Here is a 115,343-nt window from a genome sequence, read left to right as displayed (position 1 = left end):
CTAAGCGGTCACAGCACCAGCACCTCCGCACAGCCCCCGTGCAGCCCCTGGACGGTCTCCGCGCAACCCCTGACGGTCGCCACACAGGTCGTCGGCCGCGTCCGGCCCCCGGCGGACGGAGCCCCGTCGGCGCCGGGTTTCGCACGCCGCCGGGACAGGGACCGTGTGACGGCCCCGCGGCACCGGGTGGGAGCCGTCGCCCGGGTAGCCGCAGCCTTCCGTCCGGCCGAGGGGACGGGCCCCGGCCACGCGTCCGTTCGGGCCGCGCGCACTCTGCGCGGATCGTCGGGTGGCGCTGCACTCCGGGTCAACTCAGCGGCCACCCGCGCCAGTAGCGTCTCCCTCACATCGTTCGATCCGACGAGACGGGGAGTACCCATGCCCATCCGTACGATGGCAGGTGCCGCAACTCTGGCCGGAGCGGTTTTGGCCACACGATGCTGGCCACCGCTCCGGCAAGCGCCCTCGACCGGTCGGCGGCGACCGGAGCGGCCCAGGAGCAGACCGTCCAGGTCGGGTTCTGGCTGTACAACGGCTACAGCGGCCTGTGCGCCGGAGTGGGCAGTCAGCTCGGCAACGGCGCCCCGGCGATCCAGTGGGGCTGCAACAACTCGACCGACTTACATTGGCACTTTACCGGGACCACGGACAACAACGGCGACCCCGCCCTCTACCTGTGGAACGATGACTCGGCGAAGTGCCTGGGCGTGGGGTCCAGTCTCGCCAGCGGCGCCCAGGCCATCCAGTACACCTGCAATGGTGCCGTCGATCAGAAGTGGTGGTACGGCGGCGCCAACCGGCTGCGAAACGTCTACTCCGGCAAGTGCCTCGGTGTGGGGTCGAGCGCCACGCCCGGAGCCAGGTTGATCCAGTGGACCTGCAACAGCTACACCAACCCGAAGTGGACCTAGCCACCTCTCCGTGAACCAGTCCCCCCACGGGCCCCGGGCCGACGGCTGATCCTCGCCGGACGTGCCGCCTGCCGAACCGCGCGCCGGGTCCCCGGTGCGACCGCAACCCCCTCCGAAGGGTGGCCCGGTGAACGTTCCGATCCCGCCGTCCCCATCGCCGCACCTGTCCGAAACCCCCATTCCGATCCCGCCGTCGAGCCGTGGTGTCATGGAGGATCACCGCCCCCATCCCGCCCACCCCACCGGCCCTGCGCACCCCGCCGACCCCGGCGGAGGCCGAGGGTAGCCGCCCTGGTGTCGCCACCACGGCAAGCCCCGCAACAGGCCCTGCCCTGGTCGACGCCGTCATCGCCCTCCACCAACAGGGGTGGCCGACCATACCGACTGGCAGGTGGAAGTCGCCCACCCCACCCCGGCCGGAAACTTGATACCGGACGGCGTGGTCCTTCGGTGGCCGACCACCACCCTGCCCCGGCTGACGAAGGACGGGGCGAGCAAGGCCGTGTGGCGGGTCGTCGGTAACCGCCGCGGCGAGGAACGCCACACGCTGACCGCGCTGCCGAAGGCACGGTGAGCGGTGAGGATGAGCAGCTACTACGGGGCAGGGTGTACGGCCACCGCTGGTGCTCCCCGCCCCGGCCCCCAGCGGCAGACCTGGACGACGCCGCGGTCGAGCTGTGCAAGGCCCGGCCGAACCACCTTCGGGATATTGCGCTCGCCGCCCTGCGGTGGGCCCGCGCGGGCCCACCGCAGGGCGGCCACGAGACCAGTGATCACGGGGCCGACGGAGGCTGACGGTCCGAGGGCCGTACTGCGCGGTTCTGTCCGGGGCGCTGTCCGCCGGAAGCCACGACGCGGAACAGCTCCAACGTCCACGCGCGCTGTGCCTCGGTGTCCGGCACCGCTGTCCCCCGCGCCTGTTCCATGGACGCCCAGGCGGCCTCCGGCGTGATGCCCAGGAGGATCATGAGGGAGACCGCGATCAGGGAGGACCGTCCGATGGCGCAGCGGCAGTGCGCCACGACATGAGCTCCGGCCCGCAGCTCCGCGGCGAGCTCCCGCAGTGCCGGCAGCACGACGGGGATCGACGGGACAGTGAAGTCGGGGATGGGCAGGGCGACGAACCGCAGCCCGGCGGCCTCGGCGAGGCGGGGCTCGTCGGCGAGCCCGAGTCCGGCGCGCTCGGCGTCGGGGAGGGCGCAGACCAGGATGTTAGTACCGGCCTTGCGCAGGGCTGTCATGTCGGCTGCCAGGTCCGCGTGACCGCGGGGCCGGACCATGGTGCTCAGGTGCCCCGGCCCCGGCGGGCCGGCGACAGTGAACAGCACGGGGGCGGACGGCTCGGTCATCGGGCGGAGGAGCCCGGCGGGAGCCAGCGGTAGCAGTCGCCGCACGCGTCGGCGAGCCAGCCGTTGAGGCTGCCCAGGCCCCGCTCGTTGATCTGCCCGTCGTGGATGCCGTAGGCCCGTTCCGGCTGGACGGCGCGGACGAGGTCGATGGCCTCGTCCGTCTTCATCCACGATCCTTGCAGGGGGACCAGCAGGGTCTCCACCGGCCGGTCGGGAGGGCACAGGGAGTCCCCGGGGTGGTAGACGCTGTTCTCGACGAGGTAGCCGAGGTTGGCGCAGTCCGGGAGGCCGCCGTAGATGCGCGCGTGCTGCCCGCCCTGGGCGGTCACCCGGAAGCCGGCCGCGGTGAACTCCTCGCCGGGGACGACGCCGGTGAAGTCCAGGCCCGGGAGCCGCGCCGACTTGGGGGCGTAGACGGGCACGCCCAGCCCCTTCAGTCGCAACAGGTCCACGTGGTCGTTGTGTTCGTGGGTCACCAGGACAGCGTCCGCGCCGGTGAGGGCCTCGGGCTCGCTCCAGACGCCGGGATCGATGATCAGCGTGGCGCCACCGTCGTGCTCCAACCGGACGCAGGAATGGGTGTACTTGGTAATCCGCACCCGCGTGAGCATAGTCCGGAGGCTCTGCGAATTCCTCCGGCGAATGGCTGGAAGACGCCGACCGGGCGCATCCTGGGGTGTTTCCTTGGGTGAGCAGCGACAATCCATACGTCCGTGCCTTCCGGGGAGTCGATATCTCGTCAACTCCCTTGCAAACAAAAGGAGTTCCCCTTGAGGTCAGAAGTGCTCGCTGTTAACTTCGGAACATGGATAAAATAAACTTGAACGCCGAGGAGCTCGCCGACCTGGCCGAGCTGGAATTCTCTCCGATCGCCCCGGAGGATGCCGTTGAACTGGATGACCGTGTGTACCTGCTCGGTGTGCGCCCGGAGTTCGTGAACCGGTAAAGACCGCTCGTCAGCCCGCCCCCACCTGTGCCGGGGGCTTGTTGTCACTAGAGGTTCACCACCGGAATCGGTGCCGGGCCTTGGGGATGGGGATTCAGCGCGTGGGCATGGATCGTCTGCCGGTCGGTTTTTCTGCTGATTCAGTGCTGTGGCTCCCGGTCGACGCCGCTGACGACACCATTCATGAGGCGATCGTCACGCTTGATCCCGACTGTCGCCTCGGGAGTGCTCAGCACCCCCTCTTCCTGACGGCATGGCTTCCCTGCCAGAAGGGGAGCTGTCTGTCGTTTCTCGGTCTGAGTCCTCCCAGTCACCAGTGGCTGGCAGGGCTCGCCGGTGACGGCTTCGCCGCGGCACGCCGGGCCGAACTGACTGCCGCGCTGGCCGTCGCGGCCCCAGGTGCCGCGTTGCCGGACGACCCGCTCGAACAAGTAATCGCCATGGTGAGGGCGTTGACCAGGGCCGAGACCGGTCCGGCCCAGTTCGGGCTCGGGCGACAGCCGCTGTGGTGCGGCCCTGACGGAGGCAGTGGACTCGCCTACTCCTGCGATCCGTCGACCGGCCGTCCCGGCGTGACGGGCTCCTTTCTAGCCGGGGGATCAGGAGCCCAGCTCCTGAGAGCGGGCGGCACGGATCTCGCCGAACTGATCGACACGCAACCCTGGGGCCCGGAAGTACGGGAAGCGGTCCACACCGCCGAGGCCGCACTGGACTGGCCGGCGAGGGTGGAGTTCCTCGTCGAGGGGGGCAGGCCCCACATCGTCGCAAGCACCAGAGCATCCCTGCGTGGCGCTGCTCTCCTGCACGCTGTGGCCACCCGGTACGAACGAGGCCGGCTGACCCCCGCGCAGGCGGTGTCGCTGGTGGAGCCGCTGGACGTGGAACAGGCGCATTCCGGGGCGGCGCAATCCCTCGATCTGCCCGTGGCGGCGCGCGGCCTCGGGGTGTCGCCCGGTATCGCCTCCGGCGCCGTCGCCTTCAGCGCGACCGACGCGGTCGCCGTGCAGGCGAAGGGCGGGCAGCCGGTGCTTGTCCTCACCGAGTCGAGGCCGGAGGATCTTCCGGGCCTGCTGGCCGCGACGGCCGTCGTCACCGAGCGGGGCGGACAGACGTCGCACGCCGCGGTCGTGGCGCGCGGACTGGGACTGCCGGCCGTCACCGCCCTCGTCGACGGTGTCCTGGACTTCGACGCCAAGGTCCTGCGCACCACGCACGGCGACACCGTCCGCGCCGGCGACCTGGTCACGGTGGACGGCCACGCCGGAGTGATCCACCTCGGCGGTCGCACGGGGCCCGCCGCCGAACGGCAGGTCGCTCCGGAACTGCCCGGCTGGCTGGACGAGGCGCTGTCGGGGCTGCCCCGCATTGCCGTGCGGGTAAACGCTGACACCGGCGCGGACGCCGCCGCCGGTCGGGCATTGGGCGCCGACGGGGTGGGACTGTGCCGCCTCGAGCACATGTTCCTCGGCGAGCGCCATCAGATACTCCAACGGGTCCTGATGGCCCGGCCCGGTCCTGACATGACGGAGGACCTCGCCACCGTGCACGCCCTCCTGCGGGCGGAGATCACGGACGTACTTGCCGCGATGGACGGACGGCCTGTCACGATTCGGCTGCTTGACCCCCCGCGCCACGAGTTTCTTCCCGACCTGACCGAACTCTCCCTGACCACGGCGGCGACGGGCGTTCCCGCCGACCGGGACTGTCTCGACATCACCCGCCGCCTGCACGAGCACAACCCCATGCTGGGAGTGCGCGGCGTGCGGATGGGAGTCCTGCTCCCGGCGCTGACGGCCGTACAGATCAAGGCGCTGGTGGAAGCGACCCTCGCGTTGCGCCGCGCCGGCCGGGACCCGCGGCCCGAACTGCTGGTCCCCATGGTCAGCACGTCGGCGGAACTGGACTTCGTCCGGGGCATGCTCGACGACGTCTGCGCCCACCTGGGAACCTCCGGGGCCCAGGCGGGCATCTCGCTGGGTGCCATGATCGAGACCCCGCGGGCCGCGCTGCTGGCGGGATCGATCGCCCGCCGTGCGGACTCGCTGTCCTTGGGCACCAACGACCTCACCGCACTTGTCTGGGGCCTGTCCCGCGACGACGCCGAACAACACCTGCTGCCCGCCTACCAGGACATGGGCCTCCTCGCCGAATCCCCCTTCGCCCGGCTGGACGTCGAGGCGGTCGGGGCCCTGGCACGCCAGGTCGCCGTCGAGGCACGGGGCGTACGCCCCGACATTACGCTCGGTGTCTGCGGCGAGCAGGCGGCCGATGCAGCGGCTGTGCGGTTCTTCGCCGAGGCGGGCTTCGACCACGTCTCGTGCGCGGCGCCACGGATCCCGCTGGCCAGACTCGCCGCCGCACGGGCCGCCGTCGCGCAAGGAGCGGCGGACGTTCATCCGACGGGGGCGGGGCGTTGAGCGAGTCGGCGATCGTCGTGGAACGGCTCGGCCGTACCTTCATCGACCGTGGACGCCAACTCGTGGCCCTGCGGGACGTCAGTTTCCAGGTCGGGGCTGGCGAGATCGTGGGCCTGCTGGGCAGCAATGGCGCGGGCAAGACCACCCTGACCAAGATCCTCGCCACCCTGCTGCTGCCCACGGCCGGTGCCGCCCGGATCTTCGGTCACGACGTCACCCGCGATCTGCGCGAGGTACGCCGTATGACCGGCGTCGTACTGGGCGGCGACCGTGGCCTCTACGCCAAGCTGAACGGCCGCGACAATCTGCGGTTCTTCGCCATGCTCGCCGGCGTGGGCCGGCGCGGCCTGAGCACGAAGCTGGATGCCGCGCTGGAGGAGGTCGGCCTGGTCGGCGCGGCAGACCGCGCGGTGGAGACGTACTCCAAGGGCATGCGCCAGCGCCTCCACATCGCGATCGGCATGATCGCCGAGCCGCGCGTCCTGCTGCTCGACGAACCGACCGTGGGCCTCGACCCGGTCGAGGCAGAACGGCTGCGCGGCACCGTCGCCCGACTGCGCGACACTGGAGTCTCGGTCCTGCTCACGAGTCACTACCTGCTCGACATCGAACGCCTCGCCAGCCGGGTGATCATTCTCGCGGACGGCACACTGGCGGCGGACCTACCAGTCGAGGAGTTCGCCCGGCAGGCCGGCTACACCGCCACGGTGACCGTGCGCGGCACCGGCAGCCCGCCCGACGGCGGCGCCCTGTCGTCCCCTGACATCACCGTCGGCGCAGTCGAGGTGGCCGACGAGTCATGGACCCTCCGGCTGCATGTCCGCGACTGGAGCGTCGGCTCGTTCGGCCTGCTGGAGCAGGCGTTGGCGCACGTCAGCGTGCTGGACGTACGCATCGATCCGGTGCGGCTGGAGGACGTCTACTCGCACGTGGCCGCGCGCCTGGCCGACGGCCGCCAGGTCGGTGGAGTGAAGTGAGGGGCGCGGCATGGATGTTCCTGACCGCGTTCCGCATGGAGCAGCGGGCGATGCAACGCAATCCGCTGCTGCTGGTCAACTCCGGGATGCTGCCCGCCGTGTTCCTGGTCATCGCGGTGGAGACCGGCCGCCCCGGCTCCGACGGCACGGCCGAACTCATCGTGGCCGTGATGCTGACCGCGCTGTGGGGCTCCACGGTGTGGATGAGCGGAGGTGTTCTGCGCCGCGAGCGCACCTTCGGCACCCTGGCCCGCTGTGTCTCCGGAGTCTGGTCGCCCTACCTGGTGCTGCTGGGCAAGAGCCTGGGCGCCACCGTCACCAGCGTCGGCGCGATCCTCGTCAGCACCGGCGTCACCGCGGCGGCGCTGGGCCTGCCGCTGGGCGTGTCGCACCCGGCGTGGGCCGTCGTGTCGCTCGTGGTGCTGGTGTGCTCGGGCACCGCTCTGGGGGCGCTGGTGTCCTGCCTCTTCCTGGTGACCCGCAACGGGCTGGTGTGGTCCCACGCGCTGATGTACCCGGTCTTCGCCCTGGGCGGACTGCTCATCCCCACGGACGCGCTGCCCGAGTGGCTGCGCTGGGCGCCCGAACTCCTCAGCCTGCACTGGATCAAGGACTGTCTGGTCGACGCGAGCACCGGGGGCGTCACGTTCGCCCCGCTGGGCGTCGCGATGTTGTTGACCCTCGCCTACTTCTCCGCCGCGGGCTTCGCCTACCGCCGGTCCGTCGAGAGATCTCGGAAGGAGGGGACGCTTGACCTCGCGTGACATCGTCCCCCCGCACGCCGCAGCCTCGGCCCGCGCCTCCCTAGCCTGGCGGTCGGCCGAGGCGGCCCGCATGGGCTGGCTGGAGTACCGGGTGCTCCAGACGCCCGCCGGTCTGCTCGGCGCGACCCTGCCGCGCGGGGTCCTGCAAATCCTGTTCTTCACGACGCTCGCGGGTGTCCTCGCGGGTCCCGGACATCGCGAGTACGCCTTCGCCGGATCGCTGGTGCTGGCGCTGAGCAGCACCAACGTCAACGGCGTGGTCGCCGTGCCCGTCCTGGACAAGCAGTACGCCACCTTCGCGCGGGTCCGCACCGGCGCGCTGTCGCCCACCGTCACCCAGATCGCCCGGGTGCTGCCCTACCCCGTCATGGGCTGGGTCCTCCTCGTCGTCCAGGGCGCCATTGCGGCGCCCCTGCTCGGCATGACGGACTTCGCCCTGCGCCTGCTGCCCTGGGCGTGGGTGTACGCACTGATCGCGCTCACGCTCAGCGTGCTGGGGCTCGCCGGGGCGACGATGACGGTCGGCAAACGGGCCGACGTGGTGGCCCCGAACGTCCTGTCCTACCTGGTCATGCTGTGCAGCGGCGCGATCGTCCCGCCCGGTCGGGTGGGATGGGTGGACGCGATCGGCCAGGTGCTGCCGGCTCGGCACGGGCTGGACGCCGTCCGCGCTGGGATGGAGGGCCGACCGTGGCTCGGCGACCTGGGCCTGGAGGTCGCCGCCGGTTTCGGGTTCACCGTCCTCGCCGCGCTGTCGATCCTCCTCCAGGCACGGCGCGCGAGCAGACACGGTCACGACGACTTCGAGTGACCGATGTGCCCAGACCCGAGGGGAAACCGATGAGCATCATCCGCCTGCCCCTGGCCGTGCGGACCGAAGCGGACCACGCGGCGTCCGCTTCACCGCCTGACAAGGCTCTGCGTGTCGCCCTGGTCAACATGCCTTGGGCACGGATCCATGCGCCCTCCATCCAGTGCGGACTGTTGCAGTCGATCACTCGCGAGGCCGGGCACGAGTGCGACAGCCACTACCTCAACATCGAGTTCGCCTCCCTCTTCGGCAGCAAGTCCTACGACACCATCGCCAACGTCACCTCGGAACGGCTGCACTTGATGGGCGAGTGGCTCTTCTCCTACGCCGCGTTCGGAGAAGTGACCCCGGAAGACGACTACTTCGCCGAGTATCCGGAAGTGGAGTCCATCTGGGACGAGCTCACCGGAAAGAGCCTCCAGGACCTCGTGGAGATGCGCCGCGAGACGCTGCCGGACTGGATCACCGCATGCGCGGCCAAACCGGTGTGGGAAGAGTACGACGTCGTCGGGTTCACCTCCACGTTCATGCAGAACACGGCATCCCTCGCCCTGGGGAGGAAGATCAAGGAATTCCACCCCGGTGTGACCCTGGTCTACGGAGGCGCCAACTTCGACGGAGAGATGGGCGCCGAGTACGCGAGAAAGCTGCCCTGGCTCGACTACGTGGTGGCCGGCGAGGGCGACATCGTGTTCCCCGCCCTGCTGAAGAACATCGCCGACGGCACGGACACCCCGATCACCGGCGTCCTGCGGCACGCCACCACGCACCACACGCCGCAGGCTGCCGACGCGCAGCGCCCGCAGGCCCTCGACGACCTTCCCACCCCAGACTACCGGGACTACTTCGCCTGGCTGGAGCGCTTCGACCGCGCTCGACTGCTCGGCCGGGCACCCGTACGACTGCCGGTCGAGTTCTCCCGAGGATGCTGGTGGGGCCAGAAACACCACTGCACCTTCTGCGGTCTCAACGCGCTCGGCATGGCGTACCGATCCAAGTCCGGCGAGCGCGCGTTCACCGAGCTCAGCGCGCTGCTGCGCGACTACCCGGCGGTGCACGTCGACACCGTCGACAACATCCTGGACATGGGGTACTTCTCGTCGCTCTGCACGCTGCTGGCCCGAGAGCACTGGGACGTGAACCTCTTCTTCGAGGTGAAGGCCAATCTCACCCGGGAGCAGGTGGCGACCCTGAGAAGCGCCGGGATCCTCCGCATCCAGCCCGGCATCGAGAGCCTAAGCACCCATGTGCTGCAACTGATGCGCAAGGGCGCGAGCAAGCTGATCAACATTCGGCTCCTGAAATGGGCCGGCTACTACGGGATCGACGTGGCCTGGAACATCCTGGCGGGATTCCCGGGGGAGACCGAGGAAGACTACGCCGAGCAGCTGCGCCTACTCCCGCTTCTGCACCATCTACAGCCCCCCGGCGGCTGCGGAAGGATCTGGCTGGAACGCTTCAGCCCCTACTTCACCGACCCGTCCTTCCCCATCGACAAGGTCCGGCCCCGGGCCAGCTACGGCCATGTCTACCCGGCCTCGTTGGACCCCGAGAAGATCGCGTACTTCTTCGACTACGAGGCGTCCGGCACCGTGTCCCACGAGACGGTCACCGCACTAAACGCCGCCGTCTCCACATGGCAGACCCGCTTCGCCGAGTCGAAGCCCAGCCTCGTCTACCAGCGGCTGCCCGGGAAGCTCACGCTGATCGACCGCAGGACCGACCAGCCCAAGCGGGCCGTCCTCTCGGCCTGGAAGGCGGAAGCCTACGAAGCCTGCGGAGACGCGCCCCGCTCAGCGGCGGCGATCGCCCGCCTCCTGGCGGCACAGGGAGTGTCAGTCTCCGAGGGCGAGGTGACGGCCTTCCTCGAACAGTGCTGTCGCGCCGACGTGATGGTGTCGGACGACAGCAAGTACCTCGGGCTCGCACTGCCGGAGAACCCGGGGTGGTAGCCGTCGTGGCCCCGTGCCAAGGAGGGATGAGCGCATGACAGCAGTCTCATCGGCCCAGGACCGCGTGCGCCTAGGCAGGAGCATCGCGTCCCGCCTGGCCGCATCGACACACGCGGACGCCGCGTTCCTCGCCGGCAGTTCGGCAGTCGGGCTGGGCAGCGCCACCAGCGACATCGACGTCTATCTGGTCGGCGCCCCGACGGGAGAGAAACGGCAGCAGATGTTCGCCGACGACATCCGTGTCGACGTACAGCATCTCTCCCTGGACACCCTGGAGTCGCTCGTCGACTGGGTCCTCGGCACGGGAGTGCACTCGGACCCGGCAGGAGAGACGCTGTCAGACCGTGAGATCGCGCTGGCCGTCCGGCTGCGCACCGGTGACATCGTGACCGACTCGGGCACCCTGGCCGCGCTGCGCAATCGACTCGACGAGCATCCTCTGCGCCTCTCCCGACTGGTCATGAACACCTGGATGCTCGCCGCGTTCTTCGCGGCCGAGGACTGCCTCGGACTGCGCCAGTCGGACGACCCGTCCGACCTGGACCCGGCCGCGCTCGCCGGCCGGCGCGCCCTCGTGTGCGCGGGGAAGGCGCTGGCCGCGGCGGGCGGGGACCTCTACTTCGGCGAGAAATGGGTGTGGCGGCAGCTCGCCCGCAGCGGCCCCGACGGGTTTCCCTTCGCGGAGTTCCAACGGCTCTTGCGAGACGACCCCCTGGCCGTCGACCCTCAAGCGGGCCTGACCGCTCTGACGTCGTTCGCCCAGACCTGCCTGATCGCCACGGCCACCCTCGGCTGGCAGGGCGTCGACGTCTCCCGCTGGCCCGCCTGGCCGGCGGGGAGCGGTCCGCTGCGCAGGTCCCCGGCGTTCCTGCCGCGCGCCTACGACGACATGGTGACGCTGGTCCAGCCCGTCGGCCGGCACTTCCGCCTGCCGCCTGACACGGCGTTGGTCTGGGGCCTGAGCGACGGGCGTTCGCCGCAGACCGTCACCGAGTACGCGCTGCGGCTGTCGAAGGAGTCGCCCGCGTTCGCCGGGCTCACCGAGGAGCGGTGTCGGCGCATCACCATCGAGTTGCGGGAAGCGGGTCTGCTCACCGAACAGGGCGGCCAGTGGGGAGCGATGTGAGGTTCCGTCACCAACGCAGCACTGTCCTCGACCTCGCGCTCGCGCTGCAGCGCGAGCTGATCGGGCGTACCGGCTCCTGGGAGCCCAACTTCCTGCCCAGGCCGGTCACCCCGGAGACGGACCTGTTCCTTGACGGACTGCGGTCCTGGGCGAGGACTGTCGGTTCCGGCTTGCCCGCGTTCCTGGCCGCTGCCGGCCGGCCGGAGGAACTCACCGCTCTCGTCGACGACGACCGCCTCCGATCCGGAACGGAACTCGTCACCACCGCGCTCACCGCGGCGGCGCCGACCCTCGCCGAGGCGCTCCCCCAGTTCGAGGGCGTCCGCAAGCAGGCGGCCGTGGCGATCAACGACTTCCTGGCGCCCGAGCGTTACCTGGCTCCCCTCTGCGCGGCGCTGGGCACCGCCGAGACCGAGCGGACGCTGGACCTCCACCTCGTGCCGCTCGCACCCGCCCCGCCCGCCACGGGCTTCCTGATCGACGCGGGCAAGGTCACGGGCGTCTACGTCGACTGCCGCCGCTTCCGTGGATCGACGCTCGCGGACGCCGTCCTGACCATGCTGGGCTGGGCGCAGCTGAAATCCGGGGCCATCCCCGAGAACCACCTGTCCACTGAGCTGGTCCGCCGCCTGCCCGGCAGCTCTCCGTACCAGCGTCGGCTGCGGGTCACCCTCACCAAGATCCTCGTGGAGATGACGGCCGGCCACCTGGTCCGCGCGGTGGACTCCGCGCACCGCCCATGTGTCGATGTGCTCGGTACCAAGTGGCGCTACGCGCGGTTGTACGCCGTGGCCGAACGGCACTGGCCCCGGTACCTCGACGGCGATGTCGACCGCGCCGAAGCCCTTAGCATGATCGCCGCGGAGCTTGCCGCCCACAGCCCGCGCTGGTTCGTCGACTCCGTCGACCCGTCCTCGCTCGCCGCCGACTTCTACCTGCTGGAGTGGCTGACTGCGGCGGGCCACCGCACCGCCAGAGCGCGGCTGTTCCGCTGGCTGCCCCACCTGTGCGCCGAGCTGGCGGGACATCTGGACAACGTGATCGGCAACGAGCTCGGACACTACGAACGAGCCAGGACCCAGAACTACCCGAGGGAACTGGCGGACTTCATCACGGAAATCAACCAGGGGGACAGCCGCGTCACATGGCAGCGGCTGCGCCGCGAGACGGGCCACGGCCGGGTGCTGCGGCTCGCCGCGGACGCGTTCGCCGGTCCGGGCGTGGAGTTCGGCGGAGAGGCGTGGGCTCCGGTGGCCGCCATGGTGAGGCGCTACGTCCTGCACGAGCTGCCCGACCGAGTCTTCGTTGACCAGTGCTTCACCCTTGAGCACAACAACGGCTCGCTCTTCGACAAGTACCACGACACGACGACCATGCGTGAGGTGCTGGACGCACAGGCGGTGACCGATCTCGACACGCTGCTGACCCACGCCTCGGCCGAAGTGCGGGAGCTGTGGCAGACGCAGCGCCTCGAATCGGCGGAAGGCCATCCGCTGTGGCTCGGGTCGCGCACGGCCGCGCTGGCCGAGGTCCGTACCGACCCAACGGGATGGAGCGTAACCGGCCTGCACGGGAGCGCACCGGGCTCGGTCGGAAGCGGCGACCGCAGCGACCGGAACGCGTTCGCCCCGCTGAGCGACCCGCTGCGCGACTCCCCGGTACGGGTCCGCCAGACGCCCGGCCGCCGTCCCTTCTCCTTCTCCTTGAGGACCTACCGATCCCTTGCCGCGGTCCTGCACACCGAGCGCGGCAACATCCACCTCAGGTTGCGCCCCGACGAAGCCCCCTACACCGCGGACAACTTCGTGGGCCTGGCGACCGGACGTCGCACCTGGACCGACCCCCTGACCGGAGCCACCGGAGAAGGCGGTTTCTACGACGGCACGGTCTTCCACCGCCGTGTGCCGGGGTTCGTCATCCAGGGCGGCGACCGGCTGGGCACCGGACAAGGCAGCGCCGGATACCGGATACCGGACGAAATCCATTCGGGCCAGGGATTCGATCGGTCCTTCCAACTGGCCATGGCGAATCTCGGCAGGGACAGCACCGGCTCCCAGTTCTTCATCACTCTTGCACCGGCGCCCCATCTGAGCGGGCAGTACACGACCTTCGGAGAGGTGGCGGACGATCGGTCGAAAGATGTGGTCGGCGCTATTGCCTCGTTACCGACGGCGGTCCGGCTCGACCGCGTGACGATCTTGGCAACCTGAATGGTCGACGGTGGGGGCGGATGGCCGTGCCCGCTCTCGCTGCTGCCCACCCACTTCCGCTCGGCGGCAGGGGGCGTGGCCGGTAGCCGCTCCCGGGGTCGGGCCCCTCTTCCGTGTTCTCGGCCACAACCACCGCTGACACCGGGCCCGCGTCGCCCGCCGCACGGCCGGGCGGAGCGTCGGATGGGGGCGAACGCGGATGGCGGGCCTGTCGGTCACCGGCGGGCCCGCCACTGTTGTGCGGGGAGGGTTGAATGCGGACCTGTTTGTCGGTCCATTGGTTTGAGCCGGAGGCGATGCGGCCGAGGTCGGTCCAGTTGGTGCCTGTGGTGTATTTGTCGGCGTTCACCGATCCGTTGGGGCCCATCACGAGGTTTTCGGCCTTGCTGTCGCCGTCGACGTTGTAGTCGCCGGGGAGGTCGGAGCCGGGCGGGGGCGGTGAGACAACGACGTTCTCAGTGATCCATTGATCCGCCGAGGCGTCGATCATTCCCTGATGGAAGGCATGGGCCATCTTCTGATAGCCGCTGTTTTTGGGGTGGAGCCGGTCGGCGCGCATGAGTGCGTGGGAGCCGAAGGAGCCCGGCGCGGTTCCGGTGATCCTGTCCCCCACCGAGGGGTGGTGACATCATCGGCGACGGCTTGGACGGTTCCCGCGCAGTTCAGTCAGAGGGGGACGGTCGGGTCGCCGGGGAATTGGGCGGGTGCGGGGACCCTGCCAGTGACGGTCATGATGTCGCGGTAGTTCAGGGCGACCGCTTCTGTGGCGATGACCACATGGCCTGGGGGCGGTACCGGGGGTGGTACCGCCTTCCAGCGCAGTTCGTAGTGGGGGACGAAAGCGGGGACGTCGAGAGTGAACCGCTGGGAGGTTCCGTGGCCGCTGGGGCGGGTGGGGGCTGGGAGGTTCTGTACGCGGGCGACGAAGCGCCCCTCGGGGGTGAGGAGGACTTCGTCCTCGTCACTCGGGGTGAGTAGTTCGGTGATCAGTGCGTCGAGGGGGTCGCAGGAGCCCTCCGGCCGGGTGAGGGCGATTCTGCGCACCGGGCTGGTGGAGAACTCGTTGGCCAGGCTCCGTCCGGCACCCCAGAGCGCGGCGGATACCGGTTCGCTGGGAGGGTGGTTCGTGGTGTCGGCGGTGCTGCGGGTGATGAGCCACAGATCGGTCCGGTCGGTGTCGGGGTGGTGTTGGTGGACCTGGGCGAGAGTGCGCAGGGTGCCGAGTTGGCGGGTGGCCTCGTCGGCGAGTGCCTGCGGATCGGTGTCCTGGGCCGTTGCCCCCCTCGTGTTCGTCGCCGCCGATGAGGACGAGGCAGGTGGGTTCGGACGCGGGCGGTATCGCCCGGGTCCAGGAGTCGGGGTCGTCGGCGTCCCCAACCAGCTGTACGCGGCCGGGGAGGCCGGCGGGCAGGGTTTCGGCGAGTTCGCGGGCGAGGGCGGCGTTGGTGCCGTGGGCCGTGCCGGCGGCGGCGATGAGCCAGCGGGTCGTGTCCTGTGGAGGGTCGGTCCGCTCGGGTGCCGGGAGGCCCGATTCCGGGGCGTTGGTGTCGTGGCGCGGTGAGGCCGCTGCGAGGATGAGGGAGTAGTCGCGCAGGTCCGGATCTGCGTGGTCGCCGATGTGGACGGGGGTGTCGAAACCGCTGTCCTCCAGCAGGGCGCGCCATTGTTCCCAGGACAGCATGGGGCCGTCGGGGCGCCTGATGGCGTGCGGGTGCAACAAGAACAAGAGGCAGTTCGAGGTCGTCGCGGACGGAGGGAACGGCAAGGTGGTGTTCACGGCCTCGGTGAGGTCCACGGCCGACACCGTGGCGAAGCGGTATCCCGGAAGCATCGTCCGGGAGCAGGCGCAGACCCCCGCGCGGCGCGGAGTGGCGCAGGCGGGGTGGCTTGCGTCTGTAGGGCTTTCAGGCGGAGTCGCCGGGCTTCAATGTTCACTCCCTCTCGCGCTGGGCGGCGAGTTCGATTCCTCGGACTCGACGCAGCCAGTGCGAGAGGACGTAGAGGGCGGCTCCAGCGATTCCGCACGGCTCCCACACCTCAGATATCAGCGCTGGTAGTCCGCCGTCCCGGACGATGTAGACCGCCTGCGCGCCCACTGTGGCAGTGATAAACCCGTTCCTGCGCTGGTCGGTCGCCAAGGCCCAGTCGACCGGCCGCCACAGGTGGCCCAACAGATCGTGTGCCCGTAGCCGGAGGGCAGCGACGACGAAGCCCGCCGCCATCCTGCGCCGCTGCCACGAGGTCAGAACGAGTCCGCTGTCCGGGTCGCCGACCAGGTCGGCCAGCCACACCTGCCGCATCCCCCTGTGGTGTCCAGCCAACACGGCTGCGAAGGACGACAGACCGGCACCAACTCGCTCATCGCCAGACGGCTTCCTACCAAGAAGCATCTGGCTTTTCGCTACCACGGCGAAGGAAGCAATACTTGTGGTGACGGTGATGGCGTTGATGTACGTCGTGGCCGCGTGGGAGTCGCCGGCGGCGTAACTCACAGCTACGCCCCCCGCAACAAGCAAGATTGACATCGCAGCGAGGCCGGCCCGGAATTTCAGTGTCATCTGGTCAGGGCCCTTGCTACTCATGCCGCACCTTCGGCGAGGCCGAGGCCGAGGCCGAGGCGGCTACGGCGGACCGCGCGGGCATCGAGGGCAGACCGAGCCTGGGCCCGGCCGGCACCGGTGAGTTCGTAGTACCGGCGTCGAGGGCGGCCGGGGTGGGGGCTGGTCTCGACGTGACTGTTGATCCAGCCGCGTTCGGCCAGCCGCGAAACACCCTCGCTAGGAGCGGGACGGTGCCCCCCAACTCGGGACGCGCCTCCGCGACCCTCTCCCCCCTCCGGGACGACCTCGACCCCGGCCTGCGTGCCTTTGTCGAAGACCTGCGGCAGGTCTCTTCCCAACTCGAACTCGGGGTCCGCCGCTACGCCAGCCGCCGATTCATCACCGCCAGCGCCCTCAGCCACTACCTCAGCGGACTGCGAATCCCTCCGTGGGATCTCGTCGCGGACCTCATTACAGACGTCGAGGAAAAGCGCGGCCCGCTCACGCCCGGCGCGGAAGCGGCGTTGCGGGAGCTGCACCGAAGAGCAAGCGAGCGAGACCGTGGCGGTCGCGAGACACAGCTGCTGGAGGCCCGGCTCGCCGAGGCCGACGAGGAAACCCGCCGGATCACCACACGGCAACGAGCCCTGGAGGAAGCTCTGCTCAAACGCGAGCGTCGCCTGAAGGAGGTCCAGGCCCGCTGCCAAAGGTTGGAGCTGCGTCTGGAAGGCGAGGTGCTCGTCCATCGGGGAGAGGTCGAGACCTGGAGGGGCGAGTACGCGCGGCTGGAGGAGGAGCGCAGTCTTCTCCAGGAAGCAGTGGTTCATCTACGCGAGGCGCTTGCGGTCGCGCAGGCCGAACTGGCTGCTGCCGAGGATCGGTGCGACAGGCTGGAGAACCAACTCGACGAGCTCGCCGCGGCCCCGGACGGAGGCGAGCTGCCGTGGGTCACCGCCATGCTGGAGGCCGACCGCCGCCCTGTACCGGAATTAGTGCGGGCGGTCGGCGATCTAGAGCAGCGTACCCGGGCCGCGACAGCGATGGACTTGGTGAGGTCGGCCGGGCAGTCCCGCAGTGTGGAGGAGGTCGCGGGGTTGCTGGCGGCGCTGCGCCGGGAGGGTTGGGACGGCCATGCCCGTACCGCACTGGCGGCCATCGCAGTCGCGCCGGCCCCGCTCCCGGCAGAACCGCATCGGCAACGCCGCCGCGCGCCGTGATGCCCGCGCCCTGTCCCGGGTGCGGCACTCCAACGCCTGGCTGTGGTGACGATGTCGGGCATCGTCCAGTGCCGTCCTGGGCCAAGAGCAGGGTGGTCGCGCCACGAACTGCTTGCCGAGGGACGTGATCCGGAAAAGTGTCCCGACTCCGCAGTCCGCCCGAGACCGGTCCGGCAGTCTGGGCTGCCACCAGCCGAGGGCAAGAGCGGCGACCTGTGCTGGCCCGGCTTCGCCCGCCGCGGAGGCCGAATGCGTCGACCACCGCCGGGCGGAGGAGGCCGCTGCCCGGCGGCGGGGAGCGGCGGGTCGTTCCGCCTGTTCGGCACGGTTTGGGTCTTACAGATCAGTGGGGCCGGCTGTGCGGGTCTGCGCGTCAGGCTGGTTCAGGGCGTCGAGTCCCGGGTGGGGCTCGGGGTGGTAGATCGCTTCCGGGCCGTGGGTGGCGCGCCAATGGGCGAATTCGTGGGCCGTGATGGCGTCCCTGGCTCGGACGAAGGCATAGAAGTTCCGCATTTCGCGGATTCTGGCGCGGGCGAGGTCCGTGAGGCCGGGGTCGGTGAGCTGTTCGTCGAGGACCTGTACCACCTCGGATACTTTTCGCCTGTTCTCACGGAAGATGCTCAGCCACGCTCCGTCCGAGAGGCGGAACATGTCCCGCCGGGTGTCGGGGGACACAGTCCGCTCGGCCATGCCCCAGCGGATCATCAGCCTGCCCATGGTGGAGACCGTCGCCTGGCTGGCTTCCATACGGTCCGCCAGTTCCTTGCTGGAGAGCCAGCCTTCCTCCGCCAGTAGGAGTGTTCCCAGCAGTCTGCCTGCCATGGGCGGCAACACGCCGTCGAACAGGGTGGCCAGCTGCTCGGCGAACCTCAGGTGTCGCTGCTGATCTTCCTCGGTCATGGAAATAGCGTACAAGCTATTGCTGTTCAGTAATTACTAAACGTCTATGAATTCTGGCAACTCTCTATTCATGCTCGAATACTTGCTACGTCGCCCGATTTGGGCAAAGTCAGCGGGAGTAGTCATGGCTCACGAGAAGAGCCAGGCGCATCTGAAGACTCTGGCTGAGGAATGCTCTGCCGCGAAGATGGCGTACGACCATTTTCGCCTGATTCTGGCTAGGGGCTATGGGTGATGCCGACCGGGTCCCGGACATGTACACGATGGGGCGCGGGCGCACCGGTCCTGGTTCATGGCGTTGGGGAAAGCGGCTGGTGGGGTGCACGTCGCGGAGCTGACGGGTTAGGGCCGGCCCCCACGGCGTGCTGAGCAGTCTCATCGCGAGTGGTGTGGGTGGGATCGAGCACGTGCTGAGCGGGTTCGCGGTGTCCGCGAACGTCGCCTCGACGCAGGGCCAGGTGTTCCGGGCCCTGGCCGGATGCGGAGCGGAGGATCGCGGGGTAGCGGCGGCGTGGGCGTCGGAACTCTTGGTCCGCTCTCGCAGGGGCGACGGCGGCCGGTGCCGGGGCATCAGCTAGGCGACGCCAGGCACAGCACGCGATCACCGGCCCACCTTCCTCGATGCTCCGGGAGGCGCCGGTCATGTCGTGAAATCGGTGTGACTGAGTGACGCCGAGTTCACTGTGGCGGTATGGGTCGGGACGCGAAATCCCGCTGGAGCAAGAGGGATTGTCCACTGCGTCCGGAAGAAACTCCCACCTGCACGATGGAGTACTTCGGGATCGCGTCGTCGGGTGCCGCCAGTGAGTGTCTCTGTGCAGAGGGCAAGGCGGTGCTACCGGTCGGGGCGGGGGTGTTCGGAGTGCTGCCCGCTCCCGGATCCGGCCCCCGCGCCGGCCCGCGGGGCCGTGGAGCCGTCTGCGGGGAACACGGCGTACGGGCCCTGGCTGGCCCGCCACTGACGGAACCGGTCGAGCAGTTCGGGGGTGTTGGCCAGGAGGAAGGCGTAGAAGTTCCGCATCTCAAGGATTCGGACTCTGGGCGCGTCGGGAAGGCTGTCGTCGGCGAGCTGCCCGTCGAGCACTGCCACCAGCTGGGACAACTGTTGTGCGTTCTCCCCGTAGACCTCCACCCAGCTGGCCGAGCGCAGACTGAACTCGTCCCGCCGGGTCTCGGGGGAGACCGTCCGCTCGACCATGTTCAGGCGGCGCAGCAGCCTTCCCATACTGGAGACGGTCACCGGGCTGGCTCCCATCCGGGTCGCCAACTGCTTGGTGGACAGCCGGGGTTCCTCCGCGATCAGGAGCATTCCCACCATCCTGCCCGCCATGGGCGGCAGCTCGCCTCCGAACACTGCGCCCAGCTCGTCGGCGAACCGCAGGTGCGCCTGCTGATCTTCTCCAGTCATGTCATGCAGTGTATCGATAGGTCAATCACTCAAAGCTGATAGACGCAACTTCTTGACACTGCGATGAGTGGGATCAAATACTCGCTGCATCGCACTGCCAACAGCGGGAGCACGACATGGCTGAGCAGGACCTTCAGGCGAAACTCGCAGATCTGGCTGGGGAGTACTTCGCCGGGGAGATGGCGTTCGACCCCTTCGCCGCGCCACTCATGGGCGTCGCCGGCCACGCCCACGAGGTACCCGACCCTTCACGGGAGGCCGCTGACAGGCATCGGTCCGACCTGATCGCGCTGGGGAAGCGGCTGGCCGCCCTCCCCCGGGAGAAGCTGACGGGGGAGGACCGCGTCACCCACGGCGTACTGAGCAGTCTCATCGACAGCGGTGCCAGCGAGTTGGAGCACGGACTCACCGACTTCGCGGTCTCCGCCAGCATTTCGGCCAGCCAGAATCTCGTCTTCCAGGCGTTGGCCATGACCCCGGTGGACAGCGCGGGTGCGCCCGACTACCTGGAACGGCTGGCCGCGCTGCCAGGGTTCTTCGACGGCTCGCTCCGCTGCCACCAGGAGGCGGCTGCGGAGGGCCGGCGCCCCCTGCGCAGCGGTGTGGACAGCGCGCTGGCGCAGCTGGACGGCTATCTCGCGGCCGACCTCGACGAGGACGCCATGGTGCGGACGGTGAAGGACCTGCCGGAAGAGGAGAAGGGCCGCACATTGGTACGCGATGTGGTGCGGCCGTCCATCCTGCGCTACCGCGAGGGCCTCGCCGGGCTCGCCGACGACGCCCGGCCGGACTCGGAGGCGGGCGTGTGCCATGTCCCCGGCGGGATCGAGGCGTACGCGGATGCCGTCGGCAGGCACACCCGACCCGGTCTGAGCCCGGAGGAGGTACACCGGATCGGACTGGAGACCGTGGCCGCGCTGCGCGAGGAGTTCGCCGAACTGGGCACGAAGGTGCTGAGGACCGGGACCACCGAGGAGACGCTGGCCGCTCTGCGGGAGGACCCGTCGCTGCGGTTCTCAGGGTCACAGGAGATCGTCGCACTGGTCGAGGACGCCCTGGAGCGCGCCCGCGCGGCCGTACCCGCCTGGTTCCGCACCTATGACATCGCCGACTGCGTGACCCGTGAGGTCGACCCGCTCTCGGCCGAGACCGCGCCGCTGGCGTACTACCAGCCGCCCGGCGGACCAGGGCTCCCGGGCACGCACTGGATCAATACGATCCGTCCCGAGACGCGGTTCCGGTACGAGTACGAGGCGCTCGCCTTCCACGAGAGCATCCCAGGCCACCACCTCCAGCTCGCCGTCGCCCAGACCCTGCGGGAGCTGCCCGAGGTCCGCCGGAAGACGGTGGGTCAGATGACCGCGCATCTGGAGGGCTGGGGCCTGTACACCGAGCGCCTCGCCGACGAGATGGGCCTCTACAGCTCATACCTCACCCGATTCGGGATGCTGTCGCTGGACGCGGTCCGCGCCTGCCGACTGGTCGTGGACACCGGGATGCACCACCTCGGCTGGTCCCGCGAGAAGGCCGTCACCTACATGCGGGACAACACCGCCACCACCGAGGCCAACGTCCGCAACGAGATCGACCGCTACATCGCCTGGCCCGGCCAGGCCACCGCCTACATGATCGGACGCCGCGAAATCCACGCCCAACGCGAACGCGCCCGCCACGCCCTCGGCGCCCGCTTCGACATCAAGGACTTCCACCACGAGGTCATCGGCCACGGCGCGGTCCCGCTCGGCGTACTCGACGAACTCGTCACCGACTGGATCACCACCGCCCGACGCTGATCACCGACCGGATCGCCCCCACCGGAGTACGGGACTCCTCAACCGGCAGTACCCAGGACCGTCGCCGCCGTTCGCCACCACCCACCCTCGGAGACCCGGAGGACTCATGTCCGAGACAGCCACACCACCCAGCGTCGCGTCACCACAGTCCGGAACCCCCGTCCTCGCCCTGATGGCCGTGATCGTCGTCGCCACCGGGCTACTGGAATCCATGCTGTTTCCCGCACTGCCCATCATCCAGGCCGATCTGGGGCTCACCACCGCGGAAGGCGCCCTGCTGCTCAGCTCGATCGCCATCACCGCGTCACTGGCGATCCCGCTCGTGGGTTCCCTGGCCGACCGCTACGGCGGCCGGCGCATGCTGCTCGTCGTGGGCTCTGCGGGGGTGATAGGGGCGTCCCTGTCCTCGGTCACCCAGTCCTTCCCCCTGCTGCTCGTCGCACTGGCGATCCAGGGCATCGGCACCGCCGTCCTGCCACTGGGCTTTGTCGTGATGCGGGAGAACTTCCCCGAGCAGAAACGTTCGTTCGGTGTCGGGCTGCTGGTCGGACTCCTCGCCTTCGGCGGCGGCCTCGGGATGGTGCTCGCCGGACCCATCGCCGAGAACCTCTCCTGGAGGTGGATCTTCGGCCTGCCCGCCATCGTCATCACGGTGACCACCCTGATCGCCTACTTGATCATGCCCCGTACCTCTCCTTCACCGAGTGGCGCGGCCACGGAGGGCATCGCGGGCAAGACCCGGGACACCGGCGCCGGCAGGGTCGACTGGGCCGGCGCCGTTCTCCTCGCGACCACCCTGTTCTGTCTGACGTTCGCTCTGTCGAAAGTGCCCGACTGGGGCTGGTCGTCCCCGCTCGTCCTGGGGCTGTTCGCTGCGGTCCCGACCCTCGGAGCGCTGTGGGTACGGACCGAACTCCGCGTCGAGAACCCCATCGTCGATGTGACCTTCCTCCGGCGCCCCGCAGTGCTCAGCGGCACGCTGGCCGCCCTGGTGCTCGGCCTCGGCTACTCGGTGTCGGCCCTGTCCATCCCCCAGATCGTGGTCGCCCCCGAACAGACCGGCTACGGGCTCGGCGGAACGATCACCGACACCGGCTTCTACATGCTTCCCGGTGCTGTGGTCGCCGTGCTGGTCGGGCCAGTCGCCGGCGCACTCTGCCGCCGTTTCGGCTCCCGTGCCGTCCTCGCCACCGGACTCGCCATCGCGGCAATCGGTCTGGTATTCGCCGCGTACCGGCACAGCGAAGCCTGGCACCTGATCCTGCTCGTCGTCTTCCTCGGCACCGGCGGCGCCATGAGCGGCACCGCGCTCTACAACGGAACGCTGGAATCCGTGGAGCCGAAGGACACCGGCGCGGCCACCGGCATCAACATGATCGCCCGGTCCGTCGGTGCCCCCCTCGGCGTCCAGATCGCCGCGGCGGTCATCTCCCACTCCGCCGAAGGGGCACCGATCCCGATGCCCACGGACGCGGGCTACACCAACACCTTCCTGGTCGGGAGTGTCATCACCGCGCTCGCCATCGCGTTCGCCTGGCGCGTGCCCGGCCGCCGCGCGGGCACTTCGCCCCGGCCCTCCGGCGATCCGGCCGCCGCCGTTGGCGTCTGAACCGGTCCCTGGCCCGCATCCGAACCGGTCCCGCCTCCGTCCGTGTCGTCCACCCGAACCCGAACCAACTCCTGACCACCTCACGAGGAGAAGAACATGACCACCGACGCACCCGCGCTCGCCACCCAACTGCTCGACGCCGTCGCAGCCGGCCACCACGGAGCGGTCGAAGCACTCACCGACGCTCTCCACAAGGCGGGCGGACCGCTGTGCGACCCGCTCCCCGACGGCGGCTACCTCGTCACCTTCGTCTGGATCGGCCCGGCCGAACAGGTGTCGGTCACCTCCCAGCTCACCTTTGACAAGGTGGGCCGGGCGGCGCAGATGGAGAGGATCGCGGGCACCGACATCTGGTACCTCTCGTTTCCGGTCGCCGACGACCGCCTGTCGGTCCTGTACGCCTTCGCCGTCGACGACCCCAACAGCCAGGTGCCGACAGCCGAGGTGATGAAGGTGATCCAGGAAGCGGGCGGGATGCTCGAATTCGCGCTCCAGCGGGACCGCTGTGCGCACCACGACCCGTTCAACCCCGACCTCGTCACCGCCGACAGCATCCACATGGGCCCCGAGTTCAATCAGAACGCCAAGGAGGCCGTCCTCACCCTTCCCGGCGCGGCCTCCGAAACCTGGTTCGGTCCCAGCCGTTCTCCCGGCACCCTCACCGAACACCAGGTGCGTTCCGAGGTGTTCGGCGACGAGCGGACCATCACCGTCTACACCCCCGTCGGCTACGAGAGGGGCCGGGGCGACTACCCCCTGGTGTTCCTCCTCGACGGTGAGTACCAGGTGGAGAATTACCCGGTCATCCTCGACAACCTCATCGAAGCAGGAGCGATTCCCCCGTCCGTCGCCGCCTTCGTCCACAACAAGGACCCCATGTCCCGCATGGTGGAGATGTGCTGCAACCCCGATCTCGCGACCCAGTACGCCGATGAACTCGTGCCCTGGCTGCGCTCCGAGTACGGCGCGGGCGAGGACCCGTCCCGTACGGTCGTCACCGGCGCCAGCTACGGCGGCCTCGGCTCCGCCTGGCTCGCCCACTGTAGGCCGGACGTCATCGGCCGGGTGCTCTCCCTCTCCGGCTCCCACTGGTGGGGCCAGAAGCGCGGCTTCGGCGGCGACGACAGCGAGCACTCCATGGGCCACGACAGCGAACCCGAGTGGCTGACCCGGCAGATCGCTGCCGACCCCGTGACTCCTACCCGCTACTGGGTCAGCGCCGGAACACTGGAAGTCCAGCCACTGCCCTTCGGTATCACTCTGCTGGCCGCCAACCGGCATCTGCGTGACGTCCTGATCGCCAAGGGCTACGAGGTCCAGTTCGACGAGTTCCCGGGCGCCCACGAACACGCGGGCTGGCGGCGCTCCTTCGCGAACGGTCTGCGCTACCTCCTGGGCGACCTGGTCACGGGGGACACCACAACGGCCTGACCTGATCCGAGACCTTCGGGTGTCCAACGACTTCTCGTGCTTGATCACCCAGCTCGGTAGCTGCCGCACGCGCAGACGGCCTTCGGGCGAGCGTGTGCTCCAAGCAAGGAACACGCAAAACTCAGCTTGAAGGTCTGGGGATTGGGTCGACTGCATCATGCTGACCAGCAGGATCTGATTGCGGCACGGTCACAGGACTCCGGTTTCGACGTCTCCGCCGCAGCACCGGCCGGCCGGTGCTGGCCGCCAGCGCCACCTGCCTTCTGGCCCGGCGCCCGCACCGCGCCGGAAGCCTGCGTCACCACTGCGAGCCGGGCAAGGGCCAGCACGTACCCGGTCCCGGCCGGCCGTAGCCGATGATCCGCGCAGTGGTGCACCGGCGGCAGCCCGTGGACCGCGCCGCTGGACGCACCGCGTCCGACACCGGGCGAAGGCGCCGCCACCGATACCGCCCGACCGTAAACCCCTCAACTCGTGGCGTCACACCGCCGACATCTTGTCCACCGGAAGGCTTCGAAGTGACCGCTGAACTCCACCACCGAGCCGTCGTCGCCGACACGCACAACGACCTCCTGGAGGCGGTGGCCGCCCGCCGTCCGGCCCGCTGGGCGGACTTCTTCCGCGAGCGCTGGCTGCCCCAACTGAAGGCCGGCGGAGTCGATATCCAGGTGCTGCCCGTCTTCATCGACGACCCGTACCGGCCCGAGGGCGCACTGCGCCGCACGCTACGCATGATCGAGGCCGCGCACGTGCTGGCCGAAGGCAACGCCGACACCGTCGCCCTGTGCCGCGACGGCGACGAGATCGACGCCGCGCTCGCGGAGTCGAAGATCGCCCTCGTCCTGGCACTGGAGAGCGCCCCGGGCATCGACGCCGACATCGAGCTGTTCCACACCCTCCACCGACTGGACGTGCGCATGGCGTCCATCGCCCACTGGGGCCGAACGCCCCTAGCCGACGGCAGCGGCGAGGACGCCACCGGCTCCGGACTGACCGAGGCGGGTGTGCGGGCTCTGGCGGAGATGGAACGCCTCGGCATGATCTTCGACGTGTCCCACCTCGGCGCCGCCGGGGTAGCACACGTCCTCGACCTCGCCACCCGCCCCCTCATCGCCACCCACTCCTGCGCCCGCGCCCTGCGCGACCACCACCGCAACCTCACCGACGACCAGATCCGAGGCATCGCCGCCACCGGCGGAATCATCTGCGTCAATTTCCTGCCCGCCTTCCTCGACGCCGACCCCAAGGCACAGACGGTGGAGCGGCTGGGGGACCACATCGAGCACGTGGCCTCCGTCGCGGGCATCGACCACGTCGGCATCGGACCCGACTTCGTGTACGAGGTCATCACGGATGTCACCCCTCCCTGCTGCGAGGACTTCGCCTACGGGGAGATCGACCCACTCGCCGTCCTACCAGGCATCGAAGGCCCCTCCGGACTGCCCCTCGTGACGGCGGAACTCATCCGCCGCGGACGCTCCGAGACCGATATCGGCAAGATCATGGGGGGCAACGTCCACCGCCTCCTCCGCGCGGAACTGGGGCGCACCCGATGAAAGCGCGGACGACCCCGCCCGTGGGGGACAGCGGACGACTGGCCCAGATGCTGGCCGATCTCGAAGAGCTCGTGCTCTGCGAGTCGTTCTCGGCCGATGTCGAAGCCGTCGCCCGTAGTGCGCGGGTCGTCGCGGATCTGGGTTCCCGGCTTCTGGGGGCCGCGCCGCAGACGGTCGTCGTGGACGGGGTCGTCCATCTGCGGTGGAGCTTCGGCACACCGCGCGTGCTGCTGGTCGGCCACCACGACACGGTGTGGCCGATCGGCTCCCTCACCACCCACCCCTGGTCGGTCGTGGACGGGATCGCGCGGGGACCCGGTGTCTTCGACATGAAGGCAGGGCTGGTCCAACTGTTCCACGCACTGGCATCGCTGCCGTCCCTCGACGGCGTCTGCGTTCTGGTCACCGGGGACGAGGAACTGGGCTCGCTCACCTCACGCGCACTGATCGAGGAGTCCGCACGCGGCTGCGCCGCCGCGCTCGTGCTGGAGGCATCCGCCGACGGCGGCGCGCTGAAGACGGCACGTAAGGGCGCCTCCTGGTACGAGATCGTGGTGGACGGCAAAGCCGCGCACTCCGGCCTCGAACCGGAGAAGGGCGCCAACGCGGCCGTCGAGGCCGCTCATCAGATCCTCGCCGTCAGCGGGCTCGGCCCGCTGTTGAACCGGGATCTGCCCTCGCCGCACGGCCCGGACGTCACCACGGTCACGCCCACGCTGGTCTCGGCGGGCACCACTGGGAACACCGTGCCCGCGCGGGCCACCATCTCGGTCGACGTACGGGCACCGAGCACCGCCGACCAGCGGCGCGTCGACGAACTCATCCACGGTCTGACCGCCCGCACCGCCGGCACCCGGATCAGAGTGAGCGGCGGCCCCGAGCGGCCGCCGCTGGAGCCGGCCTCGTCGGCGCGGCTGTTCGCGCTCGCACAGCAGGCGGCGACCCGACTCGGCATGGCCCCGCTGCGGGGTGTGGCGGTCGGCGGCGCCTCCGACGGCAACCTCACCGCGGGGGTGGGCTGCCCGACCCTGGACGGCCTCGGCGCCGTCGGCGGCGGCGCCCACGCCGACGACGAACACGTCGTGCTCGCCGAAATGCCGGCACGGGCCGCTCTGCTCGCCGAACTGATCAAGGCGGTGCGGGGATGACGGTAGACGTGAACGGGCTCGTCGTGCGCGAGTTGCACGAGCCGGCCGAATTCCAGGAGGTGGACCGGCTGTTCACCGGCATCTGGCGGCCCGGCCCCGGGGCGGCGAGCCCGATCGGCTTCGAGCTGATCCGGGCGCTGGCCCACGCAGGCAACTACGTGGCGGGCGCCTACGACGGGACGCGTCTGGTCGGTGCCTCGGTCGCGTTCCTGGCCGCTCCACCCGGTCAGGCACTGCACTCCCACGTCACCGGCGCGAGGAAGGGGCGCGGTATCGGCCACGCGCTCAAGCTGCACCAGCGGGCCTGGGCGCTCGACCGGGGGCTGACCCGGATCACCTGGACCTTCGACCCTCTGGTCCGCCGGAACGCCTACTTCAATCTCACCAAGCTGGGCGCCGTGCTCAGCAGCTACCACCAGGCTTTCTACGGCGCAATACCCGACTCCATCAACGGCGGTGACGATTCGGACCGGGTGATCGCGCTCTGGCGCCTCGACCCTTCCCACGCCGCGTCCGCCACCTCCACCGGGCACGGCGACTCGGTCCCGGTACTGCCGGTGCTCATCGCGGCAGACGACGGCCACCCACTGCTACTGCCCTCCCCACCGGCGGCCGACGCCCGGCTCGTACGAATCGATCTACCGCCCGACATCGAGGGCCTGCGCCGCACCGACCCGGCTGCTGCCACAGCCTGGCGGTTCGCGGTACGGGAGGCGCTCGGCGGACTGCTGTCCGAAGGCGCCCGAGTTACCGGGTTCCACGACCGGTCCGGCTATGTCGTCGACCGTGTTCCGCCCGTCTACCCCTCTGCCCCCGCCGCCGAATCCACCGTCCGACCGGACCGCACCCACATGCTGGAGTCACCGAACCGATGAAGATCAAAGGAATCGAACTCCGCCGCATCGCCATGCCCCTGAAGGCCCCATTCCGTACCTCGTTCGGGGTCGAGTACGCCCGCGACATCCTGCTGCTCCGGGTGGAGGCCGCGGACAGCGAGGGCTGGGGCGAATGTGTCGCCATGTCGGAACCCCGCTACAACTCCGAGTACGTGGACGGTGCCGCCGACGTACTACGACGCTTCCTGATCCCCGCGCTGCCGCTCGATGTCACGGCCAACACCGTGGCCGGTGCGCTGCAGCCCTTCAAGGGGCACCACATGGCGAAGGCCGCGCTGGAAAGCGCCGTGCTCGACGCCGAACTCCGGGCGAGCGGCGAGTCGTTCGCCTCCTATCTGGGCGCAACCCGGGACCGGGTGCCGAGCGGAGTATCGGTCGGCATCATGGACAGCGTGCCCGCACTGCTGGACGCGGTGGAGGGCTTTGTCGCCGAGGGATACGTCCGAATCAAGCTGAAGATCGCGCCGGGCTCGGACGTGGGACCCGTGGCGGCCGTACGGGAGCACTTCGGCGACGATCTGCTCCTCCAGGTCGACGCCAACGCCGCCTACACGCTCGCCGACTCCCGCCACCTGGAGCGGCTCGACGCGTTCGACCTGCTGCTGATCGAACAACCCCTGGCCGACGACGATCTCGTCCAGCACGCCCACCTCGCACGCCGGCTCACCACACCCGTATGCCTGGACGAGTCGATCGACTCCGCGGCACACGCCGCCGCGGCGATCTCGCTGGGCGCCTGCTCCGTCGTCAACATCAAACCCGGCCGCGTCGGCGGCTACCTCGAAGCCCGCCGCATCCACGACCTCTGCCAGGCACACGGAATCGCCGTATGGTGCGGCGGAATGCTGGAGACCGGCATCGGCCGCGCCGCCAACGTCGCCCTCGCGGCCCTGCCCGGCTTCACCCTGCCGGGCGACACCTCCGCCTCCAGCCGCTACTACTCCAAAGACATCACCGCGCCGTTCGAGCTGAACGACGGTCATCTCGACGTGCCCCGCGGACCGGGCACGGGCGTAGAACCACTACCGGAAGTACTCGCCGAACTGACGGCATCCACGGAATGGATCACCGGCTAGTGCCGTATCGGGCAAGGTTCGCCCTGGTCACGAGTCCTTAGCTTGCGCTTCAACCCTGAGTGCTTCTCAGAGGTCGCTAGGTCCGATCTTCCTCAGTTCGGGATCGCTCGATCGTGGTACTGATCGTCGCGCAGGTCGCCTGCTAGGCATGTTCATGTTGAGATGCGAGGCGTGGTGGGAGAGCCGTACCCGAGCGGCTTAGCGAACGAGCAGTGGGCGTTGATCGAGCCGATGATCACGGCCTGGAAGTAGGGCCGGCTGGCGCGGTCGGCGACTGGGGATCCCAAGGCCTGCGATCCGAGGGAGGTCGTGAATGCGATCTTCTAGCAGAATCGGACGGGCTGCCAGTGGCGCTATCTGCCCCATGGCTTCCCGGCCTGGTCGGCGGTTTTCTACTACTTCGGCCTGTGGCGCGAGGAGGGGCTCGACCAGCGTATCCAGGAACTCCTGCGTTGCCAGGTGTGGGAGAAGGCGCGGCGATGAGAGGACCCGTCCCTCGTGATCATCGACACCCAGTCTGTCCGCGCGGCCGCGGGTGTCCCGAAGACCACGACGGGACTGGACGCCAACAAGAAGGTGTCGGGCCGCAAGCGGGGCTGGCCGTCGACGTACTGGGGCTGATCATCGGCGTCGTCGTGCTGGCTGCCTCCGCCCACGACAACGCCACCGGCACCGCCCTGCTCGACCAAGCGGCCGAGCGGTGTGGGATGCGCCTGGAGAAGGCCCTGGTGGGCCAGGGCTTCAAGGACGAAGTGCTCATCCACGGCGCCCTGTTGGACATCGACGTCGAGGTCGTCCGCCGCAACCCGGACGACCAGGGCAAGGGCTTCGTCCCGCAGCCCAAGCGGTGGATTGTGGAGCAGGTCAACGGCACGTTGATGCTGCACCGGCGCCTGGCCCGCGAGTACGACCACCGGCCCGACACCTCCGCCTCGCGCGTCTACTGGGCGCCCATCGCGAACATGGCCCGCCGCCTCACCACACCGAGTCCTGCCTGGCGCGACAGTCTCGGGCTGGCCGCGTGAACGTCATCGAACTCCTGGCGGACCTCCAGCCCCAGCACGACGAGTCCACGGCCCGGGCCGGTGAACCACGCGACCAGATCGAGCACTTGACCGCCACTCTGGCCGAGACCGAGGCCCGACTCGCGGACCTGGCCACCACCCGGAAGGTCATCGCCGAACTCGCACCGGGCCGGGGACCGAGGCCGATCCACCTGAGACGAACACCGCCTACCAGGCCATCGTGAACGCCTTCAACCAGCACCCCTGCCAGGCATTCAGAGCCCGTGAGCTGCACGAACTCCTCGGCATGCCCACCGACGCGGCGACCGTCAACGTCACCCGCAGCTGCCTCGGACGCCTCACACGTCAAGGCTTCCTCACCCAACCCGGACGAGGCCCCTACCAGAAACGGACTTAACGTCGCACTTCACGGGCTGGAATCGTCACGGCCGCCGGCTGCCACTCTCGCCTGAGCAAACCGAACACCCACGAGTCGGAGACCTCGCCGTTCACCACGCAGTCCTCCCGCAACGTCCCTTCACGCACGAAGCCGATCTTCTCCAGGACCCGGGCAGATGCCACGTTGCGCGTATCGGCCTCGGCCTGAACTCGATTCAGGTCCAGCGTGTCGAATGCCCACTCCAGCACGGCGTGCGCGGCCTCCGTCGCAAAGCCGTGGCCCCACATCGCATCATCGAGGACGTAGCCCAACGACGCGCTGCGGTAGTCCGGGTCCCACCCGGTCAGACCGCACCAGCCGACGAAGGCCCCGTCAGAAGCACGGTCGATGGCCACCCGCGCCCCGGTGCCTTCGTCCGCCATCTTCCGGCACATCGCGATGAAACGCTCGGCGCGGGCCTGTTCGGTCCACGGCGGGGAGTCCCAGTAGCGCATCACGTAGGTGCTGCTATGCAGCGCGAAGAGAACGGCCGCGTCAGCGTCGGTGAAGGGCCGAAGGCGCAGGCGAGCGGTGTGCAGTACGGGGGTGGCCAAAATCATGCGCACCATCTTGTGTCCTCACAGGCGGGCAGAACACCGAATATCCGATCCCGGTCCGGCCCCCACGCAACGAGAAACGGACTTAACAACCTCTCAGAGCATTGCTATTCCCACTATGGCTGTCGCTGTGAGCGCGATGGTCAACAGAATGTGGAGTGTCAGGCCCCGTTCGTCCGAGTGGTGTTCGGCCGCGTGGTCCAGTGTGAAACCGGCCGGGTCGGCGGGCGGGTAGTGGACGGTGACGTCACGGCCGTACGCGCGGGCGGGGTTCGGGATGTTCGACGTGCAGTGGGCCGTGACGGCCGTGCCCTCATGGGTGGTGAACGACAGGACCGGGGTGATGGTGGTCGAGGTGCCACCTTCGTCCTGGTTGGCTTTGACGTCCTTCAGAACCGCGACGACCCGTCCCTGCACGGTGTCCATCGCGGCCAGTCTCTCGATGCGGCGGTTCTTGGCGCGTATCGTTCCGGGCAGATGAACGGCGGCGGCGACTGCCAACGGCCCGCCGGAGCCGATCAGCGCCCACGGCCACCCCCAGCCAACCGGTCCCCGACCCCCGCCTCCGCGAAGACGGCCGCCGCCTGTTCGGGGGCGATCCACAGGTCGGCGGCGACGACCTCGACTTGGTACTCACGTGCCAGGAACACCGACGTGGCGCCCTTGCCAGAGCCGAGGTCGAGAACTCGCATACCGGGGTGCAGATCGAGATCGTGAGCAAGGTCCTCCAGCATCCACAGCGGGTTCGGCCCCATGTCGAGGTTGAGCAGCCACGCGGGGTCATAGCGAGAGGAGAGCGGATAGCGGTCCGGGCGGATGAGGTCGTTCAAGGCAGTCACGAGCACGGACCTAAGCCGAGCATGCGCCCGGCCGCAATCCGTTTTCCCTGTGCCCCGCCCGTTGGCCGAGGATCAAGGGGAGGATCGTCGTGGCTGTCCAACTCCATTGACAGACGGTCCACATTCGACGTCAGGGGACACTGGGCGCCCGTCTGATGATCTCGGTTCGGTAGCGTCGCTTGGTGAACTGTCACACCGTTGGCTTTCGCCACACCTCTAGCAAATGGCGGCGGGGACGCAGCAATGCGTCCCCGCTACCCGACACGCCTCGTCCAACACTCCGAAGCCCTTATCACCTGGGCCACCATCACCCTCATGACCCGGCGACTCGCACGGCAGGGTGCCACCCGTAGCTGGCCGGGGAAGCCGGCGCGGGCCAGGTAGGTGCCAGGGGTCCGAAGGATTGGGCGCGTCTCGCCGGGCTGGGTCAAGGGCGCAGGGCATCGAGGAGTATCGGTAGTGCGTGGCGTAGTTCGCGGTATCCGTAGGTGCCGCTGTGGGTGCCGGGGAAGATGTGTGTGGTGACGGGGGGCTCCCAGTGACCTGAGTCGGTGTGTCAGGGTGCGGGTCTCGAAGCCGCCTGCGGCTTCGGTGACGGAGACGACGTCGTCGGGGAACAGGGCGATCCATTTCTCGGTGCCCGGGATGTGGACGTCGGCGTCGCCGTCGAGTGGGCCGGGGGTGCCGTCTCCCGAGGCGAGGTAGAGGGGTGTGTCGCGCAGGCCCTTGGCGCGGTAGAACGGGTCCCAGTCCAGCCAGACCTCCCACTGTTTCCAGGGGTCTCCCCAGATCTTGTAGCCGTCAACGCCCAGGTACGCTGCGCCGGACAGCCACATCTCGGGGTACTGGATCGGGTGGACGGGGGCGCTGAAGGCGGCGATGGCGCGGAACAGGCCGGGGTTTCGTGCCGCCATGCCCAGGGCGCCGAAGCCTCCCTGGGACTCGCCTCCCGCTGCCCGCCGCGGCCCGGCCCCGTAGTGGCGCTCCATCAGGGGCACGACCTCTTTGAGGAAGTATGTGCGCACCCGTGGTGTGCCACCTTGGCCGTTGTTCCACCAGTCGGTCCAGAACCCGAACAGCGGCATGGCCGGCATGACCACCAGTACGTCGTGCAGTTCCGTCAGTTCCTGAACCCGGAACATCGTGGTCCACGTCGTGTGGTCCCCGTCCCCGCCTGCCAGCAGGTAGAGCGTCGGCCACCGGTCACCCGGACCACGGCGGTCCCAGCCGTGCGGGGTGAGCAGAGCCACGGCAATGGTGCTGCCCAGGGCGGGGGAGTCGACGGTCAGCTCGACCAGCCGTTCGTCCAGGCGCCGTTCCGCGATGACCTCACCACCCGCTCGGGCAGAAGAAGCCACCGCGATCGTTGACGGACCGACAACGGTCAGCGAAGCCGCGCCGGCCAGCACAGCGCGACGAGAAGGAAAGTTCGGCATACCACCTTCTTCGGCCACGAGCCCTCACATCTGAACCCCGGAGCGATAGTTCCAGTCGGCGGCCGACCCACAGCAGTCCCGGTTCAAAAACACGTACCAACCGGGGGTGCGGGGTGGGGGCGGCTCTGTTTGGCTGGTGACGGGGTACCCCGTCCATGGAGGTGAGCACGACCGATGCCCAAGGTAGCGGGAGGGTTTCGTACCGCCCTTGCAACCGTAACCGCGGCCTTCCTGACCGTGGTCCTGATCATCCCGGCGCCCTGGTCGGCAGCCGCATCGCCGGCGGGTCGGGACGACGCACACGCGCGGACGCGCGCGGCCATGGAGCGGGCGGTAAGAGATGGTGCGCCCGGGGTCCTCGTCTCCGTGGTCGACGGTGCGGAGCGGTGGGCGGGGGCGGTGGGGGTCGCGGACCGCAGAACGACGCGACCACCGCATCCGGCGGACCACTTCCGGGCGGGCAGTATCACCAAGACCTTCACGGCCACCCTCGTTCTCCAGCTGGAGGCGGAGGACCGGCTCGGTCTCGACGACACGGTGGAGAAGTGGCTGCCCGGCGTGGTCCGGGGCAACGGTCACGACGGCCGCCGCATCACCGTCCGGCAGCTACTGAACCACACCAGCGGTGTGTACAACTACCTCAACGACCCCGCCCTCCACCAGATCGGCCCCCCCTGGCTCCAGCACCTGCACGAGACCTGGACACCCGAGCAGCTCCTGGCCGTCGCCCTGTCGAACCCCCCGCCCGCCCGGCCGGGCGAGAGGTTCGTGTACTCCAACACCAACTACCTCCTGGCCGCGATGATCGTGGAGAAGATCACCAGCAGCACCTACGAGCACGAGCTGCACCGGCGCATCATCGACCCCCTCCGCCTGCGGGACACCAGCTCACCGGGCACCCGCGAAACGCTGCCCCGCCCGTCCGGACGGGCCTACTCCACCGCCCAGATCCAGGCACCCCTGCCAGGCATCGACGTCACCGAGTTCAACCCCTCACCGCTCCGCGCCAGCGGCGAACTCATCACCACGGCCGGCGACCTCAACCGCTTCTACCGCGCCCTGCTCACCGGCCGACTGCTGCCCGAGGCCCAGTTGCGGAAGATGACCACCACTATCTCCGCCGGCACCGAGGACCACGGCCTCGGCCTCATGCGCATGGCCACCTCCTGCGGAATCGAACTGTGGGGACAGCGCGGCGCCGGATACGGATTCGAAGCCCTCACCGTCTCCACCCGCGACAGCCGCCACCGCATGACCCTCTACATCAACACCGACCACCTGGCCCTGGAGGGCACGACAGCCAAAGACGTCACCGAAGCGGAGTTCTGCCACCGTTCATGACCTCAAGGGCCTGATCCGTCTCCAACTGGAACCCCACCGGCTCCGGGACCGCGCGTCTGAGCAGGATGGGAGCCGAAGTGTCCAAGGGCGCCCCTTGGACGTCGCTGGCCGTTCTGGCAGCGCCACCGCTACACCCGCTCGAAGACGTTCCCACGACTGCATGTCGTCCTGGCAGGCAAGGCGGAGCACCTGCTCGACAACCGTCTCCAGGCGCTCGCCGCCGACGTGAAGGGCATCGCCGTCGCGGTGTGGGTGAACACCCTGCCTCGCCTGAAGTTGGCCGTACGGCCCAGGCGCCTACATGTGGAACGCGCTGGCCCGGCTGCGCAGTACGCACAACGATCCCGTGCTCGGCCTCAAGCCGTCCATCCTGCCGGCGGGCGTCCTGTCCTTCGTCCAGGCATCGGACGTCATCATCTCCTCGCGGATACAGCTGACCGGGACGCAGACCACCAGCGACCTGCACGACATGATCTCCACCGCCACGCGTGGTATCAGCTGGGATGCCCGGACCCTCGGCCCCGACATCGCCCTGGACATCATGGTGGGCAGGCGCCACGATCTCGCTCTGCACAAGGACCACCTGACCGGCCTCACCCAGCTCCTGGTGGACGCCGCCGCCACCATTGGCAGGCCGGGCACCGCTACCTCGGGCCGCTGCTGCCACTGCGGCGGGACCGGCAACGCCCGCCCGCTCTGGGGAGCGCCCGCCCAGTAGACCTGAACGGGGCAACCGGGCAAGCCGCCCCGAACAGCGGCTTGCCCACCCCGCCTCCGTGCGCCGCGCCCTTGTCTGAACTGCCATCTGAACTGCCAGAGGCGCGCCCCTGCCCTGAGAGAGCGGTGCCGTAGTTCTGCACGGGCAGCACACGCACGAGACCCCGGGGATGTTAGGTCAGCGCTACCGAGCTGGTCGTGTCGTTCATCGCGTCGCCGACCCACTCCGTGCTCTTGGTGTGGAACTGGTTCGGCCCTTGGAAGTTCGCGTCCTGGAACAGGTCGACGTAGCACTTGTTCAGGGTCCACAGGGAGCTGATCTGGTTGTTGATCCAGTGGCCGGTGAGGCTGGAGGCCCAGCCGTCCCATTTCCCGTCGCTCTTGCAGTGACCGCCGTGACTGGTACGGATGGTGAGGGTGCCGCCCTGGTACTGGGCATGCTCGAAGAGGACCGTGCCCGCTCCGGCTTCCAGCCGCACGCGCGCACCGGTGGCCGCTGCGGCGTCGCGCGCCTTGCCGACCGCGTTCATCCGGTCCATGAACCGCTGGTCCTTGGCCGCCTTCCACGGTGCCGGGGCGTCAGTGATCCGGCCCTCGGTCGCCGCCGCGATGCTCTCGCGGAAGGTGTCGTAACAGGTGATCCGCTGTGTGCCCGAATCGGCGACGCAGTGGGACTTCCGCTCGGCCGCCGGGGCCGCGCCCGCTGGGGTTGGTGCCATGAAGGCGCCCGCGCACACCGCCGCCACGAGTGCGGTCACCGCTGTTCTCGCTCTCAACTCTTCCTCGTTTCACTTGGACGCGGGACGCCGTTTCCGTACGGCTTCGGAGTCCCGCACGGTGGCCCTTCGGGAGGGGAGAGGGCGAGCGGGCCCGGGAGGTTGCCCCGGTAGATGAGCGCACAATGTGCGTCCCGGAAATCGACGAGATCCATTCGGCCGTCCTTCGGTTCCGGTGATGCACCCGAGTATCAGCATCAATGTCAGTGGCTCGCACTAAGGTCCGGCCATGACTCGTTCCTGTGAGGTACCCCTGTTCTCCGCGCTGGGCCGTGTGGTGGTCCTGGTCGCCGATACCGATGAGGCTCTGGCGTTCTACCGGGATGTCCTGGGCTTCACCGTGCTGCATGACCAGGCCACCGACGGCTACCGCTACCTGCACCTCGGTCTGCCCGGCCAGGAACCGGCCGGGCTGTGGCTGATGACGGCCACCACGGACCGGGAACGCGAACTGATCGGCCAACAGTGCGGCGGCCAGCCCTTGCTCGTCCTGTACACCGCTGACCTGGACCACGTCAGCAGGCGACTGCGCGAGCACGGGACGCGCGTCTGGAGCGAGCAGGAGGACGACGACAGCCGGTCCCTGCACTTCGCCGACCTGTACGGGAACGTCATCATCGCCGTGCAGCTGACCGGGCCATCGGCATAGCCGCAGGTGCGCGGTTCTCCGCCGGCCTGACGGTCTACCGTGCCGGTCCGGCTTCTCCGTCGCCGGTGCCTTCGCCGGCGGCTTGCGGGTCGCCGCTGGCCAGGTTGGCGACGAGTTCGGGGTGTTCCTCGACGAGGAGGTGCCCGGCTCCCGCGGCGACCTGGAGTTCGGTTTTGAGGGTGTCGCGTACTGCGCGGCGTAGTCGGTGGGGTGGGAGGAAGACGTCGTTGGCTCCTGTGACGGCCAGCTGCGTGCACCGCTGGCCGGATGGTGGTTCGGCGCGGCCGGGTGCCCCGCTGGAGCGTGAGTGCCGTGCGACGAGGGTCATCCACTCGACCAGCTCGTTACGTGGTTGGCGTCCGGGGGCGGACATGGCGCGTAGCAGGCGGGCGCTGCTTGTGGGGGTGGGGCGTAGGAACCAGGCGGTGGAGGCGGCGAGGAGGTGTGGGGGGACGCTGAGTCTGGTCAGTCCGGCGGGGGAGGCGAGGACGAGCCGTTCGATGTGCGGGGAGTGGCAGGACAGGGCTACGGCGGCGCCGAAGGAGTGCCCCATCACCGTCACGGGGGCGGCAATGGTCTGTTCGATGACCTCGTTCAGCCAGGTGCCGTACCAGGACAGCCGACCCTTGGCGAGCCCGCGTTCACCGGAGCTGAGGCCGGGCTGTCCGGGGACGTCCGGCAGGATGACGCGGTGCCCCGCCGCGGCCAGAGCGGTGGCCAGCGGCAGGGATGCTGCTGCGTTGAAGTTGGTCCCCGGTAGGAAGAGCACCGGGCTCCCCGTCCCGGCGGTCACCACATGCGTCCGCACACCGGACACGGTCAGCGTCACCCGTTTATGAGCCACCGCCCAGCCGTCGAGCCGGTCTGTGCACCAGCGGCTGATGGCCTCGCGCCCCGCGATGGAGCGGTATATGGATCCCATCTACCGGAGTATGGCGATCACAGTGGCTGAGGAACATCACGAGCGGAGCACGACCTGTCGCACGGCACCACCGCGGGCGCCCGGATGGTGCCGCGGATGCGGTCCCTGGACGCTTAAGCGTCACTTGCCGAGGCTTCCGGGGCCTGACCTGGAAGGGTGCGTTCTCAAAGGAGAGCGACGTTCGCCCATGACGACGAGAGGAAAGCCCGCCATGAGCATTTCCCGCCGCCTGATCGGTTCCGGCGACCACAAAGTGCTGGTGCTCCACGACTGGTTCGGCACCAGCGCCGGCTGGGGGCCCTTCCTGGACTACCTGGACGGTGACACCTTCAGCTACGCCTTCCTCGACTACCGGGGCTACGGCGATCGCAAAACCGTGCGCGGTGCGTACACGCTCGCTGAGATCGCCGAGGACGCCCTCGCCTTGGCCGACGAGCTCGGCTGGGAAAGCTTCTCCCTCATCGGCCACTCCATGGGCGGCAAGGCGGCCCAACAGGTGTTGGCCCAGGCGCCGCACCGAGTACGCAAGCTGGTCGGCGTGGCCCCTGTCCCCGCCGGTGTCTATCCGCTGAACGCCGAGGGAGAAGCGCTGTTCTACGGCGCAGCACAGGACCGCGACAAGCGGCGGTCCATCGTGGACCTGGTCACCGGCCGACGTGCTTCCCGGGTGTGGGTCGACCTGATGGTCGACCACTCTCTGCAGTGGTCGACCCGCGAGGCGTTCGGCGGCTACGTGAAGGACTGGGTCACCGCAGACCTCACGGAACGGATCATCGGCAACCCCGTCCCGGTCAAGGTCATCGTCGGCGAGCACGATCTCGCCCTGACGGCCGACGCGATGCACGCCACGTGGCTCAGCCACTATCCGAACGCCGAACTGGAGAAGATCGCCAACAGCGGCCACTACCCCATGCACGAGACACCTGTGGCCCTGGCCACCAGCCTCGAAGCATTCCTGAACCGCTGAACCCCTGAGCCCGCAGCGGCAGTTCCACGAGCACGTGGCGCACCATCACCCTGCCTACGGGCCCGATCGGGAATCCCGGACAGCGGATCACCGCCCAGTCACGGCGGGGAAGATCGCTGCGCAGTTCACCTTCGGCTGCGGCGGTTCGCCATATCAGCATGTCGGGGTGTGTAGCCCGCCCGCGTGAGAGGTCCCTGACGGAGCGGGGACCCACTCGCACGGTTGCATATAGTGACTGAGTAATCACTATGCGCAATGGTTCGGCTTTTGCTGCCTGCCTGCGCCACACGAATCGCTAAGGACCGACATGAACGCACTCCACCGCGGCCGCCACCGCAGCGCCCCGCTCCTGGTGGGCCTGCTGACGCTGCTGGCAATCCTGATGACGTGGCCCTCGACCGCCACCGCGCAGGAAAGCCGGCTCAAGGGTTGGGGAGCCAACGAGAGCTACCAGCTCGGCGGCGTGGTCGCCAACGCCAAGTACAAGCCCGTGACCGTGGCGGGGCTCACCGACACCGACATCAAGAGCATCGATGCCGGCGCCAGCCACAGCCTCGCACTGCTCTCCAACGGGACCGTGGAGAGCTGGGGCCTCAACACCAGCGGCCAGCTCGGCATCGGCACCGTCACCAACCAGGACCAGGCATCCACCGTCACCGGACTGCGCGGCGTGGTCGCCATCGCAGCCGGCGCCAACCACAGCCTGGCACTGCTCGCCGACGGCACTGTGCGCGCCTGGGGCCTCAACACATACGGCCAGCTCGGCGACAACAGCGTCGCCACCCGCGTCACCCCGGTCAACGTCGCCGGTCTCACCAACGTCGAGGCCATCGCCGCCGGGGACCACCACAGTCTTGCCGTCCTCGCCGACGGCACCGTCAAGGCGTGGGGCTACAACGCCAACGGCCAGCTCGGCGACAACTCCCTCGCCCAGCGCAACACCCCCGTCACCGTGACCGGCCTCGCCAATGTCCGCAGCGTCGCCGGGGGCAATGCCCACAGCCTCGCCCGTCTGGCTGACGGCACGGTCTGGTCCTGGGGCTACAACGTCCAGGGGCAGCTCGGCGACAACTCCGTCACCAGGCGCCTCACCCCGGTCAAGGTCGACGAGATCAGCACCGCCCGCGAGATCAGCGCCGGGGTCCACCACAGCGTCGCCCTGCTCGCCGATGGCACCGTGAAGACCTGGGGCTACAACGCCCAGGGCCAGCAGGGCGACGGCACCCGCACCGACCGCCCCGCCCCCATCACCCTCGAAGGCGCCACCAACATCCGCGCCATCTCCGCCGGCCACTACCACACCCTCGTCCTCGACCGTGACGGCAAGGTCAGCGCCGTCGGCTACAACAACAACGGCCAGCTCGGCGACGGCACCGCCACCGACCGCACCGCCCTCACCACCCCCATCAACAGCCTCAGCAGCGTCTCGCTGATCGCCGGAGGCGGAGCCTTCAGCCTCGCCGGATAACGGGCAGCGCACACAAGACACCGCACCAAACACCGCGACCAGGCAAGCGGCACACACCGCTAGCCTTCAGACGGCCCCCACGAAGCAGAGCCTTCACCACGCACCCCGCACGAACGCCAGCCCGGCCGGAACCCGGCCGGGCTGACCCAGTTAAGTGTGCAGACCACCGGGTGGGAACGCACGCACGGCATTGTGTTCACCGGCCGTGGATGTGGGTGTCAGGTGGTGGACACAGGGTCTGCGGAGTCCATTCGGTTTGCCGGGGTGGGTCTGGTCAAAGGTTGGCGTCCAGGAACTCTTCGATCTGCCCTCGGGAGAGGGCTCCGATCCTGGTGGCCGTCACCGTGCCGTTCTTGAACAGCAGGAGTGTCGGGAGCGCGCTGATGTCGTAGGTGGGAGGGGTAGTGGTGTTGTGGTCGATGTTGAGTTTGGTGATCACGAGCCTGCCCTCGTACGCGCCGGCGATCTCGTCGAGTGTGGCCGCCACCATCCTGGACGGACCGGCCCACTCCGCCCAGAACTCGACTTGAGTGGCGAGGCGCGGATCCCTGCCATTGGCACGGTGCCTGACTGGTCTCCCCATGCTTTCACCGTGTTCGTACGGATCCCGGCCTGGTGTCACCCGAGCCGAATGTGAAGACCCAGTCGTCTCGCGGTCTGGGGTCAGGTGGTTTGGCGGCCGGAGGGGTGTCCGCCGGGGTCGCCGGCGAGGACGATGGAGATGGTGATCCGTTTGCCTACGGGCTCGCGGTGGATCGCGAAGCTCTGGCTGATCGCCATGACGATCTCCAAGCCGTGCTGGCCTACCCGTGTGGGATCTGCGGGCAGGAGGAGCGGTAGGGCGGTGCTGCTGTCCCAGACGCTGACCTGAACCGCTCCGTCCTCGACCTGGAGGGTGAGGAGGCACGGGCCGGGGGCGTACTTGCGCGCGTTGGTCACCAGCTCGCTCACCGCGAGCTTCACCATATCCATCGCCCGCCTCGATACCGGCAGCCCGTGCGCGGCCTGCACGGAGGTGAGGAAGTCGCGGACCAGATCGCGCGCCTCAGCGATCCCCCCGCTCTCCTCGAACACGGCGGAGACAGTGATCGGGTGGTAGCCCAGCAGCTCGGGTCCCTTGTCCTGCGCAGACAGGTCCATACATCCGCCCTTCTGCTCCCAGCGCTGAGCTGACTCACCCCCGCATACCCGCGAAATTTCGCCCCACTCCCACCCAATCCCGACCAGCGACGTGATAGCGCCGCACAGCGGATGAGAACCATCCCTCCGACGTCGCTGTTGGAGACAGGTGGGATCGCGTGGAAGGGGCTGGGTCCGTGGGTGTTCTTGTGGGATTGCTGCGATGGGGCAGGTGCGTGGGTTCGGTCGCGGATATGTCACGCGGCGTCAGTTGGTCAGGCGTCAGCGCTGTAGCGGCTTGCGCCGGTTGGAGTCGGGTAGCCGTGAGCCCCCCCCGCCCGGGTTGACCACGTCAGTGACCGGCGGGCGCGCTGCGTTCTGGTCGGCGTCCTTCGGGTGGGGGTTGTGGTCCCCGGTGATCGCTTTGTCAGTGGGGGCACTTAATCTCACTTCATGCATAATTCCAAGATCGCTTTCGGCCTCATCGCGGCCTGTTTGCTCACCGTCGGGTGCGGCTCCTCCGATGACCAGGACAGCGCCGGGGGCGCCGCGCAGAAGGCACTGCCGGTTGCCGTCGACGGTCCCCAGAAGGGTGTTATTCCCCAGCGTGAAGCGGGCGAGAAGCTGAAGATCACCCCGCTTCCCCCGATGAACGCGCCCTTCGCCGAGAAGGTGGAGCACAACCTGCGCCAGGACATCCTGCGCTCCGCCCGGGTGCCCGGGGAGACCAGCGCGGAGTGCCCCGACGGTGTGGATGAGACAGCTGGCGCCGTCAGCCAGTGCGTCGCCGTCTACGAGGGAGTCGCGATCCCCTACGAGGTGAAGATCAGCGAATCAGCCAAAGAGGGCAGCTCCCTGATCTTCTTCACCACCACCCCCAAGAAGGGCCTGCTGGTGGCGAGCACGGCCTACGACTCGCTGAATGAGCAGTACGGACCCACCTCCGGTCGCACCGACGCCAGCAAACTGGCCTGCCAGACGCTGCCTCCCGCCAAAGCCGTCCCCCTGGGTAAGGACACCGGCTACACCTGCCAGTACTGGGGCAAGCACGCCAACCAGGGCGAGCCCGGCTACGCGACCCTGCGACTCACCATGGGCCCCCAGGGGTCTGGGCTGGGCTTCGAAACCATCGCATAGCTAATGCAGCCTGGTGGCTGATCGCTATAAGCCTGTTGCCGTGTGCGCGTGTTGTATTCGACGGACCTCTGAGGACCATCGCCTTGCTCGGGACGCGTGCACCACGTCGTCTACCGGCGTGCAGGTGGCTCCGACGAGCTGAAGAACCTGGAACTTTGACACACCGCCTGTCACCAGCAGCACCACGCTGGTGATCACCGGAGAGAGCAGTGCCAGCCCTTCTCTGAGGGGGCGGGGACGCAGCAATGCGTCCCCGCTACCCGACACGCCTCGTCCAACACTCCGAAGCCCTTATCACCTGGGCCACCATCACCCTCATGACCCGGCGACTCGCACGGCAGGGTGCCACCCGTAGCTGGCCGGGGAAGCCGGCGCGGGCCAGGTAGGTGCCAGGGGTCCGAAGGATTGGGCGCGTCTCGCCGGGCTGGGTCAAGGGCGCAGGGCATCGAGGAGTATCGGTAGTGCGTGGCGTAGTTCGCGGTATCCGTAGGTGCCGCTGTGGGTGCCGGGGAAGATGTGTGTGGTGACGGGGGGCTCCCAGGGACCTGAGTCGGTGTGTCAGGGTGCGGGTCTCGAAGCCGCCTGCGGCTTCGGTGACGGAGACGACGTCGTCGGGGAACAGGGCGATCCATTTCTCGGTGCCCGGGATGTGGACGTCGGCGTCGCCGTCGAGTGGGCCGGGGGTGCCGTCTCCCGAGGCGAGGTAGAGGGGTGTGTCGCGCAGGCCCTTGGCGCGGTAGAACGGGTCCCAGTCCAGCCAGACCTCCCACTGTTTCCAGGGGTCTCCCCAGATCTTGTAGCCGTCAACGCCCAGGTACGCTGCGCCGGACAGCCACATCTCGGGGTGCTGGATCGGGTGGACGGGGGCGCTGAAGGCGGCGATGGCGCGGAACAGGCCGGGGTTTCGTGCCGCCATGCCCAGGGCGCCGAAGCCTCCCTGGGACTCGCCTCCCGCTGCCCGCCGCGGCCCGGCCCCGTAGTGGCGCTCCATCAGGGGCACGACCTCTTTGAGGAAGTATGTGCGCACCCGTGGTGTGCCACCTTGGCCGTTGTTCCACCAGTCGGTCCAGAACCCGAACAGCGGCATGGCCGGCATGACCACCAGGACATCGTGCAGCTCCGTCAGTTCCTGCACCCGGAACATCGTGGTCCACGTCGTGTGGTCCCCGTCCCCGCCTGCCAGCAGGTAGAGCGTCGGCCACCGGTCACCCCGGCCACGGCGGTCCCAGCCGTGCGGGGTGAGCAGAGCCACGGGAATGGTGCTGCCCAGGGCGGGGGAGTCGATGGTCAGCTCGACCAGCCGTTCGTCCAGGCGCCGTTCCGCGATGACCTCTCCACCCGCTCGGGCAGAAGAAGCCACCGCGACCGGCGACGGACCGACAACGGTCAGCGAAGCCGCGCCGGCCAGCACAGCGCGACGAGAAGGAAAGTTCGGCATACCACCTTCTTCGGCCACGAGCCCTCACATCTGAACCCCGGAGCGATAGTTCCAGTCGGCGGCCGACCCACAGCAGTCCCGGTTCAAAAACACGTACCAACCGGGGGTGCGGGGTGGGGGCGGCTCTGTTTGGCTGGTGACGGGGTACCCCGTCCATGGAGGTGAGCACGACCGATGCCCAAGGTAGCGGGAGGGTTTCGTACCGCCCTTGCAACCGTAACCGCGGCCTTCCTGACCGTGGTCCTGATCATCCCGGCGCCCTGGTCGGCAGCCGCATCGCCGGCGGGTCGGGACGACGCACACGCGCGGACGCGCGCGGCCATGGAGCGGGCGGTAAGAGATGGTGCGCCCGGGGTCCTCGTCTCCGTGATCCACGGCGCGGACCGGTGGGCGGGGGCGGTGGGGGTCGCGGACCGCAGAACGACGCGACCACCGCATCCGGCGGACCACTTCCGGGCGGGCAGTATCACCAAGACCTTCACGGCCACCCTCGTTCTCCAGCTGGAGGCGGAGGACCGGCTCGGTCTCGACGACACGGTGGAGAAGTGGCTGCCCGGCGTGGTCCGGGGCAACGGTCACGACGGCCGCCGCATCACCGTCCGGCAGCTACTGAACCACACCAGCGGTGTGTACAACTACCTCAACGACCCCGCCCTCCACCAGATCGGCCCCCCCTGGCTCCAGCACCTGCACGAGACCTGGACACCCGAGCAGCTCCTGGCCGTCGCCCTGTCGAACCCCCCGCCCGCCCGGCCGGGCGAGAGGTTCGTGTACTCCAACACCAACTACCTCCTGGCCGCGATGATCGTGGAGAAGATCACCGGCAACTCCTACGAGCACGAGCTGCACCGGCGCATCATCGACCCCCTCCGCCTGCGGGACACCAGCTCACCGGGCACCCGCGAAACGCTGCCCCGCCCGTCCGGACGGGCCTACTCCACCGCCCAGATCCAGGCACCCCTGCCAGGCATCGACGTCACCGAGTTCAACCCCTCACCGCTGCGCGCCAGCGGCGAACTCATCACCACGGCCGGCGACCTCAACCGCTTCTACCGCGCCCTGCTCACCGGCCGACTGCTGCCCGAGGCCCAGTTGCGGAAGATGACCACCACTATCTCCGCCGGCACCGAGGACCACGGCCTCGGCCTCATGCGCATGGCCACCTCCTGCGGAATCGAACTGTGGGGACAGCGCGGCGCCGGATACGGATTCGAAGCCCTCACCGTCTCCACCCGCGACAGCCGCCACCGCATGACCCTCTACATCAACACCGACCACCTGGCCCTGGAGGGCACGACAGCCAAAGACGTCACCGAAGCGGAGTTCTGCCACCGTTCATGACCTCAAGGGCCTGATCCGTCTCCACTGGTACCCCAACTGCCCCGGGAACGCGCGCCTGAGCAGGATGGGAGCCGAAGTGTCCAAGGCCGCCCCTTGGCGTCGCTGGCCGGTTCCCGCTCTTGGCCTGGCCGGCTGGCTGGCTATCGTGCGGTTCGGCCCCTCCCTCTGGCGCCCGGTCAGCCTCCGGGGCCTGTCCGGTGTGGCCCTGATGTGAGCAGGTATTAGGACTCGGTGCCGGCCTGGATGATGGCGCCGTTGAAGTCAGCCGGTCGATGATGGCCGCGCTGAGCCGCAGGTCGGTGAACGTCTTCGTCCATTGATCGACACGGCCGTTGCTGAGATGGCCGCCCAGCTCCAGAAAGGCGTGAAGGACCGAGCTGCCGCGCACCGCTCCGGCTCCCAGCCCATGGCGCCACCGGACCCGACGCACCACACCCAGCGGCCCGCCCCACCCCGGGCGGGCGGGGCGATACCCACGGGAGGACTCGGATGACCACACGGTCCCCGGACCCGAGGATTAAGGCCATCGCCGCCCGGTTGAGGAAGGACCTCCAGGAGCGCGCCGACATATACGGGCCGCCGTTGCTGTGGGAGCCGGTCTGGCAGCGCCCCCGGAAACCGAAGAGCGAACAGAATGAGGAAGGCGGAGCTGCGCAAGCAACGCAAGCGACTGCGGAACGCGGGACAGCGCCGCTTCGCTGCTGGGCAGTCGCGCCGGCCCCGCTCTCGGCAGAACCGGATCGGCAACGCTCGTGGAGGACACCGCCCCCTGAGAGCTCTGCCCAGGCGGCGGGTTTGTGCTGCTTCTGGGTCCTGGGCCGTGAGCGTGTCTTGGGAGGGGACTCCCACGGGGCCCGGCGGTGCCTCCGTATGGGTGGCTCTAAATGGGTGGGGCGCGGGAACACGGGGGTATGGCGGTCCGCTGCCGCGCATTGCTGGTTCGGGTTCCCTGATGCTGGGTCCTGCCCGGGTGTGGGCCTTCGGGCAGGACTCGCAGAAGGAGTGATCGTTTTGGCCGGACACTGTTGTACCCGTTCCCGGAGGGCGGCGAGGGCGCTGGTCGCGCCGGCCGCGCTCGGCGCCTTGCTGGTGAGTACCCCGGCGGCGGGCTTGCCCATGGCTGAGGACCCGGTACAGCGGGGCATGGAGCGGCTGGTGACCGAGGACAGGTGGCCAGGTGCCCTGGCTGCCGTGCGAGGTCCGGGCGATCGGCGGTTCCGTCATCTCACTGCCGGGGTAGCCGATCTGGATACGGGGGCGCCGGTGCCGTCCGACGGGCGGGTGCGCATCGGCAGCAACAGCAAGACCTATCTCGCCGTGGTGGTGCTCCAGCTCGTCGGCGAGGGCCGGGTGGATCTGGACGGGCCCATCGAGACCCATCTGCCGGGGCTGGTGCGCGGCGAGGACATCGACGGGCGGAACATCACCGTCCGGCAGTTGCTCCAGAACACCAGCGGACTGCCCAACTACACCGACTACCTGGACCCGGACTGGTTCAGGATCCGCGACATCTACTGGGAGCCGCGCGAACTGCTCGACCTGGCGCCGGCCCACAAGGCGACCTTCCCGCCGGGCACGGACTGGTCGTACAGCAACACCAACTTCCTGCTGGCCGGTCTGCTGGTGCAGAAGGTCACCGGCCGTCCGCCAGCCGAGGAGATCGAACGGCGGATCCTCCAACCGCTCGGGCTGCGCGACACCTACACCCCCGTCCCCGGCGAACGCGGCATCCGGGGCCCGCACCCCCAGGGCTACCACGCGGACGACCCGGAGCAGACACCCCGGAACATCACCAGGATGGACCCATCGTGGGCCTGGGCCGTCGGAAGTATGATCGCCACCCCGAGCGATCTCAGCCGCTTCTTCTCCGGGCTCATGAACGGACGGCTGCTGAATCCCGCGCTGCTGGAGCAGATGCGGACCACGGTCCCCGCCGACAAGCTCTGGCCGGGCTGGCGCTACGGGCTCGGTCTGCTTAGCGCCCCGCTGAGCTGCGGCGGACTGGTCTGGGGGCACGGCGGTGACATCCCCGGCTACAAGACCCTCAGCGGAGTCACTGACAATGGCCACGCGGCCACCCTCGCCCTGACCGGAATCCGCCTGGCTTCACACCCGTCCGTGGAACACGCCAACGACGTCCTTGATACCGCTCTGTGCACATAAGGAAAACGGCCCGCCGCTCTCGCCACTGAGTTCCCTACCGCTGCCCGCACGGCGATCAGGAGATGAGGCGACGTACCTCCCGTGGCCGTGCGTGGCCGAGTCGACCATGTCACCGGAGGCGCCACTGACGTACAACGAGCGCATCCGCATCCCGCTGACTGCACAACGGGGTCCGTTCAGGTGCTCCCGGGAGTTGGTTCGCGCTGTCGCCACCTCTTCTCCGGTCCCGCATCCGTTCTGCTCCAGCGCCGGGGTTCGGGAAGGTCCACCGGCTGCACGATGCTCAGGCGGTCCGAGGCGTGAAAGGACGTGGCGATCACCTTGATGCCGATCTCGCTCCTGCCACCCGTGGGATGACTGATCTCAAAGCGGAGCTGCACCGCAAGCTGCGGGCTGCACGGGCTGGTCTGCTCTCCAGGCTGGAGGGACTCGGCGAATACGACCTGCATCGTCTTGTCGGCGGTGGTGATCAAGACCGTGGTGGTTCTGGGGTCCGTGGTGATTCTGTGGAGGGCTGTCTCGATCGCTGTGGCTCCGCTGTTGGACTGCTGCAGCAGGCCGAACGCCATGCAGTGGTGCGCACCGGTGAGCCGGGCGACGCGGTGGGCGGGGCTCCAGACCCCCTCATCCTGTTCGTAAACCCAGCAGTGGATGAGAAGGTCCACGTCCTCGGGGGTGAGGCCGGCATCGGCGAGGGCGGTGCGGGCGGTACGGCTCCCACACTGGTCACCTCGGAGGCGGCGACCGCATCGCCAACCTCGCCTTCACCCTCAAGCAACGGCCCCCACCCGGGAGCCACACCCTGCTGGTGAGCGTCGGCGCCGGCTACTGCGCCACCTGCCTCATCGTCCGAGCCCGACACGCACACCAGCGCCGGGGAACGAGCCGACCCGGTTCGGAACAGTTGCCGGTCTGCTCGAAGCGAACTCTTGCCGACGACCGTTGGAAGACGACTGAGGCATACCCGCCACCCGGTCCTATACGGTGCGTGCGAGGCGGCGGTCGCGCGCGAGCGCCTGTAGTCGCCGCTTCCACCACTGAGTACCAGCGTGATCCGTGGTGATCGCTTCCCCGGCTGCATTGTTGACCTGGGTATGGGCCTGAACGCGCGGGCCGCGCCGGGGTCGATCAGCGGGCCGAGCAGGCGGTCGAGAGTGCGTGTCATCTCGCCGACGTCGTACCGGGCGTTACCGAGCTGGACGGCGGTCCGGCCCGGGGGAGTGGCAGTGTGCCGGCGGCGCACATCACGGGACCGTTGTCTGACCGGCTGCCCTCGGTTGTGCTCGGTGTGGGTTGCGTCCCCGGGCCGACACCTGTGCTTTGCCTCTGGTGGGGGATGGGGTGCACCGGGGTGGTCTGCGACAGGCCGGGCGTCGTCTATCGCGCTGTTCCGGCACCTTTGTCGCCGGTTTCTTCTCCGGCGGCTCGCGGGTTGCCGCTGGCAGGTTGGTGAGGAGTTCGGGGTGTTCCTCGACGAGGAGGTGTCCGCCGCCGGGGACGACTTGTAGGTCGTTTTTGAGGATGTCGCGTACTGCGCGGCGTAGTCGGTGGGGTGGGAGGAAGATGTCGTGGGCTTGTGAGTGCGAGAGGTTCCCGTCCCGGGCTGCGGACGTTGGCCGTTCGCAGCCCGGGACGGGAGTGGGTCACCCGGATCTGCTCCGGCGTCAACGCATGTTCGCCGCCCTGGGCGCCGGCAGCGGGGGCGGGGTACACGTCCCCGCGCCGAGTACCTGACGCGCCGTCCCCGCCCCCGTGAGGCGAGAAGGGGAGCGTGTGTTGCCGAGTCGCATTCAGGCGGGGGAAGGTTACCCAGAAATGTTGTTCCACGGGCCCCAGGCGCCTGTGTGCACGTTCGCTCCGTTAGCGCCGTTTCGGGTGAGGACGCGGAAGCTGACCTTGCCGGATTCCTTCATGTTGTAGTTGCAGACCTTGGTCGTTCCGGAGCCGCCAGCTGCGTGGCACTCGTCATTGGCGCGGTTGTAGTTGTACTTGGTCTCCACGACTACCCGCAGGCCATCACTCCGTCTGTCCTCGGCAGTGATCACGTCCCCGACGTGATCGAAGCAGCCCATGCCGACCGCGGGCCCGCCGTTGTCATCCAGCCACTGACAGTAGATGACCGACGCACGGGGACTGGAGGCAACGTTGTCAGCCTGTGCGGGAGATATCGTCATGGCGAAGGTGGCACAGCCTGCGACGGCTGCGGCAGCGAATCTCAACTTCATGGGGTTCCTTCTCCTCCAACAGTGAACTGCGGCCAGGGGATGCGGTCCCGCCCTGTCGTGCGATCGCTCGGCAATCTTCCGTTCGCTCTCGCAGAACGCACCCCCAAGGAGCCACTCATCATGCCGATTGCCTGCGAGGAGCTCAACAACCCGGCGTGATACGCGTGATAAGTACAACGATCAGTCGGCGCCCCACTAGAGCGCCCCCTGCCTGCCATTCCCTTGAGGTCGGCCAGAACGTGAGGAGTAGGTTGACCAGTCGGCCGAGTAGCCGGGATAGCGGAGCACCGCCCAATCACGGCGGGGAAGATCGCTGCGCAGTTCACCTTCGACTGCCGAGTCAATCTGGTCGCCAAGGAAACCGCTGTGGGCGACGGAGTCCAGTCCCCCTCTGCGACGCAACACCCGGAACGGGTGAAGAAGCCGCCCGACACCCGGGATGACGGCAGGCATGCCCCGCCCCTGCACTGCGGACCGAGGCGCCAGGCCAGGCGCGAGCCCCAGTGCCCGCCCTTCTCACGCCACTCGGCCCGGTGCGTACACAGTGGGTGACGGCGCATCGGGTGTCGTGCGCTCGGTGCGCTGCCCCTTGACCAGGTGCGCAGCCGGATTCCGATCCGTCCTCGGGTGGAAAGCAACCCTTGTCCAGCGACGGGTTTCTGCGAGTTTCTCGACGTTTCCCCTAGACCACGTCCGCTACCGCGCCAGCGGGGCCATGCACGGGCCCCGCGATGGGCGGTGGCGACGGGGTGATCTCTCGCTCCCTGCGTAGCGTGCACCGTGTGTAGGGGGTGCGCGGCTCGGACGATGCCGCTCCCTCTGGGGCCCGCAGCGCGCTCTGCCGGGTGGGAGTGCGCGAGTTCGTGCGCACCTGGTGGTGGTGGGGGGGCATCGTGGTGCGCGCCCCGGATGGGGGGAGTCCACTCGGTGCGCACCGTCGGGTGGGGGAGTGCGCTGCACTGGTGCGCGTCGGTGCGTCGCCACCGCTGGTGTGATGGCGCGCGGTGGTTGGCGGAGTGGTTCTGTGGGTGGGACCTGGCCACCACTTGTCGCTCAGAGCGAAGAGCGCCGGGTTTCCACTCCGTCCCGGTTTCTGGCGCGTCGAGTTGGGTTTTGCGCTGCTCCTCAAACTCACCCGTCCGCAGCGCCTTCCGTTGTTGGTGGACCGATCGCCCCACTGGGAACGCCTTCGTGGCGCCGGCCTCGACCTCAATGTCATGCAGGCAGGCGCCGTCGCCGTGGCACAGGATCTCCAGGAGCAGTCGGGCCGAGCGCCGCTGCCGGGCAGGAGTGCGCCCACGGCTTCCCGTCGCAGCCGTCCACGGTGGTGATGGGGTCGGTTCAGTCGTTGTACGGAGCGGTGACGTCCAGGACCCAGGTGATGCCGAAGCGGTCGGTGAGCATGCCGTACAGCGGTGCCCACTGCGCGGGCTCCAGCGGACGCACGATGGTCGAGCGCTCGGCGAGCTTGCCCCACAGGGCGCTGATCTCCTCGGCTTCGTCGCCACGCACGGAGACGAAGAACGGGTTCTCGCCCTGGTTCCAGGGGAGCCGCGAGGGCACGTCGTAGGCCATGACGTGGAAGCCGTTGTCGCCGGCCACCTCGCCCCACATCACCCAGTCCGCCTCACTCTCGTCCTGCACGGCGCCCGCGTCCTTGTAGGTGACCGCGACAGTACGCCCGCCGAAGACGGACTGGTAGAAGTCCAGCGCCTCACGTGCGGTGCCCCGGAAGTTCAGGTGAGTGGTGGTCGTGACGGACATGACCTGCTCCTTGCTCGATGTGATGAATACACCGCCTACCGTCCCAGCTCCAGCGGCGGCTGCCGTGACCAGGAGGAGCGATGCCTCCCGAACGGCTCGTATGCCACGATGGCAGAGGTAGAGGACAGGTTGTGTCCGGTACTTCAGGGAGTATGAGTGCCATGCATAAAACATCTGCCCGGCTCCTCGCGCTGCTCTCCCTCCTTCAAACACCCCGTGACTGGTCCGGCGATGATCTCGCCGAACGTCTCGGCATCACGTCGCGCACGGTGCGCCGTGACATCGACCGCCTGCGCGAACTCGACTACCCGATCAAGACCCTCAAAGGACCAGCCGGCGGCTACCGCCTGGAGGCCGGCACTCACCTGCCGCCCATGCTGTTCGACGACAACCAGGCCGTCGCCCTGGCCGTCGCGCTGCAGACCGCGGCCGCCAGCACCACCGTCGCCGAAGACGCCACCCGCGCGCTGGCCACCCTCCGCCAGGTCATGCCACCCCGCCTGCGCCACCGTATCGACCTGTTGCACATCACCGCCGTCCAACCGCCCGCCGCGGCCGGCGGCACCCCCCAGGTCGACGCTCAGGTCCTGATGGACCTGAGCCGCGCCATCCACACCCGCGAGGAACTGCGCTTTGACTACTCCCCGATTCCCAGCACCTCGGCCGATGACGTCCGCCGCGTACAACCCCACCACCTGGTCACCTGGCGTCACCGCTGGTACCTCGTGGCCTGGGACCTCCACCGCGAGGACTGGCGCACCTTCCGCGTCGACCGCATCCAGCCCCGCACACCCACCGGCCCCCGCTTCACGCCTCGAGACCTCCCCAGCGGCAACCTTTCCACCTTCATCACCAGCCGATTCCGCGGCAACGACGGCACCACCACCGACTGGCCCTGCCAAGGCGAAGTCATCCTCCGCCTCCCGGCCGCCGACGTCGCACCCTTCACCCAGGACGGCATCGTTGAGGAACTCGGCCCCCGTCACTGCCGGCTCATCCTCGGCTCCTGGTCATGGACCGGACTCGCCGCCGCCATCGGCCGCTTCGACACCGACATCGAAGTCATCGGCCCACCCCAACTGGCCACCGCATTCGGGGACCTCGCCGCCCGCTACGCCCACGCCGCCCGCACCACAAGACCACAGGCCGGCCCGGTGCGGTGAGAACACGCCCACAAGCCCTCCGAACCTTCGGGGCCGACCCAACACCCAGTTACACGCGATCCGTGAGGCGGGAAGGGGTTCGCGTAAATGGCGGTTTGTGCGACGCGTTACCGCGCCCCAGCGGCCAGAAGCCTGAACCTGCAGATAGATACGAGAACCCGGGAACCCGCCGTGTCCCCGGGGTTTGGTGTGGTCTTCGCTTGGCCGTCGGGTTCAGCGGCCGGTGGTAGAGCGTGTCACGCCCGCTGCACCCCCAGCCTGCGCAGTGCGTCCAACTGTTCTGGGGTGAGTTTGTCCTCCTTGCTCGGGCGCTGGAGATCCATACTCCTAGGACTTGTCCGGCCGACCACGGTTGCCGTCGACCTGAAGTCGATTGCCCGAGTTCCGTAGGCGCGCGACCATTCTCGGATGGGTCAAGTCGAGAGTCTGATGCTGGTGCGGGTCGTGCAGACGTGTCCCGCCTACCCGTCCCAGTGGGATGCCTGGACAGCGGGGGGCCAGTACCTGTCCCTTCGTTACCGGCACGGTGCTGGCTGCGTCGAGCGTCATCCCGGCCCTGACATCGACACATCCGACTCCTGGAATGAGGGCCTCTCGGAGCTCCTGACCGAATGGGACGACGGAACCGGCAGCGGAGTCATCAGCCTTGAAGCCTTCCTTGATACCTCTGGCCTGGCATTGGCTCCAGGTGCATCCGTGGGCTGACGCCGTCAAGCCCGGTCATGTCCGGAGCCAGATGACGAGAGCTGCTGCCGTTGCCGTGCCCAGGAAGACCTAGCCGCGCTTGTCATAGCGGGTTGCCACTGCTCTTGCGTGCTGGAGCCGGTTGATCGCGCGTTCGACGGTGTTGCGCTTCTTGTACCGCTCTCGATCGAAACCGGGTGGCCGTCCGCCGCGTGAGCCTTTGCGTAGGCGGGCGGCCCGGCTGTCGGTCTTCTCCGGGATCGTGTGCCGGAAGCCCCGGCGCCGCAGGTACTCACGGCACGGGCCGTTGCTTTATGCCTTTGAGGTTCCCCCGAGATTCGGTGGGTGGTGACAGCGGGTCAGATGGATCTCGTGAGAGGAACTCTGGCCATGGCTGCACCGAGAAAATACCCGCAGGAGTTGCGTGATCGCGCGGTGGGGATGTACCGCTTCACCGATCCGAAGCCGCAGATCAAGCGGCTGGCAATCGATCTCGGGGTGCATCCCGAGGCTCTGCGCGGCTGGATCCGCCAGGCCGAGGCCGATGCCGGCGAGCGTGACGACCGGCCGACCACGGCCGAGCGCGAGGAACTCGCGGCCCTGCGCAAGGAGAACGCCCAGCTCAAGCGGGCGAACGAGATCCTGCGGACGGCCTCGGCTTTTTTCGCGGCGCAGCTGTGCGCCACGAGGCGCGATGTTGATCGAGAGGTGGTGAAAGACCACTTCCGTCGGGCCGTCGTAGCGGCCTGATCGAAGCTTGGGGGCAGCCTGATCCGGGGAACGCCGGTGAGGGTGGCAAGCGGCCCCGACGAAGGCGGGACGTGCCGGAACTGTCAGACGGTGTGGGCCCGTTCAGCGAGGTCAGAAGGTGTAGCGAGAGCGAACCAGTGGTGGACGCCCCGTAACAGCGAAGCCGGGTCAAATCTGGCAGATATGGGCCGGTACGCAGCGCGTGAGGGCCGGGCCTTTCGGGCTGGTCTTCAACTCCGAAGCCGTTTAGTTGTGTCGGTGGGGAGGCCACGTCGAAGTTCTACGGCGTAGACGTGGCGATGCTGCCGGGGTAGAGCTGGGCGCCTCCCTGACTGATCGATCACATGGTGAACGTGGGAACCATCCACGGTCGCCCTCCTGTTGGACAGCCAGTTCAGCGGTGGGCAGGTCCGTTGCCGATTGAGGGCCGTGGGATGGGGCGGAGGCTCCGTAGTAGTCGCGGGCGTGACGACCCGCCGTGGAGGCCGTGAGAGACGGCCGCAGGGCGAAGGGAGCCAGCAAGCCAGCAGTCGAGGCTGCTGGAATATCAGGAGGTTTTCGCTGGTGAATACCGACGAACTGGAGCACGCCATATATGTGGCGGAGCGACGGGTACTGAATATCCAGACCAAGTTGCACCGTTGGGCTCGTGATGATTCTCATCGCAGGTTCGACGACCTCTACAACCTCGTTGCCGATCCGGGCTTCCTTCTGGTGGCCTGGGATCGGGTGAGGGGTAACAAGGGTGCCCGCACGGCTGGAGTGGACGGGCGCACAGCCCGTTCCGTCGAGGCCGGGCAGGGCGTCGAGGATTTCCTCGACGGACTGCGGTCGCAGCTGAAGGACCGTAGTTTCCGCCCGCTACCGGTGCGGGAACGGATGATTCCAAAGGCCGGCGGGAAGCTCCGCCGCCTGGGGATCGCAACCATCACCGACCGGGTGGTCCAGGCATCTTTGAAACTGGTGCTGGAGCCGATTTTCGAGGCGGACTTCCTCCCGTGTTCCTACGGGTTCCGCCCGAATCGTCGGGCTCATGACGCGGTAGCCGAGGTGCGCTATCTATCTTCGCGGCCACGCAATTATGAGTGGATCGTCGAGGGAGACATCACGGCCTGCTTTGACGAAATCTCGCATCCGGCCCTGATGGATCGGGTGCGGCATCGAGTTGGGGACAAACGCGTTCTGGACCTGGTGAAGGCATTCCTAAAGTCAGGCATCCTCGGAGAGGACCGCCTGCTGCGGGAAACCACCGCCGGGACCCCACAAGGGTCGATTCTTTCGCCTCTGCTCAGTAACGTGGCACTGTCGGTCCTGGACGAATACATAGCCCAGGCGCCGGGAGGCCCGAGCGCTGGGAAGGTGGACCGCGCCAGACGGCACCGCCATGGTCTTCCCAACTACCGCCTTATTAGGTACGCGGACGACTGGTGCCTGATGGTCTTCGGCTCGAAATCGGATGCCGAGGTCCTGCGCGAGGAAATCACTGAGGTCTTGTCCACGATGGGCCTGCGCCTGTCGCCGGGGAAGACCTTGATTACCCATATCGATGAGGGACTGGACTTTCTCGGGTGGCACATCCAGCGTCACCGCAAGAGGGGGACCAGTCAGTACTACGTCTATACCTATCCCGCGAAGAAGGCTGTCCAGGCCGTGAAGCGGAAGGTCAAGACGCTGTGCCGCGAGGTCGAAGTGAACCAACCGCTGGATGACCTGCTGCGTCGTTTGAATATGGCGTTGCGGGGCTGGTGTGCTTACTTCCGGCCAGGGGTGTCCTCCGCGACCTTCGCTTATCTGAGCCACTACACGTGGCAGACGGTATGGCGATGGATGCGGCGCAAACACCGCCGGTCCACTTGGAAGGAACTCCGCAACCGCTATTGCGGCGGTGGATGGTGGCCCTCCAGTGATAACAGGGAGCTGTTCGACCCAGAGAAGGTAGGCACGACCCGCTACCGATACCGAGGCTCGATAATTCCGGCTCCCTGGCCCATCGCGGGATGAGGATGTTCAACACGCAGCCCATTTCGGGGCTTGTGGAGAGCCCGGTGCATTGAGAGGTGCCCGCCGGGTTCGGGAAGCGGTCCGGGGAAACGGGCCGGTCGAAAGGCCGGAACCGCGCCCCGGGCCGACTTTCACCGACCCGACCCGGCCCAGGTGACGGCGCTCTTCACCGAGCACCCGCATCTGGAGGTCGAGCCCACGCTCCGGGAACTGCACATTGCCTCCTCCACCTACTACCGCTGGCGCCGCGCCGAGAAGCAACCGTGCGAACGGGTCCGCAAAGACGTCGAACTCACCGACAGGATCCGCGAGATCCACACCGATTCCGGCGGGATCTACGGCTCCCCGCGCGTGCACGCCGTCCTCAAACGCGAGGGCGTCCACGTGAGCCGCAAACGTGTCGAGCGATTGATGCGCGAGGCCGATCTCGCGGGCCTCAGCCCACGCCGCAGCAGCTTCACCCGCCGGGACCCCAAGGCCACCCTGGCCCCGGACCTGGTCGAGCGGGACTTCACCGCGCCTGAGCCGAACCGGCTGTGGGTCACCGACCTCACCATGATCACCACGATTGAGGGTCCGCTGTGGCTCTCGGCGATCCGGGATGCGTTCTCGCGCCGGGTGGTGGCCTGGGAGACCTCCGCCCGCGCGGACGCCGACCTGGTCCTGTCCTGCCTTGAGTACGCGCTGGCCAGCCGGGACGTAGAGCCCGGCCGACTGATCCACCACGCCGACCACGGCTGTCAATACACGTCCGTGAAGCTAACAACACGCCTGATGCGGGCAGGAATTGAGGCTTCCATGGGCTCGGTCGGGGATTCGTACGATAACGCTCTCGCCGAGAACTTGTGGATGCTGATCAAGACTGAATGCGTCCGCGGCCGCGTCTTCGCCACGAGGGCCGAGGCGAACCTGGCGCTCTTCGAGTACGTCGATGGGTTCTACAACAGCCGGCGGATCCAGAAGCGGCTCGGCTACCTCAGCCCCATCGAGTTCGAGGAGAAGCACTACGCCGACCGAGCGGCGGCCGATCAAGCGAACCTGAACATCCATCAACCCGTTCTGACCAGCTGATCAGCACCTCCCGCGCACCGGGGGAACCTCAAAGTTGAATCGGTCACCGGGCGGCGCAGGCCACGACTTGCGTAGCCAGTCGAGATCGACGACGGCATGAGGGATCCCTGCGTCAGCGAGAAGGTCGCCCAGGGCCTCGGCAACGGTTGTCTTACCCACGCCGACAGTGCCATTGAGGAGGAGGGCGCGAGCGTCCCGCCGGCTGTTTGCGTGCATCTCGGCATCGTACGTCGAACAGCTCGGGCGTCGGAGTCACGCCTGTCACTGGTGGGGATGCGCACGTCCGCCACCGGTTCGAGCCTCTGTCGTAGTCGTCACGGAAGCGCGATCACCCCATTTGCAAGGGAATTCCATCACCGCCCCGCCACATTACCGGTATCCGGCGAACCAACCGCTGACAGACGATCTACTGCGCAGACAGTCGCCCATGACCAGCGTGAGCACCCCGAGAACCGGTCACACCAGCCCTTTGAACTGCGGCTTCAAGTTGGCAGAGGCTCAATGGAGAGAAGACACTCTGACGTTCTGTACGCCTGAGGAATGGATCTGGAGCCGAGCCGTACGCCTCCGGTCTGACCCCGCCCCGGGGCCAGAACCCCCACACAGCCCGCTTCCCCCACTTATGAATACATCGACCAACGACCCCCCACCACTACGCCCAGTCCCACTGGCGCAGCCCGAGCCGTACCGGCTGCTGCTGCGCACCGCCCACCACCTGCCTCCGCTCCTGCTGCGCACCGGGGCCGCAGTCCACAGTTGCCCGCCTAACTGATCGTTTCAGAATGAGGTCCGGAGCCGTCTCAAACAGATGATGTTGTAGGCAAGTTGGAGCAGTCCGAGGTGGAGGTCGGCTCGTATCTCGTAGCGGATGCGGAGTCGCTTGAACTGGTGGAGCCACGCGAAGGTGCGCTCGACGACTCAGCGTGTCTTGCCCAGGCCGGAGCCGTGCGGGGTGCCGCGGCGGGCGATCTTGGGTGTGATCCCACGCGCCCGGATGAGACGGCGGTATTTGTCGAAGTCGTAGCCTCGGTCGGCGAACAGCTGCCGGGGCCGGTGGCGTGGCCGGCCGCGCAAACCACGAATGTGGGGGATGGCATCGACGAGGGGCATCAGCTGGGTGACATCATGCCGGTTGCCGCCGGTCAGTGACACCGCGAGCGGCGTGCCGTGCTGGTCGACGATGATGTGGTGCTTGCTTCCAGGGCGGCCCCGGTCGACCGGAGATGGTCCGGTGTGAGTTCCTCCTTTGAGGGCGCGGATGTGCGAGCCGCCGATGGCACAATCGTCCATTTCCAGCAGCCTGGCCGCCCGCAGCTCGGCAAGGATCGCCGAGTGCAGTCGGGGCCAGACGCCAGCCTCGGTCCAGTCCCGTAAACGGCGCCAGGCCGTGACCCCGGAGCAGCCCACCTCCTGACGTGGCACGTCGCGCCAGGTCACGCCTGTGCGAGGACGAAGGTGATGCCTGCCAACGCGATGCGGTCGCTTGTTCGGTGTCGTCCTGCATACCGATGCGGCCGCTGTGGAGGGGCGGCAGCATCGCAGCGATGCGCGTCCACAGGTCATCGGGCACAAGATCACTGTTCACGCCCGGCAGCGTGGCGGAAGATCCCGGTTGAGGTGGGCCGATTGACCCGGCAAGCTCGCCTGATGAGTCAGAGCAGACAGCCGGGAGCCTGGGACGGCCCCTTCTACCGAGTTCGTACAGAACATTTCGAGGCCGCGTTCATACCGAATGCCGGTGAGGACCTGGAGTCCGTGGACAACGTTGACGTCTTCGTCGACCTTCCGGACGGCTCTCGATGGAGCGCGACCATCATCACTCTCGCCCAGGTCGAGCTTGTAATGGAGAGGTGGGCGGCAAGCGGGGAAGCCTTGGGAGGTCGCTACTTCTGGGTCTCGGACGGTCTCATCGTCCGCGATGCCGGCATCAGCAACATGACCCGAGTACTCGTCGGCCTTGTTGAGAACGAGGAGTTCGCGCAGGTCCTTCAGCGACTCGACGTCTGACAGGCTCCAGCAGTCACGAGATCCTGATTCTGAAATGGTCAGTAAGTGTTCCCCTGGTGCTGTTGGCCCGTGCGGACTGGGTTTGGCTCGTCTTCCTTGCTCAGTACGGCGAGTGGCAGGATGAATGGGGGAGTAGCGAGGGCAATTCGGCGGTGATCGTCGCCCGCGCCGCTTCCTGTATCGAGACTCCTCGTCATGCACACCAGCAGCCACAGCGTCCTGTATGACCCACCGGCCTGATCGAAGCCGGTCTCCCGCTCGACCGCGAACTGTACGAGCGTCTCGTCAGCGCCGTCCTGGCCTGGACCGGCAGGGACGTGCTCGCGCTACGCGACTACGAACAGAATCGGCCTCCAACTGACCGGCCACGCGTTCGCGCTCGTCGCCGTCGTCCGTCGTCCGTCGTCCGTCGTCCGGCGCCAGGCCGCCGCCTTGCCCGAGGACGACGGCCGCGGCATCCTCGCCCAAGTCGTCCTCCGCGAAGCCAACAGCCGCCTGTCCGCCCCGCTCAAGGGCACCGCTCTCTGCGTTCAGAACCGGGCCCGCCTCGTACCGGCCCTCTACACCCGGCTGGACTGCCTCATCGGACCTGCCCCGGCCACCCCACCCCATAGCTGACGGAAGAAGCCAGAAGGAGCCCGGAGTTTGCTCTATTTCGCGGTGGTGGCGTCGGCCGGGGGTTGCGTGTGTGCGGCTGGTGGGCGGGTGCGTTCGGTTTCGTCCTGCACGAGGAGGGAGAGTAGTGAGGCCACGGGCAGGCCGGCTTCGGCGGGATGGCGCAGCACTTTGTCGGGGTCGATGCGGTAGGTGTTCTGGCGTCCTTCGCGGGTGTGTGAGAGGTACCCGTTCTGCTCCAGGTCGGAGATGATCCGTGATACGGCACGCTCGGTGAGTCGGCAGTGGGCGGCGATGTCACGGATGCGGATGTTGGGGTTGTCGGCGATGGCTGCCAGCACGCGTGCGTGGCTGGTGATGAACGTCCATCCGGTGTGGGAGTCAGGTACTGCGGCCATAGCCAGCACTTTAAGCGACGCAGGTTGCATGACATACTTTTCCGGTAATCGATGGCGTGCTCCCGCACGGGAGAGTCACAAAAGGAGCTTCAGGTGTCCTGGAACGAGGCCGCCTTGTCCACATGCACGAGCAGCACCAGCGGGACGCTAACCCTGGAGGAGACCACTGTGCACGCCCCGTACGGTCCGGTGGTGCGGCAGTACGAGTACCGCGGGGCCTGGGTGATCGCCGCCGCCGGCGACTACGACCTGGGCTCGATCACAGCGCTGCGCCAGGCGCTGCACACCGCGGCGAGGCGCTATCCGAAGGTCGTCCTCGACGCCTCCGCTGTCACTTTCGCCGACTCGACGTTCCTGAACCTGCTGATCCTCACCCATCAGATGGGAACGCTGCGCGTGGTCGCACCCTCCGCGCAGGTACGACGCCTCTGCGAGATCACTGGCGTCGACCGCTTCTTGGAGATGCGACAGACGATTGAGGAAGCGGCCGCCTCGTAACCCCCGCGCCTTTCTATCTGCACCTCGGTCTGCCCGGCCAGGAACCGGCCGGGCTGTGGCTGATGACGGCCACCACGGACCGGGAACGCGAACTGATCGGCCAACAGTGCGGCGGCCAGCCCCTGCTCGTCCTGTACACCGCTGACTTGGACACGTCAGCAGATGACTGCGCGAGAACGGGGTGCGCGTCTGGAGCGAGCAGGTGGACGACGACAGCCGGTCCCTGCACTTCGCCGATCTGTACGGGAACATCATCATCGCCGCAGGGCTGGTCTTGCTGGTCAGGGTTGCGGATCGGCGCGGAGGGTGTGCCTGACCCAGATGTTGGGTTCGACGTAGACGGCGTATCCGCGTTCGGGTTCGCAGTGCACGGGCACGAGGGCTCCGGGGACCTCCACCGGGCCCGGTGTGTCGAAGGCAAGCCCCGTCCAGGCGCGCCACTGGGCCAGAGTTCCGGGAATGGTCATGGAGGCGGGAGCGACCGTTTCCACGGTGGCGCCGAGGCGGGCGTGGACCCTCAGCCAGGGATCGTAGGGCAGGCCGTCCGGGCGGGTGCGGAAGGCGTACTCGTGGATCGAGCAGCTGGTCTCGAGGTGTTTCGCTGTGGGTCTGACCGGTGCGACGAGGGTGGTGATGCCGAGCCGTCGGACGTTCTCCCGGAGCGCGGTGACCATGCGGACGGAGATCCCCTCGTTCTGGCGGCCCGCCGCCACGGTGATGTCCAGCGCGCTGACCGTGTCCGGTTGTTCGCCACTGTGCAGGTCGGCGAAGGCCCACAACAGGACCTGGTCCCAGCCCGTGCCCGGCAACTCGCCGCGGCCCGCCGCATCCAGACGGAACGGGGCACTGAACGCGTGCGCGACGACTTCGCCGTCACCGTCTGTGGCGATCAGCACATGCTCGGGGAACTCCCTGGGGACATGGGCGTAGCAGGCCCAGCCGACCGGGTCCTCGGCCATGAACGCGGGCCAGGTGTCCGGCATCTGCAGCATTGGCTCGTGGAGTTCGGGCCGTTCGGCGAGGGTGGTGATCGTCAGAGCCATGGGCCGAACGTTAGTGGCGGACCTGACCGGTCAGCATCACGATTTTTGTCGGACGCAGCGGCTCATCGGGGCCGGGTGCCGCTGTACTGGCGCCCGTCTGTAGCGGCTTCGATATCAGCTCCGCTGCCCACCTCCGACTGGTGAGCTCGATCGTGACGGTTGACGATCAGGAGCCGGACCCCTGCGTCGCCCGGGGCGATTCGTCCGTCTGTGGGGTCCGTCCGCCGCCGTCCGGTGCGGGCGGGGTGTGTGGTTAGGGCATCTGTGGTGGGTTCGGGTGCTGGCGGAGCCAGTGTTGGAGTTCCCGGTGCCGGTACTGATAAGCGGCCCCGCTGTATCGCAGCAGCCCCGCGTCGGTCGCCCAGTCGAGGAACCGCCCGAGACGGAACGGCAGCTGCCCGCGCAAGCAGAGCAGGAACACCAGATACCTGCGGGAAGCCGCGCCGACCACGAGTCCGATCATGAGGCCGACCGTGAGCCCGAACACGATCCCGGCCAAGACCACGACCATCAGCCCGGCCGTGATACCGGCCATGAGCCCGAGACGGGCGTCGGTTCTGATGGCGGCCCGGGTCCTGCGGCCCGTACCCGGCTCCTGCGTGATCCCGGCCATGAGCCCGACCGCGATCACGACCGCGATCCCGGTCATGAGCCCTGCCGTGAGCCCGGCCGCGACCCCGAACACGAGCCCACCCGTGGCCGCACGCCAGCTGTCGTTCCAGGCGGCGCGGCGCGGGTATGTCCAGCGCTGGGGCCTGACTGCTGGGACGGTCAGTGCCGCGGCCGGCAGGGCGGACAGCACCACGACCAGCCACCCCGGAAAAGCACGGGCGGCGAGTCCGAGCACGAGGACACCCAGGGCGGCCGAGCTCCACGACCTCCTCGCCCGTCTGCGCTTCGACTTGTCCCGGGAACTGGCCCACGTACACGAGCAGCTGCAGCTCCTGATGGCCGTCTGCGGTCTGCGCAACGACAGCCGCGCGGTCGACGAAGGCGCCAACTGGGTCGCCCAGCAGGTCCGCGACGGCCACCGCACCCTGACCCTCGACATGGTCAAGGCAGCCGTCGACAGTCTCGACCTCAAGACGGGACCCGCCCACGCGATCCTGTCGATCGCCACACTCAAGCCCGACCCGCTCGCCGCCGAAGCCGACCACACCATCAGCTGGATCGACCGGTTCGAAACCGACTCCGAATACACCAAACGCCGCCCGCTCGCCCCCGCCACCTGGGCACAGCTCCAGGCCGACATCGAGGCGGCCCCCGCCCGGCTGCCCGGCCGCACCGGCATCTCTGTGTCGGGAAGTCTCCGCCTCGCCCCCGCCTTCCTGACCGGCACGGCCTTCCGCATGGTCACCGGAGCCGACCTCGCCGTCCTCCAACGCGGAGACCTGTGGTCCACCCGCGACACCTACGACGCCGAATGCGCTCCCGTCGTCGAGGAGTACGACATCGGCCAGGGCGACGACCTCGCCGTCGGCATCAACATCACGGTCAGGGCCGAGGATTTCACTCAGGACGTCCTCGAATACGTCGAAGGACAGAACATCCCCGCGTCCAGACTCCTCATCCTCACACCACCCGCCGGCCCCAAGGACCGCTCTGTCCTCGACAGCCCCGCCGCCAACGCCCTCGCCGTCGGCATTCGCAACGCCCTGCGTCGCCCCGCCCGCACCACCCCTCGGATCCACCTCTTCCTTGCCTGCCCCATGGGGCTCGCCCTCCTCCTCGGCCACCGCTGGAACCGGTTGCGCCCCACCGTGGTGTACGAAGACGTCAGCACGGCACAGGTGTACGAACCGGCCTTCTTCATCCAGGCATGAACACCACCGTCAACCGGAGATCCGGCCCCGGGCCACGCGAGACCGGCACAGGGGGTCGCCTCTCGCCAGACCTCCCTGCGAGGCACCAACCCACGAGACGCCGCAACCCCTAGCAGGCCGCCTTGCCGTGACCCGACAGCAGCGACCTGGCCAGACGAGGCAGACCAACCCGTACGCCAACGTCATTCCGTAGCCCATTCCAGTCCGAGGGCGGCGAGCGTCTGTAACTTGTCGGCGGTCAGCTTGGCCTGGCGGCTCCGGCTGTTGCTGAGGAGTACCCCGAGCTTGGCCTCCGACCTGTCCGGCAACACCTCTACGTGGGCCCTGGGAACCGTCACGGAACCGGTCCGGGCTTTGTTACTGCGCCCAGGGCCGCCACGCTCTTCTCGAACGTGCTCACGGCTGTCTTGGGGTCCTGTGGGTGTTCCTGCTTTGGGGGGTAGCGGCATGACGCCTACCGGGCCCTGGGCTGGTACCAGTGCCGACACCGAACGCGCCCCGGCCCACTGTCTCCAGCCTGGCGAGTTGTGTCAGGCGCTTCGGACCGAGCTGGTCGCGTTGGAGGTCGGGCGTCTTGAATTTCTGACCGGGTGTCGGTGCCTTCTGCGAGGATCGGCGGATGGCCGCTAGCAGGGATCGCTCGACCCTTCGGCAATTGGTCGGCGAGGTCGCCGCTCGTCTGGGCGGGAACACGCACGCCACGCTCAGCGAAGCCTTTACGAAGGTGGGGATGCCGCAGTCGGACGAGGGGACGAAGCACGAGCGAGTCGAGCGGAGTTTCGCGCAGGTCTCCGACAGCGACCTCCCCGCCGTTGCGCAAAACCTTCTGGCAGGTGGCTACGCGAATACCGCGCAGAGGCACAGGATCGAAGACCTGCTGTGGGCGGAGTCCTCCCCTCCAGAGATACCCAGGAGGATCCGGCGCGAGCTTGCCCGCTCCCTCGATCTGGCCGATATTGTCCGCAGCGAGAGCCGGTTCATGGCGCTGCTGGAACGGTTCTGGGTCCTCGGCGACGAGATGAGCCCGCTTGTCGACGCGTTCTTCGGTTCCCCGGGCCCAAGCCTCAGGCGCGACATCGAGCAGCACGTCCTTCGCAACCCGGGGGACTGGTCGGCCGAGGATCTTATTGAGAACCTGGGTGCCTTCGAAGCTGGCGACGCCAGGTTCGCCCGGTTCCTCGAAGAGCTGGTCTCTGCCGACGTGCTCCTTGACGAAACGGTGCAACGGCCCCTCGTTGCCGCGATCAACGAGCACCTCCGCGGTGCCGCGATCGAGCTGAGGGAAACAGGGACAGACGGCGGCTACCCGCGCTTCAGCATGGTCTCCACCCGGCTCGCCGAGAACCGTAAGCCGAAGAACATCATCTTCGCCTCGCTCACCAAGCCCGACATCCGCTTCCAGTCCGCCATGGACAACGACATCGAGATCGTCGGTGACCCCGACAAATCTCTTGTCTACGACCGTCCCACGCCAGCAGCCGGCCTTCGCTGGCGAGACCTCCAGACCTGGTGGCAGGAAAAGCACAAGATCCCCACCGATGCCGACGCCAAGTCCTCCCTCTACCGCCGGCTCCGCCGCAGCCTGCCCGACAACTCTCCCGGGCAACAGAACCTCTTCGACTGCTACCACCAGATCCTCGGCGCCAAGGTCTACGACCACCCTGTACTGCTGCCCGAAGTGTGGCTCCACTGGGACCCCCAGACCGCCCGCGAACGCGGCCCCCAGGCATTGCTGCGCTCACGCATGGACTTCCTACTCCTGCTTCCTCACGGACAGCGCATCGTGCTCGAAGTCGACGGATCCCAGCACTACACGCGAGACCGCGGCCAGCGCCCCGACAGCGCGAAGTACGCGCAGACGATGGCCAGCGACCGAGACCTCAAGCTCAGAGGCTACGAGGTCTTCCGGTTCGGCCACGACGAACTGATGGACACCAGCGCAGCCCAGGCCCTCTTGGAGCAGTTCCTGCCAGCCCTGTTCCAGCGCTTCGACTGTGCTTAGATCCGCGCCCGCTCACACGAGGGAGAAATTAACCCAGCGGCGTCAACTCGACAGCGGGTAGCGTCCCAGGCCATGTACATCGCTGTGAGCGCCGACGAGGCGTGGGAGCGGCTGCCGGCCAGCCGCTGGAAGCCACCGGGCAGGGCCAGCAGCGGATCCCGCTGCAAGACCTACGCGGCGGCCCTGGAGCTCACGCTCGGCCGACGGCAGGAGCTCCCGATCCACACCGCGCACACCGCCGGGCTCACCCGGCTCTTCCGCGACGCCACCTACACCATCGACGTCCGCGACGATGCCGCGAGCGGCTTGTGCTTCCACTGCGACGGGAGTGGGCTCGCCCGCTCCCTGTGGAAGCCGGCCCCCGGGGAAGCCTGAACGGCTCGCAGGACAACGCAGCGCCCCGCGCCGCCTTCCGGCCGGTCGTGGGGCGCAGTGGGTGGAGACCGCCTGGAGGGTTAGGACTGGCCCTCGGTCAGCTGGTGGCGGTGTTCTCGAAGCCGGCCCGCAACACTGCCCTCCTGGACCTAGCCGCTGGGCTCCCCGCCGTTGTCCTCAGCCGGCTCCTCGGCATCCCCATCCGATCCGCCACCCGCTGGACTCAGTACTCCGGCGCATCCCGAAGCGCCTACGCGGCCGACCTCTCCCGCCGCCAGAAGGGAGAACTCCGCAAGTCCCAATAGCCGGACCTACCAATATGGAGCCGGACGAGCTCCGGCGCCTGGTCCTCGCCGCCGTCGACCCGTACGTCGACCGCGGCGTCCTCGCGCGGCAGATCGCCCCCGAGGAACAGCAGCGCCGCGTTCTGGAGGACTTCGCTGGTCGGTGGGGTGCAGAGCCGCTCACGCCCAGAACCTCCTGGACTTCTACGATCTCATGACCGCCCTGTTGGCAGGCGACGGTGTTGGCGGCACCCGAATCACCGACCGGCGCATCCCTCACGCCCCCGGCTGACGAGGGCGGCCGTACTCGGGGGAGCGTTCTTCGGCGTCTGCCCGGTACTGCTGTGCCGGCGCCCGCAGCACTGCGGGCGGTCTCGCCGGATGGCCGACCGCCCGCGATGCCTGACACGCGGCCCAAGGCGTGTTGCAGGAGCATCAGCACGATCACTCGACATGGCATCCATGGGATCGACTTGGGTGGGCCGACCAGATCAGAAGCGGCTAGTTCATCCGCTGAGCCGCTGGATCATGGCGCGAATAAAGTGTCTCGCAGGTTCTGCCACACCCTTCAGTGGAGGACGGTTAGGGAGACGGGACCGTGGGTCTGGGTGATGCCCTGGCTGGTGAAGCAGCCGAGGGGGTTGGCGGGGAGGAGAACGCTGACGAGTTCGACGGTGGATCCGGCGAATTTGCCGGAGGTGATGGGGCCGGTGGCAACGATCACGGGGATTCCGCCGGGGCGCAGGTCGACCACGGAGGAGAGGGTGGCGTTGCTGACGGCTCCGGTGTTCCAGAGGATGGTGCCGGTGGCGTCGAAGCCTCCCGAGAGACAGCCGAGGTCGCCCTGGCCGGTGCCGCTGTAGGCGGAGACCGCGGTGATGGCGGGGTCGGTGCTCGTACACGGGCCGGCGCTGCCGGTGAAGGAGAGACTGGTCTGCCGGGGGGCGAGGACGATGCCGGGTGTGTAGTTGACGGTGCCGGTGCCGACCGGGCAGGCCGCGTCGATGGTGAGGGCCGAGGAATTGGCACTCGTCCCGGCCGGTGCGGCGGGAGCCGCGGTCCCGGGGCCCGCAGAGGCCATGAGCAGGGCACTCGCGGCCAGAGAGGCGGCCGTCAGGGTCCGCAGGGTCGCGGAGGCGACGGACCGCCGCCGCGCGGCCGGCCGGCCGCGGCTCGCTGAGGACAGAGGTGAGGACAGATGCATGGCGATTCCTTCGACTTTTGTGTGCGATTCCGGTTCCGGGGACGCCGGGACAGGTGAGAACGCCGTCGGCCGAGGGGCCCGTCACCGGTGCCGCCCACTGCGTGCTTCGGGAAGAACACCCGGTCGCAAGGCTCCTGGAGCTGGTTTGCCCGCCCTGGTGGGCACGAAAGGCAAAGTAGTCCGAATGAGTGACTCGTAGGATCGGCGACACATTCGTGGAGCTCCGCCACCGTCCGCTCGCGCCCGGCAGGGGTGGCGAACTCGGGAAGCGGGGTGGCAACGGCGGGGCCACACACGTGGCTCCGCCACCGCCCGCGCGCGTACCGCTCCTGCGAGGGGATCCGGCCGCTCCGGTCCTCGATCCCGCGTGGGGCAGCGGCCCGCCCCCTCATGACAGTCGCGGCTCCAACTCCCCGGCCCCGGAGACCGTGTCCGGGCAGTGCTGGGCGAACTCCTGTCCGTGCACTCCGACCCCGGGTGCGCGGGCGTGGTCGGGCGAGTCCCCGGCGCTTCGGCTACAGGCCGATGAAGGTCCAGGTGGCGGTCCCGATGGTCTGGGTGAGCCCGGGTGAGGCGAAGCAGGCGGTCACATCGGTGTTGGGTTCGATGACGATGTTGTTGAGGCTGGCGCCCGCGTAGCGGCCGGCGACGATCTCGCCGTCGTAGGTTCCGACGAGCTGTCCGGCGGCGTTGGTGGCCACGGTGGAGGACCAGTTCCAGGTGGAGGTGGTGCCGTCGTTCCAGGTGAGGGTCTCGGTGCCGCTGCCGGACTGGATCGGGGAGATGCACGAGGCGGTGTAGCTGCCGGTGAAGGAGTTTTCAGGCCACTGATCCTGTTCGGGCCCGTACGTGAGGCGGTGCCCATCGGTGCTGACGACGACGCGGACGAGATCCTGCGGACCATGATCTCCCGCAAGGTCCGCCGCCTGCTCGTCATCGACGGGCACACCCTCATCGGCGTGGTCGCCCAGGCCGACGTCGCCCGTGTCCTGCCCGACCCGCAGGTCGGCCGGCTCCTCGACGCGCTGTCCACCGACTGAGCACACTGCGGCTCGGCAGGTGAACTCGTATGGCCCGCCCTTCGGCGGGGCTGTGGTCCTGTTTCGCGGCGTTGGTGGTGGTGGGGCGGGTTGTTGTGGGGTGTGGGTGGTCAGGTGCAGTTGATGATGAGGGTGGTGGTGGCGGTGCAGGTGCGGGTGGCGGTGTTGTTGGCGGGGTTGGGGTCGTTGGGGGTGCTGGTTGTGCGGGTGGCGGTGACGGTGTAGGGGGTGCCCAGGCTGAGGAGCGCGACGGGGACGGTGAGGCGCCTGGTGGTGGACGTTCCGGGGGCGAGGGGTGTGGTGAGGGTGCAGGTGGCGGTGTTGGTGGCGATGGCGCAGTCGGGGCTGGTCGCGGTGGTGGATGGGGGCAGGGCCGCGGTGACGGTGGCTGCGGTGAGAGTGGCGGGGCCGTTGTTGGCGAGGGTGAGGGTGTAGTTGATCCGGCCGTTCAGCAGGCCCGGGACGGGGACGGCCGTGAGGGTCACGGCGAGGTCGGCGTCGGGGCCGGGAACAGTCCCGACCGCCACCCCTTCCGGCACGCTGCCGACGGGGATGCCGGTGACGGCGTTGGTGGTGGTGTTGATCACCGACACCGTGTCGTCGCCGCTGTTGGCGGTGTAGGCGCGGGTGCCGTCGGGGGAGAGTGCCACCGACAGCGGGCCGTCACCGGTGGGGATGCCGGTGACGGCGTTGGTGGTGGTGTTGATCACCGATACCGAGTCGTCGTTGGGGTTGGCGGTGTAGAGGCGGGTGCCGTCGGGGGAGACCGCCACCGAGAACGGGAAGGCATCGACGGGGATGCCGGTGACGGCGTTGGTGGTGGTGTTGATCACCGACACTGAGCCGCTGAAGGGGTTGGCGGTGTAGGCGCGGGTGCCGTCCAGGGAGACCGCCACCGAGACCGGATCGTCACCGACGGGGATCGTGGCGGTAACCGTGTTGGTGGTGGTGTTGATCACCGATACCGAGTCGTCGCCACTGTTGGCGGTGTAGAGGCGGGTGCCGTCGGGGGAGACCGCCACCGAGAACGGGAAGGCCCCGACGGGGATGCCGGTGACGGCGTTGGTGGTGGTGTTGATCACCGATACCGAGTCGTCGCCACTGTTGGCGGTGTAGGCGCGGGTGCCGTCCAGGGAGACCGCCACCGACTGCGGGCCGTCACCGACGGGGATCGTGGCGGTAACCGTGTTGGTGGCGGTGTCGACCACCGACAACGTGTCGTCGTCGCTGTTGGCGGTGTAGGCGCGGGTGCCGTCCAGGGAGACCGCCACCGAGACCGGATCGTCACCGACGAGGATCGTGGCGGTAACCGCCTGCGTGGTGGTGTCGATCACCGACACCGTGTCGTCGCCGCTGTTGGCGACGTAGGCGAGGACTCGGTCGCCCGGGGCCGCGTGGGCGGGGTCGGCGGACAGGAGCGGGAGGATACAGGCCGCGACGGCCGTCGTGACGGCCGCGGCCAGGACACGCACCGGACTGCGTGCACCCCGGCCGCAGGAACGGGAGAACCAGGACAGGGAAGGCATGGAGGATGTTCCTCTCGGGCATGCGCCGTCGAGGGTCTCCCGCGACCGGCGGAGGGGACGACGCGAGCGTGTGGATCGGTCGGTCCGGACGCCGGAGCTTCACCTAGTGTGAGTCCATTGTCACATCCAGTGATCACCTGGAAGCGTCGCGCCCCCTTTGACGGATGGCAACGCCCCGGAACGCCGTCCCCCCCAACGAGCGCCCCCGCCGGGAAACATGGAACACCCGTACTGCCTCCGCCTCCGGGGCTGGGCCCGCGCGGACCTCGCCGAGATGGTGCCGCAGAAGATCAAAGGGCCTTCGCGCTGGCGCCGCCGGCCGGGGCGCGGTCGACGAAGCCCGGCAGTGGCTGTGCATCGCCCGCCGGGCGAGCGCCGCAGCGGTGGAGCGGGCCTCCGCCGAGTGCGCGGACCAAGCCCCGCCGGGCCGGGACATCCCCGCGCCGGCGCACGGCGCGCGCGGTCACTCGACGCAGCGTCCCGCCTCCGGTCGTACGAGGCGAAGTGCAGCGCGCCCGGCAGCGCGGCATCGCCCCGCCCCGCGCACCCGGCGGCGGCTTTCGTGCGCGGCTGTGCGCACGAAAGCCCCGGAGGAGGGGTGGCGGACGGGCATGCCCGTCCGTCCGCTTGCCGTCCGGGCGGGGGTGCTTCTCGTCTTCCGGTTCCGCGGTCCCGCGGTGCCGCCCGGCGGCGTGCCGCGTCCCGGCCGGGCATGTTGGCCGCCCGCCCGGGCAGGGTGCCGACTGCGGAGGGGGCTGCCGTGTTTCCCGGTGGCGTGCTCGTTCGGGGGAAAGCCGTGTCGGGGGGGTTGCTTCACCCGTGAGGGGCACACCATCCTTCGATCACAGGATGTGACCATGGGCTCACTTTGTGTGGAGTTCCGGTGTTCGGACCGACCGCTTCCCATGTCAGCGTCGTCCTCTTGCGCCGGCCCCGGGAGACCCCCTGGGCGACGCGTACCCGAAAGGAACCTCCCTTTCATGCCCAGGACCTCCGCCTCCACCCCCCGCGCTCGATGTTCCCGCAGGCCGGTGCGCATGCTGGCCGCGGCCGCCACGGCACTCACGATCGCCGCCTGCGTCCTACCGCCGGCCACCCCCGCCCTGGCCCGCGCCGCCGGGCCCGGCTACGTCTACGCCGCGAACAGCAACGGCAATTCCGTGTCGGTGATCGACACTGCCACGAATGCGGTCACCGACACCATCGCCGTGGGGGACGGGCCGGTGTCGGTGGCACTGTCCCCGGACGGCGCCCTCGTCTACGCCGCGAACAGCAATGACGATTCGGTCTCCGTGATCGACACCGCCACGAATGCGGTCACCGACACCATCGCCGTGGGGGACCGGCCGGTGTCGGTGGCCTTCTCCCCGGACGGGGCCCGCGCCTACACCGCCAATGAAGTCGATGGCTCGGTGTCGGTGATCGGTACCGCTGCCGGGACGGTCACCGCCAGTATCCCGGTCGGCGAAGCCCCTCTCTCGGTGGCGTTCTCACCCGACGGGGCCCGCGCCTACACCGCGAACAGCTTCGGCAATTCGGTCTCCGTGATCGACACCGCCAGCAGCACCGTCACCGCCACCGTTCCCGTCGGCTCTCGCCCGTCCGCGGTGGCCTTCTCCCCGGACGGGGCCCGCGCCTACACCGCAGACGGCCTCAGTGACTCGGTGTCGGTGATCGACACCGCCACGAATGCGGTCACCGACACCATCGCCGTGGGGGACCGGCCGGTGTCGGTGGCCTTCTCCCCGGACGGGGCCCGCGCGTACACCGCTGCCAGCGGCGATGACGCGATCTCCGTGATCGACACCGGCACGAATGCGGTCACCGGCAGTATCCCGGTCGGTGAATTCCCCCTCTCGGTGGCCCTCTCCCCGGACGGGGCGCTGGCCTACACCGCCGACAACTTCGCCGACACGGTCTCCGTGATCGACACCGCCGCCGCAACGGTCACCGCGACCGTCCCGGTCGGGGACGGTCCGTCGTCGGTGACGGTCGCCGCGGCTGCCATCCCCCCTGGTGCGGATCTGGCGCTGTCCCTGACGGCCACTCCCGTGCCGGGCCTGTTCAACGGACGCATCAACTACGTCCTCACCCTCACCAACCAGGGCCCCGTCACCCTCACTTCCGCGACGGTGACGGCGACCCTGCCCGCACCGATGTCGGCGACCAGCCCCGACTGCACCGTCACCACCGGCACCGCCACCTGCACCGCCACCAGTCTCGCCCCCGGCACCAGTACCACCCGGCACTTCTCCGCCCCCGTCGCCCTCCTCTCCCTCTTCACCCCCTACACCGTCACCGCCACCCGCACCACCAGCGCCCCCGCCGATCCCAACCCCGCCAATGACACCGCTACCCGCACCTGCACCGCCCTCACCACCCTCCTCGTCACCTGCACCTGACCCACCACCACCCCGACGTCCGGCATCCTTGCGGTATTCGCCAGACACCACAAGCGCCCCCCGGGAAGCCCCCGGAGGGCCACGCTCACCGGGCCGTCGCCCCACCCCGGCCGGTGGGGGCAGCTCGACGTCCGGGAGTACCCGGGGTTGCGGTGCCGCCCGTTGATCGCGTCGGCGATCTCAGCACGCCGGGCGTGCATGATCACATTGGCCGGCGTCCGCCATGATCTTGCCCACGGACTACGCCGAATGAATGGCGTTTCGCAGCAGAGGAGTGGTCTTCCCGGCCGGGGTTCAGGCGCGACGGATGATCGGGGAGGCTGGACTCCAGCCGGCGCACGCCGACCTGAACACTCGAGGAGTGCTTGTGCAGGCGAGGAAGAAGTGGATTGCCAGCGCACTAGCCGCTTCGGCGGTTGTCGCCACGGTGCAGAGCACTGGGGCCGCCTCTGTCGTGGCCCAGGCCAGGGCCGCGGCGCCGTCCGTACCGATCGTGGTGAAGTCGGGGTGGTCGGGAAGGGGTGACTACATCTCGGCGACGTGCCCGCAGGGCACGACGCTTGTCGGCGGTGGTCACGACTCCCAACCTGTTGTCAGCTCACTGGGCCATGTGCTGGACGAGCAGACCGCCGACGCCCCTTCCCCGGACGAGCCGAACTCGTGGTTCATCAGAAGGCTGGCCGGTAGGTCGCAGGCATACGCCATGTGCTCCCCCGCCTCCTCCACGCCGCCGATCGTCGTGGCATCGGATTGGTCCGACCCGGGTGAATACATCTCCGCGACCTGCCCGGAGGGCACCCAGCTCGTCGGCGGCGGCTTCGACTCCCGCCCCTATCTCAACGGCTTCGGCAACTCGTTGGACGACTTGGACGCGAACGCGCCCTCCGGTGACGAGCCGAACAGCTGGTTCACCAAGCAGCACCGCGGTACCTCCCGTGCGTTCGCCATGTGCGCACAATGAGCCACCCCCAGGCCGATGCGCACACATCTGAGTGCGTTGTGGCACACCCGATTTCGTTCGAGGTGTGCGGCGCGGGTGATCATCCGGACAGAGGTACGGGTGCGGCCGTGGGCATGAACGAACGGCTCCCTTGGTAGTGACGGTTGCGACACCAGCACGGCCAAGGAAGCCCGTCTTACCTTCTTGGCGGGTTCGGACCCAGCTCCTCTACCTTCGGGGCGAGCTCGCCCCGAAGCTATTGGATCTGCTCGTCGTCCAGGTCGTTCAGCGGCGGTTCGCCGGCACCGCTACCGATCCGCACATGGTCATCGCGCCGTTTCCCGGAGACCACCCCAGATCAGGAGGCCGCCTCGCGCAGGTAGGCGCGAGCGAAGCGGGTCACCGGATCAATGAGCGGTGCCGCGACCTCGACGTCGCCGAGTTCTTCGGCCTGCAGCGGCACTATCGCCTCGTTTGCCTCTCCCGACAGCCCGGAGCGGCACACGCACACATGGGCACTGGGGGCGGCGTCCCACCTGGCCGCCCTGGACCCGCAGACCGCGGTGGCGCCGGCCGCCCGGGTTGGAGACCACAGCATCGTGCGAGGACCTTACGGTGCCGTCCGGGTCGACGTCCTGCGGCATGAACGGGCCAGTACCAGGCCGCGCGTCTCGTCCTGGTCCACCATCTACCGTTCGTCGGGGAAGCCCGTGGCCCCGGGCGCGTGCTGTCGCAGTGCCGCCGTTTTTGCAACAGGCTGGCCGTGCCCCCACGGCCCACCCGATCGCGTAGCCGTCGCACGGACACCTCCGCCGAACCCTTCCGTGCGCGTTCCCGCCACGCGGCCGTACGGCCGCGCCCACCGCAAAAAGCGTGCTCAGATCAGGTGGCTTTGTTCACGAGAACGGACAGCAGGTGTTCACCACTTCCGGCGGCACCTGAGCGAACCGTGGGAATCGAACAGCTCATACACAGGGACCCGATGCCTCTCAGGAGACAGGCGGTGCGGCCTTCGCATAGGCGGCATCGACGTCCGCCCCGGTCCCAGCGAACTGGTACTTCTCCCAGGCGCTTTGGCGGGCGACGCCGAGCGCGTCGGCGACCTTCTGCCAGGAGTCGCCCTGGCGCCGGGCCTGACCCACCGCGATCACTCGCTGCGGCTCGATCATCCCTTCCAGTTCACGCAGCGCGCCGAGGGCGGCGAGCGGGCGTTCCTGGGCGAGAGCGGAGAGCCGCAGGACCAGGTCGCCCATCTCCTCTTCGACGTCGCGTGGCGGCATAGCGACGGTGGCGGCGGCGATGTGCTGCTCCCAGTCGGCTTTCACCGCGGCCGCAGTGACCGACGGGTCCGCGTCGAGCGGGCGGGCCGGGCCGTGCCAGACGCACTGGCACTCGGCGCGCAGCGCTGTCGGGCCGCCGGCGCGCAGCGGGAAGGTGACCAAGCCGGTCTCGCTCCAGGAGTCCCACTCCTGCCAGGCGCGCCCGTTCCAGATCCTCCCGTCCGGTGCCCCGCTCGCGTCCAGGGCGCGGGCCAGGCCCTCGTGCTCACGACGTCCGTCGCGGTCGTCATCCCACATGGCGCTTCCTCCTGCATCTACGGCAACAGGCTGTCAGGCTACCCTGACAATCGCATTCTTGTCAGGCAACCCTGACAAGTGAGAATCGAACAGTCACCGACTGGGGGGTGCCTCCGGAGGTGGTGAACATCTGCTGTCCGTTCTCGTGAACAAAGCCAATCAGGTGAAGTAGCCGGGGGCGAGGCGGTGGTCGCACGTCGGGCAGGCGGGTCCGCGTCCCATCGTGTGGGCGGCCATGAGGTCGAGGCCACGGCTACCGGCGCTGCGGGGCCGAGCCCGAGGGCGGCGGCTCGTGGCACATCGCGCAGGCCCGCTGCGTGCCAGCCGCACCTCCAGGGTCCTCCCCTTCCCTTCGGCCGGACTGGCCGAAGCGGGCCCTTCCTGCAGGTCCGCCCACCAGATGCGGCGATGGGCAGGACCGGAATTGAAGATCGCCGAACTCCTGGAGCAGGCGGCCGAAGCTACTACCGTGGCTCCTTGGCCGTTGATCTTGCCTCGCGCGCGACGTTCCCAGTCCCTTCACCTGCTGTCGCACAGTCTGCGCTGCGGACCGGGGGGCGCGGTTCAATATGGGCCCGCCGGGCGGGCCGGGGCTTCATGGCCTCGGCGGGTGGGGACTGGTCAGGAAGGACAGGTACGGGGATGGCGCGGTGGACGGCCTGCCGGGGGCCGTGCCGGGCGGAATGGCTCGCTGGAGCAGAGCGCGGGCGTCAGCCCGGTCACGGTGGGGGGCGAGCGTCGCCTGCATGACGACGACGGCGCTCTCGATACTCCGGGAACGGGCGAGCGACCTGTGGGTGAGGAAGTGCGACCATGTCTCGCACGCCCGGTCCAGGTGGCCTTCCTGGGCCTGCATCTCGGCGATCCGGGCCAGGACGATGGCCCGCGGGTGGGACATCTCCGCCGGACACAGGCGCAGGCAGAGTTTCAGCGCTGTGATCGCCCGCGTGCGTTCTCCCAGGTGCCAGGCGACTGTCGCGTGGTGGTAGGCGTGCTGTGCCCGGATCACTCGTGCACTGGAGGGCGAGGGTTGCGGGGAGGCGCTGTGCAGCACGATGTAGGTATCGGCGGTCCTCAGGCTCTGCTCTGCTGACGGGCCGTCCTGTAAGGCGGCGAAGGAGGCGGCGAGCTGTCCGTGGAGAAGGGCAAGGCTTCCTGGCCTGCCCTGCCGGCCCTGGTCGACCGCGGCCTGTGCGAGGTCCAGGGCGGCCGGGTAATGACCCAGATGCCGTGCCTGCATGCTGAGGGCCCGCAGGGCTGCGGCGAGATGGGCCCGGTCGCCGGACTCGTCCGCCAGAGCCGCGCTCACGTAGTAGAACTCCTGCGCGGTTCCATAGAGTTCGTCGTCATCGTAGACAGAGCCGCACAGGCGCGTGAGCGTGGCGGCGGCCCTCCGAAGTTCCCAGTGGACAGCGGGGCGGGTCTGCAGACTGAGGCAGTGCGCAATGCTGGTGAGGCAGGCGGTCAGCGCGGCGCGCACTCCTTCCGCGCCCAGCAGGCGGCTGGTCCGCACGAAGAACGCGGTGAGGTCGCGTATCCCCTGAACGACCGTGAGGGACAGGTCCAGCTCGTGGTCCACGGCGGAGACGGCCTGGTACCGGCCGGAACCGGCCACGCGGGGGACCCGGGAGAGCCGCTCGACCGAGTAGACGTGCGCTGTCTGCCGCGCCGCCTCGACGGCCAGGGTACGCAGCGCGCGGGTCGTGCTGGGGCACTCCAACGCCCCGGCGGGCCGCTGGGTACTGAAGCCGGCCTGTGCGGGGGTCACGGTGCGGCCGAGATGCCGGGTCAGCGCTTCCGCCACCAGCTCGGGACCCGGAGAGCGCGGCACGCTCCCGGACAGCCACTGGGCTACCGACGGTCTCTGATAGCGCAGGGCCAGCCCGGCTTCCCGGCCCGCGCTGTTGACTGCCCGCGCCAGGTCTGCCCCGCTCCAGGAACATTCAGCGAGCAGTGACCGCAGTCTCGTATTGGGGGACCGCACCTCGGGCATCAGCGCCCTCAATTCTCACGATCGGTACACCTGATGACGACGCCAGGTGTGCCTTTCCTGACAGCTTCCCACGGCGAAAGAGCGGCGGATTTCCCTGCCCGCAGCCCGCCCGGCGGGCGAAATGATCCTCTGGGACGCGGGGGTATCGAGTGACGTCGGATGCCGGACCAGGGACCGCCCCGGCAGGGTGCCGGAGAGGCTTCCGCCTATCGGCGGGCGCTGTCCGCTTCCCCTTGTCATCCCGCAGAGGTGGCCTTCGCTTAACCCGGCGTCCAACTGAACACATCCGTTTTGTCAAGGTTGCGAAGCGGACAGGCCGTCTGAGGCTGAAGCGGAACCCTGGCGTGCGGCCGGCACGCGGCGGCCGTCGCCGATGCACCGAAGACTCCTCACCGTCGAACGGCTGTGGCGACACCAATGTCACCCGCCCCGGCGGAGGAATCGACGACATGATGGGGGCCTCGTCACCGCGAACCCGACGACGCGCTCTCCCTCTACTGGACCGCCCCGGACACGGTTGGCGCAGACCGCGCCCCCTTTGCCGCGCTGAACCACCGCCCCCCAGGACCGAAACACGCCCAGGCGCCCTGTCGTTCCGCATCCCGCAAGGCGCGCCCCGCAGGGGCGAGTGCGCCTCCATCCGTAGAGGTGCTCCACCGACTCTTCGCCTGCCGGCGTAGATACGCCGTGCCGGTACGGCCAACACGACCGCCTGGTGCCGGTAGTACCCGCCGCGCTGATGACGTTCCGGCCCCATTCCAGGAGTGGCCGTCCGTCCCCGCCCCACCCCAAGGCCCGCCAGCCAAGCCGCTACCACGGCGATTCCGAGCTGCCCCGCCCCCGTCCCCGCGCTCTCGGCTCCGGGGCCCCACAGCCGCATCGTCCCGGGCCCGATCACCCACCCGGACGCACCCCACGCGGACCATCCGGGAAGACGACGCATCAGCGGCTCTGCATGACCCGGAAGAAGGGACCTCCACCCCGAGGCTCCACAATTCCCGCGTCCCAGCGAAACCCTGCCCGCGCACTGGATCGCGTCTTCCACGACCCCGCATTTCCAGCAGGGGGCTGACCGGAGGGCGAACCAGCCCGGCGAAACTTCCCAGCGACATCGCCGACCCCTTGCCCGGTGCTCACAGGGACGTTTCGCACCGCACCAAAGGCCGCCACCGACTCCCCTCGTAGTGTGCCGCTGCCGCCTCGGACCGTATTGCTTAACGGTGCCGTGAACTGTCGCTTCCGCAGCCCGCCGGAGACTTGTGCAGAACCACCCGGCTCACTGACGGTGGGCTGGAAACAGTTCGTGCGCAGGCCAGAAACTGCTACCGCTGACATTCGGCATATGCACTTTCCCGGGCTGGAGTACGCAAATCATCAGGCGGCCCCGAAACAAGCGCATACCCGAAAGGCAATCATGAACGCGAGCAGTATGAGCACGTCCTGTATATGCGCCGCGCACCAGGCGGTCTCGTCGGCCCGGAACGGGCGGACGAGTACCGGTGTCCTGGACGCGGCTGAGGTACGAGGCGACTTCCCCATCCTGCAGCGCACGGTCAACGGGGGCATGCCTCTGGTCTACCTGGACAGCGCGGCCACCTCGCAGAAGCCCCAGAGCGTGCTGGACGCCGAGACGGACTACTACCGGCTGCACAATGCGAATGTCCACCGCAGCCACCATGAGCTGGCCCGGGAGGCGACCGACCTCCTGGAGCGGGCGCGGGCGCGGATATCGGCCTTCGTCGGCGGGGCCCCCGATGAGATCGTGGCGACCAAGAACGCCTCCGAGGCACTGAACCTGGTCGCCTACTCACTGATGAACGCCTCCCATGCGCCCCGGGACTTACGGAGCCGGGCCCTGGGACCGGGCGACAGCGTGGTCATCACGGAGATGGAGCACCACTCGAATCTGATGCCCTGGCAGCAGTTGTGCCGTCACACCGGCGCGGAGCTGCGGTGGCTGAGCATCACCCCCGAGGGGAGGCTCGATCTGGACGAACTGGACAAGACCGTGGACGCCAGCACGCGGGTTCTGGCCTTCACCCACCAGTCCAACGTCTACGGCACGATCAACCCCGTCCACGAACTGGTCACGCGGGCCCGCGAGGTCGGGGCGCTCACGGTGCTCGACGCCTGCCAGTCGGTACCGCACATGCCCGTGGACGTGCACGACCTCGGCGTCGACTTCCTGGCCTTCTCCGGGCACAAGATGTGCGGCCCGACCGGCATCGGCGTCCTGTGGGGCCGCCCCGACATCCTGAAGTCGATGCCGCCGTTCCTCACAGGCGGAGAAATGAACGAATCCGTGACGATGACCGGCGCCGAGTACGCCCTGCCTCCCCACCGCTTCGAAGCCGGCACCCCCGTCATCGCCCAGACCATCGCTCTCGCCGCCGCATGCACCTACCTCGACCACCTGGACCGGACAGCTCTCGCCGCCCACCACGACCGGCTCACCGCACGCGCCCTGGACGCACTGTCCGCCATCAAGGGCGTACGCATCGTCGGCCCGGCCGACACCGTCGACCGCGGGCCGGCGATCTCCTTCGCCGTCAAGGACCATTTTCCCGACGACATCGGAGACCATCTCGACCGGCGCGGCATCGCCATCCGGGTCGGTCATCTCTGCGCACGCCCCGCCTGCGTCCGCTTCGGGCTGCCCGCCACCACCCGCGCCTCCTTCTACGCCTACACCACCGACGCCGACATCGACGCCTTCACCCGGGCGATCGCGGAACTGGCCGAGCCGCGCGCAGTGACCCCCGGCATCGACTTCACCGAGCCGCCCGCCGTGACGGCAGCCCTTCCACACGAAAGGGCCACCCTGCAGCAGATGCCCGGGACCGCGATCGCCCCCGCCCCCGTGTCCGGCGTCCCCGGTCGACCCGCCGTACCCTACCTGGCGCAGGACTCGGCAGACTTCATGGACACCGTGTTCTCCGACGCCGCGACCGCCGCGACCGGTCTCGCGGTCTCGCTGGGCGACCGTCTCGGCCTCTACCGCGCACTGGCCGGAGCCGGTCCGCTCACTGCGGCGGAACTCGCCGACCGCACCGCCACCCAGGAGCACTACATCCGCGAGTGGCTGCACACCCAGGCCGGGTCCGGATATCTCCGCACCACCCGCGACAGCACCGGCCCACGCCGCTACGAACTCCCCGACTCCCACGCCCGCGTCCTGGCCGACCCCGAATCCCCGACCGCCGCCGTCGGGATCTTCGCGGCCCTCCAGACTCTCTACCGGGTCGAGGACCGGCTCGCCGACTGCTTCCGCACCGGCGGCGGCGTGGACTGGAGCGAGTACCCGCCCCAGATGTTCAAGGCCGTCGCCCGGTTCTTCCGACCCGCCTACCGGGCCAACATCGTCCAGAACTGGATACCCGCCATCGACGGCCTCCACGAGCGGCTGACCCGCGGCGCGACCGTCGCAGACATCGGCTGCGGCGTCGGATACTCCACCCTCCTGATGGCCCAGGCATATCCCCGGTCCGTCTTCCACGGCTACGACTACCACCAGGACTCCATCGAACGCGCCCGCATCATCGCAGAGGAACGCGAACTGGACGACCGCACACACTTCCACACCGTGGCAGCAGGCGACCTCGACAACACCCGCCCCCCGGCCGACCTCGCGACCTTCTTCAACTGCCTCCACGACATGGGCGACCCCCTCGCAGCCCTCGAAGGCACCCGGCGCAGCCTCAAACAGGGCGCCGTCCTCATGGTCGTCGAACCCAACACTGAACCCGACCCGATGACCAACACCCACCCCGTCGGACGGCTCTTCATGGCCCTGTCCGCCACCCTGTGCCTACCCGCGGCAGCAGCCCAGGACGGGCCCCTCGCCCTCGGCAACCACGCGGGCGAAAGCGCGCTGCGCGAACTGACCGAACAAGCGGGCTTCACCCAGTGGAAGCGCGTCGCCGAAACACCCCGCAGCGCCGTCTACACCGCCCGAACCTGACGGCGCACACACCATGCCCCCCTCCACACGGGTCCCCGTCGCCGCCCCTCTGAGTGACATTCTGGGGCGACTCGACGGGACACCCCGGCTCGACCTCGAACACCTCCTGTTCCTCGCTGCGGGCACCCTTCCCGACCCGGGCTCGGGCATGTACCGCCGGGCGCTCGCCGAGGCCCTCGTCCACCTGCGCCGCACCGGAAGCGAGGCCTACCGGGTCCACGACCACACGGCCAGGTCCCGACAGGAATTCGCCGGACTCAGCCCTCGCATCGCCGCCCGTACCCAGTACGCGTCCCTGCCCCGGGGAACCCCGGTCCGCATCCTGGGAGAGCCCCACCACGGCATCGTCACACACACCGTCATCGCGGTGGACCGGGACGAAAACTGCCCTGCCCCCTGGTACACCGTCACCGTCCACGCCCTGCAACGCTGCCGCGCACACGGCGCCGACGAAATCGAACCCCTGCGTCACCGAACGGCTCATCGTCCAGCACGCCCGCGCCCCTGGCTGTGAACCACCGACCCACACCCGGCAACCGACATCAGCAGGAGGATCCCCTACCGCAGCCAGTGAGGGGAGGGTGGGTCGGCGGGCCGCGCCTGGATGCGCTTTGACCGTCGCCCCGGCCACAGCCCGGACATCGGGCTCCGAACGGGAGGCGATGGCGGCACCGCCAGCAGTCTCCCTCTTCGCCGCAGATGGCGGGACCGCCGGGACGGCTTACATCAGAGCGATCACCTCACCCCTCACGCGCGCGATCGTCGCCCCCTTCCGGCGGCGGGATCGCGGGAAGAGCCCCGGAACTCTTCCTGCCTTCCCAGTACTGTTCGCCCGGTATGGGCCTCGGTGACGGGGGCGCGGGCGGCACGGCGTCGCCCGGTCTGCTCTCCCCGTGCCGGCGGTACCAGCGGCCGCATCTTCACTCCCGGGACGAAGGGCAGCCCCGGAACGGACGGCAGTGACAACGCGGGGCCGGCTGCATCGGCGGCCCCCGCGCCGACGGAACCATCGGCGGCGACGGGTCCGGTGGCCGTATCAGCCTCACCTGCACCACCTGACCCGACACCCACCGCCTCGGCACGGGGGCCGGCGGTTCCGCACAGTCCGCCCTCCTTGCCCGACCGCAATCCGGCCGAGGCGGAGCAACGGTCTTCCCAGCGGATGCGGGGCTGTTCGGATGATGCGTGCCCGGGGGGGGCTGTGTCCTGTCCCTGTCCGGCTGCCGGGGCTGGTGGGATGTGGTCCCGTGTCACGGGGGCACGGGGGCGGAGGATCCGTTGCCAACCCGGGGGCGGTGAGTTCCGCTGATGAGCCGGGGTGGTGCGTTGTCCGAGAAGGTGTCCGCCTCTGCCGCTCCCGAACCTGCTCCTGTACTGGCTGGTGTCGGCTTCACCGTGCCGCAGGTGATCGCCCCGGGCTGTTTGCGCCGGCTGGTAACGGTCCAGCCGGGAATGTGCGGCCCGATCCAGTCACTGGCAGGCCGGGTCGGGGACTGGACCTGGGAGGCGGTCAGCGCCGCATGCGGGATCGAGGTGGCCGGCGCCCGGGACGCGTGCGGCGTGCCGTCCTACCTGGCGTACTGCTACTTCCGGATCGCTTCAGCCGGCGACTTCGACCCGCGCCGGCTGACATTCGGCGACCGGCTGGAAGTGGTCTCGCAGGTGTACCGTGCCGGGCCGCTGCTGGTGCTCACCGTGCACAGGATCCGCCGTGCCGAAGACGAAGACGAGGAGCCGGGGGAGGCTGTGCCGTTCGGTCCGGCCGAGTTGCACCGGGCCCCACGCGCCGACTGCTTCTACGTGGAGACCCTCAATGTCTGGCTCTCCCGGAGCACAGCCGGATCCAATGCCGCTCTGGTGCAAAGCGCGCCCGCCGGTTTCACCTCAGCTCACCTGCCAGAGATCGAACCCGCCTATTCCCCGCGTGCCCTGTGCGCCGATGTCCGCGGCCGGCACTCCTTCCCGGACCAGGACAGCGAGCCGTGGCAGCCCGTCCCGCCCGGCCTGGACCTGGACCATCCGGTGGATCTCACCCGGGACGTGAACGGCGCGGGGCTGGTGTACTTCGCCTCCTTCTTCTCCATCGCCGAAAGTGCCCAACTCATGCACTGGCGCGACCAGGGACGCGACAACCAAGCCTTCCTTGACCGCGTCGTCGAGGACGCCCGTATCTGCTACCTGGGAAACGCCGACCTGGACTCCACTCTGCGGCTGCGGCTGCGGCTCTCGCGTCATCGCCAGGACCAGGCACTGGAGAAGACGGCCATCACCATCAAGGACCTGGCCACCGACCGCGTCATCGCCGTCGGCGAGTTCCGCCACCGCACGGGCAGCTCACGGCCCACCACGCAGAAACCGGGGAGAGGGGAGCGCGGGTGAGGACACTCCACTATGTGACCGGCGGGACCGGCCTGGTCGGCTCCGCACTGATTCTGCAGCTCTCAGCCCTGGACGATGTGGACGTGGTCTGCCTGCTTCGCGGCGACCGCAGTGACGCGGAGAGCCGGCTGCACCGCACGCTGCGGCGGGCGGCCCGCGCCTATGGCACCGCGCCGAAGGTCGTGGAAAGCGCGCTGCGTCATATCCGTGTCGTGCCGGGTGTCGACCTGGCTCGTGAGGTGAGCGGCCTCGAACTGCCGGCCCCAGCCGGCGCTGGTCGGGTGGAGTTTTGGCACTTGGCCGCGTGCATGCGCTTTCGGGAGAGCGAGCGCCGCGTGACGTTCGCGACCAACGTGGCCGGTACGCGACGCGCCCTGGCCCTGGCCGACCGGGCGGGCACGCAGGTCTTCAACCTGATCAGCACCGCCTACGTGGCGGGATCGGCCCAGGGCATGACCAGGGAGGAGCCGGTTGCCGTGCCACGGGCACGCAATCCGTACGAGCGCAGCAAGATCGCGGCGGAGCGACTGGCCTTCGGTGCCCGCGATTTCGCGGTGCGGGTTCTGCGGCCCAGCGCGATCGTGGGGCACAGCAGCACGCTCGCCTACCCCGGTGTCCCCAGCGGCGCCTGCACCGTTCAGCGGCTCGTGGCGGCGTTTCACCGCTCCGCGGGCAGCGGCCCGCAACAGCAGCAGAGGCACCGGTTGCTGGTCCGTGAGGACGGGCCGCTGAATCTGGTGCCCGTCGACCATGTCGTCCGGGAAGCGCTCGAGATCAGCCGGTCGGGCCCGCCGCACGGGATCTTCCATCTGACCAACCCCACCCCGCCCACGGTCGGCGACTTTGTGCGGGCCTGTTTCTGGAACGCTGGCGGCATGGAACCCGAGTTCGTCCGTGATCAGGACGCCCTGGGCCCGGACGACCGCCTGCTGCACGAGATGCTGTCGGTCTTCCTCCCCTACCTGCGCACGACCCCGGCCTTCGGCCGGGAGCGTACCGACGCCGCCCTACGGGCCCCCGCCGCTGCCGGCTGGCTCCCCGACCCCGCGGCGCTGCGCCGGATGTTCCTGCCGTTCGCCGCCCGCCCCGCCCCCAGGTCCCACCGTCCTGATCGTCCAGTTGAGGAGTCACCGTGGCCCCCGTCCAGCAGCCGTCGTCGATGGACCTGATCCGCACCACCCTGACCGACAAGTTCGACATCGAGCCGGACAGCGCCGAGCCCGGGGCATTGCTGGCAGAGGTGGGAATGGACTCCATCATGATCGTCGAACTCGGGGTGATCATCAAAACGGAGACCGGTGCGGAGTTCACCGATGACGAGGCGGCGAGCCTGACCCTGGCCGGGCTCGCGGCGCTGGTCGACGAGCGGCGGCGCCCGGCGTGACGCACCCGCGCACGGATACGGAGGTGGTGGTGACCGGCCTCGGGATGGTCACCCCGGCCGGGTGTGACCGCGAGAGCACTTGGTCCGCCATCCGCGCCGGACGTACGAGCGCCGCGCCGGATCCGGCGCTGGCCGGCCTGCCCATTACCCTGTCGTGCCGGGTTCCCGACCTGGTGGGCGACCGGCCGATTCTGCATGGTGCGGGTTCGGCCTATCTGGATCCCGTCGCCCGGTTCGCCCTGGCCGCCGTCGCCGAGGCCCTCGAACACGCGGGCCTTGGCCCGCAGTCCTGGGATGGCGGCCGGGTGGCGGTCGTCGTCGGCTCCGGTCTCGGCGGCCTCACCACCCAGGACACCGCGCTTGCCTCCCTTGCCGAGGGCGGGGCGGGCAGCGTGTCCCCGTACTTCCACCCCGGCTACCTGATCAACATGGCCGGTGCGCAGATCGCCCTGCGACTGCACATCACCGGCCCCGGGCTGACCGTCTCCACGGCATGCGCCTCCGGGGCCACCGCCATTGGGGTGGCGCGGGACCTGCTCGCCGCCGGCAGCTGCGACCTGGCCCTGGCCTGCGGCGCCGAAGCGGGAATCTCCCGCCTGACCGTGGCCGGGTTCACCCAGCTCGGTGCCCTCTCGCCCCGCGGCTCACGTCCTTTCGACACCGACCGCGACGGGTTCGTCATTGGGGAAGGCGCCGCCGCGCTCGTCCTCGAACGCGCCGATCACGCGGCCGCCCGCGGAGTGCGACCGCTGGCCCGCCTCCTTGGCTACGGTGCTTCCACCGACGCCTTCCACGTCGTGGCCCCGCACCCGCGGGGAGAGGGAGCACAAACGGCGATCCTCTGCGCGCTCACCGACGCCGGGGTCATGCCCCGGCAGGTGGATCACGTCAACGCCCACGGCACGTCGACCCCCGACAACGACCGCATCGAAGCCGCGGTCCTGGGCCGCCTGTTTCCGCACCGGCCCCCGGTCACCTCGTCCAAAGGCGTCACCGGCCACAGCCTCGGCGCGGCCGGAGCCATCGAAGCCGCCCTGACGGTCCTCGCCATCCGCGACGGCGTCATCCCCCCGACAGCAGGCACCGAGCACATCACACCCACCATCGACGCCGATGCCGACATCGTCACCCGTACCGAACGCCCCGTCCCGGTCCGGACCGCGCTCACCAACTCGTTCGGATTCGGCGGCCACAACGCCGTCCTCGTCCTGGCCGCCCCCTGACCAACCACAACACGGAAGGAAGCCCTCATGCCCCAGGAGGACGACTGCCTACGAGCTGTCAAGGATTTCGTCCGGACCGAACTGCTGAGCGGGAAGCACGACCTCGACTCCCTGACCACCCTTCCGATGCCCGTGTACGAGGCCTTCGCCGAGACCGGCTGCGCGAACTGGTGGCTGCCCAAGGAGTACGGAGGCGCCGGCAAGGGCCTGGAGGTGAGCGTCGACATCGTCGCCGAACTCGCCTACGGCGACGCCGGGGTGGCGTTCGCCCTGTTCATCTCCCTGCTCTCCACCACGGCCCTGGCCCTGTACGGCAGCGACGACCTCAAAACCGGCTATCTCACCGCGCTGGCGGCCGGAAACGGGTTCGCCGCGACCCTCGCCAGCGAGCACGAAGCCGGCAGCGAGCTGTCCCGGACCGCCACCACGGTCCGCCGCGAGGGCGACACCCTCATCCTCGACGGGCACAAAGCCTTCTCCACCAACACCGCATTCGCGCACTTCGTGATCGTCATCGCCCGGAGCGCCGACAACGAGAAGGACTACCACGCGGTCCTCGTCCCTGGGGACACCCCCGGACTGCTGGTGGACAAACGCTGGAACGTGATCGGCCTGCGCGCATCGGGCACCTACCAGGTCACCCTCGACAACTGCCGCGTCCCCGCCGCGAACCTCCTGGAAGGCCACGGCCTGCGCATCCTGGAAGCCGGCCTGAACACCAGCCGGGTCCTGATCGCCGCGACCGCTGTCGGCCTGGCCCGCCGGATCCGCGACCTGTGCATGGACTACGCCAAAACCAAGACCGTCAAAGGCGCACCCCTGGCCCGCAACGACGTCTTCGCCGCCAAACTGGGCCAGATCGACATGCAGATCGCCGTGATGCACGACCAGTGCCGCACAGCGGCCCGCGAGCAGGACGAGATCGCCGCCCGCCCGGACGCCCCGGCACACCTCCTGCGCCAAGGGGCCCTCAAATCGGCGGTCGTGGCGAAAATGTTCTGCGGACAGGCAGGCTGGCGCATCGCCTGCGAGGCCTCCGAAATGTTCGGCGGCTACGGCTACACCGATGAATCCCCCATCGGTAAACTCGTGCGGGACATGCGCTTCGCCTCCCTCATCGAAGGCGGCGACGACGTCCTGCGGCAACTGCTCTACACCCGGTTCGTCATCCCGCCCGCCAAACGATCCTGACCACCACTCCAGACCGTCTGCACTCCCAGCCGGTCGTGCGGCCGTGCTGTGCCGAAGTCTGTCGGCCCGGTGGCGGGGAAGGTCTGCCGAGCCTCGTGCGCGCCGGCACCCGCAGAAGCGGGAGGGCGACGGGAGCATGCGTGCACCCGGCGGCTCCGGGACCTCCCGAGAGCGCACCGGCTGCCCCTGGCGGATGGCCCGCCTAGCCTGTACGGGTATACCACGGCCACCCGCCTGCGTGTCGTGTGCCGCCCCCGGCGACCGGTGTGTTCACCGTGAGGGCATGAACCCCTACCGCAGGACCCGCGCCCCCCGCCCTCCCCGTTCCTCTGACTCTGCTTCTTCCCCTCGCGGGCGGGGGCTGGTGCTGGCGGCGGCGGGAGGAGCGCTGGTGATGACCGTGGGAGCGGCCGTACCCGCCGGTGCTGCCGTGCCGGTGGCACCCGTGTCCCGTGTGGTGTCGACGCAGGTGTTCACCGAAGAGGGGGTGTTCACGGTGCCGGAGGGAGTCACCCGCCTCGCTCTCGTCCTGATCTCCGGCGGGAGCATGGGCGGTGACGGCGGCAGGGGCAATTTCCACGGCGGGGGCGGCGGGGGCGGCGGCGGAGGGGGCGGCAGGATGAACTGCACCATCAGGATCGCCCCGGGCGACCGGCTCACCGCAATCCCCGGCGCGGGAGGCGACCGGGTCCTCGTGAACGGCAACCGCTACACCTACGGCGAAGGGGCGCCGTCCATCATCCGCCGCACCGACGGCGACCCCGAGGACTACAACTCCTACATCGCCATCTCGGCCGAAGTGCTGGCCGGGCAGGGCGGCGGGCCCGCGCACGCCCCGTATGGCGGTGCCACCGGCCACGCGGGCCCCGGCGGTGGCGGGGGGAGCAGCCTCATCCCGTACTGCGAGCAGGGCGCCTATCGCACGGACGGAGGCAAGGGCGAGACGGGCAGTAGTGGTGAGTCCTACGGCGGGGGCGGCCGGGGCGGGGTGGGCGGCGCGCCGGGCGGGCCGGTGCCCGAGGAGTGCCTGCCCGACACCGGCCGGGGAGGTGACGGCGGGCGGGGCGGCAGCGGCGTTCCCGAGGGCGGCACCAGGGGCGAACACGGCGGGCTGGGACACGCCGGATGCATCGCCATCACCTACGGCAACTGAACCCCGCCCCGGCCCGGCACCGACGGACCCCGGCTGACTGGTCCACGATCAGCGGTCCCCCATGTGCCGCCACGGTGCGCGGCGCCGGGCCCGGGGCTTCATCGTGAGTGCATGAGCGCACATCACACACCCGCCACCCAGGTCTCCTTCCGCGGCCGCGTCCGCCGCTCGTCCCTCGCCGTGACAGCTCTGTCCTGTCTGGCGATGACGGCTCTGGCACCGCAGCCCGCCGCAGCCCAGAGCCGCGCCATCAACGTCAGGGTCTTCGGGACCAACGGGACATTCACCGTCCCGGCCAATGTCACCACCCTGACGGCCACGCTGATCGGCCCCGGCGGCGGAGGCGGGGCCGGCGGACGCGGAACAGGCGGCTTCACCGGCGGCGGGGGCGGAGGCGGGGCCGGCGGACCGCGCCTGGAATGCGTCCTCACGGTCACCCCCGGCCAGATCCTGACCATCCGGCCCGGCGAGGGAGGCGAAGGCGGCACCACCACCCTCCTCGGAGCCACCCCCGGCGGACTCGGCGAACCGGCGTCCATCACCGCCGACACCGAACTCCTCCCGCGCGCGATCACCGTCCCGCCCGGCGGCGGCCTCGGCGGCGGCCCCGCCACCGCGCCCGTCCTCGGCCTGCCCGGCCTCCTCGGCGGCGGCGGCCTCGGCGGCACCGCCGCCGCCGAGCAACTCTCCCAGTGCCAGGGCACCGGCCGCACCCTCACCCCCGGCGAGGAAGGCACCCGCGGAACCGACGGCAACGGAGGCGGCACGGGAGGAACAGGCGGCAGACCCGCCACCCTGTTCTGCCCCACCGGCAGCGGCAACGGCGGAACCGGCGGCAACGGCGGCACCGCAGCAGGCACGGACGGAAACGACGGCAACGGAGGCTGCGTCAGCCTCACCTACACCACCTGAACCGACAGACACTACTGCGGCACGGGGCCAATGCCCGCGCCCACGCAGCAGCGCTGCCCGCCCGGCGGCCACGAACCGGACGCTCCCGTCCGATAACCCGCCTGCGGCGGCACCGGCCGGGAGCAGCGGTCCCTGCAACCACGGCCCGCCGCGCACTGTCGCTCCGGCGCCTACACCGTCCTCAAGCCGCTCGCCAACACGGAGTCCAAGTACGACTACATCTTCGTGAGCAAGGACCACTTTAAGAACGTCGCCGCGGATGCGCTGCCCCGCAACGCCTTCTCGGATCACTATCCCTATCGCGGCGCCGCGACCTGGTCACACTGCAACAACCCCGCCGACGGCAAGGCCGACCTCCTCCGCCGCGGCGCCGACGGCAACCTGTACCGCCACTTCGGCGGCCACTCCCAGATGATGCTCCACGCGCTCTACTGCAAGGTGGGCGCGGCTTGGAACGCCGACTGGACCTCCATGCGTCATCTTGCCCGCGCAGGGGACACGGACGGCGACGGCACCGAGGATCTCTACGCCATCGACAACACGGGCAGCCTCCGCTTCTTCCCCGGAGACCCGACCGAGACATTCTTCCGCTGGCCCCGCGCCCTCGCCCCCACCGCGTCCTGGCCCAACACCGTCAACATGATGGCCGTGAGCCCGGACATGAACGGCGACGGGGGCCGCGATCTGGTGGTCCGGGTCACCGGCGGCACGCTGACGCGCATCTCCCTCCTGTCCGACGGCAGCCCGGGGAACAGCACCGACATCCCCACTCCCGGTGCCGAGTCGTGGTCCGACTACAACAAGATCGTGGCTCCCGGTGACATCACCGGTGACGGCACCCCCGACCTCGTGACCCGCACCCCCGCCGGACTCCTCTACCTCTACGAGACTGGCCCCAACAACACGTTCAAGCCCCGTGTCCAGATCGGCTGGAGCTGGAACCAGTACGACGACTTCACGGCCCCCGGCGATGTGAATGGGGACGGCAAGTCCGACCTCCTGGCGCGCGACACCAACGGCAACATGTGGTACTACGCCGGGCTAGGCGCGCTCAACGGCACCGCGGCCTTCGCCACCCGAGTCCAAGCTGGCTACGGCTACCCCTCCGGCGAGACCCTCTTCTAACGCCCTTCCGCACGGCCAGGGCCCGAAGCGGTGTCCCAGGGTCTGTCCTGGCCCTGGCCGTGCACAGCGATCGACGCTCTCCGTCCCGTCCGGCGTGCGCACGGTTCACACGCTCTTGCGGCCCTGGGCGTCGCAACGCGCCGCTGGCGGTGCCCCAGCCTGATGCCGGTTCCGGCGTAGTGGTGCTGGATGCGATCTCTCGGTTTGGTGTCAGTGGAGTCATGTCAGTGACGGCATGTCAGGTTGCTGTGTTTGTGCTGGTGGTGGCGTGTTCGGCGGGTCGGGTCACGCCGAGGGTGCAGCAGAGTCCGCATTGCACCTCTGACCTGCCAGAACATCCGCCGAACCATGGGCCACAGGACCGGACCTCGAGCCTTCAAGAGGCCCGGGGTCCGGTGTGCACTTCGCTGGACCGTCCGGTTCAACGACCGGTTGGATGCTGTGTCACGCCCATTCGATGCCCAACTCCCGCAGCGCGTCCAACTGCTCCGGGGTGAGCTTGTCCCTCCTGGAACGAACATTCGATGTCCATACGCCTAGTTTGACGATCACCGGTTCCGTCTCACCGTCGACCGCGATCGGTTCAGCGTGTCCCCTCGACACCGGCCGGCCTGTGCCCTCCCGTTCCACCCACTGTGCGAGGGCTGTGAGGCCCCGTTGGAACGCCTGCTGAGCCTTGCTCGACCCCTTCGCCGCGCTGCCTGCTGCTGGGGTGGGAGTCGGAACCCCACCGGGCTGCACGCCCAGCGCGGTCAACCGCTCCTGCTGCTCGGGCGACAGCTGCTTCCAGGTGCCTGGTTCTTGTTGTCGCCAGCGCCAGGCGCCGATGTCGTCGCTGTCGAAGTGGACGCCGGGTTGGATGTGGGGGGAGTGGCCGTTGGCGTCGACGAGGTCGGCGAGGACGCGGTAGTGGCGTTGCCAGTTCAGCGGCCAGGGGCAGTCCCAGTCCTCATCGATCGCGGTGAGCTGCTGCGCGCGCATGGTGGCCCGCTCGGTGTTCTTCCCCAAGCCGCCTTTCCGGCGCAGGTTGGCGAGGTGCTGCCCGATGGGCACCATCGCCTCGCCCTCGCCCCACACCGCGTCCTGCCTCGGCGCGAGATGCCCGGTCGCCCGCCGACACGAGCGGAGCGCGGCGAGCTTGCTCTCCTACGCCTCCTCGCCGGGTTCCCACACCATCCCGGCCTCCGGCGCGTGCTGACTCTCGCTTCGTCGCCCAGGTGAATTCTCGCTGAGATGCCCGAGCGGGAGGGAGACGAATCTCCTGGTGGCAGAGCACGGTCTACACGCAGCGATAGCGAACTTGCTGAGAAATCTGCGTACCGGCTCGCGAGAAAGACCTGTTCAGCGACGCGGGAATCCCCACGTGGTGCGGGCCGGGCGGATGTCTGCCGTCACCGGTGGCAGGCCGTCTGGCCGGGACGGGGTGAAAGCCGCATGGGGTGCCGGGCTGTCATGTTCGGGGCACCCCATCGGCGTGTGTCTAGGCCTAACCCGGCTGGTCGCCGGCGTAGCGGTAGATGTCGCCGGCGCTGTTGACGTGCCAGACGGTGCCGTCGGAGGCAGCACCGATATCGACGGCTTCGCCGGGGATCTGGACCCAGGGGCTGGGGTCGCCGGCGTCGTTGCCGGAGAACTTGTAGATGTTGCCGTTGGAGTTCACGCCCCACACGTTGGTCCGCGAGCCGACGGCGATGCGGGTGAGGTTGCCGCGGATGTGGACCCAGCGTGAGGAGCCTTGGATGTTCTGGTCGCCGGCGTAGCGGTAGATGTTGCCGCCGCTGTTGACGCCCCAGACGGTGCCGTCGGCGCCGGCGCCGATGTCGGACAGCGAGCCCGGAATCGGAACCCACGCACTGGGGTCGCCGGCGTCGTTGCCGGAGAACTTGTAGATGTTGCCGTTGGAGTTCACGCCCCACACGTTGGTCCGCGAACCGGCAGCGATGCGGGTGAGGGAGCCGCGGATCTGGACCCAGCGTGAGGAGCCCTGGATGTTCTGGTCGCCGGCGTAGCGGTAGATGTTGCCGCCGCTGTTGACGCCCCACACGGTGCCGTCGGCCCCTGCGCCGATGTCGGACAGCGAGCCCGGAATCGGAACCCAGGGGCTCGGATCCCCGGCGTCGTTGCCGGAGAACCGGTAGATGTTGCCGTTGGAGTTCACGCCCCACACATTGGTCCGCGAGCCGGCAGTGATCGCCGTGAGACCGCCTGAGATCTTGATCCACTCGGGCATAGAGCCTTCCTTTCTTGCTAGGGATGGTGCACTCGCATCATCGGAGGAAAGACCGGACGCCAAACGGATCAATTTTCAGATCATTCGTTGAAATGGCGCAGATGGAACGTTTGAGGCACCTCGTCGTTGCGCGCCCCGCTGTGTACTGACGGGTGTCACCGCCCCCGTGACTGAACATCGCCGTAACGCACAGGAGTGATCGACTTGTCACGCGGTTGACCACCGCCCGCCGTATCGGCGAGCGATTGCCCCCTCTGGACGCAGTGGTCGCTCTGACACGAGACCCCGGGAATCTCGCGGTCCTCACGGAACGTCATCGTCAACAGCACCCCACCTGCCCGCGGAGGCCCCTCAGCTGCGCCACTGCTTTCCGGTACGTCCCCGTCACGCGACCGCCCCCGCAAGGGGGACCCGGCCGGGCAGCTGAGGGCTCCCACCTTTCGGCGGGAGCCCTCAGCGATCGGGTTCAGCTCGTCTGGCATCCGGTGAAGTCCGGCCCGCGCGGCTGGATCGCGCTGTTGCGGCGGGCCGGATCTCTGTCCTGCCGGTGTCGGGACGATCAGTTGCTTCGACGTAGTGGGCGGTCATGCACAACGGTGCCGGACGGACTCCGAGGCCGAAGTGACCGCCCGGGTCGAGGGTCAGGTACCGATGCGGACTTGGCCGCCGTTCCATGAGTTGTCGGTCGAGCCGGTGGCGATGGTGCCGATGTTGTTCCAGCCGCCGATCCCGTTGGTGTTGAGGTGTGCTCGGACGCTGCCGTTGGCGCCGACCACGAGGTAGTCCGCTTTGCCGTCGGCGTTGATGTCGGCGAAGCGGACTTGGCCGCCGTTCCATGAGTTGTTGTTGGAGCCGGTGGCGATGGTGCCGATGTTGTTCCAGCCGCCGATCCCGTTGGTGTTGAGGTGTGCTCGGACGCTGCCGTTGGCGCCGACCACGAGGTAGTCCGCTTTGCCGTCGGCGTTGATGTCGGCGAAGCGGACTTGGCCGCCGTTCCATGAGTTGTTGTTGGAGCCGGTGGCGATGGTGCCGATGTTGTTCCAGCCGCCGATCCCGTTGGTGTTGAGGTGTGCTCGGACGCTGCCGTTGGCGCCGACCACGAGGTAGTCCGCTTTGCCGTCGGCGTTGATGTCGGCGAAGCGGACTTGGCCGCCGTTCCATGAGTTGTTGTTGGAGCCGGTGGCGATGGTGCCGATGTTGTTCCAGCCGCCGGCCCCGTTGGTGTTGAGGTGTGCTCGGACACTCCCGTTCGCACCCACCACCAGATAGTCGGTCCTGCAATCGCCGTTGATGTCGGCGAAGCGGACCTGCTCGCCGTTCCATGAGTTGTCGGTCGAGCCGGTGGCGATGGTGCCGATGTTGTTCCAGCCGCCGGCCCCGTTGGTGTTGAGGTGTGCTCGGACACTCCCGTTCGCACCCACCACCAGATAGTCCGCCCTACCATCAGCGTTGACGTCGGCGTCGCAGTCATAGGAGATCCGGCCCGGTGCGGGCTGGATGTTCACATTCTCGGTGATCCAGCTGTCCGTGGCGGCTCTGGCCAGCCCGCCGTAGAAGGCGGTGGCCATCTTCGCGTAGCCGCTGTCGTTGGGGTGGAGACCGTCTTGAAGGTCTCCGTTGTCGAGGGTGTCGAAGCGCACTAGGCCGACCTTGTGGCCCTTGGCCCGGCGGTCGTCCACCAGCTGGGGCAGCGCGTTGTTGAAGGCGTCGACGCGGGCCTGTGCCCCAGTCCTGCTGTTGGGTACCAGGGTGGCGACCAGCACGGTGATGTCGGGTGCGGCGGTCAGGATCTGGTCGATCAGGCCGGCCAGCCTCGCGGGTGCGGTGGCCGCGTTGTGGTTCCGGTTGATGTCATTGCTGCCGGCGTGGAGGGTCACCACATTCGGTTTGGCCGTCACCAGCCATGGCTCGATGCCCGCTGCCAGCTGTTCGATCAGATAGCCCGAGTGGCCTTCGTGGTCACGGTCGGGAGATGTGCCGTGCTGGAGCGATCCGACGAAGTCCAGAACACCCGCGTTCCCCTCGGTCGTCAGTCGCTGGCGCAGCGCTTTGCGGTAGCTGTCGCCGTCGCCGGTGCCTCCGACGCCCTGGGTGATCGAGTCGCCCAGCGGCATCACAGCGAGCCGGTTGACCCGCCAGTCGGGGGTCACACTGTCTCCTGGTGTACCTCCGTATCCAGGGGTGTCACTGGCGTAGGTGTAGGTGTTGAGGGAGTTGACGGCAAGTCGCGCGGGGCTGTTGGCGGGCGGCCTGTGGTGGTCGATGGCCAGGAAGTTCGGCTTCTTCCGTGCGGCCGGACGGCAGAAGCGCTCGGCGCGGTCCTGAAGCTTCTCATTGTCGGTCTCGGCGACATGCGCGAGCGTCTCTCGCCTGAAGTGGTTCATGACGAAGAGCCGGCGGAACTTCCCCTCCTCCTTGAGAAGCGGAACATTTCCCCAGCGGGTGTTGCAGGTCCAGTCGGAGGTTTCGGCCGGCGGACCCATGGACCAGTGGTTCTCCACCGTCCAGTCCTGACCGAACATGACTCCGAAATCCTCGCGACCCGGCCTGTCGGAGAAGATCAGCAGCCGTTTGTTCTGGGTGACCATCGATGAGACCTTGGGCCAGCCCTGAGTCTGAACGCCCTGGGTTCTCGGGTTGAAGATCAGCCCGGCCAGCGCCGGGACCGCGGCGAGTTCCTGTTGGAGGAGCGTTGCCGGGAGGTAGTCCTCGATGAAGACCGTCAGCACCTCGTTGGGGTTGGCCGCGAGCCAGGTGGCGATCGTGTTCAGACCGCTGTTGAGTGTCTGGTTCGACATGAAGCAAACCGCATCGTGGCAGAGGTAGGCCACTCCGCTGTAGTCCCAGACATCGAGCATGAGGGCGCGAACGCCCGAGTCCAGCTGCTGCTTCATGGAGAACGGCTGATTTGCGAACACCGTCACACCGTTGTCGTCGAAGTTGTTGTTGTAGGAGTTGTGGGTGGTGAGGAATGTCATCTGATCGAAGGTGGGATCGGCCGGCATGGGTGAGCGCGGCGGATCGAGGGGAGTGACGTACCAGCTCTCTGCGTCCGTCTTCGCGCCGGTGAGGCTGAGAGTGTCGCCCGGCGCCCCGGTCAGATGTGAAGCGGTGCCCGGCTCGGTGATGCGGTAGCGGTCACCGGCGAGCCACTGGAAACGCCACTCGCTCGCGGTACCACCGCAGCTCTGGAGGGTGATAGCAGGGGAAGCGGAGCCGTTCCTGGTGACACAGCGATCGGCCTGGGACGGCACCTTGATCCGGTAGACGCCGGTGGAGACCAGCTCCAGCTGTACCTGTTGATGGTCCTCGTTGCCCTTGGGCGCGGTCGATCTGACGCCGTCGTCCTGGCCGCTGATCTGGTGACCGCTCTGGAGGTTTTGCAGATAGACGAGAGAGTTGGTGATCGGTTCGCCCGGGGCCGCGGCGGCGGCACCGATACCGGCGGTGAACACCCCGGTGGTCAGCAGCCCCGCTGTCATTGTCACGGCCAGCGCATGGGCGACGGCGCGCCGGGAGCGAACGGCCCCCGGTGCGCGGCACATCCCCGGCGGGGTGGGTATCGCACGGGGCGTTGCGGCCAGCGCGGGCGGTCTAGGGAGCCGTCTTCGTCCGGAAGCGGGGCGGAGCACCTCGGCCAGGCGGGCAAGGCATCTTTGCGTAAGGAGTCCTCTGGTCAACTCTTCACCTTTCATCAACTTGTACGAGTGCATGGCATGGCGGATGCCGGGAGAGAGATGCGCACGGGTCCAACGGGCCGGTGCGCACGCGGTAGGGGCGGGTGCCGTCTCCCGAGGGGGCTCGGCGAAGCCCCTGCCACGGTGCCGCTCCAGGCCCCTTTCGTCCGGGAGGCGTACAGGCTCTCCCGGGCTGGAGAGGGGAGCCGCTACGGAGGGACGGGACGGGCTGTCCCTGCCGTGCGGACGCGAAGTACGGGCGGGGGAGGGGCCTTCGTGGTGCCGGACACGCAACTCCCTTGCGGCGTCGATTTCCGAGTTCCCGGGTGTTCGGACACGACAGCGCATATCGGAGCGCTCTGGCAGGCAGTTGCCGGTGGCGTGCCCGTCATCCTTCCGAAACTCCGTGGTCAGGGCATCGTGGAAAACCACGAACCCGGAGTGAGACCCGCTACGGATGGGAAAGGTGGTTCGAGCAAGTTTCTCTGGGGAGGGCGCATGTCCGAGTTGTTATTCGAGCGGGCCGGGGCACTCGCGGCGGCGGCGCGCGGTGCCTCGTCGGCACGCTCCGGCCGGGGCCGCTGGCTGCTGCTGCGCGGGGAAACGGGATCGGGGCGCAGCGCGCTGCTTGAGGAGATCGTGCGGCGGGAGACGACGGAAGGCACGCTCCGGCTCCTGCGGGCCCGTGCCGCACCGGAGGAGTCCCGTTTCGCATATGCGACGATACGGCAACTCTTACCCCCGTACGGGCCCTTGCCCTTCGATGCACCGGAGGAAGCGGAGGAGCAGCGGATACTCCACCGATTCATGGACGGTCTCGCCACGGATGCCGCCCGGCGACCGGTGCTGCTGGCGGTGGACGGTCTGGACTTCGTCGACGGGCCGTCGCGCCGGTGGCTGTGCCATCTCACCCGCCGACTGGCGGATGTCCCGGCGCTGCTGGTCCTCACCGGTACGGGAGCCTCGGCCGGACCGGGAGGAGGCCGGATCCCCGGTGACGGGGGAAGACTGTGCGAGACGACCGGCGAGGAGATCCCCCTCCCCTCCCTCGGCTCCGACTCCCTCATACAGCTGCTCGCTGCGCGGGGCGTCAGCGAGGAGGCAGCCGACTGGTACGCCGCGATGAGCACAGGCAACCCGATGCTGCTGCACGCGCTACTCGCCGACCTCCCCGAAGGAGCGCTGCCGCACTCCCCGGCCGGTTTCCCCGGCCCCCGCTTCCGCGACGCTCTCCCCCAGTGGCTGAACTCCTCCGACACACCGGCCCGTCACCCGCTCGCCCTGGCGATGGCACTCGCTGGTACCCGGCGGGCGTCCGATCCCGCACTTCTCCACGAGGTGGCCGGCCTCCCGCCGGACGAACGGGCCGAGGCGCGTCTTGTCACTCCGATGCTGCGGATGCTCGGACACCCGGCCGCCCGTGAAGCCGTCATCGGTGCCGCCGACCCCGCCGTACGCGAAGTGTTCCGCCGACGCCTGGCCCACGCTCTCTACGAGCGCGGCGTACCCGCTCCAGAGATCGCCGACCATCTGCTGCGGCTGGGGCGGATAGACGAAAAATGGATGACGCACGCCCTGGAGGACGCCGCCGAGCAGGCGCTCCACTCGGGTCATACGGAGCGGGCCGCGCGGCTGTTGCAGCGAGCCCTGTCGGGGCCTGTGGGTCCCGCCGGGCACAGCGAGATCTGCCTGCGTCTGGCGGCTCTGGAGACACTGCGGTCCACCGAGGCCGGCATCCGCCGCCTCCACGGAGGTCTACAGCGCGCCGATTGCCACGACCCGTACGCGATCGCCTCCGCCCTCAGCGGGGTACTCGCCGCACAGGGCCGCACCCGTACGGCGATCCGAGTGATGGAAGAAGCGGGCGGCAGGCTCGCCGACCAGCGGCTGAGCGTAGCGGTCCGGATCACCGTCGCCGGGATCTCCAACCATGAGGGCCGGGAGTGGCACAGCACGGCCACCGAGATGCGCACCCTGCTCAACACGGCCCCCAGCACCGTGGAACCACCGGTGTATGCCCTGGTCACCCTGCACGAGGCGGGGACGGGGAAACTCGATGCGGCCACGACCGTCGCCCGGATCACCTCCCGTATCAGCACCCCCATTGAACCGGAGCTGCGCGCGGGCTGGCGGATCGCCGCGGCCTCGCTGCTGGAGTGGGCCGATCACCTTGACGAGGCCAGATCCCTCGTCGAACAGGAGCTGCCCCCGCCTCCCGAGCCCCCGGACTTCACCCATATCGGAACCCAGTACCTGCTCACCACCCGAGCCACCGTCGATCTCCGGAGAGGACACTTCCAGCGGCTCATCAGCGAGAACACTCCACTCATGGAGGCCGCACGGAGCCGGGCCGTCCAACTGCCCTATCTGCACGCCATGGTGGCCCTGGCCTGGCACGAGCTCGGACACGGCGAGAAGGCCCAGCAGCAGCTCACGGCACTCGGCCCGGAGCCCGCGTCCGCGTCCTGGGGGTGGGAAGAGGTCCGCTGGGCCCGCGCCCGCATGCACGCGTCCGCGGGCCGCTGGGCGGAAGCGCTCGACAACTATCAGGAGTGCGGCGCCCGGCTGACCGCCCGCGGCTTTGTGATCCCCGTCAGCCAGCCGTGGCGATCCGGCGCGGCCATCGCCCTCGCCCGACTCGGCCGGTACACCGAGGCGGTTGCACTGGCGGAGGAGAACTTGCGGTACGCCCATGTCTGGGGCACCCCCCGTGTCATCGGAGTCGCGCTGCGGGCGCTGGCCGTGGCGACCGGGGGAACCAGGGGCTTGGGTCTTCTCACGGAAGCCGTGGAGTCGCTGCGCGCGGCACCGGCCGTGGTCGAGCTGATCGAGGCGCTGGCCGACCTCGGCCGGGCGCAAGCGGCCGCCGGCCAGCACCGCAAGGCACGCACCAGCCTCCGTGAGGCCATGCACCTGGCCCAGCGGCTCGCCCCCGAGTCCCCAAGGGCCGCACTCTGCGCGGAACCCCGGGTACCGCGCCTGGTAGCCGACATCGGCCACGACCTGAGGTCGGCGGGAACCCGCAAGGGCCACGACGACGGCGCATGCTGCGATCGGCTCTCCGCGGCGGAGCGACGGGTGGTTGACCTCGCTGTCCAAGGGCTGACCAACAGCCAGATCGGTGCTGCTCTGGAGCTGGCGCGCCGTACGGTCGAGAGCCATTTGACGAGTGCCTACCGGAAACTCCGCGTCTCCCGGCGGACCCAGTTGGCCGCCCGGCTCACCATCCCGCCCCCCTGAGCCCGCGCGGGCCTACCGGTTTCGACATCTTCGGCACGGAAAGGGCCGGGGTCGGCTGCAAGAGCCTGAGTGCCGATGGCGGGGCGGCGCCCACCGCATTCTCAGCTCCTGCTGTCCTGCACTGTGGCGCGCTACTTCTTGCCTGCGGTTTTGAAGCGGAACCCGAAGAGTCCGCCGGTTTCGTGTTCGTCGGTCAGGCGGGGGCTGCGGATGTAGGGCTCGGGGTTGAATCCGCGGTGTGAGGCCATTCCCAGGCTGTCGGTGTTGATGGTGACGATGTACTGCAGGTTCTCCTCCTCGGTGACTTCCGCAGCGAGCTTCAGGGCGGCGGCGACCTGCCGGTCGTCGACGCCGTCGTAGAGGTGGCTGTCGTGGACGAGGAAGTCCGGGCCGCGACCGTGTCGGTGCGCCAGGACGGCGAGGGTCAGGTCGAAGCAGAAGATGACCATGTTGCCGATGCCCCGGCTGCCGTCGCTGTCGATGCGCGGGGTGATCGTCAGGCTGTTACGACCAGCCTCAATGGCGAGGTATGCCTCGCGCCCTTGCCCGTAGAGCCGCTGGGCGTAGTGAGAGAACAGCAGGATCGCTTCGTCTGTCTGCTGGCGGCGTTCTTGGAGGTCGGTGTCAACCGCCTGTTGCAGCTCCACACTCTTCGCGGTGATCTGCCGTGCGCTCGCTTCGAGTGTCTGTGCCGCTTCGAAACGGTGGCGCAGTGCTTGGAGTGCGGCCTCTTCGCGTCCGAGAGCCGTCTGCAGTGCTGTGAGGGCCTCCAGGGCTCCGCCCTCAGCGAGGTCTCGAAGGAGCCGTGCCTGGTCTTCGCCCAGGCGTGCCCGCTCGGCACGGCGCGCATGGAGCCGTTCAGTGAGTTCGGTGATCTCCTCTTCCAGGAAGCGCCGGCGGTTGCGGACGACCGAGTGGTGGAAGGTCTTCACGTCCTCGAACCGGCGGCGGACCTGATCGCTGAGAACCACGCCGAGCTCTCGGTAGACAGGCTCCAAATAGTCGATCTCGACGTCGGATGTCTCAGTGACGGCTGCCTGGCCGCCATCTGCTGCTCCTCGTCCGGGACGGGACCGGCCTCGGGGACTGCTACCACTGGGTTGCCTCCTGGCGGGCATCGTAGATCCGCGACGGGCGAAGGACTGAGGCCCGCCCGGATGGCTGCTCGTCTCCGGCGGGGCCGCCGCCGGCATCGTCTGATGTGCCGAGCGGGTCTTCGTCCTCGTCCCAGCCGTCCTCGAACTCTTCGTCGTCGGGCTCATCCAGATCCGCTGGGGTGAAGGCGCCGACCAGGCCGTAGGAGAGGGTCGGGGCGGTGAGAGGGACGGACGGCTCCTGCTGGTTTGGGGCGGGCCCGGCGAGGGAGGCTGCGGCGCTGGCGCGTGCCGCGACGGTCCGCTCGCGGCGGGTGCCTTCCCCGTTACCGGCCCGCCGCAGGAGACGGTCCAGGGCCTGGGCGAGCTGTTGCTCGTGCTCATCGCGATCGCCGCGGCGCTCGACGGTCGCGCGGATGTGCCGCCAGGTGAAGTCGGTGAAGGGCAGGCTTACTCGCTCCTTGTGGATCCAGGGCACCTCCTCCCAGCCGCCAGGCAGCCGCACCCAGATCTGCTGGGGGTCATAAGGGTTGTGGTGCACCTCCCACATCCCGTCCGGGGCCGTCGACTGGAACCCGCGGTGCGGGTTGAGGACCTCATGGTCGTAGGTGCGATAGTCGAAGCGGATGCCGTAATCGTTGATGCCCACCCGCTTGACCGGCATGAGCTCGACATAGTCCTCTTCGCTGAGCAGCACCGGCACATAGCCGGTCACGCCGACCAGCGCGGCCCACATCTCGTTCGGCGACACCGCGAGTTTCGGGGCCAGAGGATGACGCAGGGATGCGTGCCGACGGTGCTGCCAGTCTGCGACCAGCCACTCGTCCAGCAGATCCTGCACCTGTGGCAGCGTCCAGCACGCCTCGTCCCCGACGTGAGAGCCCCGCTGAGTGACGTCGGAGCCGGTGTAACCGGCCACGTACTGAGAGAACCGGTCGCCGATGGTGCGGAACATCCGCTCGACATTTCCCTTGGCCGGGCCGTTGGCCGGAGGCGCCGGCTGCACCGACACCCCCAGGCTGTCGCACGCCGCGGTGAACGAGGCGGAGATGAACACCCGGCCCTGGTCGACGACGACCGTCTCCGGCGTGATCACCGGACGGGCTGCCGCACCCTCCAGCCGCGCGTCCAACGACACCAGCCGCTCGTAGGGGATGACCGACCGCGATATCGCCAGCGCCTCTTCCCACCCTCGGCGCATCCGCATTGGCGTCACCATCTGCGCCAGCAGAACCGCCGCATCCACCGACCCGGTGCCCATCGGCCGCAGCACGGTCGCACAGATACTGCGCGTCGCCACATCCAGGGCGATCGTCAGCTCGGCCTTACCCGCCACCCCGTCGGCCAGGACCACCATCACGTCCAAAGGGGTGCTGTCCAGCATCACCAGCTCACCGGGCCGCAGCGCCACCGTCGGGGTGAACGGCGGAGCCGGCCGTGAGGAGTGACGGCGCCGCTGCGCCGCTGTCCCCAGCAGCCCATGACGGTCCGCGAGGGCGTGCACCAGCCGGTTGAATGTCGAGGCCGGCGGCACCTTTACCGTCCCCACACCGTGGGCGTCCTCCAGAATCCAGCCGACGGTGCGCCGGAGCCGGCTCAGCGTCCCGGTCGACCGCTCCCGCTGCGCCTGGAGTGCCTGCGCGATCGCGGCGACACCCGCTCGTCCGCGCGCCCTATCGGCGAGCGCCGCCGGGCGGCCCGGCCGTCCACCAGCCCCCACAGGCATTGCTCCCGATAGCGGGCCCGCATCCGCCGCACCGTCACCGCACTTGCCGGCTGCCCGGCCGCCGTCAGCTCGGCGGCCTTGGCCTCCTCCCGCTCTGCCATGGTGCGCCGGGCCGGATCGAATTCGGCCCGAGGCGGCTGGTCCTGTCCCGGGACGGGGTATCCGGTCTCGACCTCACGCACGTGCCGCTCCCAGGCGTACGCACGCGCGCGCACCTGTTCAGGCAGCTCCTCCAGGAGCCCGAACGGAGGCACGCCGCGCTGCGGGGCGCCTACCACTTCGAAGTCGGGTTCGGCGAACAGGAAGTTCGCCAGGACAGTGGCCACGGAGTTGTCCGCGTCGACCAGCCGTACGCATGACCCTTCCAGCATGACCACCGTCCAGGTCCGCTTCGCGAAACGCACCTGTGTTCCGGGCTCTAGCACTGTGCCGCTCATGCCTGCCCCCCCTGTGGGGCGGTCCGCCGTCACGGTCACCCGCTCGTGCAAGGGCACCTCGAGGGGGGCCGACAACTTGCCGTGCCACAGCGCGTGGAAGACCACCGGGAAGACCTCCACTGGATCGCCGAGTTCACGCACGCCCTCGATCAGAGGCCGCGGTCGCCGAAAGACCTCGGCCGCGCGCCCGGCAAGTTCGCCGCCCCTGTAGCGGGGGTGCCGGTACCCGGCCAGCCAGCGCAGATTGGCCGCCAGAACCGGATCAGGAGGGCGCAGAACCCTGTACTGCCACCCTGCTGCCGCGGCCGCGGCCTTCATCACCGCCGCCCGACAGGCCAGGCGCGGTGAGATGTCCCCGTGCCCGGCGCAGTCCGCCAGCAGACCCCTGCCTTCCGCGAGCCGGGCCATCAGATGCGGTGCGTGCCGCACCCAGGTTCCGTCACGTTTACGCCAGGTGAATTCCACCGGGCGGCATGCAATGGCCTCGACCGAAGGATCCCGGTCCAGCAGCATCACCTGGGTGCGCATGACACCAGACCCGTAGTGCACCAGCCGCCCGTTCGTTGCCGACCACCACCAACCCGGCGCAAAACGACGGCCAGGACGCACGGGAAAGGGCCGCACCGGGCCGCAGTCCTCCAACGCGACCTCCCGTGCGACGTCTCGCCAGCACATCAGCCGCTCACTGCACGCAGGATCGACGAAGCGCGCCATCAGGTGGTCGTCGGCTCCCTCCGCGAACTCTCCGCTTGCCTCGCCGCCTTGTCGCCTCACGTCTGACAGCCAAATGCATGCCGGGCGGCCGGGTACGTGATCTGGCTGCTCCCACCCCGAACGGGTGAACACAATCCGCTGCCGAAGAGGGAGACCTCAGTGAGGGAAGGACACGCTGGCTTCACGAGTTCCGCCGAAGTGATCGACTCGCCAGTCGAGTACCGCTTACGCTGCGTGCTTGGGGAGAGTGGGCTGGGGGGTACATGGTTGATCCGATTGCGACTGCTGCCCTGAACGCGGGTTCGGCGACACTGCGGGGCTACGAGTACCAGACTCATGTGGCTGCACAGGCCGTCCTGGAGATGCTCGCTGATGAGGCAGTACGGCATGTGACATGCGAGCACATTGAGGACGTCATCATCGCCCGCAGTGAGGGGCAGGCCAAGGGCGGTCTGTTTTGGGAGTTTCAACAGATCAAGACGCGGGAAGTGGCCACTCCTTGGGCATTCAGAGACGTGCTCGCAAAGAGGCCGTTGCAAAGCCTGTGGCGTACGTATGGAACGTTGAAAGACCAGGGACTCTCCTACAGGCTAACGGCTGCCGTTGAGGGATTTCTTGATCCTGCCGATGCGCTCGTTACTGCTCTTGCGCACGGAGAAGGGGCCGACAACGAGCACTGTATGGAGCGGGTGACTGCCCACCTGAAAGCTGACGCCAAGGAGGTCTCTGCCTTCTTGGGCCTGATCCGTATCCAGGAACTTCCCAGGAGCGAAGACATCGAGGAACGTAACGTCGCGTTCCTTCGCGAACTGGGCTCGCCGTTGACCGGTACTGAAATTAGCGGTCTCTACGCCGAGCTCGTGCACCGTGTCAGGAAGGCGATGCAAGGCCGCCTGGATCCTCGGTGGACTGAGCAGTCAGGAGTGCAGGACCTGCCTGCGGGGCTGCTGGGGAAGCGCGTCGGGCCCAGCGCGGTTGCCGATATCCGTCAGCGCCTGCAACTACCTGATCGCATGCTGTTGACCGGCTTCTCACAGCGCGGAGGAGTCGACACAGCGCAGACCAGTGAAGTGCGGAGTGGCGCAGCAGCCCCGTACGAGGCTTGCGGTCTGCGCAAGGACTATGCCTGCGAGAAGTTCCCCTTCCACCGTCAAGAGGACGGCATGGCTGACGTCTTCTACGCGACGCACAAGCCGACCGGCACGCCCGTCGTCCTCAAGAAGCTACGCGGCCAGTACCCGCACCTCGACAAGAAAGCCCGGATGACCCGTGAGATCGAGGTGGGCCGTCTTCTGAGCGACCATCCGAATGCGATGCCGGTCTGGGACGCCAGCGCCGACGGCACGTGGTTCGTCATGCCCAAGGCGCAGGCTGTCGCAACGGAATGCCTCGATGACCTCAAGGATCCGGCCGTACTACGGGACCTGATTGAGAGCCTGTGCTCGGTGCTGATCGCTGCGCATGGGATGCAGGCACCGGGCGCCCCTCACGGATGGATACATCGGGACATCAAGCCGTCTAACGTACTTCGGCTTGATGGGCGATGGGTTCTTGCCGACTGGGGCATTGTGCGTCGTCCGCCTGGCCAGACCACGCATGCGCAGCGCACCCGGCTTGGGGCGAGCATGGGATCTGAGGGCTTTGCCGCTCCGGAGTTGAGCTTCGATGCCCATAGTGCCGGTCCGCCGACTGACGTCTACAGCCTGGGGCAGCTGATCGGCTGGGCGGTCACACGCAGGAACCCGCAGCAGAATATTCCACTCATACCGGACTCTGGGCCCTGGCGCGCGGTCGTCCGAGGAGCAACGCGTACGGACCCCGGGAGACGGCCGGCAACGGTGCAAGCGTTCCTTGACCTCATCGCCCAGGAGATCGACACACCCCCCACGCCGCCCGTAGTACATGCCGAAACGCTCCGTGATGCTTTGAGCGATGGAGCAGCGAATGCCTCAGAGGAGTTGGTGGCCCTGGCGGCTGCCCACCCCGACGACGCTGCTCTGTACTGCGACGTACTTCTCAATGTTGATCCTTTGGCGCTCATGCCGGCGTTGTTGGCTGACCCTCCCCGAGCCCTTGAGATTGTCCGGGCGATGCCCGACCTTCTGGGCACACACCGCTCAATAGAGCGTGGTGAAGTCGACGCCGTCATCCTGTGGCTGTTCACCGTCGCACGCCATGCCGCTAATGCTGCGCAGTTGGATCTGCTGGAGGTTTGCTGCAACGGCGCCTTCACCTGGGACGCCTTGTGGGACCAGTGGAGGCCGCAGGATGAGATCAGGCCCTGGCTGCGCACCCTGACAGGGGATGCCGCCGGCTCAGTCGCAGGAGCTCTGCGCGACCATCCCGACTGCGCACGCCACTTCTCCTCACTGGCCAACGAGATGCGAGTCGATCACCGGATCCGTTCGGCAGTCTCACCACCTTTGCCGGGCGCGACCGGCACCGCCGGGTCAACGTAGGGGGCGGCGCGACTATGCCCGGTACCTCGTCTTCAGCGCGTCCCGGTGTGGCTGGGGCCGGGTCGAGTGACGCTGGGAACCATGGGCAGGCGTAGTCGACTTCGATGGTGCTGAAGGCTTCGTCCGGCCAGGGGGCGGTGTCGTTGTCGGTGGTGATGAGCTGGAGGCCCGAGCCGTAGGCGTCCGCCGAAGAGGGACCCGTCCCCAGTGAGGGAACAGTGGCTCCACGAGTTCCGTCGAAGCGATCGACTGGCCAGTGTTGTACCGCTTACGCTGCGTGCTTGGGGAGAGTGGGCTGGGGGGTATATGGCTGATCCGATTGAGACCGTTGCTCCGGACGATTCTGGTTCGGTCACGCTGCGGCGGTACGAGTATCAGGTTCATGTGGCTGCGCAGGCCATCCTGGAAATGCTCGCTGACGAGCCGGTACGCCATGTGACCTGCGAGCACATCGAGGACGTCATCGTTGCCCGCGGCAGCGAGGAGCAGACCAAGGGCGGCCTCTTCTGGGATTTTCAGCAGATCAAGACACGGGACACGACCACGCCCTGGGCGCTTACGGACGTTCTCGCCAAGGGACCGTTGAAGAGCTTGTGGCGCACGTACGGGGCGGTGAAGGACCAGGCGCTCTCATACGGGCTCACAGCTGGGCTGGAGGGTTACCTCGATCCCGCCGACGCACTCGTCACCGCTCTCGCACATGGGGGAGGGGCGGATAACGAGCGGTGCTTGAGGCGGGTGACAGCCCACCTGAAGGCTGACATCAAGGAGGTTTCAGCCTTCCTGGGCCTGGTCCGCATCCGGGAACTGCCCAGACGCGAGGACATCGAGCTGCGCAACACCGCCTTCCTCCACGAGCTCGGCCCGTCCTTGACCGGTGCGGAGATCACCGGCCTCTACACCGAACTCGTACGCCGTACTCGGGAGGCAATGCAGGGCCGTTTGGGCCCGCGGTGGGCCGAGCAGCTAGCGGTGCAGGACCTGCCTGCGAAACTGTTGAGGAAGCGCATCGGCCCCGGCACCGTCGCAGACCTCCGACAGCGTCTGATGCGCCCTGACCACGTACTGCTGACTGATGTATCGCAGCGTCTCAGCGGAGTCGAGACAGCGTTGGTCCGCAAGCTACGCCGGGGCGCGGCGACGGACGATGTAATCCAGGAAGCTCAGATGGTCCGCGCGCATGCCGACATTCACCGTATGAAGCAGCAGTCCCTGGGCACGTGGCCGGCTGACCCGGCCATCGAGGCGGACCTGGACGAGCGGCTGCTGCTGGTCGCGCGCCGTACCATCCGCAGGCACGCGGCAGATCCTCGCCCAGCGAACGCCATCTTCGACGGCCTCCAGACCACTCTCGAAACCAGCGCCGCTACCCACGACCGCTGGCCCCTCTATGCCCGGGACGGCGTGCTGCTCATGGGCCGGGCGTGCGCCATCTCCGACGAATGCCGTTTCGACTGGGGGACTGGCCATGAGTCTCCTGCCTGATATCGCCCCGCCCCCCACTGCGCCCCCGGAGTATCCAGACGGACTCCCTCCTTCCGTCGACGCCCAAGCCAGGCTTCTTGTCCTCATCGACGCCTTCTCCGAGACAGCAGCATCCAAAGGCATCGAAGGCAGGATGAAGCTCGCCAAACTTGACTTTCTCCTGCGCTACCCCGAGCACTTCAACCATTTGATGGCCGAGCGCCGACCCGACGCCGACCCAGGCGACGATCCGTGGCTGACAGGAGCCATCGAGCAGAGCATGATCCGCTATCGCTATGGCCCCTGGGACCCCGCTTACTACGCCCTCCTCGGTGCTCTGACAGGCAAGGGCCTCATCGAGCCCAAGCACGAGAACGCGGTCGCGACCTACCGCACCACGCCAGCCGGAAGAGCGGTTGCGCAAGCCCTTGCCGAATCCGAAAGCTGGCGCCCCGTACGCGATCGGGCCCGGCTCCTGCGCCGGCACTTCAACCTCACCGGCACCACTCTCAAAGACATGATCTATCGAGCGTTCCCCGACATCGTCGAGGCGGACTGGGGGACACAGCTGTGAGAATCCGGATCGAAGAACTGCACCTGGTCGGAACCAGCCGCCGCATCCGGTTCGAGCGTGGGATGAACGCCATTACTGGCGCCATGAGCGGCGGTAAGACGGCGACGATCAGCTGCCTTCGGGCCTTGCTCGGCGCCGATGTAAGCGTCGTCCCCGAGCTCCGAGGGCGCACCATGGCCGGCACCGTACTCATCGGCGACCGCCGCTTCCGCATCGTCCGCCCCCTTGTCACCACGACGACCGCCAAGGTCGATATCGCCGAGATCGGAGGCCAAGAGGAAGCCTGGCGGTTGCCGGCCAGCGAACTCCAGGCCGGCTACGACCACACCTTCCGCGACTGGCTCCTCGACCGCCTCGGCCTGCCTCGCATCAAGGTGCCGCGAGCCCCAACCGACCAAACGAGCCCGCTTGTCCCCGTGACGGCAAGCGACTACCTCATGTACTGCGTCCTGAGACAGAAGGAGATCGACGCCTCTGTCTTCGGCACCGCTGACAACCACGCGAAGAACATCAAACGCCGCTACGTCTTCGAGATTTTGTACGGCATCCATGACCCTGAATCCACCGGACTTCGGGAACGGCTTCGCGAAGTGTCCACGGAGCTCAAGGCCCTCACTGCGGACTCCGTCACCCTGGAACGACTCTTGGCTGAGACAGCCTTCGGCTCACAAGCCCAGCTGGAGGTGCAGCGCACAGCCACTGAGACCAAGCTTCGGGCGGCACGCACAGCGGATCAGCAACTAACGAGTGAGCTCACCGACCCTTCCACGGTGACCCTGCGCTCTCGGATTGCTGATGCTGAAAGCGAACTCGCGCGCATCGACATGGCTACCGCCGCGGAATCTGCGGCGGTAGCCAACCTGCGCGAGCTACACGACCAGCTCATCGCCCAAAGCCGTCGCCTCACCCGCGCACTCGTCGCGGAACGGCTTCTCAACGACTTCGAGTTCCACACCTGTCCCCGTTGCGGGTCCGGCATCCCAGAGCGCGGTGACGACCACACCTGCCGACTGTGCCTGCAGACCCCTCCGCAGACCGCGGCACCGTCATCCCTCGCCAGCGAGCAGGACCGGGTGATCGAGCAGGTTTCGGAAACCAAGCAACTCATCGAGCGCAGCACGAAAAGAATCGAAGAACTCCAGGCCGCACGCGCAGGCCACGCCCGTCTCCGCAACGACCTCGGAGCACAGCTAGACCGAGCCACGTCAGCCTTCGTCAGCGATCAGACCGACCGCATCCGCGCCACCGCCGCCGAACAAGCCCGGCTTGAAGAACGCTTGATCAGCCTGGAACAAGCCCTGTCGTTGTACGAGCGTTCCCAGAAGCAGGCACGCCGCATCGCCGAGCTTGAGCAGGAACAAGAATCTCTCAACGCGAGCATCGACGCTTCCAGGCACAGCAACCCTGCCGTCCAAGAACGACTGCGGAAACTCGATGAAGCCTTCGAGACGATCCTCCGCGCCTTCGACACCCCACGATTCGAAGAACCGGCAGGCACGTACATCAGTCGCAAGACGTACCTGCCCATCGTCGACGGCCGGTCCTTCTCAGACCTCGGCTCTCAGGGAGTGGAAGTCCTCGTCAACGTGGCGCACGTCCTCGCACACCAACTTGTTGCCCTGCGGGACAACAGCATTCCGCTCCCGAACATCCTGATCATCGACGGCCTCAGCAACAACGTCGGCCACGAAGGCATCGATCTCGAGCGGCTACGCAAGATGTACACCACCCTGCTCAGCGCTGCCCTCCAGCACATCGATGACCTGCAGATCATCGTGGCGGACAACGATCCCCCGCCCATCTCGGGAGTTCACCGCGCGCTAAAACTGTCGGACACCGATCGCCTCGTCCCAGAAGCGACCGCCGGGCAAGAGGCCCCGGACACAGAAATTGATCAGAGTGGCGACAGCAGCTGAGACACCAGTCGAATCTGCAACCCGCAGTCCCGGCAGGCGTTCCCTTGGGGACTGCGGGCTCGGCGCTGTCTGGTTAGCGCACCGATGGGTCGGTGCCAGAGTCATGCCCAAGCGATACCGAGCTCCCGTAGGGCAACGAGTTGCTCCTGAGTGAGCTTGTCCCGCCTCGACTTGGTGTTCGAGACCCACACGCCAAGCTTCACCGGCACCGGCTCGTCCTGGCCATCGACCTCGATCTCGACGACCGCGCCGCGTGGGACCGGCCGATTGCCTTCCCGCTCGACCCACTGGGTGAGGGCCGCGAGGCCGCGTTGGAATGCTTGCTGCGCTTTGCTCGGCCCCTTCGTCGTGTGGCTTGCCGTCGGGGCGTGGGCCGGGGCCTGGTCGGGCTGTAGGCCCAGCTTCAACAGCCGCTGCTGCTGCTCCTCGGAGAGCTGTTTCCAGGTGCCCGGGTTCTTCTGGCGCTCCAGCCATCGTCCGATGTCATCGTCCTCGAACAGCACCCCGGGCTGAATCTCGGGCAGGGCGCCATCGCCCTCGTCGGCGGCTAGGTCGTGTAGTACGGCGTAGTGGCGTTGCCAGTCGAGTGGCCAGGGGCAGTTCCAGTCCTCATCGATCGCGGTGAGCTGTGCCGCGCGTGCGGCAGCCCGCTTCGGGTCTTTGCCGAGGCCATCCTTGCGGCGGAGGTTGGCCATGTGCTGTCCAACCGGCACCAGGCCTTCTCCCTCGCCTTCGCCCCAGAGGGTGTCTTGTCGGGGTGCGAGGTGCCCGTGCGTACGGTGGTAGGAGCGGAGGGCGGCGAGTTTGTTCTCCCATGCTTCGTCGCCTGGTTCCCAGACCATTCCGGCTTCGTCGAGGAGGGTTTTGCGGTGGGGGTCGAGTTCTCCGGCCCGCAGCGCTTTTCTCTGTTGGTGCACCCATCGGCCAAGCGGGAACGTCTTCGTCGTTCCGACTGGGGTCTCGACGTCATAGGCGACGGCATACAGGCCGGTGATCCCGTTCTCAGCTCGCCAGCGGGTGAGGGCTTGGTAGCCCTCGAGCCAGACCAGGGACTGGGGCCGGATGACGCGGCAGCGGGTGAGGGCGGCGATGTCGGCGGCGTCGCGGGGGGTAGCGAAGTTGCTGAGTCTCGCTTCGTCGCCCGGGAAAATTCTCACGGAGATGTCCGACTGGTAGAGAGAGGAATCTCCTGATGGCAGGGCATGGGCTACGTGTAGCGGCGGCGCACTTGCTGAGAAATCTGCGTGCTGGCTCGTGAGAAAAGCCTGTTCAGTGACGCGGGAATCCATAGTTCCGGAGCCCCGTGCGCATGCGGTTCAGCAGCCGGCGGCCGGGAGCCTCAGCTCGGTGTGAAGGGCTCGACCGCCACGGTGCCGTCGCCGGTCATTACGGCTTGCCCGGCGAGTTGGGTGAGGAGTTGTTCAGGCGTGATTCCGTACCGTTGGCTCAGGCTCAGGCTCCGGATACGGCGTCCGATGGTGGCGTTGAGCCGGATGTCGGCGTTGAGTTCGTGGACCGCGTCCCGCTGCCGCTGCTCGGTCTCGCGGGCTCGGGTGAGGACGCTTTGCCGCCAGCTCTCGTAGTCCGCGGCGCACCGGCTGCCCACCTCATCCCGCGCGGGCACATACGATTCCCAGTTCTGCGCCCGCGTTAGGTCGAGCACGTGGCGCCACTCGGCGACGCGGGCCGCGCAGTCGGCCGCTTCGACCTCGGGGTCGGGCATGAATGATGGCCGTCCGGGCGACGGCTGCCGCACTTCCGCCTCGGCCTCGGCCGCGTATCCCTCGGCGTCCGCGAGCGCCGCCTCGATATCGCCCACGCTCATTCCGTCGGCACGGCGGCACACACCGATCCGCGCCCGGAGGGTCTCCTCGTCGAGCCACAGAATGTTCTCCACCGGCTTCTCTTCTGCTCGTTCCTGTTCCGGATGCTGGCCCGCGCTCTGCGGGCTCGCCGTTGACCGCGGCTACGCCGCCCACTCCATGCCCAACTCCCGTAGTGCGTCCCGCTGCTCCGCGGTGAGCTTGTCCCGCCGGCTCTTGGTGTTGGAGACCCACACACCCAGCTTCACCACCACTGGTTCCGTCTGGTCGTCGACCGCGATCGGTTCGGCGTGTCCTCTCGGTACGGGCCGGCCCGCGCCTTCCCGTTCCACCCACTGCGCGAGGGCTGCGAGGCCGCGTTGGAACGCCGCCTGGGCTTTGCCCGTCCCCTTCGCCACGCCAGCCGCTGCTGGGGTGGGAGTCGGAACCCCACCAGGCTTCACGCCCAGTGCGGTTAGCCGCTCCTGCTGTTCACTGGTGAGTTGTTTCCAGGTGCCTGGTTCTTGTTGCCGTGCGAGCCATGTGCCGATGTCATCGCTGTCGAAGTGGACGCCGGGTTGGATGTGGGGCAGGTAGCCGTCGGCGTCGACGAGGTCGGCGAGGACGCGGTAGTGGCGTTGCCAGTTGAGTGGCCAGGGGCAGTTCCAGTCCTCATCGATCGCGGTGAGCTGCTGCGCGCGCATGGTGGCTCGCTCCGCGTCCTTGCCCAGGCCGCCTTTCCGGCGGAGGTTGGCGAGGTGCTGCCCGATGGGCACCATCGCCTCGCCCTCGCCCCACACCGCGTCCTGACGTGGCGCGAGGTGCCCCGTGGCCCGCCGATACGACCGGAGTGCGGCGAGCTTGCTCTCCCACGCTTCCTCGCCCGGCTCCCAGACCATCCCGGCTTCCGGGGCGTCCAGCAGGGTTTTGCGCCGCTCCTCCAGTTCACCTGCCCGCAGCGCCTTCCGCTGCTGGTGCACCCACCGCCCGAGGGGGAAGTCCTTCGTCACCCCCACTTCGACCTCAACGTCATAGGGCACGGCGTGGACGCCGGTGATCTGGTTCTCTTTCCGCCAGCGGATGAGGGCTTGGTAGCCCTCTAGCCACACCAGCGACTCGGGCCGGTACACCCGGGTGCGCAAGAAGGCGGCGATGGTCGCCGCGTCCCGGGGTGTGGAGAAGTGCAGCAGCGCCGCTTCGGCGGCGGCCTGGGTGTCGTCGTCCTCTTGGTCGTCGCCGTCACCCTCGCCACCGGCCCCGACGATCTGTCCGTCCTCGTCACGCCGGACATGAATCTTGCGCTTCCCGCTGGTGAGCGCACGGGAAGCGAGCTGCTCAACAAGTCGCTCATCATGCGAGCGCAGGCCCTGGAGGACTGCTACAAGTGGGCGAAAACTGGCGGAAGCAACCATATCGGTCGGGTCTTCGCCGGGTTCCAGGAAGACCGGCACGAGGATGCGCGCGATCTTCGTGCTGCCGTCCTTGTTGAGCCGTAGCGCGCGGCCGATGTTCTGGACGATCTCGACTTGGGAGCCGCGGGTGTCGGCGAAGCAGATCGAGTCGACGCCCCTGGTGCCGGTGATGTCGACGCCTTCTCCGAGAACGCGAACGCTGGCGAGGAACGCGCGGTGCACCCGGCGCCCGGCCGCGTCGATGCCGTTGGCGAATTGACGCAGTGCCTCCCGGCGTTCGGCCACCAGGTGGTCGCCGCACAGCCACGCCGACCAGACACGGTCCGGGGGTACGTGGCGTCCGGCTTCCAGCTCGTAGAACTCCGCGTCGATCGACGACCTCGGCAGCTTGTCCGCGGCGGCCAGGTCATCACCTGTGGTGTCGTTGGCGTACAGCGCGGCCGCGGTCTCCGGCAGCTTCTCCGCGAACGTGGCTGCTTCCTCGACCTTCTGGTGGAACGTCATGACGGTACGGAGGTTGTACGCTGCCGCGTGCTCCAAGAGTGCGGTTTGCAGCAGGGCCAGGCGCCGGCCCCGCTTCGCCTCTTCGGACTCTCCGAGGACCGGCGAGGGGTCGCGGATTTCCAGGACGTCGATCTCGAACCCGGCGAGGATCTCCCGCTCGATCGCCTCGCTCAAACCGAGCTCGGCCAGCCACGGCCCGTAGGTTGGCGAGTCCTGGCCCATCGAGGCCAGCTCTACTTCCTGCCCGTCCGCGCCCTTCTGCGGCCGGGGTGCGGCGAGGATGCGCGGGGTCGCGGTGAGGTAAAGCCGGAAGTCGGCGGGGATGCGGGTGTTGTCGTGGATGGCCGCCCATGGACGGCCAAGATCCCCAGCGGTTCCGTGCGCCTCATCCACGATCGCGAGGTCGAACGGGCTCATCTGCTGCCCGTAGAGCCGCTCCCCGCCCGCCAGGGCGGCCTCCAGCGGCCCGCGAACCTTCCGCTGGCCCAACGGTGCGTCGATGTCCTCGCGGTCCACCAGCGAGGCGTAGGTAGCGAACACGACGACCGGCCCCGACCCGGCCCACAGGGCGAGCTGGATCGGATTCGTCGTGGTCCGTACGCCCAACTCGTTCAGCACCGCGTCGTTCTCCAGCGAGCACACCGCGACCATCGGCGCCCGGTGGCCCACCAGGCGCCATGCCTGGGCAGTCTGCGCGAGCAGGTCCAAGGTCGGCAGGGTCACGAGGATCCGGCCGCCCGCGAACGACTCCAGCGCGCACGCGGCGGCCGTGATCGTCTTGCCCGAGCCGGTCGCTGACACGATCGTGCCTCGGGCACCCTGCGGGGGCACGGATGACCTTGCAGGGAATCCCACCCACCGACGAAACGCGGACCGCTGATCTACCTGATGTTCCTTGAGTCGAATCGCTGACATTTCCTTGCCTCCCCGAGCATTGAATTCGTGTGGTGTTTCAGACGGCCGCGTGCGGAATGCAGGCGGGGCCCGAGTCGTTCCAGATCGACACATCAGCCTTGTGCCAGCCGCCCGGGTTTCCGTCCCTGAACCCCGGCAGATCGTCCGGGTCGTAGTGCCCGGCATCGAGCGTGCAGACCACGACGCCCCCGCCGCTGCTCACCGTCAGGGCCGTGCACAGACCGCCGGCCTCACCCAGCGCCTCCAGCGCCCGGCGCCGCGCCGCGCCGTGGTCTGCGGATGGGCGGACGGCAGCACGGACTCCCGGACGAACCTCTCCAGCCGCACCAGAGAGACCCGCTCACGCCGCCTCACGTCCGCCATGTGTACAGCCAGTTCAGCAGCCCCGACAGACCGACCGCCACGCCGTGACCAGTCCCGATCCGCGATGCCCACCAGAGCCTCGCTCATCGTCGTCACACCTTCGTCCCAGCCGTCCGCGAAAGCGGGCCACGCGAACGCGGCGCCATGCCACCCAACTCGACCACCTCGCCCGCGGACACGCCCTGCGCCTCCAGAAGCGCGAACAGCTTTAACCGGGCGTTCACGCCCGCCGTCTGATACTGACTCACCCGCCGCACAGAATCGCTGCTCAGCGCGGGATCAGGTCCAGTAGATTCCTGGTGACCGGTCATCTACGGTCACTCCTCTCGAAATTCCGGGGAGATCCCGGGCGGTTGGGGGTGTCCTTTGTTTTCGCCAACGGTACATGGTGCATCTTCCTGATGCACCCGCTACACTCAAACCCAACACGAACGAGCAACCCCCACCCCTTTCCAGCCAGCCAAGCCCGCGCCAGCGGGCTCCAATCGTTGTGGAGGCGCAGCCAGAACAACCGTCAGGTGGGGGAGCGCAGCGGACCCACCTCCAAGGGTCTGGAGTGAAACGAAAGACTCACTCTGGCCAGGCACAGCCTGGCTACGTCTCGGAAGCGCAGCGGACGAGACGTCACCTCCCTTGCGCAGCAAGGGAGGTGAGTGTGATGCGCAGCATCACACCAGCGCTCCCGCGGAGCGGGAGCGCAACACCCAGGCGCAGCCTGGGTGTTCGCTTGCACCTCGCGCAGCGAGGTGGTAC

93 protein-coding genes and 11 pseudogenes are annotated in these 115,343 nt (G+C 68.5%); 63 read left to right on the top strand and 41 right to left on the bottom strand.

Annotation, left to right across the window (positions count from 1 at the left end; genetic code table 11):
* Positions 1–437 precede the first annotated feature (437 nt).
* Together OID54_RS00515 and OID54_RS00510 are read left to right on the top strand one after the other, a co-directional pair.
* A complete protein-coding gene (locus tag OID54_RS00515) occupies positions 438–911 on the top strand; it encodes an RICIN domain-containing protein (RefSeq protein ID WP_329012213.1) in 474 nt (157 codons plus the stop codon).
* 367 nt (positions 912–1,278) lie between these two features.
* On the top strand, positions 1,279–1,485 hold the full coding sequence (locus tag OID54_RS00510) for a hypothetical protein (RefSeq protein ID WP_329012211.1): 207 nt from the start codon (positions 1,279–1,281) through the stop codon (positions 1,483–1,485).
* A gap of 199 nt (positions 1,486–1,684) precedes the next feature.
* Here OID54_RS00510 and OID54_RS00505 read toward each other — a convergent pair whose 3' ends face one another.
* Both OID54_RS00505 and OID54_RS00500 read right to left on the bottom strand, forming a co-directional pair.
* On the bottom strand, positions 1,685–2,260 hold the full coding sequence (locus OID54_RS00505) for a phosphatase domain-containing putative toxin (protein ID WP_329012208.1): 576 nt from the start codon (positions 2,258–2,260) through the stop codon (positions 1,685–1,687).
* On the bottom strand, positions 2,257–2,871 hold the full coding sequence (locus OID54_RS00500) for an MBL fold metallo-hydrolase (protein WP_329012206.1): 615 nt from the start codon (positions 2,869–2,871) through the stop codon (positions 2,257–2,259). Before OID54_RS00500 ends, OID54_RS00505 begins: the two co-directional genes overlap by 4 nt.
* A gap of 194 nt (positions 2,872–3,065) precedes the next feature.
* Here OID54_RS00500 and OID54_RS00495 point away from each other — a divergent pair, with 194 nt between their 5' ends.
* The 8 genes from OID54_RS00495 (at position 3,066) to OID54_RS00460 (ending at position 13,463) form a co-directional block, all read left to right on the top strand.
* Entirely contained in the window at positions 3,066–3,206 is a 141-nt protein-coding gene (locus OID54_RS00495) for a hypothetical protein (protein WP_329012202.1), read from the top strand.
* A gap of 143 nt (positions 3,207–3,349) precedes the next feature.
* Entirely contained in the window at positions 3,350–5,623 is a 2,274-nt protein-coding gene (locus tag OID54_RS00490; protein ID WP_329012198.1) for a putative PEP-binding protein, read from the top strand.
* The gene (locus OID54_RS00485) at positions 5,620–6,600 is read left to right on the top strand and encodes an ABC transporter ATP-binding protein (protein ID WP_329012196.1); all 981 of its coding nucleotides are present in this window, start codon (positions 5,620–5,622) and stop codon (positions 6,598–6,600) included. Before OID54_RS00490 ends, OID54_RS00485 begins: the two co-directional genes overlap by 4 nt.
* A gap of 14 nt (positions 6,601–6,614) precedes the next feature.
* On the top strand, positions 6,615–7,364 hold the full coding sequence (locus OID54_RS00480; RefSeq protein WP_329012193.1) for an ABC transporter permease: 750 nt from the start codon (positions 6,615–6,617) through the stop codon (positions 7,362–7,364).
* Positions 7,351–8,175: an ABC transporter permease gene (locus OID54_RS00475; protein ID WP_329012191.1), complete on the top strand. Its 825-nt coding sequence runs from the start codon at positions 7,351–7,353 to the stop codon at positions 8,173–8,175. Before OID54_RS00480 ends, OID54_RS00475 begins: the two co-directional genes overlap by 14 nt.
* A 29-nt stretch (positions 8,176–8,204) precedes the next feature.
* On the top strand, positions 8,205–10,127 hold the full coding sequence (locus tag OID54_RS00470) for a RiPP maturation radical SAM C-methyltransferase (RefSeq protein ID WP_329012189.1): 1,923 nt from the start codon (positions 8,205–8,207) through the stop codon (positions 10,125–10,127).
* Between the two features lie 34 nt (positions 10,128–10,161).
* The gene (locus OID54_RS00465; protein ID WP_329012186.1) at positions 10,162–11,253 is read left to right on the top strand and encodes a hypothetical protein; all 1,092 of its coding nucleotides are present in this window, start codon (positions 10,162–10,164) and stop codon (positions 11,251–11,253) included.
* A complete protein-coding gene (locus tag OID54_RS00460) occupies positions 11,250–13,463 on the top strand; it encodes a peptidylprolyl isomerase (RefSeq protein ID WP_329012182.1) in 2,214 nt (737 codons plus the stop codon). The genes OID54_RS00465 and OID54_RS00460 overlap by 4 nt, the downstream gene beginning before the upstream one ends.
* Here the strand turns inward: OID54_RS00460 and OID54_RS00455 are convergent.
* The 3 genes from OID54_RS00455 to OID54_RS00445 form a co-directional block, all read right to left on the bottom strand.
* Positions 13,405–14,076 (bottom strand): hypothetical protein, encoded by a 672-nt coding sequence (locus OID54_RS00455; RefSeq protein ID WP_329012179.1) that lies wholly within the window; start codon positions 14,074–14,076, stop codon positions 13,405–13,407. The genes OID54_RS00460 and OID54_RS00455 overlap by 59 nt on opposite strands.
* Before the next feature lie 53 nt (positions 14,077–14,129).
* Complete coding sequence (locus tag OID54_RS00450) at positions 14,130–14,840, bottom strand: hypothetical protein (RefSeq protein ID WP_329012175.1); 711 nt, start codon at positions 14,838–14,840, stop codon at positions 14,130–14,132.
* A gap of 554 nt (positions 14,841–15,394) precedes the next feature.
* Complete coding sequence (locus tag OID54_RS00445) at positions 15,395–16,045, bottom strand: hypothetical protein (RefSeq protein ID WP_329012171.1); 651 nt, start codon at positions 16,043–16,045, stop codon at positions 15,395–15,397.
* A gap of 914 nt (positions 16,046–16,959) precedes the next feature.
* Between OID54_RS00445 and OID54_RS39070 the strand changes: the two are divergent.
* Positions 16,960–17,269: pseudogene (locus OID54_RS39070) on the top strand (hypothetical protein).
* Between the two features lie 287 nt (positions 17,270–17,556).
* Here OID54_RS39070 and OID54_RS00435 read toward each other — a convergent pair.
* Together OID54_RS00435 and OID54_RS00430 are read right to left on the bottom strand one after the other, a co-directional pair.
* A complete protein-coding gene (locus tag OID54_RS00435; protein ID WP_329012166.1) occupies positions 17,557–18,120 on the bottom strand; it encodes a GbsR/MarR family transcriptional regulator in 564 nt (187 codons plus the stop codon).
* Positions 18,121–18,955: 835 nt separating this feature from the next.
* On the bottom strand, positions 18,956–19,528 hold the full coding sequence (locus tag OID54_RS00430; protein ID WP_329012163.1) for a GbsR/MarR family transcriptional regulator: 573 nt from the start codon (positions 19,526–19,528) through the stop codon (positions 18,956–18,958).
* A 116-nt stretch (positions 19,529–19,644) separates the two neighbouring features.
* Here OID54_RS00430 and OID54_RS00425 point away from each other — a divergent pair, with 116 nt between their 5' ends.
* From OID54_RS00425 to OID54_RS00380, 10 genes and pseudogenes are all read left to right on the top strand, one after another.
* Positions 19,645–21,321, top strand: coding sequence for a DUF885 domain-containing protein (locus OID54_RS00425; protein WP_329012160.1), 1,677 nt, complete (start codon positions 19,645–19,647; stop codon positions 21,319–21,321).
* Between the two features lie 106 nt (positions 21,322–21,427).
* Entirely contained in the window at positions 21,428–22,930 is a 1,503-nt protein-coding gene (locus OID54_RS00420; RefSeq protein ID WP_329012156.1) for an MFS transporter, read from the top strand.
* Positions 22,931–23,026: 96 nt separating this feature from the next.
* On the top strand, positions 23,027–24,361 hold the full coding sequence (locus OID54_RS00415; protein WP_329012153.1) for an alpha/beta hydrolase-fold protein: 1,335 nt from the start codon (positions 23,027–23,029) through the stop codon (positions 24,359–24,361).
* 518 nt (positions 24,362–24,879) lie between these two features.
* Positions 24,880–25,917 carry a dipeptidase gene (locus OID54_RS00410; protein ID WP_329012149.1) on the top strand — a complete coding sequence of 346 codons (1,038 nt, stop codon included), beginning with the start codon at positions 24,880–24,882 and terminating at the stop codon, positions 25,915–25,917.
* A 47-nt stretch (positions 25,918–25,964) separates the two neighbouring features.
* Entirely contained in the window at positions 25,965–27,065 is a 1,101-nt protein-coding gene (locus OID54_RS00405; protein WP_329027186.1) for a M20 family metallopeptidase, read from the top strand.
* Entirely contained in the window at positions 27,062–27,940 is an 879-nt protein-coding gene (locus OID54_RS00400; RefSeq protein WP_329012145.1) for a GNAT family N-acetyltransferase, read from the top strand. The genes OID54_RS00405 and OID54_RS00400 overlap by 4 nt, the downstream gene beginning before the upstream one ends.
* Positions 27,937–29,037 (top strand): o-succinylbenzoate synthase, encoded by a 1,101-nt coding sequence (gene menC / locus OID54_RS00395; RefSeq protein ID WP_329012142.1) that lies wholly within the window; start codon positions 27,937–27,939, stop codon positions 29,035–29,037. The genes OID54_RS00400 and menC overlap by 4 nt, the downstream gene beginning before the upstream one ends.
* A gap of 162 nt (positions 29,038–29,199) precedes the next feature.
* Positions 29,200–30,062 (top strand): annotated as a pseudogene (locus tag OID54_RS00390) (IS5 family transposase).
* Entirely contained in the window at positions 30,059–30,286 is a 228-nt protein-coding gene (locus OID54_RS00385) for a hypothetical protein (protein WP_329012138.1), read from the top strand. Before OID54_RS00390 ends, OID54_RS00385 begins: the two are co-directional and overlap by 4 nt.
* On the top strand, positions 30,283–30,459 hold the full coding sequence (locus OID54_RS00380) for a hypothetical protein (protein ID WP_329012135.1): 177 nt from the start codon (positions 30,283–30,285) through the stop codon (positions 30,457–30,459). The genes OID54_RS00385 and OID54_RS00380 overlap by 4 nt, the downstream gene beginning before the upstream one ends.
* On the opposite strand, the gene OID54_RS00375 is transcribed toward OID54_RS00380, so the two are convergent.
* The 3 genes from OID54_RS00375 to OID54_RS00365 form a co-directional block, all read right to left on the bottom strand.
* Positions 30,456–31,040: a GNAT family N-acetyltransferase gene (locus OID54_RS00375; RefSeq protein ID WP_329027185.1), complete on the bottom strand. Its 585-nt coding sequence runs from the start codon at positions 31,038–31,040 to the stop codon at positions 30,456–30,458. The genes OID54_RS00380 and OID54_RS00375 overlap by 4 nt on opposite strands.
* Before the next feature lie 93 nt (positions 31,041–31,133).
* Positions 31,134–31,463 carry a hypothetical protein gene (locus tag OID54_RS00370; RefSeq protein ID WP_443055502.1) on the bottom strand — a complete coding sequence of 110 codons (330 nt, stop codon included), beginning with the start codon at positions 31,461–31,463 and terminating at the stop codon, positions 31,134–31,136.
* A 92-nt stretch (positions 31,464–31,555) separates the two neighbouring features.
* Complete coding sequence (locus OID54_RS00365) at positions 31,556–31,876, bottom strand: SAM-dependent methyltransferase (protein ID WP_329012128.1); 321 nt, start codon at positions 31,874–31,876, stop codon at positions 31,556–31,558.
* A gap of 264 nt (positions 31,877–32,140) precedes the next feature.
* Here OID54_RS00365 and OID54_RS39065 point away from each other — a divergent pair.
* Positions 32,141–32,245, top strand: a pseudogene (locus tag OID54_RS39065) (IS5-like element IS4811 family transposase); the annotation flags it as partial.
* Between the two features lie 380 nt (positions 32,246–32,625).
* On the opposite strand, the pseudogene OID54_RS00360 reads toward OID54_RS39065, so the two are convergent.
* A pseudogene (locus OID54_RS00360) lies at positions 32,626–33,312 on the bottom strand (alpha/beta hydrolase); the annotation flags it as partial.
* A gap of 174 nt (positions 33,313–33,486) precedes the next feature.
* On the opposite strand from OID54_RS00360, the gene OID54_RS00355 reads away from it, so the two are divergent.
* Positions 33,487–34,653 (top strand): serine hydrolase domain-containing protein, encoded by a 1,167-nt coding sequence (locus OID54_RS00355; protein ID WP_329012125.1) that lies wholly within the window; start codon positions 33,487–33,489, stop codon positions 34,651–34,653.
* 301 nt (positions 34,654–34,954) lie between these two features.
* On the top strand, positions 34,955–35,371 hold the full coding sequence (locus OID54_RS00350; protein ID WP_329012121.1) for a hypothetical protein: 417 nt from the start codon (positions 34,955–34,957) through the stop codon (positions 35,369–35,371).
* Positions 35,372–35,543: 172 nt separating this feature from the next.
* On the opposite strand, the gene OID54_RS00345 is transcribed toward OID54_RS00350, so the two are convergent.
* Positions 35,544–36,128 carry a peptidase inhibitor family I36 protein gene (locus OID54_RS00345; RefSeq protein WP_329012118.1) on the bottom strand — a complete coding sequence of 195 codons (585 nt, stop codon included), beginning with the start codon at positions 36,126–36,128 and terminating at the stop codon, positions 35,544–35,546.
* A 247-nt stretch (positions 36,129–36,375) separates the two neighbouring features.
* Between OID54_RS00345 and OID54_RS00340 the strand changes: the two genes are divergently transcribed.
* Entirely contained in the window at positions 36,376–36,795 is a 420-nt protein-coding gene (locus tag OID54_RS00340) for a VOC family protein (RefSeq protein ID WP_329012115.1), read from the top strand.
* A gap of 34 nt (positions 36,796–36,829) precedes the next feature.
* Here OID54_RS00340 and OID54_RS00335 read toward each other — a convergent pair whose 3' ends face one another.
* Positions 36,830–37,717 carry an alpha/beta fold hydrolase gene (locus OID54_RS00335; protein WP_329012112.1) on the bottom strand — a complete coding sequence of 296 codons (888 nt, stop codon included), beginning with the start codon at positions 37,715–37,717 and terminating at the stop codon, positions 36,830–36,832.
* Between the two features lie 211 nt (positions 37,718–37,928).
* Here OID54_RS00335 and OID54_RS00330 point away from each other — a divergent pair, with 211 nt between their 5' ends.
* Both OID54_RS00330 and OID54_RS00325 read left to right on the top strand, forming a co-directional pair.
* A complete protein-coding gene (locus OID54_RS00330) occupies positions 37,929–38,684 on the top strand; it encodes an alpha/beta fold hydrolase (RefSeq protein WP_329012109.1) in 756 nt (251 codons plus the stop codon).
* 307 nt (positions 38,685–38,991) lie between these two features.
* Entirely contained in the window at positions 38,992–40,152 is a 1,161-nt protein-coding gene (locus OID54_RS00325; protein ID WP_329012106.1) for an RCC1 domain-containing protein, read from the top strand.
* Positions 40,153–40,426: 274 nt separating this feature from the next.
* On the opposite strand, the gene OID54_RS00320 is transcribed toward OID54_RS00325, so the two are convergent.
* Positions 40,427–40,735: a thioredoxin domain-containing protein gene (locus tag OID54_RS00320; protein WP_329012103.1), complete on the bottom strand. Its 309-nt coding sequence runs from the start codon at positions 40,733–40,735 to the stop codon at positions 40,427–40,429.
* Between the two features lie 80 nt (positions 40,736–40,815).
* Entirely contained in the window at positions 40,816–41,292 is a 477-nt protein-coding gene (locus OID54_RS00315; RefSeq protein WP_329012100.1) for an ATP-binding protein, read from the bottom strand.
* Between the two features lie 432 nt (positions 41,293–41,724).
* On the opposite strand from OID54_RS00315, the gene OID54_RS00310 reads away from it, so the two are divergent.
* Together OID54_RS00310 and OID54_RS39060 are read left to right on the top strand one after the other, a co-directional pair.
* Positions 41,725–42,408, top strand: a complete 684-nt coding sequence (locus tag OID54_RS00310; protein WP_329012096.1) for a hypothetical protein — start codon at positions 41,725–41,727, stop codon at positions 42,406–42,408.
* A 266-nt stretch (positions 42,409–42,674) separates the two neighbouring features.
* Positions 42,675–42,779, top strand: a pseudogene (locus OID54_RS39060) (IS5-like element IS4811 family transposase); the annotation flags it as partial.
* Between the two features lie 380 nt (positions 42,780–43,159).
* Here the strand turns inward: OID54_RS39060 and OID54_RS00305 are convergent.
* A pseudogene (locus OID54_RS00305) lies at positions 43,160–43,846 on the bottom strand (alpha/beta hydrolase); the annotation flags it as partial.
* A 174-nt stretch (positions 43,847–44,020) separates the two neighbouring features.
* Between OID54_RS00305 and OID54_RS00300 the strand changes: the two are divergent.
* A complete protein-coding gene (locus OID54_RS00300; protein WP_329012093.1) occupies positions 44,021–45,187 on the top strand; it encodes a serine hydrolase domain-containing protein in 1,167 nt (388 codons plus the stop codon).
* 1,155 nt (positions 45,188–46,342) lie between these two features.
* Positions 46,343–47,350 carry a serine hydrolase domain-containing protein gene (locus OID54_RS00295; RefSeq protein WP_329012090.1) on the top strand — a complete coding sequence of 336 codons (1,008 nt, stop codon included), beginning with the start codon at positions 46,343–46,345 and terminating at the stop codon, positions 47,348–47,350.
* 176 nt (positions 47,351–47,526) lie between these two features.
* On the opposite strand, the gene OID54_RS00290 is transcribed toward OID54_RS00295, so the two are convergent.
* The gene (locus tag OID54_RS00290; RefSeq protein ID WP_329012087.1) at positions 47,527–48,015 is read right to left on the bottom strand and encodes a hypothetical protein; all 489 of its coding nucleotides are present in this window, start codon (positions 48,013–48,015) and stop codon (positions 47,527–47,529) included.
* A gap of 1,140 nt (positions 48,016–49,155) precedes the next feature.
* Entirely contained in the window at positions 49,156–49,575 is a 420-nt protein-coding gene (locus tag OID54_RS00285) for a hypothetical protein (protein ID WP_329012084.1), read from the bottom strand.
* A 1,046-nt stretch (positions 49,576–50,621) separates the two neighbouring features.
* On the opposite strand from OID54_RS00285, the gene OID54_RS00280 reads away from it, so the two are divergent.
* Positions 50,622–50,906, top strand: a complete 285-nt coding sequence (locus OID54_RS00280; RefSeq protein WP_329012081.1) for a hypothetical protein — start codon at positions 50,622–50,624, stop codon at positions 50,904–50,906.
* Positions 50,907–50,916: 10 nt separating this feature from the next.
* Here the strand turns inward: OID54_RS00280 and OID54_RS00275 are convergent, their stop codons facing one another.
* Complete coding sequence (locus OID54_RS00275) at positions 50,917–51,339, bottom strand: VOC family protein (protein ID WP_329012077.1); 423 nt, start codon at positions 51,337–51,339, stop codon at positions 50,917–50,919.
* A 161-nt stretch (positions 51,340–51,500) separates the two neighbouring features.
* Here OID54_RS00275 and OID54_RS00270 point away from each other — a divergent pair, with 161 nt between their 5' ends.
* The 5 genes and pseudogenes from OID54_RS00270 (at position 51,501) to OID54_RS00245 (ending at position 57,008) form a co-directional block, all read left to right on the top strand.
* Entirely contained in the window at positions 51,501–52,502 is a 1,002-nt protein-coding gene (locus OID54_RS00270; RefSeq protein ID WP_329012073.1) for a helix-turn-helix transcriptional regulator, read from the top strand.
* A 408-nt stretch (positions 52,503–52,910) separates the two neighbouring features.
* Complete coding sequence (locus OID54_RS00265; protein WP_329012068.1) at positions 52,911–53,207, top strand: hypothetical protein; 297 nt, start codon at positions 52,911–52,913, stop codon at positions 53,205–53,207.
* A gap of 342 nt (positions 53,208–53,549) precedes the next feature.
* A pseudogene (locus tag OID54_RS00255) lies at positions 53,550–53,852 on the top strand (transposase); the annotation flags it as partial.
* Positions 53,853–54,500: 648 nt separating this feature from the next.
* Positions 54,501–55,937, top strand: coding sequence for a group II intron reverse transcriptase/maturase (gene ltrA, locus OID54_RS00250; protein WP_329012064.1), 1,437 nt, complete (start codon positions 54,501–54,503; stop codon positions 55,935–55,937).
* Positions 55,938–56,090: 153 nt separating this feature from the next.
* The gene (locus tag OID54_RS00245) at positions 56,091–57,008 is read left to right on the top strand and encodes an IS3 family transposase (RefSeq protein WP_329012061.1); all 918 of its coding nucleotides are present in this window, start codon (positions 56,091–56,093) and stop codon (positions 57,006–57,008) included.
* Between the two features lie 777 nt (positions 57,009–57,785).
* Here OID54_RS00245 and OID54_RS00240 read toward each other — a convergent pair.
* Positions 57,786–58,545, bottom strand: a pseudogene (locus OID54_RS00240) (IS5 family transposase).
* Positions 58,546–58,655: 110 nt separating this feature from the next.
* Here OID54_RS00240 and OID54_RS00235 point away from each other — a divergent pair.
* On the top strand, positions 58,656–59,015 hold the full coding sequence (locus OID54_RS00235; RefSeq protein ID WP_329012059.1) for a hypothetical protein: 360 nt from the start codon (positions 58,656–58,658) through the stop codon (positions 59,013–59,015).
* 432 nt (positions 59,016–59,447) lie between these two features.
* Entirely contained in the window at positions 59,448–59,633 is a 186-nt protein-coding gene (locus tag OID54_RS00230) for a hypothetical protein (RefSeq protein ID WP_329012056.1), read from the top strand.
* 32 nt (positions 59,634–59,665) lie between these two features.
* Here the strand turns inward: OID54_RS00230 and OID54_RS00225 are convergent, their stop codons facing one another.
* Entirely contained in the window at positions 59,666–60,028 is a 363-nt protein-coding gene (locus OID54_RS00225; protein WP_329012053.1) for a helix-turn-helix transcriptional regulator, read from the bottom strand.
* A gap of 93 nt (positions 60,029–60,121) precedes the next feature.
* Between OID54_RS00225 and OID54_RS00220 the strand changes: the two genes are divergently transcribed.
* Positions 60,122–60,526, top strand: coding sequence for an STAS domain-containing protein (locus OID54_RS00220; protein ID WP_329012051.1), 405 nt, complete (start codon positions 60,122–60,124; stop codon positions 60,524–60,526).
* 281 nt (positions 60,527–60,807) lie between these two features.
* Here OID54_RS00220 and OID54_RS00215 read toward each other — a convergent pair whose 3' ends face one another.
* Together OID54_RS00215 and OID54_RS00210 are read right to left on the bottom strand one after the other, a co-directional pair.
* Positions 60,808–61,569 (bottom strand): N-acetyltransferase, encoded by a 762-nt coding sequence (locus tag OID54_RS00215; protein WP_329012048.1) that lies wholly within the window; start codon positions 61,567–61,569, stop codon positions 60,808–60,810.
* A 253-nt stretch (positions 61,570–61,822) separates the two neighbouring features.
* Entirely contained in the window at positions 61,823–62,218 is a 396-nt protein-coding gene (locus tag OID54_RS00210) for a hypothetical protein (protein ID WP_329012044.1), read from the bottom strand.
* Between the two features lie 46 nt (positions 62,219–62,264).
* Between OID54_RS00210 and OID54_RS00205 the strand changes: the two genes are divergently transcribed.
* Entirely contained in the window at positions 62,265–63,392 is a 1,128-nt protein-coding gene (locus OID54_RS00205; RefSeq protein WP_329012041.1) for an SAVED domain-containing protein, read from the top strand.
* Positions 63,393–63,574: 182 nt separating this feature from the next.
* On the opposite strand, the gene OID54_RS00200 is transcribed toward OID54_RS00205, so the two are convergent.
* Complete coding sequence (locus OID54_RS00200; protein ID WP_329012038.1) at positions 63,575–63,730, bottom strand: helicase; 156 nt, start codon at positions 63,728–63,730, stop codon at positions 63,575–63,577.
* Between the two features lie 281 nt (positions 63,731–64,011).
* Here OID54_RS00200 and OID54_RS00195 point away from each other — a divergent pair, with 281 nt between their 5' ends.
* The 4 genes from OID54_RS00195 to OID54_RS00180 all read left to right on the top strand — a co-directional run bounded on the left by OID54_RS00195 (position 64,012) and on the right by OID54_RS00180 (position 66,271).
* Complete coding sequence (locus tag OID54_RS00195; protein ID WP_329012036.1) at positions 64,012–65,394, top strand: hypothetical protein; 1,383 nt, start codon at positions 64,012–64,014, stop codon at positions 65,392–65,394.
* Between the two features lie 72 nt (positions 65,395–65,466).
* Entirely contained in the window at positions 65,467–65,769 is a 303-nt protein-coding gene (locus OID54_RS00190; protein ID WP_329012032.1) for a hypothetical protein, read from the top strand.
* A 104-nt stretch (positions 65,770–65,873) separates the two neighbouring features.
* Positions 65,874–66,074 carry a hypothetical protein gene (locus OID54_RS00185; protein WP_329012029.1) on the top strand — a complete coding sequence of 67 codons (201 nt, stop codon included), beginning with the start codon at positions 65,874–65,876 and terminating at the stop codon, positions 66,072–66,074.
* A gap of 14 nt (positions 66,075–66,088) precedes the next feature.
* The gene (locus tag OID54_RS00180; protein WP_329012026.1) at positions 66,089–66,271 is read left to right on the top strand and encodes a hypothetical protein; all 183 of its coding nucleotides are present in this window, start codon (positions 66,089–66,091) and stop codon (positions 66,269–66,271) included.
* Between the two features lie 350 nt (positions 66,272–66,621).
* Here the strand turns inward: OID54_RS00180 and OID54_RS00175 are convergent, their stop codons facing one another.
* Both OID54_RS00175 and OID54_RS00170 read right to left on the bottom strand, forming a co-directional pair.
* Positions 66,622–67,257, bottom strand: a complete 636-nt coding sequence (locus OID54_RS00175; RefSeq protein ID WP_329012024.1) for a hypothetical protein — start codon at positions 67,255–67,257, stop codon at positions 66,622–66,624.
* A gap of 515 nt (positions 67,258–67,772) precedes the next feature.
* Complete coding sequence (locus OID54_RS00170) at positions 67,773–67,958, bottom strand: hypothetical protein (protein ID WP_329012021.1); 186 nt, start codon at positions 67,956–67,958, stop codon at positions 67,773–67,775.
* A 150-nt stretch (positions 67,959–68,108) separates the two neighbouring features.
* Here OID54_RS00170 and OID54_RS00165 point away from each other — a divergent pair.
* Positions 68,109–68,297: pseudogene (locus OID54_RS00165) on the top strand (CBS domain-containing protein); the annotation flags it as partial.
* 110 nt (positions 68,298–68,407) lie between these two features.
* Here the strand turns inward: OID54_RS00165 and OID54_RS00160 are convergent.
* Positions 68,408–69,823 carry a beta-propeller fold lactonase family protein gene (locus OID54_RS00160; protein ID WP_329012018.1) on the bottom strand — a complete coding sequence of 472 codons (1,416 nt, stop codon included), beginning with the start codon at positions 69,821–69,823 and terminating at the stop codon, positions 68,408–68,410.
* Between the two features lie 980 nt (positions 69,824–70,803).
* Here OID54_RS00160 and OID54_RS00155 point away from each other — a divergent pair.
* A complete protein-coding gene (locus tag OID54_RS00155; protein ID WP_329012015.1) occupies positions 70,804–72,225 on the top strand; it encodes a YVTN family beta-propeller repeat protein in 1,422 nt (473 codons plus the stop codon).
* A gap of 367 nt (positions 72,226–72,592) precedes the next feature.
* Positions 72,593–73,186 (top strand): hypothetical protein, encoded by a 594-nt coding sequence (locus OID54_RS00150; protein WP_329012012.1) that lies wholly within the window; start codon positions 72,593–72,595, stop codon positions 73,184–73,186.
* A 337-nt stretch (positions 73,187–73,523) separates the two neighbouring features.
* On the opposite strand, the gene OID54_RS00145 is transcribed toward OID54_RS00150, so the two are convergent.
* The 3 genes from OID54_RS00145 to OID54_RS00135 all read right to left on the bottom strand — a co-directional run bounded on the left by OID54_RS00145 (position 73,524) and on the right by OID54_RS00135 (position 76,735).
* On the bottom strand, positions 73,524–73,763 hold the full coding sequence (locus OID54_RS00145; RefSeq protein ID WP_329012009.1) for a hypothetical protein: 240 nt from the start codon (positions 73,761–73,763) through the stop codon (positions 73,524–73,526).
* A 391-nt stretch (positions 73,764–74,154) separates the two neighbouring features.
* Positions 74,155–74,742 (bottom strand): hypothetical protein, encoded by a 588-nt coding sequence (locus OID54_RS00140; protein ID WP_329012005.1) that lies wholly within the window; start codon positions 74,740–74,742, stop codon positions 74,155–74,157.
* A gap of 595 nt (positions 74,743–75,337) precedes the next feature.
* Positions 75,338–76,735, bottom strand: coding sequence for a hypothetical protein (locus OID54_RS00135; RefSeq protein WP_329012003.1), 1,398 nt, complete (start codon positions 76,733–76,735; stop codon positions 75,338–75,340).
* Between the two features lie 1,414 nt (positions 76,736–78,149).
* On the opposite strand from OID54_RS00135, the gene OID54_RS00130 reads away from it, so the two are divergent.
* The 10 genes from OID54_RS00130 (at position 78,150) to OID54_RS00085 (ending at position 90,063) form a co-directional block, all read left to right on the top strand.
* The gene (locus OID54_RS00130; protein ID WP_329011999.1) at positions 78,150–80,696 is read left to right on the top strand and encodes a SufS family cysteine desulfurase; all 2,547 of its coding nucleotides are present in this window, start codon (positions 78,150–78,152) and stop codon (positions 80,694–80,696) included.
* A 13-nt stretch (positions 80,697–80,709) separates the two neighbouring features.
* Positions 80,710–81,210, top strand: coding sequence for a hypothetical protein (locus OID54_RS00125; RefSeq protein ID WP_329011996.1), 501 nt, complete (start codon positions 80,710–80,712; stop codon positions 81,208–81,210).
* A gap of 812 nt (positions 81,211–82,022) precedes the next feature.
* Positions 82,023–83,075 (top strand): LnmK family bifunctional acyltransferase/decarboxylase, encoded by a 1,053-nt coding sequence (locus OID54_RS00120; protein ID WP_329011993.1) that lies wholly within the window; start codon positions 82,023–82,025, stop codon positions 83,073–83,075.
* The gene (locus OID54_RS00115; protein ID WP_329011990.1) at positions 83,072–84,244 is read left to right on the top strand and encodes an SDR family oxidoreductase; all 1,173 of its coding nucleotides are present in this window, start codon (positions 83,072–83,074) and stop codon (positions 84,242–84,244) included. Before OID54_RS00120 ends, OID54_RS00115 begins: the two co-directional genes overlap by 4 nt.
* A complete protein-coding gene (locus tag OID54_RS00110; RefSeq protein ID WP_329011987.1) occupies positions 84,208–84,459 on the top strand; it encodes an acyl carrier protein in 252 nt (83 codons plus the stop codon). The genes OID54_RS00115 and OID54_RS00110 overlap by 37 nt, the downstream gene beginning before the upstream one ends.
* Positions 84,456–85,682, top strand: a complete 1,227-nt coding sequence (locus tag OID54_RS00105) for a beta-ketoacyl-[acyl-carrier-protein] synthase family protein (RefSeq protein ID WP_329011984.1) — start codon at positions 84,456–84,458, stop codon at positions 85,680–85,682. The genes OID54_RS00110 and OID54_RS00105 overlap by 4 nt, the downstream gene beginning before the upstream one ends.
* A 27-nt stretch (positions 85,683–85,709) precedes the next feature.
* Positions 85,710–86,873 (top strand): acyl-CoA dehydrogenase family protein, encoded by a 1,164-nt coding sequence (locus OID54_RS00100; protein WP_329011980.1) that lies wholly within the window; start codon positions 85,710–85,712, stop codon positions 86,871–86,873.
* Positions 86,874–87,267: 394 nt separating this feature from the next.
* Positions 87,268–88,026 carry a hypothetical protein gene (locus OID54_RS00095; protein ID WP_329011977.1) on the top strand — a complete coding sequence of 253 codons (759 nt, stop codon included), beginning with the start codon at positions 87,268–87,270 and terminating at the stop codon, positions 88,024–88,026.
* Positions 88,027–88,137: 111 nt separating this feature from the next.
* Positions 88,138–88,938, top strand: a complete 801-nt coding sequence (locus tag OID54_RS00090) for a glycine-rich domain-containing protein (RefSeq protein ID WP_329011974.1) — start codon at positions 88,138–88,140, stop codon at positions 88,936–88,938.
* Positions 88,939–89,163: 225 nt separating this feature from the next.
* Entirely contained in the window at positions 89,164–90,063 is a 900-nt protein-coding gene (locus OID54_RS00085) for an FG-GAP repeat domain-containing protein (protein ID WP_329011971.1), read from the top strand.
* A 444-nt stretch (positions 90,064–90,507) separates the two neighbouring features.
* On the opposite strand, the pseudogene OID54_RS00080 reads toward OID54_RS00085, so the two are convergent.
* The 3 genes and pseudogenes from OID54_RS00080 to OID54_RS00070 all read right to left on the bottom strand — a co-directional run.
* Positions 90,508–91,275, bottom strand: a pseudogene (locus tag OID54_RS00080) (helicase associated domain-containing protein); the annotation flags it as partial.
* A gap of 274 nt (positions 91,276–91,549) precedes the next feature.
* Entirely contained in the window at positions 91,550–92,293 is a 744-nt protein-coding gene (locus OID54_RS00075; protein ID WP_329011968.1) for a tectonin domain-containing protein, read from the bottom strand.
* Between the two features lie 641 nt (positions 92,294–92,934).
* Complete coding sequence (locus OID54_RS00070; protein ID WP_329027183.1) at positions 92,935–95,775, bottom strand: FG-GAP-like repeat-containing protein; 2,841 nt, start codon at positions 95,773–95,775, stop codon at positions 92,935–92,937.
* Between the two features lie 693 nt (positions 95,776–96,468).
* Between OID54_RS00070 and OID54_RS00065 the strand changes: the two genes are divergently transcribed.
* Positions 96,469–99,210: a helix-turn-helix transcriptional regulator gene (locus OID54_RS00065; protein ID WP_329011965.1), complete on the top strand. Its 2,742-nt coding sequence runs from the start codon at positions 96,469–96,471 to the stop codon at positions 99,208–99,210.
* A 131-nt stretch (positions 99,211–99,341) separates the two neighbouring features.
* Here the strand turns inward: OID54_RS00065 and OID54_RS00060 are convergent, their stop codons facing one another.
* Both OID54_RS00060 and OID54_RS00055 read right to left on the bottom strand, forming a co-directional pair.
* Entirely contained in the window at positions 99,342–100,328 is a 987-nt protein-coding gene (locus tag OID54_RS00060) for an ABC-three component system protein (protein ID WP_329011962.1), read from the bottom strand.
* A 1,572-nt stretch (positions 100,329–101,900) separates the two neighbouring features.
* Positions 101,901–103,241, bottom strand: a complete 1,341-nt coding sequence (locus OID54_RS00055; RefSeq protein WP_329011959.1) for a TnsA-like heteromeric transposase endonuclease subunit — start codon at positions 103,239–103,241, stop codon at positions 101,901–101,903.
* Between the two features lie 203 nt (positions 103,242–103,444).
* Here OID54_RS00055 and OID54_RS00050 point away from each other — a divergent pair, with 203 nt between their 5' ends.
* From OID54_RS00050 to OID54_RS00035, 4 genes are all read left to right on the top strand, one after another.
* Entirely contained in the window at positions 103,445–105,640 is a 2,196-nt protein-coding gene (locus OID54_RS00050; RefSeq protein ID WP_329011955.1) for a dsDNA nuclease domain-containing protein, read from the top strand.
* Between the two features lie 306 nt (positions 105,641–105,946).
* A complete protein-coding gene (locus tag OID54_RS00045) occupies positions 105,947–107,125 on the top strand; it encodes a dsDNA nuclease domain-containing protein (protein WP_329011952.1) in 1,179 nt (392 codons plus the stop codon).
* Positions 107,109–107,678 carry a hypothetical protein gene (locus OID54_RS00040; RefSeq protein WP_329011949.1) on the top strand — a complete coding sequence of 190 codons (570 nt, stop codon included), beginning with the start codon at positions 107,109–107,111 and terminating at the stop codon, positions 107,676–107,678. Before OID54_RS00045 ends, OID54_RS00040 begins: the two co-directional genes overlap by 17 nt.
* Positions 107,675–109,594: a hypothetical protein gene (locus OID54_RS00035; RefSeq protein WP_329011947.1), complete on the top strand. Its 1,920-nt coding sequence runs from the start codon at positions 107,675–107,677 to the stop codon at positions 109,592–109,594. The genes OID54_RS00040 and OID54_RS00035 overlap by 4 nt, the downstream gene beginning before the upstream one ends.
* 101 nt (positions 109,595–109,695) lie before the next feature.
* On the opposite strand, the pseudogene OID54_RS00030 reads toward OID54_RS00035, so the two are convergent.
* The 6 genes and pseudogenes from OID54_RS00030 to OID54_RS00005 all read right to left on the bottom strand — a co-directional run.
* Positions 109,696–110,730 (bottom strand): annotated as a pseudogene (locus OID54_RS00030) (helicase associated domain-containing protein); the annotation flags it as partial.
* Between the two features lie 203 nt (positions 110,731–110,933).
* Complete coding sequence (locus tag OID54_RS00025) at positions 110,934–111,491, bottom strand: hypothetical protein (protein WP_329011944.1); 558 nt, start codon at positions 111,489–111,491, stop codon at positions 110,934–110,936.
* A 69-nt stretch (positions 111,492–111,560) separates the two neighbouring features.
* Positions 111,561–114,227, bottom strand: a complete 2,667-nt coding sequence (locus OID54_RS00020; protein WP_329011941.1) for a DEAD/DEAH box helicase — start codon at positions 114,225–114,227, stop codon at positions 111,561–111,563.
* 37 nt (positions 114,228–114,264) lie between these two features.
* Positions 114,265–114,429, bottom strand: coding sequence for a hypothetical protein (locus tag OID54_RS00015; protein WP_329011938.1), 165 nt, complete (start codon positions 114,427–114,429; stop codon positions 114,265–114,267).
* Between the two features lie 2 nt (positions 114,430–114,431).
* Positions 114,432–114,677 (bottom strand): hypothetical protein, encoded by a 246-nt coding sequence (locus OID54_RS00010; protein WP_329011934.1) that lies wholly within the window; start codon positions 114,675–114,677, stop codon positions 114,432–114,434.
* A gap of 5 nt (positions 114,678–114,682) precedes the next feature.
* Complete coding sequence (locus tag OID54_RS00005; protein ID WP_329011931.1) at positions 114,683–114,901, bottom strand: hypothetical protein; 219 nt, start codon at positions 114,899–114,901, stop codon at positions 114,683–114,685.
* Positions 114,902–115,343: the final 442 nt, after the last annotated feature.

The organism is Streptomyces sp. NBC_00690, assembly GCF_036226685.1.
GTDB lineage: Bacteria > Actinomycetota > Actinomycetes > Streptomycetales > Streptomycetaceae > Streptomyces.
The sequence above is the reverse complement of the archived record's forward strand: the minus strand, read 5'-3'. Positions and strand labels throughout refer to the sequence as shown.

What these genes read in the sequence shown, in the direction of transcription:
- OID54_RS00515 (WP_329012213.1), top strand. Translation starts at nt 438, where the DNA reads ATGCTGGCCACCGCTCCGGCAAGCGCCCTCGACCGGTCGGCGGCGACC.
- OID54_RS00505 (WP_329012208.1), bottom strand. Translation starts at nt 2,260, where the DNA reads ATGACCGAGCCGTCCGCCCCCGTGCTGTTCACTGTCGCCGGCCCGCCG.
- OID54_RS00500 (WP_329012206.1), bottom strand. Translation starts at nt 2,871, where the DNA reads ATGCTCACGCGGGTGCGGATTACCAAGTACACCCATTCCTGCGTCCGG.
- OID54_RS00495 (WP_329012202.1), top strand. Translation starts at nt 3,066, where the DNA reads ATGGATAAAATAAACTTGAACGCCGAGGAGCTCGCCGACCTGGCCGAG.
- OID54_RS00480 (WP_329012193.1), top strand. Translation starts at nt 6,615, where the DNA reads ATGTTCCTGACCGCGTTCCGCATGGAGCAGCGGGCGATGCAACGCAAT.
- OID54_RS00470 (WP_329012189.1), top strand. Translation starts at nt 8,205, where the DNA reads ATGAGCATCATCCGCCTGCCCCTGGCCGTGCGGACCGAAGCGGACCAC.
- OID54_RS00465 (WP_329012186.1), top strand. Translation starts at nt 10,162, where the DNA reads ATGACAGCAGTCTCATCGGCCCAGGACCGCGTGCGCCTAGGCAGGAGC.
- OID54_RS00445 (WP_329012171.1), bottom strand. Translation starts at nt 16,045, where the DNA reads ATGAGTAGCAAGGGCCCTGACCAGATGACACTGAAATTCCGGGCCGGC.
- OID54_RS00435 (WP_329012166.1), bottom strand. Translation starts at nt 18,120, where the DNA reads ATGACCGAGGAAGATCAGCAGCGACACCTGAGGTTCGCCGAGCAGCTG.
- OID54_RS00430 (WP_329012163.1), bottom strand. Translation starts at nt 19,528, where the DNA reads ATGACTGGAGAAGATCAGCAGGCGCACCTGCGGTTCGCCGACGAGCTG.
- OID54_RS00425 (WP_329012160.1), top strand. Translation starts at nt 19,645, where the DNA reads ATGGCTGAGCAGGACCTTCAGGCGAAACTCGCAGATCTGGCTGGGGAG.
- OID54_RS00420 (WP_329012156.1), top strand. Translation starts at nt 21,428, where the DNA reads ATGTCCGAGACAGCCACACCACCCAGCGTCGCGTCACCACAGTCCGGA.
- OID54_RS00415 (WP_329012153.1), top strand. Translation starts at nt 23,027, where the DNA reads ATGACCACCGACGCACCCGCGCTCGCCACCCAACTGCTCGACGCCGTC.
- OID54_RS00405 (WP_329027186.1), top strand. Translation starts at nt 25,965, where the DNA reads ATGCTGGCCGATCTCGAAGAGCTCGTGCTCTGCGAGTCGTTCTCGGCC.
- OID54_RS00400 (WP_329012145.1), top strand. Translation starts at nt 27,062, where the DNA reads ATGACGGTAGACGTGAACGGGCTCGTCGTGCGCGAGTTGCACGAGCCG.
- menC (WP_329012142.1), top strand. Translation starts at nt 27,937, where the DNA reads ATGAAGATCAAAGGAATCGAACTCCGCCGCATCGCCATGCCCCTGAAG.
- OID54_RS00375 (WP_329027185.1), bottom strand. Translation starts at nt 31,040, where the DNA reads ATGATTTTGGCCACCCCCGTACTGCACACCGCTCGCCTGCGCCTTCGG.
- OID54_RS00370 (WP_443055502.1), bottom strand. Translation starts at nt 31,463, where the DNA reads ATGGACACCGTGCAGGGACGGGTCGTCGCGGTTCTGAAGGACGTCAAA.
- OID54_RS00355 (WP_329012125.1), top strand. Translation starts at nt 33,487, where the DNA reads ATGCCCAAGGTAGCGGGAGGGTTTCGTACCGCCCTTGCAACCGTAACC.
- OID54_RS00350 (WP_329012121.1), top strand. Translation starts at nt 34,955, where the DNA reads ATGTGGAACGCGCTGGCCCGGCTGCGCAGTACGCACAACGATCCCGTG.
- OID54_RS00340 (WP_329012115.1), top strand. Translation starts at nt 36,376, where the DNA reads ATGACTCGTTCCTGTGAGGTACCCCTGTTCTCCGCGCTGGGCCGTGTG.
- OID54_RS00335 (WP_329012112.1), bottom strand. Translation starts at nt 37,717, where the DNA reads ATGGGATCCATATACCGCTCCATCGCGGGGCGCGAGGCCATCAGCCGC.
- OID54_RS00330 (WP_329012109.1), top strand. Translation starts at nt 37,929, where the DNA reads ATGAGCATTTCCCGCCGCCTGATCGGTTCCGGCGACCACAAAGTGCTG.
- OID54_RS00325 (WP_329012106.1), top strand. Translation starts at nt 38,992, where the DNA reads ATGAACGCACTCCACCGCGGCCGCCACCGCAGCGCCCCGCTCCTGGTG.
- OID54_RS00320 (WP_329012103.1), bottom strand. Translation starts at nt 40,735, where the DNA reads ATGGGGAGACCAGTCAGGCACCGTGCCAATGGCAGGGATCCGCGCCTC.
- OID54_RS00315 (WP_329012100.1), bottom strand. Translation starts at nt 41,292, where the DNA reads ATGGACCTGTCTGCGCAGGACAAGGGACCCGAGCTGCTGGGCTACCAC.
- OID54_RS00310 (WP_329012096.1), top strand. Translation starts at nt 41,725, where the DNA reads ATGCATAATTCCAAGATCGCTTTCGGCCTCATCGCGGCCTGTTTGCTC.
- OID54_RS00300 (WP_329012093.1), top strand. Translation starts at nt 44,021, where the DNA reads ATGCCCAAGGTAGCGGGAGGGTTTCGTACCGCCCTTGCAACCGTAACC.
- OID54_RS00285 (WP_329012084.1), bottom strand. Translation starts at nt 49,575, where the DNA reads ATGAAGTTGAGATTCGCTGCCGCAGCCGTCGCAGGCTGTGCCACCTTC.
- OID54_RS00275 (WP_329012077.1), bottom strand. Translation starts at nt 51,339, where the DNA reads ATGTCCGTCACGACCACCACTCACCTGAACTTCCGGGGCACCGCACGT.
- OID54_RS00270 (WP_329012073.1), top strand. Translation starts at nt 51,501, where the DNA reads ATGCATAAAACATCTGCCCGGCTCCTCGCGCTGCTCTCCCTCCTTCAA.
- OID54_RS00265 (WP_329012068.1), top strand. Translation starts at nt 52,911, where the DNA reads ATGGGTCAAGTCGAGAGTCTGATGCTGGTGCGGGTCGTGCAGACGTGT.
- OID54_RS00235 (WP_329012059.1), top strand. Translation starts at nt 58,656, where the DNA reads ATGAGTCAGAGCAGACAGCCGGGAGCCTGGGACGGCCCCTTCTACCGA.
- OID54_RS00225 (WP_329012053.1), bottom strand. Translation starts at nt 60,028, where the DNA reads ATGGCCGCAGTACCTGACTCCCACACCGGATGGACGTTCATCACCAGC.
- OID54_RS00215 (WP_329012048.1), bottom strand. Translation starts at nt 61,569, where the DNA reads ATGGCTCTGACGATCACCACCCTCGCCGAACGGCCCGAACTCCACGAG.
- OID54_RS00210 (WP_329012044.1), bottom strand. Translation starts at nt 62,218, where the DNA reads ATGACCGGGATCGCGGTCGTGATCGCGGTCGGGCTCATGGCCGGGATC.
- OID54_RS00195 (WP_329012036.1), top strand. Translation starts at nt 64,012, where the DNA reads ATGGCCGCTAGCAGGGATCGCTCGACCCTTCGGCAATTGGTCGGCGAG.
- OID54_RS00190 (WP_329012032.1), top strand. Translation starts at nt 65,467, where the DNA reads ATGTACATCGCTGTGAGCGCCGACGAGGCGTGGGAGCGGCTGCCGGCC.
- OID54_RS00180 (WP_329012026.1), top strand. Translation starts at nt 66,089, where the DNA reads ATGGAGCCGGACGAGCTCCGGCGCCTGGTCCTCGCCGCCGTCGACCCG.
- OID54_RS00175 (WP_329012024.1), bottom strand. Translation starts at nt 67,257, where the DNA reads ATGCATCTGTCCTCACCTCTGTCCTCAGCGAGCCGCGGCCGGCCGGCC.
- OID54_RS00160 (WP_329012018.1), bottom strand. Translation starts at nt 69,823, where the DNA reads ATGCCTTCCCTGTCCTGGTTCTCCCGTTCCTGCGGCCGGGGTGCACGC.
- OID54_RS00155 (WP_329012015.1), top strand. Translation starts at nt 70,804, where the DNA reads ATGCCCAGGACCTCCGCCTCCACCCCCCGCGCTCGATGTTCCCGCAGG.
- OID54_RS00145 (WP_329012009.1), bottom strand. Translation starts at nt 73,763, where the DNA reads ATGCTGTGGTCTCCAACCCGGGCGGCCGGCGCCACCGCGGTCTGCGGG.
- OID54_RS00140 (WP_329012005.1), bottom strand. Translation starts at nt 74,742, where the DNA reads ATGTGGGATGACGACCGCGACGGACGTCGTGAGCACGAGGGCCTGGCC.
- OID54_RS00135 (WP_329012003.1), bottom strand. Translation starts at nt 76,735, where the DNA reads ATGCCCGAGGTGCGGTCCCCCAATACGAGACTGCGGTCACTGCTCGCT.
- OID54_RS00130 (WP_329011999.1), top strand. Translation starts at nt 78,150, where the DNA reads ATGAACGCGAGCAGTATGAGCACGTCCTGTATATGCGCCGCGCACCAG.
- OID54_RS00125 (WP_329011996.1), top strand. Translation starts at nt 80,710, where the DNA reads ATGCCCCCCTCCACACGGGTCCCCGTCGCCGCCCCTCTGAGTGACATT.
- OID54_RS00100 (WP_329011980.1), top strand. Translation starts at nt 85,710, where the DNA reads ATGCCCCAGGAGGACGACTGCCTACGAGCTGTCAAGGATTTCGTCCGG.
- OID54_RS00095 (WP_329011977.1), top strand. Translation starts at nt 87,268, where the DNA reads ATGACCGTGGGAGCGGCCGTACCCGCCGGTGCTGCCGTGCCGGTGGCA.
- OID54_RS00090 (WP_329011974.1), top strand. Translation starts at nt 88,138, where the DNA reads ATGAGCGCACATCACACACCCGCCACCCAGGTCTCCTTCCGCGGCCGC.
- OID54_RS00075 (WP_329011968.1), bottom strand. Translation starts at nt 92,293, where the DNA reads ATGCCCGAGTGGATCAAGATCTCAGGCGGTCTCACGGCGATCACTGCC.
- OID54_RS00070 (WP_329027183.1), bottom strand. Translation starts at nt 95,775, where the DNA reads ATGACAGCGGGGCTGCTGACCACCGGGGTGTTCACCGCCGGTATCGGT.
- OID54_RS00065 (WP_329011965.1), top strand. Translation starts at nt 96,469, where the DNA reads ATGTCCGAGTTGTTATTCGAGCGGGCCGGGGCACTCGCGGCGGCGGCG.
- OID54_RS00060 (WP_329011962.1), bottom strand. Translation starts at nt 100,328, where the DNA reads ATGCCCGCCAGGAGGCAACCCAGTGGTAGCAGTCCCCGAGGCCGGTCC.
- OID54_RS00050 (WP_329011955.1), top strand. Translation starts at nt 103,445, where the DNA reads ATGGTTGATCCGATTGCGACTGCTGCCCTGAACGCGGGTTCGGCGACA.
- OID54_RS00045 (WP_329011952.1), top strand. Translation starts at nt 105,947, where the DNA reads ATGGCTGATCCGATTGAGACCGTTGCTCCGGACGATTCTGGTTCGGTC.
- OID54_RS00040 (WP_329011949.1), top strand. Translation starts at nt 107,109, where the DNA reads ATGAGTCTCCTGCCTGATATCGCCCCGCCCCCCACTGCGCCCCCGGAG.
- OID54_RS00020 (WP_329011941.1), bottom strand. Translation starts at nt 114,227, where the DNA reads ATGTCAGCGATTCGACTCAAGGAACATCAGGTAGATCAGCGGTCCGCG.
- OID54_RS00010 (WP_329011934.1), bottom strand. Translation starts at nt 114,677, where the DNA reads ATGAGCGAGGCTCTGGTGGGCATCGCGGATCGGGACTGGTCACGGCGT.
- OID54_RS00005 (WP_329011931.1), bottom strand. Translation starts at nt 114,901, where the DNA reads ATGACCGGTCACCAGGAATCTACTGGACCTGATCCCGCGCTGAGCAGC.